This window comes from Williamsia sp. (assembly GCF_036566845.1).
GTDB lineage: Bacteria > Actinomycetota > Actinomycetes > Mycobacteriales > Mycobacteriaceae > Williamsia.
In genome coordinates, this window is sequence record NZ_DATCVM010000152.1 from 1 (window position 1) to 91885 (window position 91885).

79 protein-coding genes, 1 pseudogene and 1 riboswitch are annotated in these 91885 nt (G+C 66.1%); of the genes and pseudogenes, 70 read left to right on the forward strand and 10 right to left on the reverse strand.

The window, feature by feature from the left end:
- The 18 genes and pseudogenes from VIQ49_RS14545 to VIQ49_RS14630 form a co-directional block, all read left to right on the forward strand.
- Positions 1 to 1080 (forward strand): glycosyltransferase family 4 protein (locus VIQ49_RS14545; RefSeq protein WP_331885774.1); only part of this gene is annotated, 1080 nt, incomplete at its 5' end.
- Positions 1077 to 1568 (forward strand): annotated as a pseudogene (locus tag VIQ49_RS14550) (exopolyphosphatase); the annotation flags it as partial. The gene VIQ49_RS14545 and the pseudogene VIQ49_RS14550, both read left to right, overlap by 4 nt.
- A 107-nt stretch (positions 1569 to 1675) precedes the next feature.
- A complete protein-coding gene (gene pdxS / locus VIQ49_RS14555) occupies positions 1676 to 2602 on the forward strand; it encodes a pyridoxal 5'-phosphate synthase lyase subunit PdxS (protein WP_331885776.1) in 927 nt (308 codons plus the stop codon).
- Positions 2603 to 2829: 227 nt separating this feature from the next.
- Positions 2830 to 3642: a PP2C family protein-serine/threonine phosphatase gene (locus tag VIQ49_RS14560; protein ID WP_331885778.1), complete on the forward strand. Its 813-nt coding sequence runs from the start codon at positions 2830 to 2832 to the stop codon at positions 3640 to 3642.
- An 8-nt stretch (positions 3643 to 3650) separates the two neighbouring features.
- The gene (locus tag VIQ49_RS14565; protein ID WP_331885780.1) at positions 3651 to 4379 is read left to right on the forward strand and encodes an FHA domain-containing protein; all 729 of its coding nucleotides are present in this window, start codon (positions 3651 to 3653) and stop codon (positions 4377 to 4379) included.
- Positions 4380 to 4565: 186 nt separating this feature from the next.
- Positions 4566 to 5021, forward strand: a complete 456-nt coding sequence (locus VIQ49_RS14570) for a helix-turn-helix transcriptional regulator (protein ID WP_331885782.1) — start codon at positions 4566 to 4568, stop codon at positions 5019 to 5021.
- 77 nt (positions 5022 to 5098) lie between these two features.
- On the forward strand, positions 5099 to 5950 hold the full coding sequence (locus VIQ49_RS14575) for an acyl-CoA thioesterase II (RefSeq protein ID WP_331885926.1): 852 nt from the start codon (positions 5099 to 5101) through the stop codon (positions 5948 to 5950).
- Positions 5947 to 6555 carry a pyridoxal 5'-phosphate synthase glutaminase subunit PdxT gene (pdxT, locus tag VIQ49_RS14580; RefSeq protein ID WP_331885784.1) on the forward strand — a complete coding sequence of 203 codons (609 nt, stop codon included), beginning with the start codon at positions 5947 to 5949 and terminating at the stop codon, positions 6553 to 6555. The genes VIQ49_RS14575 and pdxT overlap by 4 nt, the downstream gene beginning before the upstream one ends.
- A gap of 69 nt (positions 6556 to 6624) precedes the next feature.
- Positions 6625 to 7383, forward strand: coding sequence for a YebC/PmpR family DNA-binding transcriptional regulator (locus VIQ49_RS14585; protein ID WP_331885786.1), 759 nt, complete (start codon positions 6625 to 6627; stop codon positions 7381 to 7383).
- Between the two features lie 94 nt (positions 7384 to 7477).
- Entirely contained in the window at positions 7478 to 8065 is a 588-nt protein-coding gene (gene ruvC / locus VIQ49_RS14590; RefSeq protein WP_331885788.1) for a crossover junction endodeoxyribonuclease RuvC, read from the forward strand.
- Complete coding sequence (gene ruvA / locus VIQ49_RS14595) at positions 8062 to 8661, forward strand: Holliday junction branch migration protein RuvA (protein ID WP_331885790.1); 600 nt, start codon at positions 8062 to 8064, stop codon at positions 8659 to 8661. Before ruvC ends, ruvA begins: the two co-directional genes overlap by 4 nt.
- Before the next feature lie 13 nt (positions 8662 to 8674).
- Entirely contained in the window at positions 8675 to 9823 is a 1149-nt protein-coding gene (ruvB, locus tag VIQ49_RS14600) for a Holliday junction branch migration DNA helicase RuvB (protein WP_331885792.1), read from the forward strand.
- Positions 9824 to 9935: 112 nt separating this feature from the next.
- Positions 9936 to 10349, forward strand: coding sequence for a preprotein translocase subunit YajC (gene yajC / locus VIQ49_RS14605; protein WP_331885794.1), 414 nt, complete (start codon positions 9936 to 9938; stop codon positions 10347 to 10349).
- Between the two features lie 128 nt (positions 10350 to 10477).
- Entirely contained in the window at positions 10478 to 12043 is a 1566-nt protein-coding gene (secD, locus tag VIQ49_RS14610; protein ID WP_331885796.1) for a protein translocase subunit SecD, read from the forward strand.
- Positions 12036 to 13223 (forward strand): protein translocase subunit SecF, encoded by a 1188-nt coding sequence (gene secF / locus VIQ49_RS14615; protein ID WP_331885798.1) that lies wholly within the window; start codon positions 12036 to 12038, stop codon positions 13221 to 13223. Before secD ends, secF begins: the two co-directional genes overlap by 8 nt.
- A gap of 11 nt (positions 13224 to 13234) precedes the next feature.
- Positions 13235 to 14938, forward strand: coding sequence for an ABC transporter substrate-binding protein (locus tag VIQ49_RS14620; protein ID WP_331885800.1), 1704 nt, complete (start codon positions 13235 to 13237; stop codon positions 14936 to 14938).
- 22 nt (positions 14939 to 14960) lie between these two features.
- Positions 14961 to 15521, forward strand: a complete 561-nt coding sequence (locus tag VIQ49_RS14625) for an adenine phosphoribosyltransferase (RefSeq protein ID WP_331885802.1) — start codon at positions 14961 to 14963, stop codon at positions 15519 to 15521.
- A 33-nt stretch (positions 15522 to 15554) separates the two neighbouring features.
- Positions 15555 to 17897 (forward strand): RelA/SpoT family protein, encoded by a 2343-nt coding sequence (locus VIQ49_RS14630; RefSeq protein WP_331885804.1) that lies wholly within the window; start codon positions 15555 to 15557, stop codon positions 17895 to 17897.
- A gap of 93 nt (positions 17898 to 17990) precedes the next feature.
- Here the strand turns inward: VIQ49_RS14630 and VIQ49_RS14635 are convergent, their stop codons facing one another.
- Complete coding sequence (locus VIQ49_RS14635) at positions 17991 to 18890, reverse strand: peptidylprolyl isomerase (protein ID WP_331885806.1); 900 nt, start codon at positions 18888 to 18890, stop codon at positions 17991 to 17993.
- A gap of 213 nt (positions 18891 to 19103) precedes the next feature.
- On the opposite strand from VIQ49_RS14635, the gene VIQ49_RS14640 reads away from it, so the two are divergent.
- From VIQ49_RS14640 to VIQ49_RS14650, 3 genes are read left to right on the forward strand one after another with little or no spacing between them, the layout of a single operon-like run.
- Positions 19104 to 19820: an MBL fold metallo-hydrolase gene (locus VIQ49_RS14640; RefSeq protein ID WP_331885808.1), complete on the forward strand. Its 717-nt coding sequence runs from the start codon at positions 19104 to 19106 to the stop codon at positions 19818 to 19820.
- Entirely contained in the window at positions 19817 to 21088 is a 1272-nt protein-coding gene (hisS, locus tag VIQ49_RS14645) for a histidine--tRNA ligase (protein WP_331885810.1), read from the forward strand. The genes VIQ49_RS14640 and hisS overlap by 4 nt, the downstream gene beginning before the upstream one ends.
- Positions 21089 to 21093: 5 nt before the next feature.
- Complete coding sequence (locus VIQ49_RS14650) at positions 21094 to 21270, forward strand: hypothetical protein (RefSeq protein ID WP_331885812.1); 177 nt, start codon at positions 21094 to 21096, stop codon at positions 21268 to 21270.
- Between the two features lie 97 nt (positions 21271 to 21367).
- On the opposite strand, the gene VIQ49_RS14655 is transcribed toward VIQ49_RS14650, so the two are convergent.
- Positions 21368 to 22999, reverse strand: coding sequence for a DUF885 domain-containing protein (locus VIQ49_RS14655; protein ID WP_331885814.1), 1632 nt, complete (start codon positions 22997 to 22999; stop codon positions 21368 to 21370).
- A complete protein-coding gene (ypfJ, locus tag VIQ49_RS14660; protein WP_331885816.1) occupies positions 22996 to 23862 on the reverse strand; it encodes a KPN_02809 family neutral zinc metallopeptidase in 867 nt (288 codons plus the stop codon). The genes VIQ49_RS14655 and ypfJ overlap by 4 nt, the downstream gene beginning before the upstream one ends.
- 95 nt (positions 23863 to 23957) lie before the next feature.
- Here ypfJ and aspS point away from each other — a divergent pair, with 95 nt between their 5' ends.
- From aspS to aroB, 14 genes are all read left to right on the forward strand, one after another.
- A complete protein-coding gene (gene aspS / locus VIQ49_RS14665; RefSeq protein ID WP_331885817.1) occupies positions 23958 to 25766 on the forward strand; it encodes an aspartate--tRNA ligase in 1809 nt (602 codons plus the stop codon).
- 173 nt (positions 25767 to 25939) lie between these two features.
- Positions 25940 to 29584 (forward strand): transglutaminase family protein, encoded by a 3645-nt coding sequence (locus tag VIQ49_RS14670; protein ID WP_331885819.1) that lies wholly within the window; start codon positions 25940 to 25942, stop codon positions 29582 to 29584.
- Complete coding sequence (locus VIQ49_RS14675) at positions 29581 to 32289, forward strand: circularly permuted type 2 ATP-grasp protein (RefSeq protein ID WP_331885821.1); 2709 nt, start codon at positions 29581 to 29583, stop codon at positions 32287 to 32289. Before VIQ49_RS14670 ends, VIQ49_RS14675 begins: the two co-directional genes overlap by 4 nt.
- Positions 32286 to 33215, forward strand: coding sequence for a transglutaminase family protein (locus VIQ49_RS14680; RefSeq protein WP_331885823.1), 930 nt, complete (start codon positions 32286 to 32288; stop codon positions 33213 to 33215). The genes VIQ49_RS14675 and VIQ49_RS14680 overlap by 4 nt, the downstream gene beginning before the upstream one ends.
- Positions 33216 to 33270: 55 nt before the next feature.
- On the forward strand, positions 33271 to 34419 hold the full coding sequence (locus tag VIQ49_RS14685; RefSeq protein WP_331885825.1) for a hypothetical protein: 1149 nt from the start codon (positions 33271 to 33273) through the stop codon (positions 34417 to 34419).
- Between the two features lie 12 nt (positions 34420 to 34431).
- A complete protein-coding gene (locus VIQ49_RS14690) occupies positions 34432 to 35811 on the forward strand; it encodes a replication-associated recombination protein A (protein WP_331885827.1) in 1380 nt (459 codons plus the stop codon).
- A gap of 134 nt (positions 35812 to 35945) precedes the next feature.
- Positions 35946 to 38609, forward strand: a complete 2664-nt coding sequence (alaS, locus tag VIQ49_RS14695; RefSeq protein ID WP_331885829.1) for an alanine--tRNA ligase — start codon at positions 35946 to 35948, stop codon at positions 38607 to 38609.
- Positions 38606 to 39058: a Holliday junction resolvase RuvX gene (gene ruvX / locus VIQ49_RS14700; protein ID WP_331885831.1), complete on the forward strand. Its 453-nt coding sequence runs from the start codon at positions 38606 to 38608 to the stop codon at positions 39056 to 39058. The genes alaS and ruvX overlap by 4 nt, the downstream gene beginning before the upstream one ends.
- 470 nt (positions 39059 to 39528) lie before the next feature.
- Complete coding sequence (locus VIQ49_RS14705) at positions 39529 to 40857, forward strand: endolytic transglycosylase MltG (protein ID WP_331885833.1); 1329 nt, start codon at positions 39529 to 39531, stop codon at positions 40855 to 40857.
- A complete protein-coding gene (locus tag VIQ49_RS14710) occupies positions 40857 to 41678 on the forward strand; it encodes a shikimate dehydrogenase (protein ID WP_331885835.1) in 822 nt (273 codons plus the stop codon). The genes VIQ49_RS14705 and VIQ49_RS14710 overlap by 1 nt, the downstream gene beginning before the upstream one ends.
- 97 nt (positions 41679 to 41775) lie before the next feature.
- Complete coding sequence (locus VIQ49_RS14715) at positions 41776 to 42177, forward strand: A24 family peptidase (protein WP_331885837.1); 402 nt, start codon at positions 41776 to 41778, stop codon at positions 42175 to 42177.
- 52 nt (positions 42178 to 42229) lie between these two features.
- Positions 42230 to 43420, forward strand: coding sequence for a chorismate synthase (aroC, locus tag VIQ49_RS14720; RefSeq protein ID WP_331885839.1), 1191 nt, complete (start codon positions 42230 to 42232; stop codon positions 43418 to 43420).
- Complete coding sequence (locus VIQ49_RS14725) at positions 43417 to 43956, forward strand: shikimate kinase (protein ID WP_331885841.1); 540 nt, start codon at positions 43417 to 43419, stop codon at positions 43954 to 43956. Before aroC ends, VIQ49_RS14725 begins: the two co-directional genes overlap by 4 nt.
- Positions 43953 to 45068, forward strand: coding sequence for a 3-dehydroquinate synthase (gene aroB, locus VIQ49_RS14730; protein WP_331885843.1), 1116 nt, complete (start codon positions 43953 to 43955; stop codon positions 45066 to 45068). Before VIQ49_RS14725 ends, aroB begins: the two co-directional genes overlap by 4 nt.
- Before the next feature lie 85 nt (positions 45069 to 45153).
- Here the strand turns inward: aroB and VIQ49_RS14735 are convergent, their stop codons facing one another.
- Positions 45154 to 45621: a B-4DMT family transporter gene (locus VIQ49_RS14735; RefSeq protein WP_331885845.1), complete on the reverse strand. Its 468-nt coding sequence runs from the start codon at positions 45619 to 45621 to the stop codon at positions 45154 to 45156.
- A 116-nt stretch (positions 45622 to 45737) separates the two neighbouring features.
- Here VIQ49_RS14735 and VIQ49_RS14740 point away from each other — a divergent pair, with 116 nt between their 5' ends.
- The 10 genes from VIQ49_RS14740 to pyrF all read left to right on the forward strand — a co-directional run bounded on the left by VIQ49_RS14740 (position 45738) and on the right by pyrF (position 56774).
- On the forward strand, positions 45738 to 46853 hold the full coding sequence (locus tag VIQ49_RS14740) for a Xaa-Pro peptidase family protein (protein ID WP_331885847.1): 1116 nt from the start codon (positions 45738 to 45740) through the stop codon (positions 46851 to 46853).
- A 74-nt stretch (positions 46854 to 46927) separates the two neighbouring features.
- Positions 46928 to 47491 (forward strand): elongation factor P, encoded by a 564-nt coding sequence (gene efp, locus VIQ49_RS14745; RefSeq protein WP_020108873.1) that lies wholly within the window; start codon positions 46928 to 46930, stop codon positions 47489 to 47491.
- Between the two features lie 5 nt (positions 47492 to 47496).
- Positions 47497 to 47967: a transcription antitermination factor NusB gene (gene nusB / locus VIQ49_RS14750; RefSeq protein WP_331885850.1), complete on the forward strand. Its 471-nt coding sequence runs from the start codon at positions 47497 to 47499 to the stop codon at positions 47965 to 47967.
- A gap of 164 nt (positions 47968 to 48131) precedes the next feature.
- Positions 48132 to 48713, forward strand: a complete 582-nt coding sequence (gene pyrR / locus VIQ49_RS14755) for a bifunctional pyr operon transcriptional regulator/uracil phosphoribosyltransferase PyrR (RefSeq protein ID WP_331885852.1) — start codon at positions 48132 to 48134, stop codon at positions 48711 to 48713.
- Positions 48710 to 49654, forward strand: coding sequence for an aspartate carbamoyltransferase catalytic subunit (locus tag VIQ49_RS14760; protein ID WP_331885854.1), 945 nt, complete (start codon positions 48710 to 48712; stop codon positions 49652 to 49654). Before pyrR ends, VIQ49_RS14760 begins: the two co-directional genes overlap by 4 nt.
- Positions 49651 to 50952 (forward strand): dihydroorotase, encoded by a 1302-nt coding sequence (locus tag VIQ49_RS14765; protein WP_331885856.1) that lies wholly within the window; start codon positions 49651 to 49653, stop codon positions 50950 to 50952. The genes VIQ49_RS14760 and VIQ49_RS14765 overlap by 4 nt, the downstream gene beginning before the upstream one ends.
- Entirely contained in the window at positions 50949 to 51449 is a 501-nt protein-coding gene (locus VIQ49_RS14770) for a transporter (protein ID WP_331885858.1), read from the forward strand. Before VIQ49_RS14765 ends, VIQ49_RS14770 begins: the two co-directional genes overlap by 4 nt.
- On the forward strand, positions 51446 to 52615 hold the full coding sequence (carA, locus tag VIQ49_RS14775) for a glutamine-hydrolyzing carbamoyl-phosphate synthase small subunit (protein ID WP_331885860.1): 1170 nt from the start codon (positions 51446 to 51448) through the stop codon (positions 52613 to 52615). The genes VIQ49_RS14770 and carA overlap by 4 nt, the downstream gene beginning before the upstream one ends.
- Positions 52615 to 55956 carry a carbamoyl-phosphate synthase large subunit gene (gene carB / locus VIQ49_RS14780; protein ID WP_331885862.1) on the forward strand — a complete coding sequence of 1114 codons (3342 nt, stop codon included), beginning with the start codon at positions 52615 to 52617 and terminating at the stop codon, positions 55954 to 55956. Before carA ends, carB begins: the two co-directional genes overlap by 1 nt.
- Positions 55953 to 56774: an orotidine-5'-phosphate decarboxylase gene (gene pyrF / locus VIQ49_RS14785; RefSeq protein ID WP_331885864.1), complete on the forward strand. Its 822-nt coding sequence runs from the start codon at positions 55953 to 55955 to the stop codon at positions 56772 to 56774. Before carB ends, pyrF begins: the two co-directional genes overlap by 4 nt.
- On the opposite strand, the gene VIQ49_RS14790 is transcribed toward pyrF, so the two are convergent.
- Complete coding sequence (locus tag VIQ49_RS14790; RefSeq protein WP_331885866.1) at positions 56699 to 57874, reverse strand: alpha/beta hydrolase; 1176 nt, start codon at positions 57872 to 57874, stop codon at positions 56699 to 56701. The two genes, pyrF and VIQ49_RS14790, sit on opposite strands and share 76 nt — an antisense overlap.
- A 413-nt stretch (positions 57875 to 58287) precedes the next feature.
- On the opposite strand from VIQ49_RS14790, the gene mihF reads away from it, so the two are divergent.
- The 23 genes from mihF (at position 58288) to ppc (ending at position 83293) form a co-directional block, all read left to right on the forward strand.
- On the forward strand, positions 58288 to 58605 hold the full coding sequence (gene mihF / locus VIQ49_RS14795) for an integration host factor, actinobacterial type (protein ID WP_023959453.1): 318 nt from the start codon (positions 58288 to 58290) through the stop codon (positions 58603 to 58605).
- Between the two features lie 12 nt (positions 58606 to 58617).
- Positions 58618 to 59208, forward strand: a complete 591-nt coding sequence (gmk, locus tag VIQ49_RS14800) for a guanylate kinase (protein WP_331885872.1) — start codon at positions 58618 to 58620, stop codon at positions 59206 to 59208.
- Positions 59209 to 59215: 7 nt separating this feature from the next.
- Positions 59216 to 59518: a DNA-directed RNA polymerase subunit omega gene (gene rpoZ, locus VIQ49_RS14805; protein WP_020108885.1), complete on the forward strand. Its 303-nt coding sequence runs from the start codon at positions 59216 to 59218 to the stop codon at positions 59516 to 59518.
- Between the two features lie 107 nt (positions 59519 to 59625).
- Positions 59626 to 60939, forward strand: a complete 1314-nt coding sequence (gene coaBC / locus VIQ49_RS14810) for a bifunctional phosphopantothenoylcysteine decarboxylase/phosphopantothenate--cysteine ligase CoaBC (protein WP_331885874.1) — start codon at positions 59626 to 59628, stop codon at positions 60937 to 60939.
- 93 nt (positions 60940 to 61032) lie between these two features.
- Complete coding sequence (gene metK, locus VIQ49_RS14815) at positions 61033 to 62241, forward strand: methionine adenosyltransferase (protein ID WP_331885876.1); 1209 nt, start codon at positions 61033 to 61035, stop codon at positions 62239 to 62241.
- Between the two features lie 66 nt (positions 62242 to 62307).
- Positions 62308 to 64293: a primosomal protein N' gene (locus tag VIQ49_RS14820; protein ID WP_331885928.1), complete on the forward strand. Its 1986-nt coding sequence runs from the start codon at positions 62308 to 62310 to the stop codon at positions 64291 to 64293.
- Positions 64294 to 64414: 121 nt separating this feature from the next.
- Complete coding sequence (fmt, locus tag VIQ49_RS14825) at positions 64415 to 65362, forward strand: methionyl-tRNA formyltransferase (protein WP_331885878.1); 948 nt, start codon at positions 64415 to 64417, stop codon at positions 65360 to 65362.
- Positions 65359 to 66756, forward strand: a complete 1398-nt coding sequence (locus VIQ49_RS14830) for an RsmB/NOP family class I SAM-dependent RNA methyltransferase (protein ID WP_331885880.1) — start codon at positions 65359 to 65361, stop codon at positions 66754 to 66756. Before fmt ends, VIQ49_RS14830 begins: the two co-directional genes overlap by 4 nt.
- 92 nt (positions 66757 to 66848) lie before the next feature.
- A complete protein-coding gene (gene rpe / locus VIQ49_RS14835; RefSeq protein WP_331885882.1) occupies positions 66849 to 67523 on the forward strand; it encodes a ribulose-phosphate 3-epimerase in 675 nt (224 codons plus the stop codon).
- Positions 67520 to 68530, forward strand: a complete 1011-nt coding sequence (gene ribD, locus VIQ49_RS14840; protein ID WP_331885884.1) for a bifunctional diaminohydroxyphosphoribosylaminopyrimidine deaminase/5-amino-6-(5-phosphoribosylamino)uracil reductase RibD — start codon at positions 67520 to 67522, stop codon at positions 68528 to 68530. Before rpe ends, ribD begins: the two co-directional genes overlap by 4 nt.
- 62 nt (positions 68531 to 68592) lie before the next feature.
- Positions 68593 to 68753: riboswitch (FMN riboswitch) on the forward strand.
- A gap of 68 nt (positions 68754 to 68821) precedes the next feature.
- Complete coding sequence (locus tag VIQ49_RS14845) at positions 68822 to 69421, forward strand: riboflavin synthase (protein WP_331885886.1); 600 nt, start codon at positions 68822 to 68824, stop codon at positions 69419 to 69421.
- Positions 69421 to 70749, forward strand: a complete 1329-nt coding sequence (locus tag VIQ49_RS14850; protein WP_331885888.1) for a bifunctional 3,4-dihydroxy-2-butanone-4-phosphate synthase/GTP cyclohydrolase II — start codon at positions 69421 to 69423, stop codon at positions 70747 to 70749. The genes VIQ49_RS14845 and VIQ49_RS14850 overlap by 1 nt, the downstream gene beginning before the upstream one ends.
- Positions 70746 to 71240 carry a 6,7-dimethyl-8-ribityllumazine synthase gene (gene ribH, locus VIQ49_RS14855; protein ID WP_331885890.1) on the forward strand — a complete coding sequence of 165 codons (495 nt, stop codon included), beginning with the start codon at positions 70746 to 70748 and terminating at the stop codon, positions 71238 to 71240. The genes VIQ49_RS14850 and ribH overlap by 4 nt, the downstream gene beginning before the upstream one ends.
- A complete protein-coding gene (locus tag VIQ49_RS14860; protein ID WP_331885892.1) occupies positions 71240 to 71728 on the forward strand; it encodes a PH domain-containing protein in 489 nt (162 codons plus the stop codon). The genes ribH and VIQ49_RS14860 overlap by 1 nt, the downstream gene beginning before the upstream one ends.
- Before the next feature lie 53 nt (positions 71729 to 71781).
- Positions 71782 to 73836, forward strand: coding sequence for an excinuclease ABC subunit UvrC (gene uvrC / locus VIQ49_RS14865; protein WP_331885894.1), 2055 nt, complete (start codon positions 71782 to 71784; stop codon positions 73834 to 73836).
- Complete coding sequence (gene rapZ, locus VIQ49_RS14870; RefSeq protein ID WP_331885896.1) at positions 73833 to 74747, forward strand: RNase adapter RapZ; 915 nt, start codon at positions 73833 to 73835, stop codon at positions 74745 to 74747. Before uvrC ends, rapZ begins: the two co-directional genes overlap by 4 nt.
- Positions 74744 to 75784: a uridine diphosphate-N-acetylglucosamine-binding protein YvcK gene (locus tag VIQ49_RS14875; RefSeq protein WP_331885898.1), complete on the forward strand. Its 1041-nt coding sequence runs from the start codon at positions 74744 to 74746 to the stop codon at positions 75782 to 75784. Before rapZ ends, VIQ49_RS14875 begins: the two co-directional genes overlap by 4 nt.
- The gene (gene whiA / locus VIQ49_RS14880) at positions 75775 to 76758 is read left to right on the forward strand and encodes a DNA-binding protein WhiA (RefSeq protein ID WP_331885900.1); all 984 of its coding nucleotides are present in this window, start codon (positions 75775 to 75777) and stop codon (positions 76756 to 76758) included. Before VIQ49_RS14875 ends, whiA begins: the two co-directional genes overlap by 10 nt.
- 158 nt (positions 76759 to 76916) lie before the next feature.
- Positions 76917 to 77936 carry a type I glyceraldehyde-3-phosphate dehydrogenase gene (gap, locus tag VIQ49_RS14885; protein ID WP_331885902.1) on the forward strand — a complete coding sequence of 340 codons (1020 nt, stop codon included), beginning with the start codon at positions 76917 to 76919 and terminating at the stop codon, positions 77934 to 77936.
- 109 nt (positions 77937 to 78045) lie between these two features.
- Complete coding sequence (locus tag VIQ49_RS14890) at positions 78046 to 79263, forward strand: phosphoglycerate kinase (RefSeq protein ID WP_331885904.1); 1218 nt, start codon at positions 78046 to 78048, stop codon at positions 79261 to 79263.
- A gap of 1 nt (position 79264) precedes the next feature.
- Complete coding sequence (gene tpiA / locus VIQ49_RS14895) at positions 79265 to 80053, forward strand: triose-phosphate isomerase (protein WP_331885906.1); 789 nt, start codon at positions 79265 to 79267, stop codon at positions 80051 to 80053.
- Between the two features lie 138 nt (positions 80054 to 80191).
- Complete coding sequence (secG, locus tag VIQ49_RS14900; protein ID WP_331885908.1) at positions 80192 to 80425, forward strand: preprotein translocase subunit SecG; 234 nt, start codon at positions 80192 to 80194, stop codon at positions 80423 to 80425.
- 63 nt (positions 80426 to 80488) lie between these two features.
- The gene (gene ppc, locus VIQ49_RS14905) at positions 80489 to 83293 is read left to right on the forward strand and encodes a phosphoenolpyruvate carboxylase (protein WP_331885910.1); all 2805 of its coding nucleotides are present in this window, start codon (positions 80489 to 80491) and stop codon (positions 83291 to 83293) included.
- Here the strand turns inward: ppc and VIQ49_RS14910 are convergent.
- Complete coding sequence (locus VIQ49_RS14910; protein WP_331885912.1) at positions 83290 to 83700, reverse strand: DUF7144 family membrane protein; 411 nt, start codon at positions 83698 to 83700, stop codon at positions 83290 to 83292. The genes ppc and VIQ49_RS14910 overlap by 4 nt on opposite strands.
- 284 nt (positions 83701 to 83984) lie before the next feature.
- On the opposite strand from VIQ49_RS14910, the gene VIQ49_RS14915 reads away from it, so the two are divergent.
- Entirely contained in the window at positions 83985 to 86537 is a 2553-nt protein-coding gene (locus tag VIQ49_RS14915) for a LuxR C-terminal-related transcriptional regulator (protein WP_331885914.1), read from the forward strand.
- A 143-nt stretch (positions 86538 to 86680) separates the two neighbouring features.
- Positions 86681 to 87952: an oxygenase MpaB family protein gene (locus VIQ49_RS14920; RefSeq protein WP_331885916.1), complete on the forward strand. Its 1272-nt coding sequence runs from the start codon at positions 86681 to 86683 to the stop codon at positions 87950 to 87952.
- A gap of 16 nt (positions 87953 to 87968) precedes the next feature.
- Here VIQ49_RS14920 and pgl read toward each other — a convergent pair whose 3' ends face one another.
- The 4 genes from pgl to VIQ49_RS14940 form a co-directional block, all read right to left on the reverse strand.
- Positions 87969 to 88715 (reverse strand): 6-phosphogluconolactonase, encoded by a 747-nt coding sequence (gene pgl, locus VIQ49_RS14925; RefSeq protein ID WP_331885918.1) that lies wholly within the window; start codon positions 88713 to 88715, stop codon positions 87969 to 87971.
- 61 nt (positions 88716 to 88776) lie between these two features.
- Positions 88777 to 89700, reverse strand: a complete 924-nt coding sequence (locus tag VIQ49_RS14930; protein ID WP_331885920.1) for a glucose-6-phosphate dehydrogenase assembly protein OpcA — start codon at positions 89698 to 89700, stop codon at positions 88777 to 88779.
- A gap of 28 nt (positions 89701 to 89728) precedes the next feature.
- Positions 89729 to 91270 (reverse strand): glucose-6-phosphate dehydrogenase, encoded by a 1542-nt coding sequence (zwf, locus tag VIQ49_RS14935; RefSeq protein WP_331885922.1) that lies wholly within the window; start codon positions 91268 to 91270, stop codon positions 89729 to 89731.
- Positions 91271 to 91276: 6 nt separating this feature from the next.
- On the reverse strand, positions 91277 to 91885 hold a 609-nt coding region (locus tag VIQ49_RS14940; RefSeq protein ID WP_331885924.1), incomplete at its 5' end, for a transaldolase family protein.

Below are 91885 nucleotides of genomic sequence, written 5' to 3' on the forward strand. Positions count from 1 at the left end.
GGGGTGCAGGCCCACGTGATGGAACTCGCGCAGGTGTTCATCAACCGTGGACACACCGTCAGCGTGCTCGCGCCGGCGGGCAAGGGCACCGAACTGCCCGACTACGTCGTCTCGGTCGGTGAGGCGCTGGCGATCCCGTACAACGGTTCGGTGGCCCGCCTGAACTTCAGCCCCAAGGCCTACGGGCGTCTGCGGAGCTGGCTGCGCGAGGAGGAGTTCGACGTCCTGCATGTACACGAACCGAATTCACCCAGTATCTCGATGCTCTCCCTCATGGTCGCGCAGGGCCCGATCGTCACCACGTTCCACGCCGCGACCACGAAGTCGCTGTGGCTCAGTGTTTTTCAGGGCATCCTTCGGCCATATCACGAACGCATCGCGGGCAAGATCGCGGTCTCCGAACTCGCTCGCCGATGGCAGATGGAATCGCTCGGGTCCGACGCGGTGGAGATCCCGAACGGGGTTCACGTCCGGTCCTTTTCCGACGCCGAACCGTTCGAGGGCTATCCGCGGCGGGGTAAGACGGTTCTGTTCCTCGGCCGTTACGACGAACCCCGAAAAGGGATGGATGTCCTGATCGGTGCGCTACCGGCGGTGGTCGCGCGATACCCGGACGTCCAGGTGCTGGTGGTCGGCGGCGGTCACGAGCGCACCCTGTGCGGCAAAGCCGGCGACATCGCCAAACACCTGGTGTTCCTCGGTCAGGTCGACGACGAGACCAAGGCCCGCGCCCTGCGGTCGGCCGACGTGTACTGCGCACCCAACCTCGGGGGCGAGAGTTTCGGCATCGTGCTGGTCGAGGCGATGGCCGCCGGTGCCGCCGTTGTCGCGAGCAAACTCGACGCGTTCCGCCGGGTCCTCGATGACGGGCGCGCCGGGGTCCTGGTCGAAATAGGCGATCCAGAAGAACTCGCGTTCGGGATCGTCGCGGCGCTCGGCGACGACGCCAGTCGATCCGCCATGGTCGAGCGGGCCGAGCAGCATGCCGCGCGATATGACTGGTCGCAGGTAGCCGATCAGATCCTGCGGGTCTACGACACGGTCACAGTGGCGGCCGGCAAGGTGGTGGTCGAAGAATGACCATTTCAGCGATGACGATCCTGATCCTGGGAATCGTCGCGGTGGTGGTGCTCGCGGCGCTCGGTTGGGCCTACAAGACGGCCAACCGGCTCGATCGACTGCATGTGCGGGTGGATCTCTCCTGGCAGTCGCTCGACGCGGCGCTGGCCCGCCGGGCGGTGGTGGCGCGTTCGATCGGCGCCGGTCTCGGCGGCGACGGCAAGGCCCTGATCGCGGCGGCCGACCGGGCCGAAGGTGCGCCTCCGGCCGAGCGTGAGGATGCCGAGAACGTGGTGTCGGCCGCATTGGCGCAGGTCGACAGCGGGTCGTTGCGCTCCCAACTGGTCACGGAGCTCGCCGACGCCGAGACCCGGGTGATGATCGCTCGTCGATTCCACAACGATGCGGTCCGCGACACCCTCGCGCTGCGCAATCGCCGCCCGGTGCGGTGGCTCCACCTCGGTGGTACCGCCCCGGTCCCGATGTACTTCGAGATCGTCGAGCGCGCAGCGGTCTGATCGACACCGAAAGTCCAGCTGGAGCAGACAAAGCCTAGACTGGAGGCCCAGGATTTTTTGTGACTGTGTAGCTACTAGCAAATGTAGGAGTAATTGACGTGAGCAGTGCCCCAGACCTTGGTTCCTCGGTGAGCCCGGAAGCTTCCGGCACCGGTACCGCGCGGGTGAAGCGCGGAATGGCCGAGATGCTCAAGGGTGGTGTGATCATGGACGTGGTCAACGCCGAGCAGGCCAAGATCGCCGAGGACGCCGGTGCTGTTGCGGTCATGGCACTCGAGCGTGTACCCGCCGACATCCGCGCCCAGGGCGGCGTCTCCCGGATGAGTGACCCGGACATGATCGACGGGATCATCGCAGCCGTGTCCATCCCGGTGATGGCCAAGGCCCGCATCGGGCATTTTGTCGAGGCACAGATCTTGCAGAGCCTCGGTGTCGACTACATCGACGAGTCCGAGGTTCTCACCCCGGCCGATTACAGCAACCACATCGACAAGTGGCGCTTCACCGTCCCGTTCGTCTGTGGCGCGACCAATCTCGGTGAGGCGCTTCGCCGTATCACCGAGGGTGCCGGGATGATCCGGTCCAAGGGCGAGGCCGGTACGGGCGACGTCTCCAACGCCACCACCCACATGCGCAAGATCCGCGATCAGATCCGCTGGCTGACATCCCTGCCCAAGGACGAACTGTTCGTGGCGGCCAAGGAGCTGCAGGCGCCCTACGACCTCGTTGTCGAGATCGCCGAGGCCGGCAAGCTGCCGGTCACTCTGTTCACCGCCGGTGGCATCGCCACCCCGGCCGACGCCGCGATGATGATGCAGCTCGGCGCCGAGGGTGTCTTCGTCGGTTCGGGCATCTTCAAATCCGGCAACCCGGCCCAGCGTGCGGCGGCCATCGTGCAGGCCACCACCTTCTTCGATGACCCGGACGTGCTCGCCAAGGTCTCGCGCGGCCTCGGTGAGGCGATGGTCGGCATCAACGTCGACGACATCCCGCAGCCGCACCGCCTCGCGGACCGCGGCTGGTGATCACCCGCCCCCTGACCGCTCGTAGTCACGAGGTGCCACCGCGTCCGCCATTCGGCGGACCCGGTGGCACCTCGTTTCTTACGACACGCATTCCAATTCACTGCGTGACGCGGACCGATTGTGGATGATCTACAGCGGGCATGTTTGCGCAGGGGCATTCCAGGCCCCGACGTGGCAGATTGACACTTGTTGGTGCACTTGACCAAAAGACCTGAAGGCGGAGCTCGATGAGCATGGAGACAACCGGGGCGGTTCGCAATGAGACCCGCAGCGGTACAGGTGAGTTCGGTCAAGTTGCGATCGCCTGGGCGCTTGTCAGTGATGTCGGCCTGCTCCGGGAGACCAACGAGGATGCGGCGCTGGTCGCGCCCGGGATGATCCTGGTCGCCGATGGCATGGGCGGTCACGACTGCGGTGAACTCGCCAGTGAGGCCGCGCTGATGGCGCTGTCGGGTACCGCGATCAGTGGGATCAACCGCACCCGTGACTCCGTGGTCGAACTACTCAACGAAGCACAGCAGCAGATCGAACGCATCGACACCGAGTCCGCCCGGCACGCGGGCACAACGATCACCGGTGCGCTGTTGGCGGACAACGACGGCGTGCCGCACTGGCTGGTGCTGAACATCGGCGATTCACGCACCTACCGGTTTGCCGCCGGCCGCCTGGAACAGGTCACCGTGGACCATTCTCAGGTGCAGGAACTGGTTGATGCCGGCTACCTGACCGCCGAACAGGCCCGAGTCGACCCGCGGCGCAACGTGATCACGCGGGCGCTGGGGGCGGGCATGGAACAGGAAGCCGACTTCTTCACCTTCCCGGTGGCCATCGGCGACCGGATCCTGGTGTGCTCGGACGGGCTGACCGGCGAACTCGCCGACCTCGTGATCGCCGAGATCCTCGCCGAATGTGCCGATCCGACACAGGCTGCGACGACACTGGTTGCGGCCGCACTTGAATCCGGTGGCCGCGACAACGTGACCGTTGCGATTGCCGACGTCACGGCGGTTCCGGAACTTGTCGAACCCCCCGTTCGGTGAGCGTGCCGATGGCAGCCGCGCAGGGGTCGTTTGTCGACTACTGCGGCGAGCATTACCCGCTCGACACCGACAGGCCGTTTCACATCGGCCGTGATGCCGACCTGGACGTCGACGACAACCCGTATCTGCACCGCAAGTTCCTCATGATCCACTTCGAAAAAGACCTGTGGTGGCTGTCGAATGTGGGATCCCACCTGTCGGCGGGGGTGGTGGCCGGCGAGGCCGGATTCCAGGCGACGCTGGCACCGGGTGCGAGCATTCCGTTGATCTCCGGGGTGACCGCGGTGGTCTTCTCCGCCGGGCCCACCACCTATGAGCTCGACATCCATTCGACTACAACACCTTTGGTCAATCTGGAAACGCCGGGTGAACCGACGGGCAGTGGTGAGGCGACGATCGGTGTGATGTCTCTGACCGAGAGTCAGAAGTTGCTGATCGTGGTGCTGGCCGAAGAGGTGCTGCGCCGCAGCGGTACCGGCGCGAGTTCGATTCCCTCGTCCGCGCAGGCCGCGCGCAGGCTCGGCTGGTCGATCACGAAGTTCAATCGCAAGCTGGACAACGTGTGTGACAAGTTCGATCAGATCGGCGTCTCCGGAATGCGGGGAGGATCAGGCCGCCTCGCCAGCAATCGCCGGGTGAAACTCGTCGAATACGCCGTTGCCTCACGGGTGGTGACCCGCGACGACCTCCCGATGATCGACACCGAAGCTCGTCGCAGCGGTGGTTCGAGCGGCTGACCGGCCCGCAAGTGTGCCCGATGGGGCAGGAAATTCGGGGACTCCCCATGAAAAGCTGATCTCACCTGCGCAGATGAGGTGGGTAGTTCTCCCCATCGACACCGGTTCACAGCGGTTTTAGTGTTGTGACATTCCACAGCACGCCGCAGCGCAGCGAGTTGGCCCAACCTGTAGTAGGAGACCGTGATGACCGTATTGCACAACACCTTTCACGCGCCGACCCGTACCCGCGGTGGCTATCGCCAGGGACCCCCGGCGCGGCTGACCCGTGAAGAGGCGTTGGCCCGGCTGGCGCAGCGCACGATGCCACTGCCCGGACGTCCGGCCGGTGTATGCGCCACGCCCGGCACCCCGACGTCACCGGTACGGCCGTCGGCGCCGGCCCCGGTCGACTCGGTGGTGACCAGGAGCTACCCGAAGCCGAAGTTGTCGCAGCGCGAGGTCGAGGTCCTGCGGGCCTGGCTGAACCTCGATTCGAAATCTGCTGTGGCCGAGTCACTCTTCATCTCGCTGGGCACCGTCAACACGCATCTTGCGCGAATCCGGGTGAAGTACAACGAAGTCGGGCGCGGTGCATCGACCAAGGCGGCGCTGGTTGCGCGCGCCATCCAGGACGGGATCGTCTCGATCGACGACCTGTAGGACATCCCGAGGCGGGTGTTGTGTCAGCCCCTGACGCCACGTGGGCAATAATTGCCGTGGCGAAAGGGGCCAATCTCATGGCGATGATCGAAGAGATCCTCCAACTCGAGCAGATCGAGAAGGACATCTATCGGGGCCGGGTGTACCCGAGCTTTCTCGAACGCACCTTTGGCGGGCAGGTCGCCGGGCAGGCGCTGGTATCGGCCACGCGGAGTGTGGACGACGCTTTCCGCGTCCACTCCCTCCACGGCTACTTCGTGCGGGGTGGCAATCCGACGGAACCCACCGTGTATCTCGTCGATCGGATCCGTGACGGACGGTCGTTCTGTACCCGCCGGGTGACCGCGGTCCAGGACGGGTTGCCGATCTTCACGATGTCGGCGTCCTTCCACGTCGAGGATCAGGGGTACGAGCATCAGGACATGATGCCGAAGGTCAAGCAACCCGAAGAGCTCATCGACCTGTTGACGGAAGAGGACCCCGAACTCAAGGCGCCGTATCGCGAATGGCAGAACTTCGATGTCCGGATCGTTCCGCAGGACGAGATGATCGGCAGCAAGGTCCTCGCCGCCCAGCAACAGGTGTGGTTCAAGTACCGCACCCGATTGCCCGATGACCAGGTGTTCCACGTCTGCACGCTCGCCTACATGAGTGATATGACCCTGCTGGGTTCGGCCAAGGTCCCGCATCCCGACGAGGATGCACAATTCGCATCGCTCGACCACGCGATGTGGTTCCTGCGCCCGTTCCGCGCGGATGAGTGGCTGTTGTACGACCAGACGTCGCCGTCGGCGAGCGGAGGTCGCGCGCTGACCCAGGGGCGTATCTATGACCAGAGCGGTGTGATGGTGGCGGCCGTGACCCAGGAAGGTCTCACGCGCACCGGCCGGCCGGTTCCGTCAGATCAGCACGCGAAGCGGCCGAGTTGAGCAAGCCGCCACGGATCGGCATCCTCGCACTTCAAGGCGATGTTCGCGAGCATCACGATGCGCTCACCAAAGCCGGGGCGGATGTTGTCCTGATCCGACGTCCGAGCGAACTCGACCAGATCGACGGCATCGTCATCCCCGGCGGTGAGTCGACGACGATGAGCAAGCTGCTGGTGATCCTCGATCTGCTCGACCCGCTCCGCAAGGCACTGGCCGCAGGCCTGCCCGCCTACGGGTCCTGCGCCGGGATGATCATGCTGGCCAGTGACATCCTCGATACCCGGCCCGACGCCCAACACCTCGATGCCCTCGATATCACGGTGCGCCGCAACGCATTCGGACGCCAGGTTGCCTCGTTCGAGACCGACCTCGAACTCGAAGGCATCGCCGGCGGCCCAGTACGGGCGGTGTTCATCCGTGCGCCGTGGGTCGAATCGACGGGGGAGGGTGTGCAGGTGCTCGGAACAGTGCCCGACGGCCCGGCAGCCGGCCGGGTGGTGGCGGTGCGGGAGGGCAACGTACTCGCGACCTCCTTCCACCCCGAGGTGACGGGCGATCTACGGGTCCACGAATACTTTGCCGCGATGGTCAGGTCTGCCCGCTGACACTGCGAGTAGGATCGATCCGCACCTTCACGCCAGAGAATCAGAGCAGTACGAAAGGGGCTTGCGCCAATGAGCGGCCACTCCAAATGGGCCACCACCAAGCACAAGAAGGCGGTGGTCGATGCCAAGCGCGGCAAGATGTTTGCCAAGCTCGTCAAGAACATCGAGGTTGCCGCACGCACCGGTGGCGGCGACCCGAGTGGTAACCCCACGTTGTACGACGCCATCCAGAAGGCAAAAAAGTCGTCGGTGCCCAACGACAACATCGAACGCGCCCGGAAACGCGGCGGCGGCGAAGAGGCCGGCGGCGCCGACTGGCAGAACATCACCTACGAGGGCTATGGCCCGGGCGGTGTCGCGATCCTGATCGAATGCCTCACCGACAACCGCAACCGCGCGGCCACCGAGGTGCGCACCGCGATGAGCCGCAACGGCGGCAACATGGCCGATCCGGGCTCGGTGTCGTACCTGTTCCACCGCAAGGGTGTGGTGACACTCGAAAAGGCCGGCCAGACCGAGGACGACATCCTCATGGCAGTCCTCGAGGCCGGCGCCGAAGACGTCACCGACCTGGGTGAGACCTTCGAGATCGTCAGTGAGCCAACGGATCTTGTTGCCGTTCGGACCGCCCTGCAGGATGCCGGCATCGACTACGACTCGGCGGAAGCGAGTTTTCGGGCATCGGTTGAGGTCGCGGTCGACGCAGAGGGTGCCCGCAAGGTGTTCCGGCTGATCGACGCGCTCGAGGATTCCGACGACGTGCAAGACGTCTATTCCAACGTCGACATCAGCGACGACGTGCTCGCGGAACTCGAACAGGACGCCTGACACGCGTGTTGCTGCCTCGGCTCGTTCGGCGCGCCCGCTAGGATATCGAACAGTTGTTCGTTTCCTGGTGGTCGTCCGTCGAAGGTGGAGATGCATGCGCGTGATGGGTGTTGACCCAGGTTTGACCCGGTGCGGGATCGCGCTGGTCGAATCCGGCTCCGGTCGTGCCGTGACCGCGCTCGACGTGGACGTGGTGCGTACCCCGGCGGACATGCCGCTCGAGAAGCGCCTGCTCGCGATCCACACCGCGGCAGAACACTGGCTCGACATCCACGACCCGGATGTGGTGGCCATCGAGCGTGTCTTCGCCCAGCATCAGGTGAGTACCGCCATGGGCACCGCGCAGGCCGGCGGCGTGATCGCCCTGGCCGCGGCCACACGTGGAGTCCCGGTGCGGTTTCATACACCGAGTGAGGTGAAGGCCGCGGTCACCGGCAGCGGCCGCGCCGACAAAGCACAGGTCACAGCCATGGTCACCCGAATCCTCGGCATGCAGCAGGCTCCGAAACCGGCCGACGCGGCCGACGCGCTGGCGCTGGCGATCTGCCATTGCTGGCGCGGGCCGATCGTCGACCGCATGGAAGCGGCGCAGGCGCAGGCAGTGGCGCAACAGAAGGCATATCGCGACCGGGTTGCCCAGGCAAAGAAGGTCGCTGCGGCGAAGAAGGCGGTGACACGATGATCGCATCGGTTCGTGGTCCGGTCGTCGATGTGGCACTCGACCACGTGGTCATCGATTGTGGCGGTGTCGGATACCAGGTCCTGGTGACACCGAGCACTGCCGGATCGGTCCGGCGGGGTGCCGAGGCCACGCTGCTCACCACGATGATCGTCCGCGAGGACTCGATGACGTTGTACGGGTTCACCGAACCCGATGCTCGCTCGCTGTTCACCCTCCTGCAGACGGTCACCGGGGTCGGTCCGCGGCTGGCGATGGCCACGCTGGCGGTCCTCGAACCCGACGCGCTGCGGCAGGCCCTGGCCGGCGGAGACACCAAGGCATTGATCACCGTCCCGGGCATCGGCAAGCGCGTCGCCGAACGTCTGGTGGTCGAACTGCGCGACAAGGTCGATCGTCCGCATACCGACGATTCCGGCGGTGGGCTCGCGATGTCGGGCTTCGCCGTTCGCGATCAGGTCACCGAGGCCCTGGTCGGACTCGGGTTCGCCGGGCCCCAGGCAGAGAAAACGGTTATCGCCGTGCTCTCGGAGGCTCCCGATGCCGATTCGGCAGCCGTGTTGCGGGCGAGTCTGGCCGCTTTGGGCAAAACCAAGTGATGGGTGAGACCAGATGATCGACCCGGAAGACGAGGGCCGCGGGGCCGACGACTTCGGTTCCGGATCCGACGACACCGACGACCGCACCGTGAACGCGGCGCGAATCAACGGCGACGCCGATCTCGACAACAGCCTGCGGCCACGGAGCCTGACCGACTTCATCGGGCAGCCCCGCGTCTGCGAACAGCTCGAACTCGTGCTGCAGGCGGCCCGTGGACGCGGCGGGACACCAGACCACATCCTGCTGTCCGGTCCGCCCGGTCTCGGCAAGACATCACTGGCGATGATCATCGCATCGGAAATGGGTGCCGCACTGCGCATCACGTCGGGTCCGGCACTCGAACGCGCCGGCGATCTGGCCGCCATGCTGTCCAATCTCGTCGAGGGTGACGTCCTGTTCATCGACGAGATCCACCGGATCGCCCGGCCCGCCGAGGAGATGCTCTACCTCGCGATGGAGGACTTCCGGGTCGACGTCGTCGTGGGCAAAGGCCCCGGCGCCACGTCGATCCCGCTCGATGTCGCGCCGTTCACGCTGGTCGGCGCCACCACCCGCTCCGGCGCCCTCACCGGACCACTCCGTGACCGATTCGGCTTCACCGCGCACATGGAGTTCTACGACACGGGCGAACTCGAACGTGTTCTTCACCGTGCGGCACGAATTCTCGGGATCACACTCGATGCCGAGGCCGGCGCGGAGATCGCGTCGCGGTCGCGCGGCACACCCCGTATCGCCAACCGGTTGTTGCGGCGGGTTCGTGACTACGCCGAGGTACGCGCAGACGGCAGGGTCGACCTGGCGGTCGCCCGTTCCGCGCTGACCGTCTACGACGTCGACGAACTGGGCTTCGACCGTCTTGACCGCGCCGTCCTGGCGGCCCTGATCAGGGGTTTCGGCGGTGGACCGGTTGGTGTCTCGACACTTGCGGTGGCCGTGGGCGAGGAGCCGGCGACCGTAGAAGAGGTGTGTGAACCATTCCTCGTGCGCGCCGGGATGGTCGCCCGGACCCCCCGAGGCCGCGTCGCCACGGCCGCGGCGTGGCATCACCTCGGGCTGACACCACCGGCCGGAGCGCTCAACGCGGCGTTCGGGGTGCGCGCGAGGGACGACGGACCCGGCGTGGTTTCACTCTTCGACCCGTCGGACGACAACGACAACTGAGATCTCCTCGTCGATGCCGAATCGGGTCTGGTCGGGCGAGATGGCACACTGGTCAGTGATTGCGAGCACTTCTCGTGACCACGGATTACAAATCAAGGACTGAAGACAACTCATGGAATTGCTATTCCCACTACTGCTGGTCTTTCTGGTCGGCATGATGTTCCTGTCTGTCCGCCGCCAGAAGAAGGCAACGGCAGAAGCCAAGACCATGCAGGAATCCCTGCAGGTCGGCGTCCGTGTCCAGACCACCTCTGGCGTGTACGGAACCGTTGCCGGACTGGCCGAGGGCACCGTTGACCTCGAGATCGCCGACGGCTACGTCTCCCGCTGGAATCGTCTCGCCATCCGCGAGGTCGTCCACGCCGATGACCTCGCCGACAGCTATCCGGGTGTGGGTCTGATCGGCAACGATGCCGAGGTCGAATACAACGGCATCCACGATGACGACGACCTGAGCGGCGGCTCCGACGGAGACGACAACGCCATCAGCCTCGAGAAGCCGCACGAAGACCAAGACAAAGCGTAGGTACGCAGCCCGTCCTGGGGCGCCTTGCCGGAGGTGTCGCGACACAACCGTGGTCGCGGCACGTACCGTGGCAGGCGCCCCTGCGGTCTGCATGGGGTTTGTAGAACAACCGAGGAGACGTAGGCAGCGTGGCATCGTCGTCGAACCGTGAGGCACCACCTCTACGGTCATTGATCGTCTTTTTCTTGTTGATGATCGTGGTGTATGGGCTGGTGTTCTTCACCGGTAACCAGGAACCGACACCAAAACTGGGTATCGACCTGCAGGGTGGTACCCGGGTCACGCTGACCGCTCGGACACCCGACGGCAGTTCGCCGAGCCGGGACCAACTCGACAAGGCCAAGCAGATCATCGAGAACCGTGTCAACGGTCTCGGTGTCTCGGGCTCCGAGGTGGTTGTCACCGGTGACAACCTCGTGATCACCGTGCCCGGTGATGACGGTCAGCAGGCGCGGACCCTCGGACAGACGGCGTTGCTCTATGTCCGCCCGGTCGCCAGTGTCCAGGCCGCCACCCCGCAGCCGAACACCGCGCCGCCACCCGAGAATCAGTCGTCCGAGGACGCGATCGCCGAGGCGAAGAAGTTGCGGCAGGCTCCCGCCGATGCCGACACCGCCGCGTTGGTCGCCTACATGCCGCAGATGAACTGTGACCCGGCGGTCCCGGATCCGTTGCAGGGCAACGACGATCCCGGCCAGTACCTGGTGACCTGTTCCGAGGACGGATCGCAGGTCTACCTGCTCGAGCCGCAGATCCTCAAGGGCAGCGACATCGATTCGGCGGAGGCCGGCACCACGCAGGGCACCGGCGCCTGGATCGTGCGACTGGACTACAAGGGCGGCGCCAGCGAGCGATGGGCCAGCTACACCGCACAGAACATCGGCAAGCAGACGGCCTTCACACTGGACTCCAGAGTGGTCAGCGCCCCTCAGATCAACGGCGCCATCAGCGGCACCACCGAGGTCAGTGGCAACTTCACCCAGAGTGAGGCCAAAGACCTCGCGAACGTGTTGAAGTACGGTTCGCTGCCGCTGTCCTTCGAGGCATCCGACGCCGAAACCGTCTCGGCCACCCTCGGCTGGTCGTCGCTGAAGGCCGGCCTGATCGCCGGGCTCGTCGGTCTGGCACTCGTCTTCGCCTACGCGCTCGTCTACTACCGCATGCTCGGGATCCTGACGATTCTCTCGCTGGTCCTGTCCGGCGTCATGGTCTACGGGATCATGGTGCTGCTCGGCCGGTACATCGGCTTCTCGCTCGACCTCGCCGGTATCGCGGGTCTGATCATCGGTATCGGTATGACCGCCGACTCGTTTGTTGTCTACTTCGAACGAATAAAGGACGAGATGCGCGAGGGCCGGAGTTTCCGGTCCGCGGTGCCTCGGGGCTGGGCACGAGCGAAACGGACCATTTGGTCCGGTAACGCGGTCAGCCTGATCTCGGCGGCGGTGCTGTACTTCCTGGCAGTCGGTGAGGTGCGCGGCTTCGCGTTCACACTCGGACTCACCACCATCCTCGACGTTGCCGTCGTCTTCATGGTGACCTACCCGCTGGTCGTCTACGCCTCACGGTCGAAGTTCCTCTCCAAGCCCAACATCAACGGACTGGGCGCAGTCACCGAAGTGGCGCGCGAGCGCCGTCAGGCTGCCGCCGCGAATCGTCCGACTTCGACCTCAGGAGGTGTGCGGAATGGCTGAGGTCGATCGCCTGGCGCCCACGAGTGACGCGGATTTTGTCTCGGCCACCAACCGTTCGGTGCTCTCGCGCCTCTACACCGGAACCGGTGCCTTCGAGATCGTCGGCAAACGCCGCATGTGGTACATGATCACAGTGGCGATGATCGTGATCTCGCTGGCCAGTATCGGCATCAGAGGTTTCACCCTCGGAATCGATTTCGAGGGCGGCACGCAGATCTCGTTCCCGATGTCTGATGGCGTGAGTGTCTCCGACGTGGAGGATGCCTACTCCGGCGCGATGGGCAGCGACCCGGAATCGGTGCAGACCGCCGGCGCCGGTTCGAGCAAGACGGTGCAGATCCGGACCGAGACCCTCAACGCCCAAGAGGTCGTGAAGGTGAACGCCGCGCTGGCCGAGGCGTTCGGCTTGGCGCCGAACGACGTCAGTTCGTCCGAGGTCAGTTCCACCTGGGGCGGTGAGATCACCGAGAAGGCGATCATCGCTCTCATCGTCTTCCTGGTCATCGTGACCATCTACATCGCGATCCGGTTCGACAAGGAGATGGCCCTCTCGGCGATGGCTGCGCTGATCTTCGACGTCATCACCACGGCCGGTATCTATTCGATGGTGGGCTTCGAGGTCACCCCGGCAACCGTCATCGGTTTCCTCGCGATCCTCGGCTTCTCCCTGTACGACACGGTGGTGGTCTTCGACAAGGTCGAGGAGAACGTGCGGGGGGTCACGCACACAACCAGACGCACGTACGCCGAGCAGGCGAACCTCGCGGTGAATCAGACGCTGATGCGCTCGATCAACACCACCTTGATCTCGGTGCTGCCAGTGCTCGCGCTGATGGTCATCGCGGTCTGGCTGCTGGGTGTCGGGACACTGAAGGACCTCGCTCTGGTCCAGATGGTCGGTGTCATCACCGGAACCTACTCGTCGATCTTCTTCGCCACGCCGCTGCTGGTCACGCTGAAGGAACGTCGGAAAGACATCGGTGCACACACCCGCAAGGTGCTGTCGCGGCGTGCCGAGCGCGAACAGCGTGCGGCCGGCGCTGCCGAGAGCGACGACTCAGGGACCGCGACGACGACGCTCACCAAGAAAGTGGCGACCACCAAACACACGCCACGCCGGTCCGGAACCGCTCCGGAGCCGGGGGCGCGTCCTTCCGGTAAGCGCAGGCGCAAGCACTAACCTCACGGTTCATGAGAACCCGTGGGCTCCTGGCGATGGCAGTCGCTGGGGTGTGCGCTCTGGGGTTGGTGACGGCCTGCTCGGATCCGCCGGTGAAGACCGTCAATTACGTCATCGACGGCGCGGTGACGACGTACAACCCGGGATCGCTGGTCGGGTCCACCGAGGGGGCACTCATGGCGCTGTCGCGGGTACTCCCGGGTTTCAGCTACCTCGGACCGGACGGCAGTGTTCTGGCCGACACCGACGTCGGTACCGCCGTGGTGACCGACAGCGACAACGGACGGCTGGTGGTCCGATATCAGGTCAATCCGCTGGCGGTGTACAGCGACGGCGTGCCCTTGACCTGTGACGCACTGGTGCTGGCGTGGGCCGCGCACAGCGGTGCCGTCGGCGGGTTCGATGTCGCGACCACGGCCGGATACCGCGACATCGAGGACGTCGACTGTCAGCCCGGGGCCAGGGCCGCGACCGTCACGTTCAAACACGGTCGTGCATACCGGGATTGGAAGGCGCTCTTCGGCGCCGGCACCCTGCTGCCACCGCAGGTGATCACCGGGCAGATGGGTCTGTCATCGGTCGTCGACGTCGTCACCGGGACCGACCAGGCGGCCAAGGCCGAACTCGCCCGGGTGTGGAACAGCGCGTGGGACCTCGTGCCCGGGGACGTCGGGCCCGACCGCTATCCGGCGCTGGGACCGCTGCGCGTCGAGGAGTACACCCGTGACGGTGGGCTGGTCCTGACCGCCAACACACGTTGGTGGGGCGAGCCGCCGGCCACCGATCGGATCACCGTGTGGCCGCGGCAGAGCGAGATGACCGAGGAGATCGCCGGCGGAGATGCTGGTGCCGTCGATGTCCTCGACATCGCCACCGGCGCCTACGGTGTCGATCCGGCGCCCCGCAGCCAGGCGAGCGCCGAGTCGGTGCCCCCCGCGTCGCAGGTCCCGATGTCGTCGCTGGGCGTCGAACGTCTGGTCTTCTCGCGCGGCGGGGCGTTTGCCGACGCACGGGTGAGACGGGCGTTTGCCGCCTGCGTCCCACGAGACAGTCTGGCCCGCGAGTTCGGCCGGGGCGCCCAGGTGACCAACCATCACATCCTCAGCCCGGTCGACCTGCTGGCGGAATCGGTGAACGCACAGTTCGGCGGAGAGTTTCTGCAGGCCGACCCCGAACGGACCCGTGGAGAACTGGCGGACGCCCGCGCCGGGAGACCGGAACTGGTGGTGCGCATCGGCTATGTCGGGCCCGACAACCGGCGGGCGCAGATGGTGTCGGCCATCGCCGCGAGCTGTGGTGGGGCGGGCGTGAGGGTGACCGATGCGGCCGGCCCGCAGATCGGTCCGGCCAGTCTCGGGCGCGACGTCGACGTTCTGATCACCGCGTCCGGCAACGGTTTCGCGGCCACCGGTGCCGCCGACCCGACCCGCGACAGTTACGCGTTCGTACGCGGCGAACCGATCAACGTCGGGGGCTACGACAACGAACGGGTGTCGGCACTGATCGAGCAACTCGCCGTCACCGTGCCGTCGGCCGACCGACTCCCGCTGCTGCGCGAGATCGAAACGCTTCTGTGGCGCGACATGCCGGTGTTACCGCTGTTTGTGGAGGCGCGTACCGCTCTGTCGGGGGACAATGTGAACAATGTGGTGGTGGGGATGTCCAGGACGGGCGCAGGCTGGAACATCGACCGCTGGCTGTTGACCGACAGCTGAACGCAGGAATTGAGGACACCAGATGGACAGCCAGACCCCGATCAGCCTCGACGCCCTCACGGCGATCGAACGACTCACCAGAAGAGTGGCCGATTTCCCTTCTCCCGGAATCCAATTCAAGGACCTCTCGCCGGTCCTGGCCGATCCCGAGGGATTGCGCGCAGTGATCACCGGGCTGGCATCCGGTGGCGTCGACGGGGTCGACCTGGTGGCGGGAATCGACGCCCGCGGATTCTTGTTGGGTTCTGGTGTCGCATTGCAACTGGGCACCGGTGTGCTGGCGCTGCGCAAGGCCGGCAAGTTGCCGCCACCGGTCCTGACGGAGTCGTACACCCTCGAATACGGCACTGCGAGCCTGGAGATCCCGGCGGACGGGCTCGATCTGACCGGACGCCGCGTTCTTGTCATCGACGACGTCCTGGCCACCGGCGGAACGGTCATCGCGGCGGTGAAACTGCTGCGGCAGGCCGGTGCGATCCCGGTCTCGATCGCCGTGGTGATGGAACTCGACGGTCTGGGCGGGCGCGAGGCGGTCGGCGCGGCCTGCGGCAACGTCGGGCTCAGCGCATTGGCGCCGGGTTGAGACGACTAGTCTTGGCGACAACGGAGGTGACAGATGGCTGATGAGGCTTCGAAGACTGCATCGGTGACCACCGGTGACAAAGATCCCGAAACGAAGACCGGTGGCGCCGCGGTGTCGACGTCGGCGTCACGGCGTGTGCGTGCCCGCCTCGCCCGTCGCATGACAGCGACCAAGAGCTCCATCAGACCTGTTCTCGAGCCCCTGGTCGCCCTGCATCGCGACCTCTACCCCAAGGCCGACGTCCAAGTGCTGCAGCGGGCATACGACACCGCAGAGTCGCGCCACAGCGGTCAGTTCCGCAAGTCCGGCGACCCGTACATCACCCACCCGCTGGCCGTGGCGACGATTCTCGCCGACCTCGGGATGGACACCACGACCCTCATCGCGGCGTTGCTGCACGACACCGTCGAGGACACCGGCTATTCGCTCGAGCAGCTCTCCGAGGACTTCGGGCAGGAAGTTGCCCATCTCGTCGACGGCGTCACCAAACTCGACAAGGTCACACTGGGCAATGCCGCCGAGGCCGAGACCATCCGCAAGATGATCATCGCGATGGCCCGGGACCCGCGGGTGCTGGTGATCAAGGTGGCCGACCGCCTGCACAACATGCGGACCATGCGCTTCCTCCCGCCCGAGAAGCAGGCCCGCAAAGCGCGGGAGACGCTCGAGGTCATCGCTCCGCTGGCCCACCGCCTCGGTATGGCCACGGTCAAGTGGGAGCTCGAGGACCTGGCTTTCGCGATCCTGCATCCCAAGCGATACGAGGAGATCGTCCGGCTGGTCGCCGACCGGGCACCGTCGCGCGACACCTACCTCGCGCGCGTCCGCGCCGACATCATCAAGTCGCTCGAGGGGTCGCGCATCACCGCAACTGTCGAAGGGCGCCCCAAGCACTATTGGTCCATCTACCAGAAGATGATCGTCAAGGGCCGCGAGTTCGACGACATCCACGACCTGGTCGGCATGCGCATCCTGTGCGACGACCTCCGAGACTGCTATGCCGCTGTGGGCGTGGTGCATTCGCTCTGGCAGCCGATGGCGGGCCGCTTCAAGGACTACATCGCCCAGCCTCGCTTCGGTGTCTATCAGTCGCTGCACACCACGGTGATCGGTCCCGAGGGCAAGCCGCTGGAAGTGCAGATCCGGACCCGGGACATGCATCGCACCGCGGAGTTCGGCATCGCCGCGCACTGGCGGTACAAGGAGACCCGAGGGAAAAACGGCTCCAAGGCGGGATCGGAAGCCTCTGAGATCGACGACATGGCGTGGATGCGCCAGTTGCTCGATTGGCAAAGGGAGGCAGCCGATCCGGGGGAGTTCCTCGAATCGCTGCGGTACGACCTCGCGGTCAAGGAGATCTTTGTCTTCACCCCGAAGGGTGATGTGATCACCCTTCCGATGGGGTCGACGCCGGTCGACTTCGCGTACGCGGTACACACCGAGGTGGGTCACCGGTGCATCGGCGCGCGGGTCAACGGTCGACTCGTGGCGCTGGAGCGCAAGCTCGAAAACGGTGAAGTGGTCGAAGTTTTCACCTCGAAGGCGGTGACGGCGGGTCCGTCCCGGGACTGGCAGAACTTTGTTGTCAGCCCGCGGGCCACGGCCAAGATCCGGCAGTGGTTCGCCAAGGAACGTCGCGAAGAAGCACTCGAGTCCGGCAAGGAAGCGATCATCAAAGAGGTTCGCCGCGGCGGACTTCCGATCCAGCGGCTGCTCAACGGCGACTCGATGAGTGCGATTGCCAGCGAGCTGCGGTACGCCGATGTGTCGGCGTTGTATGCCGCCGTCGGCGAAGGCCATGTGTCGGCGCGGCACGTGGTCAGTCGGCTCGTGGCCCAGCTCGGTGGCCTGGAGGACGCGCAAGAGGAACTCGCCGAACGGTCCACGCCCTCGACGATGCCCTCTCCGGTCCGTCAGACCGGTGATGCCGGTGTGGTGGTACCGGGCGCCGACGGAGTGCTCGCGAAACTGGCCAAGTGCTGTACCCCCGTCCCGGGCGACGAGATCATGGGGTTCGTGACCCGCGGCGGTGGCGTCAGCGTGCACCGCACCGACTGCACCAACGCGGGGTCGCTGCGCGAGCAGTCGGAGCGGATCATCGACGTCAAATGGGCACCGTCACCGTCGTCGGTGTTCCTGGTCGCCATCCAGGTCGAGGCGCTGGACCGTTCGCGTCTCCTGTCGGACGTGACGAGGGTTCTCGCGGACGAGCGGGTCAACATCTTGTCGGCCTCGGTGACCACCAGTCGTGACCGGGTGGCCATCAGCAAGTTCACCTTCGAGATGGGCGACCCCAAGCATCTCGGGCACGTACTGAACGTCGTACGCAACGTCGAAGGTGTCTACGACGTCTACCGGGTGACCTCCGCCGCCTGAGCGGTGGCCGTCCTCCGGCCGGTCGAATCCGACAGACAACAAACTCGGCCGCCCCTGATCGGGGCGGCCGAGTTCGTCGGTCAGAGCGTCAGTTCAGTTGGTGATGGTCGCGGTGGAGATGTCGACCGGCAGAGCAGGCTTGCCATCGGTGGCGGGAGCGCCGTCGGCGCCGGGTGTGACACCGGCTGCGGCGACCTTGTCGAGGACTTCGAGCCCGGCGGGATCAACCGTGCCGATGACCGAGTAGCTCGGTGCCAGTGTGCTGTCCTGGATGACCATGAAGAACTGGCTGGCGCCGGTGTTCGGCTGGCCACTGTTGGCGACGGCGATCGTTCCGCGGGGGTAGACGACGGACTGACCGGTCGTGTCACCCGGTGCCGGCGCCAGGTTTGTCGGCGCCTCGTCGGGGCTCGACCATCCGGGTCCTCCTGCGCCCGTTGCCGTCGGATCGCCACACTGCAGCACCTTGATGCCCTCGGTGGTGAGGCGATGGCAAGAGGTGTTGTTGTAGTAACCGGCCTTGATGAGCGTCTCGAACGCGCCGACGTTGCAGGGTGCACCCTCACGCTCGAGCGTCATCGGCAGATCACCCTGGTTGGTGGCGAACACCGAGTCGAGAGTGCCGCTCTTCAGTTGCTTGTCACCGGGCATCGGGGTGGTGCGTTTGTTGGCCATCCCGGCCGTGAGCTCTTCCTTGTACTTCAGGTACTCGGCTTGTTGCTCGGCGGGGACCTGCTCGATCGGCGGCAACGAGGCCAGCGGATCGGTGTCGTCAGGCGTGTACGCGCAGGCGGTCCAGCGAGCCTTCTCGTTGTCGTCGGACACCTTTTTGACGGCAAAGGCGGTCACGCTCGCGGCAACGATGACAACCACGGCCACCGAACTGCCGATGATGATCAGCTTCCGCTTGCGTGCGGCCTTCTGCTGGTGCTCCAACCGCTTCTCCAGCTTGCGTTTTGCCGCTTGCCGTCGTTGCTCGTTGTTGCTCGACACTGCAGAGAACCTCCGTCAAAGTCTTACGATTGCTCGCGCCCCCGGTGCGGGACACCGATGCGAGTCTGCCAGCACTTGCTGAGAGCACGTTATACGGGCGATGCCAGGGCGCGCCGGACAAGAGTCCGACTCGAATAGATGGCCGTGGCGAGCAGGTTTGTCCGTACTGGGATGATGATGGGAAACAGTCGTACGACCGGAGGAGAACAGACCATGCTGATCACGGGTTTCCCCGCCGGCATGTTCGCCACCAACTGTTATGTGGTGGCGAGCGGACCCGGCACTGATGCGATCATCATCGACCCAGGTCAGGATGCGGCACCGGCGGTTCGAGAGATCCTGTCCGAGCATCAGCTGAACCCGGTGGCGGTCCTGTTGACCCACGGTCACCTCGACCACACCTGGAATGCCGCGGAGCTCTGCGATGAGTTCGCGATCCCGGCCTACATCCATCCCGACGACCGGCCGATGCTGGCCGATCCGGGCCGTGGGATCGGACGGGCGATGTCCTCGATCATCGGTGACACGGTGTTCCGGGAGCCGGAAAAAGTCATCGAACTGACCGACCGCGAAACGGTCGACGTCGCGGGGCTGTCGTTCACGGTGGACCACGCGCCCGGCCACACCCAGGGCTCGGTGCTCTTCGGTATCGGCGTCGACACCCCGGAGGGCACTGTGCCGGTGTGTTTCTCGGGTGACGTACTGTTCGCCGGTTCGATCGGGCGCACCGATCTGCCCGGGGGGAGTCATCAGCAACTCCTCGACTCGATCGCCGACCGACTCCTGTCCCTCGACGACAACACCGTGGTCCTGCCGGGCCACGGCGAGCAGACCAGCATCGGTAGCGAACGCACCGCCAACCCATTTCTCGCGGGCCTGACCAGTTCAGGTGCCGCCGATCAACCCAAGAAGGGACGTCACGGGCTGTGAATGCCGGATTTCAGGCTCCACGAGGTATTCCGGACTATGTGCCACCGCAGTCGGCTCAGTTCGTGGCGGTACGCGACACCCTGACGCGTGCGGCATGGCTGGCGGGGTACTCACACATCGAGCTCCCGATCTTCGAGGACACCGCGTTGTTCGCCCGCGGTGTCGGAGAATCCACCGACGTCGTCTCCAAGGAGATGTACACGTTCGCCGACCGTGGCGACCGCTCGGTGACACTGCGCCCCGAGGGCACCGCCGGTGTCATGCGCGCGGTGATCCAGCACGGTCTCGACCGTGGGCAGTTGCCGGTCAAGTTGTCGTACAACGGGCCTTTCTTCCGGTATGAGAAGCCGCAGACCGGTCGGTACCGGCAGTTGCAGCAAGTCGGTGTCGAGGCGATCGGCATCGACGATCCGGCGCTCGACGCCGAGGTCATCGCCATCGCCGACAAGGGTTTCCGCCGTCTCGGTCTCACCGGTTTCCGTCTCGAGATCACCTCGCTCGGTGACGACACCTGCCGGCCGCAGTACCGGGAGGCATTGCAGCAGTTCCTCTTCGGGCTCGACCTCGACGAGGACACCCGGCGCCGGGCGGAGATCAACCCACTGCGTGTGCTCGACGACAAGCGTCCGCACATTCGTGAGGCAACCGCGTCGGCGCCGCTGATGATCGATTATCTGTCCGACTCCGCACGCGAACACTACGACGCGGTCATCGGGCACCTCGACCGTCTCGGCGTTCCGTACGAGAAGAACCCGCGACTGGTGCGCGGCCTCGACTACTACACCAAGACCACGTTCGAGTTCGTCCACGACGGACTCGGCGCGCAATCGGGTATCGGTGGTGGCGGACGCTACGACGGCCTGATGAAGCAGCTCGGCGGCAAGCAGGAGTTGTCGGGGATCGGGTACGGGCTCGGCGTCGACCGGACCGTGCTCGCGCTGGAGGCCGAAGGCATTGCCGCAGCGAGTGATGCGCGGTGCGAGGTGTTCGGGGTCCCGATGGGTGAGGCCGCAAAAGACGAGCTGGTGGCGATCACCGGCCGGCTCCGCGCCGCCGGCATCCGCGCCGACATCGCGTACGGCGGACGTGGCCTCAAGGGTGCGATGAAGGCTGCCGACCGCTCGGGCGCCCGGTTCGCACTGGTGCTCGGGGAGAACGAACTCGCCGACGGTCAGGTGGAGCTCAAAGACCTGACCAACGGCGAGCAGCAGCGCGTTGCGCTCGATGATGTTGTGGCGCACATCAATTCGGCACTGGCGCAGGGATAGCGGCGATGGGTGCGCGGCGCCGGTGGGTGGCGGTCGTGATGGGTGTCGTCCTGGCGACCGGACTGACCGCCTGCACCTTCACCGTCGACGGTGATCCGGCGCCGGCCCCGCATACGGGCCGGACATGGGGGAGTGAGGCCCACACCCCCGAGTTCCCGACGGCCGAGAACCCACCTGGTTAGTCGCGGGCCCACCACCCTGTAAACGCTCCACTTGTGCGAAGACGCTCCACGTGTACGTGGAGCGTCTTCGCATTTCCGGAGCGTTTGCGGAGGGGGTTCAGGTCAGTTCGGCTCGCAGTACATCGAGACTGACACCGCCGAGGGCAAGCGCCTGGCGGTGGAAGTCCTTGAGGGTACGAGACGGATCGCGGCGCAGGTAGTTGTCGCGGGCCTGCTGCCAGACACGTTGTCCCAGCGCGTACGACGGAGCCTGCCCCGGCCATCCGAGGTAGCGGTTGAGTTCGAAGCGCAGGACGGTCCGGTCCATCGCCACCGCCGCGGTCAGGAACTGCCAGGCCTTGTCGGCATCCCAGGTACCGCCGCCCACCGAGGCCGGTGCCTTCAGCCCGCAGTGGACGCCGATGTCCACCACCACGCGGGCGGCGCGCAGACGCTGTGAGTCGAGCATGCCCATCCGATCGCCCGGATCGTCGAGCCGGCCCAGTTCGCCCATCAGCCGCTCGGCGTACAGGGCCCAGCCCTCGCCGTGACCGGATGTGAACGACGCCAGTTTGCGCCACCGGTTCAGTTCGGGGCTCACCATCGCCGAACCCAGCTGCAGGTGATGGCCGGGTACACCTTCGTGGAAGACCGTTGTGGTCTCCTGCCAGGTGTGGAAGACCTGCTGCTCCGGTGGCACCGACCACCACATCCGGCCCGGACGGCTCAGGTCTTCGCTGGGCATCGTGTAGTAGATGATCCCGGTCGCCGACGGCGCCAGCCGGCATTCCAGCGCGGTCAGTTCGGCGGGAATGTCGAAGTGCAGGCGGCCGACCTCGTCCGTCGCGCGGTCGGACAACTCCTGCATCCACGCGACAAACGCATCGCGGTCGGTCATCTGGTAGCGGGGATCGTTGTTGAGCGCTTCGAGGGCGCCGGCCACGCCGGCACCGGGAGCGATCTGCTGTGCCAACGTCTCCTGTTCGGCCACAATCGATTCGAGTAGGTCGATGCCCCACGCGTATGCATCGTCGACGTCGATGTCGGCGCCCACGAACTCGGCCGAATGGAGTCGGTAGCGGTCGCGGCCCGCCGCATCGGCATCGACGGTGCGGGGCAGCACCTCCTCGCGCAGCACCGCGGCGAGATCGGTCATCGCCGCACCCACCTGCCCGCGCAGGTTGTCGAGCAGATCGGCCTTGTCGGTGCGCTCGATCGCGGCGGCGTTGCTGAAGATCGACCCGGTGGCGGTGTCCGCCTGTGTGGCACACAGATTCACCTGGCGGCTCACCAGCGGGGGACCGGTGTGGACGCGATGGCGAATCCCGGCGATGATCGACCGGGTACAGGACGGGATCTGTGACAGCCGGGCCAGGAACAGGTCCTGCTCCGCGGGTGTGGTGGTCGACATCAGGTCGAAGACATCGCGAACACCCTGCAGCGGGGATTCGATGACGTTGACCTCACCGACCCGGAGACCGGCGTCGTCGACGGCGAGCGCACGACGCAACTGATCGGACATCGTCGCGACCGTCACGCGGTCGACGTCGTCGGTGACCGTCGCCGCCGCGAGAGAGGTCAGTGCCTCACGCCGGGCGGATACCCGATCGGCCTCGCCGTCCGGCGCGAAGTCGGGCAGACGATCGTCGTAACCGGCCACCCCGAGGTGCGTGGCCTCGATCGGGTTGAGTGCACACGACTGCTCGAGATGTTCCTCGGCGATCCGGTCGACGGGGCTGGATCGGGTCATAGGGTCGCGGCCTCGAACGTGTTGCAGGAGTTCTGATCCCCGGAGGTGTAGCCGATGTTGAACCAGCGGACCCGCTGATCGGACGAGCCGTGGGTCCAGCCCTCGGGGTTGGAGGCGTCGCCACCGATGGCGTCGTCCCCGATTGCCTTGGCGGTCTTGATCACATCGTTGATCTGTTGTTGCGTCAGCGGCTCGAGCATCGCGTCGGGGCCCTTGTCCGCGTGGTACGCCCACACTCCGGCCAGGCAATCGGCCTGCAGTTCGATCCGCACCGAACCTGATGTGGGGCCGGCCGCGCCCATGCGCTGTCCTTGCTGCAGTGCGCCGGTGAGGTACTCGATGTGGTGGCCGTATTCGTGCGCGACCACATATTCCTGGGCGAGTGGTCCGTCGCCACCGCCGAGTCGATCGCTCAGGACGTTGAAGAACGACGGATCGAAGTACGCGGTCTGGTCGCCGGGGCAGTAGAACGGGCCCACGTCGGAGGTCGCGGGGCCGCACGCGGTGTTGACACTGCCCTCGAAGATGATCGTCTTGGGTGGTTCATATCCGGGCATGATGTCGGACCACACCGCGTCGAGGCTGTTGGTGGTGGCCACGATCCGGCACACCGTGTCGGTGTTGGCCTTCTCGATGGTGCAGCCGGCGATCTGTTCGTCGATCGCGGATTGCTCCTGCGACGAGGATGTGGAGCCCGTGCCGTCGCTGCCCAGGTCCAAGAGGTTCGGGTCGAACCCGAACAGCGCCGCCACGATGACGATGAGCAGGCCCGCTCCGCCGCCGATGGCGAGCTTGCCGCGACCGCCACCTCCGCCGCCGGAAACGTTGCCGGTAGCCAAGGGCCCGCCGCCTCGAAAAGTCATGCGGTCAGCATCGCATGACCTGTGCCGTTCTTGGCCGAATGCGGCAGCCGTAGGATGTTGCACGATACAAATCGTCGCCCTTCGAGAGGACCATTGTGCTGCGCACCCAATTTGCCGGATCACTGCGAGCCGCGAACGCCGGGCGGACCGTGACGTTGACCGGCTGGGTGGCGCGCCGACGCGACCACGGCGGCGTGATCTTCATCGATCTGCGGGACAGCTCCGGACTTGCTCAAGTCGTTTTCCGGGACGAGGCCGTCGCCACGCCCGCGCACCGCCTGCGTGCAGAGTACTGCGTCCAGGTCACCGGTGTTGTCGAGCAGCGCCCGGCGGGCAGCGAGAACCCCAACCTGGAATCCGGCGAGATCGAGCTCAACGCCACCGAACTGGTTGTCCTCAACGAGTCGGCGCCGCTGCCCTTCCAGTTGGACGAGAACCCGGGTGAGGAAGCCCGGCTGAAGTACCGCTACCTCGACCTTCGTCGCGAAGGTCCCGGCAGCGCCCTGAGGTTACGCTCGAAAGTCAACCAGGCCGCGCGAAATGTGTTGCTGGAGCAGGACTTCGTCGAGATCGAAACCCCGACCCTGACCCGCTCGACACCCGAGGGTGCCCGCGATTTCCTGGTCCCCGCCCGCCTGCAGCCGGGCACGTTCTATGCCCTGCCGCAGAGCCCGCAGCTGTTCAAGCAGCTGCTGATGGTGGCCGGTATGGAGCGCTACTTCCAGATCGCCCGGTGCTACCGCGACGAGGACTTCCGCGCTGACCGGCAGCCCGAGTTCACCCAGCTCGACATCGAGATGAGCTTTGTCGAACAGGACGACATCATCGCCCTCGGCGAAGAGATCCTGGTCGCACTGTGGAAGTTGATCGGCTACGACGTGCAGACGCCGATCCCGCGGATCACGTACGCGGACGCGATGCGTCGTTTCGGTAGCGACAAGCCCGACCTGCGCTTCGACATCGAACTCGTCGAGTGCGCCGAGTACTTCAAGGACACCCCGTTCCGCGTCTTCCAGGCGCCGTACGTGGGTGCTGTCGTCATGCCAGGTGGCGCAAGCCAGCCGCGCCGCCAGCTCGACGCGTGGCAGGAATGGGCCAAGCAGCGTGGCGCCAAGGGTCTTGCCTACGTCTTGGTTCAGGAAGACGGCTCGCTCGGCGGTCCGGTTGCCAAGAACCTGTCCGAGGCCGAACGCGACGGCCTGGTCGCGCACGTCGGCGCCAACCCCGGCGACTGTGTCTTCTTCGCGGCCGGCCCGGCCAAGGCGCAGCGGGCGCTGCTCGGTGCGGCCCGCGGCGAGATCGCGTCGAAGCTCGGCCTGATCAAGGACGGCGACTGGGCGTTCACCTGGGTTGTCGATGCACCACTCTTCGAGCCGGCCGACGATGCGACCGCAAGCGGTGACGTGGCGGTGGGTTCCGGTGCGTGGACGGCGGTGCACCACGCCTTCACCTCACCCAAGCCGGAGTCGGTCGATGTGCTCGAGTCCGATCCGGGTTCGGCATTGGCCTACGCCTACGACATCGTCTGCAACGGCAACGAAATCGGTGGCGGCTCGATCCGTATCCACAAGCGCGACATCCAGGAACTCGTCTTCAAGATCATGGGTATCTCGCACGACGAGGCCCAGGAGAAGTTCGGCTTCCTGCTCGACGCGTTCGCGTACGGGGCTCCGCCGCACGGTGGTATCGCCTTCGGCTGGGACCGCATCACCGCGTTGCTGGCCGGCCAGCCGTCGATCCGCGACGTGATCGCTTTCCCGAAGTCCGGTGGCGGTATCGATCCACTGACCGATGCGCCCGCAGCGATCACCCCGACCCAGCGCAAGGAATCAGGCATCGACGCGAAGCCTGCGGCACCGAAGTCGCAACAGGCACCGGTCGCCACGAAGCCCGCCGACGCCTGACCGCTCCAGCCGGACCCGCTCACAGAATCACCCGTTTCAGTCATACCCACCAGTTGCAGCAGGTGGGTGTGACCGGAACGGGTGGTTTTTTGGTCAGTCTGTGTCCGGCGGTACGGCGCAGAGTGTGGTCAACTTGCTTCCTGACCCTTTGGGACGCACGGAGGTATCGCCAGTTGACCATCAAGGTGGCACTCGAACACCGGACCACGTACAACTTCGACAGGTTGACCAAGGTCTATCCACATGTCCTGCGGCTGCGTCCGGCCCCTCACTCCAGAACGCCGATCGAGGCGTACTCGCTGAAGGTCGAACCCGGCGACCACTTCCTCAACTGGCAGCAGGATGCCTTCAGCAACTACCTGGCGCGCTTGGTGTTTCCGGAACCGACCACGGTTCTGAGCTTCACCGTCGGTCTGGTCGCCGACCTCACCGCGATCAACCCGTTCGACTTCTTCATCGAGGAATGGGCGGAGAACGTCGGCTTCGAGTATCCCGAGGAACTCCGTCGTGACCTCGAGGTCTATCTGCGGCCGGTGGACGTGCCGGGCACCGATCCCTTGGTCACCAAGTGGGTGGCGGATCATCGCGCGTCCGGCAAGATGCGCGTCATCGACTATCTCGTCCAGCTGATCTCGGCGGTCCGTGACGACGTCCGGTACACGGTGCGCCTCGAATCAGGGGTGCAGGCGCCGGAGTTCACCCTCGACAGCGGAGTCGGCTCGTGTCGCGACTCCGCCTGGTTGCTGGTGGCGATCCTGCGGCGCCTGGGCCTGGCGGCCCGCTTCGTCTCGGGGTATCTCGTGCAGCTGACCTCCGACATCAAGTCGATCGATGGCCCGTCCGGACCCGACGCCGACTTCACCGACCTGCACGCCTGGACCGAGGTCTACCTGCCAGGTGCGGGTTGGGTGGGTATGGATCCGACGTCGGGCCTGTTCGCCGGCGAAGGGCACATCCCGCTGGCGGCCACCCCACATCCGGGCGCGGCCGCACCGATCACCGGTGCCACCGGCAAATGCCATGCGGTGATGGACTTCTCGAACGAGGTCTCCCGATTCCACGAGGATCCGCGGGTCACGCTGCCGTATTCCGGCGACCAGTGGAAGCGGATCGTCGACCTCGGAACCAACCTCGATGCCCGGATGCGCGATGGTGATGTGCGGCTCACGATGGGCGGCGAGCCGACGTTCGTCTCGTTGGACAACCAGGTGGACCCGGAGTGGCTCACCGACGCCGACGGGCCCCACAAGCGTTCACTCGCTTCGGATCTGACCGATCGGGTGAAGAAGATCTACGCACCCAAGGGGTTGGTGCAGCGCGGGCAGGGCAAGTGGTATCCCGGTGAACCGTTGCCGCGGTGGCAGATCGATGTGATCTGGCGCGCCGACGGAAAAGCGCTGTGGAACAACCCCGATCTGCTCGATGATCCCTGGCCGACCAAGGACGCGGCGAAGGCCACCATGGAGTGGCAGGCGCCCGGCGGACTCGGGCCCACCGACCCGGCCACCGCCAAGGCGCCGGAAGCCTTCATCTCCGCGCTGGCCGGTCGTCTTCGGCTGCCGGAGTCACAGGTGATGCCGGCGTACGAGGATCCGCTGCTGCGGCTCGCCGAGTTGGTGCGGCTGCCTGTGGGGGCACCGCCGGACCGGGAATCGGAGGCCGCCGAGGCGACCGCCGACGATCTGACGCCCGACAAGGACTCGACAGAGATCCGCAAACGCCTTCTGGCCGAGCTCGATTCGTCGGTGTCGAGCCCCACCGCGTATGTGATGCCGATCAACCGTGCCCCCGACGGTGTCGGCTGGCAGAGCGCGTTGTGGAAGACCCGGCGCGGCCGGTTGGTCCTGAGCCCCGGCAATTCTCCGGCGGGCCTGCGACTGCCGCTCGATGCTCTCTTCTGGGAGCCGAACATGCAGTTCTTCCTGACCGACCCGACGGCGTTCGACATCGAACCGCTCGACGACCTCACCTCGGCTGAAGAACTTCCGTTGCCGCCTTCGGTGTCGGAAGCACCTGCCGCGTCCGCGCCCGTCATGCCGCGGACCGGGATGGCCGGAGAATCGCTGCCCGGTGCCCGCCCCGGTACGTCGTCCGGGGAGACCGGTGTGCCCGGTGACGGTGAACCACTGTGGATCACCCCGGAGGTGCAGAAGGCGCGGGCCGCCGCAGAAGCAAAGGCGGCAGCAGAGAAGGATGTCCCCGACACCGACACCGACACCGACACCGGCACCGACCTCGTCGAGCCGTCGGGCCGGTCGGTCACCGCACTGGTCGCGGAGGAGCGCAACGGTGTCCTCTACGTCTTCCTGCCACCCACCGAGACCGGCGACGATTTCGCGGAACTGATCAACATGGTCGAGCGCAGTGCCGCCGAGGTGGGCAAGCCGGTGGTCATCGAGGGCTATGGCCCACCGTCGGATCCGCGGCTGACGTCGATGACGATCACACCCGACCCCGGTGTCATCGAGGTCAACATCCAGCCGACGTCGTCCTTCGTCGAACAGTCTGAACTCCTCGAGACCCTCTACGACCAGGCTCGCCGGGTGCGGCTCGGCACCGAGTCGTTCGACCTCGACGGTAGCCACGGTGGTACCGGCGGCGGCAACCACATCACGCTCGGCGGCATCCGCCCGGCCGATTCGCCGATGCTGCGCCGCCCGGATCTGCTGGTCTCGATGCTGACCTACTGGCAGCTGCACCCGTCGCTGTCCTACCTGTTCTCGGGCCGGTTCATCGGCACCACCTCGCAGGCACCCCGCGTCGATGAGGGACGGGAGAGTTCGCTCTACGAACTCGAGGTCGCCTTCGCCGAGATCGATCGCATCAGCCAGGAGACGGCTGCCGGCAACACCGGTCATCATCTGCCGTGGGTGACCGACCGGGCGCTGCGGCACCTGCTGACCGACATCACCGGCAACACCCACCGTGCGGAATTCTGCATCGACAAGATGTACAGCCCTGACTCGACGCGGGGCCGGCTCGGTCTGCTGGAACTGCGTGGTTTCGAGATGCCGCCACATCACCAGATGGCGATGGTGCAGTCGTTGCTCGTGCGCAGCCTGGTCTCCTGGTTCTGGGACAAGCCCTACCGGGCGCGGCTGCAACGCCACGGCGCCGACCTCCACGGCCGGCACCTGTTGCCGCACTACGTGATCGACGACATCGCGAACGTCGCCGAAGATCTCCGTGATGCCGGATACGACTTCGACACCGCCTGGCTGGCCCCGTTCACAGAGTTCCGCTTCCCGCGCCTGGGCACGGTGCACATCCGTGACGTCGAGATCGAGTTGCGTGGCGCGATCGAGCCGTGGAACGTCCTCGGCGAGGAATCCGCATTCGGCGGCACCGCCCGCTACGTCGATTCGTCGATCGAACGGGTGCAGGTCCGCATGCTCGGCGGCGACACGAACCGATTCATACTGACCTGCAACGGCGTACCGGTCCCACTGGCCTCGACGGGCCGGGCGGGGGAGTCCGTCTCCGGTATCCGGTTCCGGGCCTGGCAGCCGCCGAGTGCGCTGCATCCGACGATCACCATCGACAGCCCGCTGGTGTTCGATCTCGTCGACACCCATAACGGGCGTTCGGTGGGCGGCGCGACCTACCACGTCATCCATCCCGGTGGCCTGGCGTACGAACGTCCGCCGGTGAATGCGGTGGAGGCCGAATCCCGCCGAAACGGACGCTTCGAGGCATCCGGACATCAGGTCGGCACGGTCGACACGGCCAAGCTCCGCGAGTATCAGGCGCGGCTCGCGACCGATTCCGGTGTGCCGATGATTTTGGATATGCGGCGAGCACGTACAGTCCTGCGGTGACATTGCCAAGGATCGAGCCCACTGGGATTTTGGACCGATACCGGTCTGACCGGTACGGATTGTTCGATCTCCCGGCAACGCCGGGATCGCAGTCGGGACCCTTCGACGAGCTGTTCGACAGCACCGGCGCGATCCGCGGCCAGTGGGCCGGTCTCGTCGACGGACTCGAGCGGTTGGCCGATGCCGGACTCCGGCAGGCCGATCAGCGGGTGCGGACCCTGGTCGACGACGACGGCATCACCTACAACTCACCGATCGGGACCTCGACGCAGCAACGGCGCTGGGAACTCGACTCCGTGCCACTGCTGTTCGACGGATCGCAGTGGCAGCTTCTCGAGAAGGGCATCGAACAACGGGCTCGGGTCCTCGATGCGCTGCTGTCGGACATCTACGCCGACCAGACGGTGATCACGTCGGGGTTGGTGCCACCGGAGATGATCTACGGTCACCCCGGGTACGTCCGGAAGGCCTCCCGTTTCCCACAGGTCCGGTCCCACATGCTGTTCATGCACGCGGCCCTCATCGGCCGGGTCCCGAGCGGTGAGCACCAGGTCTACTCAGATCGCGCTCAGGCGCCGTCGGGGATCGGCTACGCGCTGGCCGACCGGCAGCTGATGTCGCGGGCGTTCCCGCGCCTGCTGCAACGTTGTGTCCCGCGGCCGATGTCGGCGTTCGCGGCCACATTCCGGCTGGCGACCTTCGAGTACGCACCTCAGGGCATCGAGGAGCCGACAGTCGCGGTGCTGACCCCGGGTTCGTTGTCGGAGACCGCGTTCGATCAGGCCTACCTGGCGTCGATCCTCGGCTTTCCGCTGGTGGAGGCGGCCGACCTCGTGGTCCGGGACGGCACGGTCTACATGCGGTCGCTGGGCACCTTCAAGCGGCTCGACGTGATCCTCCGGCGGGTCGACTCCGACTACTCTGATCCGCTCGACCTGCGCGCCGATTCCCGGCTGGGTGTCACCGGTCTGGTGGAAGCCGTCTCGCGCGGGACGGTCACCGTGCTGAACACGCTCGGTAGCGGGGTGCTCGAGAACCCGGCGCTGCACACGGTCCTGCCCGCGGTCAGCAAACACCTCCTCGGCGAGGAGCTGTCGCTGAACTCGGTGCAAACATATTGGGCCGGAAACGATCTCGAACGAACGAAGTTGCTGGCGGATCTCCCGCTCCTGGCCGTGACGAACTTCCGTACCGGTGAGGAGTTCTCCGGACCGCTGCTCAGCGCCGGTGGGATCGACACACTACGCACCCGCATCGCCACGGAGCCGTGGCAGTGGGTCGGCCGTGCGCTGGAACGGTTTTCGGTGGCACCGTCCTCGACGCCGAGCCCGACCGGGTCACGCACGTCCGGTTCACCGCTGCGCGCCGCCCCGGTCGGCATCCGTTCGTTCTGTGTCGCCCAGGGATCGGGGTACGCGGTCCTGCCCGGCGGCCTCGGCCAGGTGCTCGCCGACGGCGCTGCCGGATCGGCCATGACTTCCGTTGCCGGAAAAGATGTCTGGGTGACCACCGTGGAACCGGCCGCAGGCCAGGTCCGGGTAGAGGAGTCCGGGGACCGGAGTGTCCCGATCATCGTCGCCGGTGGTGGTTCGATCCAGGTCCGGCCCAGCTCGGACCCGGTGGTCAGCTCACCGCGGGTGTTGTCCGACCTGTTCTGGTTCGGGCGTTACGGGGAGCGGGCCGAGCTGACCACCAGAATGGTCAAGGTCGCCCGCGAGCGCTACGAGGCCTACCGGTACCGGCCCTGGATGACCGGCACTGCGTCGATCCCGTTGTTCCTGAGCGCAATCGCGGCCGCGTCGGGCAACTCCGAGGTGCTCAAGGACATCAGCGGCCTGCGCGATTTCGACAGCAGCAAGGCCCCGGAGCCCGATGAGGTCATCGCGGCGACCGCGCGGTTGCACATGATGACCGGCACCCGCCGGACACCCGGTTCGGTCGCTTTCGCCGTCAGCCGCCTGCAGCAATTGGCCCGGGCCATCCGGGACCAGCTGTCGACGAGCACGTGGATGGTGCTCAGCTCGATCGACCGGGCCCTGAACGAACTGGGTGCCGCACCGGCCGCGGGCGGTGGAGACGACACCGAGCGGGACGGCTCCGAACTCGGCCGCGCACACGACGACATCCTGCACGGACTCCTTGCCCTGGCCGGACTGCAGTCCGAATCGATGGTGCACGACGCGGGCTGGCTGTTCATGGACATCGGGCGACGGATCGAGCGCGCGCAGATGCTGGCCGGCCTCACCTCGGCGATCCTGGTTCCGCAACACGACGCGGACACCGAACAGGGTCTGCTGGAGGCGTACCTGTCGGCCAGCGAGTCGATCATCACCTATCGCCGCCGAAACAGGGGCATCGTCAGGATGGCTTCGGTGGCCGCCCTGATGCTGTTCGACGAGGGCAACCCGCGGGCGATGATCTATCAGCTGCAGACGTTGCGTGATGACCTGACCGCACTGCCGACCGAGATCCGGTCTGCGGCCGCGGAGCGGATCGTCGAGGATTTGGCGTCAGAACTGCGCCGCGTCGACCCGGCGGACCTGGCCGCGTTCGGAGCCGGCGGTCAGCGTGTGGAACTGGCCGAATTGATGCGTACCCTCGATTCCGGGCTCCGCGAGATCTCGGATGTGCTCGGGCGCACCAGACTTGCCCAGCCGGTGGACATGCAGCCGCTGTGGGGTGCCGGATCAGAGGGGGCGTTGTGAACACGGCCGACGAGCAATTGCGGCCCTCCGCAGATTTCGCCGAGGGCGTCACCCGCCGCTACCGGATCACGCATCGGACGCGCTACGACTACGACGACGTGGTCAGCAGCAGCTACGGCCGCTGCCATCTGCAACCACGTGACCTGCCCGGTCAGCGGGTGATCGACAGCGCGATCACCATCGATCCCGAACCCTCGGACCGCTCGACGGGCGTCGACATCTACGGCAACCACGACAGCTACTTCCACGTCGTCACCCCGCACCGTCGTCTGGAGGTGACCGGTGTGTCGACGGTCGACGTGGACCCCATCGATCAGGGGTTGCTGAACTCGGAGGCGGCGCGGGCGCGGTGGGAGTCGGCGCGCCCGACCGGTGCGGCAGGCGCTCGGGCGGTGGAGTTCCGCCTCGATCTCTACCCGCCGGAGATCGGACCCGCGGTCGCCAGGTACGCGTCGGAGATCTTCACACCCGGTGCGCCCCTGCTCGACGTGGTGCGCGAACTCACCAGCCGCATCTTCCGTGATTTCACGTACCGGTCGGGGTCCACGGCGATCAGCACCAAGGTCGACACGGTCATGGAGCGTCGGGAGGGTGTCTGTCAGGACTTCGCCCGGGTGGCGATCGCATGTCTGCGGTCCCAGGGGCTCGCGGCGCGGTACGTCTCGGGGTACCTGGCCACCGACCCGCCGCCGGGGCGCGAGCGGATCTTCGGTGCCGACGCGTCACATGCGTGGGCTGCGGTGTGGCTTCCGGGTGATCGCTGGATCGCGTTCGACCCCACCAACGACAAACTCGTCGACGAACGTCACGTCACGGTGGCGTGGGGCCGCGATTACGACGATGTACCACCGTTAAGAGGCGTTATCTATACCGAATCTCGGAAGAGTAAAATCGATGTCTCCGTGGATGTCTCACCAGAAAATTGATGCCATTTCCTATGGATGTAATTCTGGCCGGTGTTTCTTGGGTAGGTTGTAAGGGATGACTGTTCTAGCCGATAGCCAGAAAACCGGCGCGGTGCAGGCAGCTGAGCGGCTTCTGGCCGCTCGCGCCGGCTCCCCGGTGTCCTTAGCCGAACCCTCTGACCTCGGTGGCAGCGGTCGAACCCAAGTCCTGCGGGTTCGAGTCGCGAAGAATCCTTTCTCTGGCGATCGCACGTTGGTGATCAAGGTCCTCGGTGACGGCGACACCGGGTCGGGTGCGTCTTTCTACCGCGAGGTCGCCTCGTACAAATACGCCAACGCACTGCCGACCGAGTCACGACCGGGCCCGGCGCTGATCGCCTTCGATCTCGCGTCGCGGGTTCTGGTCCTCAGCGACCTCGGCGACGGCCGTTCGATGACAGAACTCCTGCGCACCAAAGACACCGCTGCGGTCGGCAACTCCGTCAGCGCCTGGGGCCAGGCGCTGGGACGGATGCACTCGGCCACGGTCGGCGGCGAGAACGACTTCGCGGCACTGCTGCGGCAGGGCGCCGACGGTATCGCCGTCGACGCATTGAGGAGCCAGTTCGAGGCCGCGGTCGACTCGGCGCCGAAGGTGGTGACCGAGATGCTGGGACTGACACTCGACCCGAGTGTCCGGGAGGCGCTCGCAGCCGCGCGTGACCTGTTCGGTGAAGGTGACCACCGGGCCTTCAGCCCGTCGGATGTGGGCCCCGAGAACATCCTGATCAACGACGACGGCGTGCGATTCCTCGACTACGAGTGGGGCGGTTTCCGCGACGCCACCCTCGACATCGCCTACGCACTGGTGACCTTTGCGCCGTGGCTGTCGCCGAGTTCGGCGGCCGCACGGGTGGATCTCGAGACCCTGATGCTCGACGCCTGGCGCTCGGAGGTGCAGGCCATCTGGCCGAGCCTGGGATCGGACCGTGAGCTGGCGCGCAAGGCGGTACTGGCGCGCCTGGCGTGGGTGTGGCTCTCGACGATGTGGATGTTGCCGATCGACGACACCGATGTCGGCCGGGCCGACGAAGCCCATGGTCTGGCCCTGAGCACCTCCGATCCGCGGGTGATCGTCGACCGGTGGTCCGCGCTGGCCGACGCCGCCCGGCGCGCCGATGAACCCGCGCTCGCCGGGTTCTCCGATTCGGTCGGTCAGGCGCTGGATTCATCCTGGCTTCACTGATGTGCCACACCGATGACCACTGATCAGAGCGGCCTTTTCGACGCCCCCGTCGCACCGCCTGATCCGATCACCGGTGGTCTGGCCCGTCCGGCCGCGGGTGCACCGCTCGCCGTTCGTATGCGGCCGCAGACGCTCGAAGAGATTGTCGGACAAGAACATCTACTCGAAGCCGGTTCTCCGCTGCGTCGGCTGATCGACGGTTCCGGCGCCGCCTCGGTTCTGTTGTTCGGCCCGCCGGGCACCGGGAAGACGACGATGGCTTCGCTGATCTCGACCGCAGCGGGTGGTCGGTTCGAGGCTCTCTCGGCGCTGTCGTCGGGTGTGAAGGAAGTCCGTGCGGTGATCGATGCCGCGCGTCGACGGCTGATCGCCGGCACCCAGACCGTGCTGTTCATCGACGAGGTCCACCGATTCTCCAAAACCCAGCAGGATGCGCTGCTCGACGCGGTCGAGAACCGGATCGTGCTGCTTGTCGCCGCGACCACCGAGAATCCGTCGTTCTCGGTGGTGGCCCCGCTGCTGTCCCGGTCGCTGGTGCTGCAGTTGCGGTCCCTCGGCAGCGCCGACATCCGAAAGCTGCTGGTGCGGGCCGCAGCTGATCAGCGTGGCCTCGGCGGCGCGGTCACCATCGACGACGATGCGCTCGACCATCTGGAGAAGATCTCGGGTGGAGACGCACGGCGCGGCCTGACCGCGCTCGAGGCGGCCGCGGATGCGGTGCTCTCCGATACCGGCTCCGATGCCGATGCGCCGGCAGTCGTCACGCTCAGCTATGTCGAGTCCGCCGTCGATCGGGCCGCCGTCCGTTACGACCGTGGTGGTGATCAGCACTACGACGTGATCAGCGCGTTCATCAAGTCGATCCGCGGTTCCGACGTGGACGCGGCCTTGCACTATCTGGCCCGGATGATCAGTGCGGGGGAGGACGCGCGGTTCATTGCCCGCCGCCTGGTCGTCCATGCCAGCGAAGACATCGGCATGGCCGATCCGACCGCATTGCAGACGGCCACCGCCGCCGCACAGGCCGTGCAGCTGATCGGCATGCCCGAGGCTCGGCTTGCCTTGGCGCAGGCCACTATTCACCTGGCGACGGCACCGAAGTCGGCGGCGGTGATCAGCGCCATCGGGGCCGCGATCGCCGATGTCGAAGGCGGCAAGGCGGGCGCCGTCCCACCGCATCTACGCGACGGTCATTACGCGGGTGCGGCAAAACTCGGCAGTGCTGTCGGCTATCGCTACCCGCACGACGCGCCGGACGGTGTGCTCGCACAGCAGTACCCGCCCGACGAACTGGTCGGCGTCGACTACTACGAGCCCACCGACCGCGGGCGTGAACGTGACATCGGTCCGCGTCTGGGGCGCCTGCGCAACATCATCCGCGGGCGACGTTGACGGCGAAGCCGGGTTTGTCTGTCTCGCGGTGCGACCCGGAGATGGCCTTGCCAGTAGTGTGGGTTGGTCACGTTGTTTGCGATGGACGCAGTCGGGCCTGGAAACCAGGTGGAGTCAAAGAGTGAGGACAGTCAGTGCAGACGCATGAGATCAGGAAGCGGTTCCTGGATCACTTCATCAAGGCCGGACACGTCGAGGTGCCGAGCGCGTCGCTGATCCTCGACGATCCGAATCTGCTGTTCGTCAACGCCGGCATGGTGCCGTTCAAGCCGTACTTCCTCGGCGAACAGACCCCACAGTCCCCGCGGGCCACCAGCATCCAGAAGTGTGTCCGCACCCTCGACATCGAGGAAGTGGGCATCACCACACGGCACAACACCTTCTTCCAGATGGCCGGCAACTTCTCGTTCGGCGACTACTTCAAGCGCGAAGCGATCGGATTCGCCTGGACGCTGCTGACCAATTCCGTCGACGACGGTGGTTTCGGCATCGACCCCCTGCGCCTGTGGCCGACGGTCTACCTCGATGACGACGAGGCCTTCGGGATCTGGCGCGACGAGATCGGTGTGCCCGCCGAACGGATCCAGCGCCGCGGCATGAAAGACAACTACTGGTCGATGGGTGTCCCCGGTCCCTGTGGCCCGTGCTCGGAGGTCTTCTACGACCGCGGTGCCGAGTACGGCATCGAGGGCGGCCCCGAGGCCGACGAGGACCGCTACATCGAGATCTGGAACCTCGTCTTCATGCAGAACGAGCGGGGTCCCGGTGGAGGCAAGGACGGCTACGAGATCCTCGGGCCGCTGCCGAAGCAGAACATCGACACCGGCATGGGCATCGAGCGCGTCGCCTGCATCCTGCAGGGTGTCGACAACGTCTACGAGACCGACCTGCTGGCGCCGGTCATCGGTGTCGCCGAGCGGCTGACCGGCCGCACCTATGGAGCCGACCCGGCCGATTCGGTACGGTTCCGTGTCATCGCCGATCATGCCCGCACCGCGGTGATGCTGATCGCCGACGGCATCACACCCGGCAACGACGGACGCGGCTACGTGCTTCGCCGTCTGTTGCGTCGCATCGTGCGTTCCGCCCGGTTGCTCGGCGCCACCAGCGTCACGATGCGGGAATTCGTCGAGGCCGTCATCGACACGATGACCGCGTCGTACCCCGAACTCGCCGATCAGCGGATCCGGATCGTCAGCATCTCGGTCGGTGAGGAAGACGCCTTCCTCAAGACCTTGACCGCCGGATCCCGACTGTTCGACGACGCCGCCGCGACCACCAAGGCCTCCGGCGCCACCCGCATCAGCGGCAAAGACGCTTTCGCCCTGCATGACACCTACGGGTTCCCGATCGACCTCACCCTGGAGATGGCCGCCGAGGCGGGCCTGTCGGTGGACGAGGCCGGATTCTCCGAGCTGATGACCGAGCAGCGTCAGCGCGCGAAAGCCGATGCGACCGCCCGCAAGTCGGGTCACGCAGACCTCAGTGTCTACCGCGAGTTCCTCGATCGCGGACCGACCGTGTTCACCGGATTCGACGAACTCAATTCGGAATCAGAGGTTCTGGGTCTGGTCGCCGACGGGCAACGCGTGCGCAGTGCGGTCGCCGGCCAGGAGGTCGAGGTGATCCTCGACCGCAGCCCGCTCTACGCCGAGTCCGGTGGCCAGATCGCCGACATCGGCGCCATCACCACCTCGTCGGGGCTGCGGCTGTCCGTCAAAGATGTTCAGAAGGTCGGCAAGTCGGTCTGGCTGCACCGGGCCGTCATCGACGAGGGTGAGATCGCCGAGGGCGACGTGGTCCTGACCCAGGTCGACGCCGCCTGGCGCCACGGCGCCACCCAGGGCCATTCCGGAACCCACCTCGTGGGAGCCGCGCTCCGGCAGGTGCTCGGACCCACTGCGACGCAGGCGGGTTCACTCAATCGGCCCGGCTACCTGCGGTTCGACTTCGCGTCGCAGGGTGCGCTCTCCGAGGCGCAGCGCAACGAGATCGAAGAGATCACCAACTCCGCGGTCGAGGCCAACTATCCGGTGAACACCTTCGAGACCGGCATCGACGACGCCAGGGCGATGGGTGCGCTGGCGCTCTTCGGCGAGAACTACGGTGATGTCGTGCGAGTTGTCGAGATGGGCGGACCGTTCTCGATGGAGCTGTGTGGTGGCACCCACGTCGGGTCGTCGGCACAGGTCGGACCGGTCACCTTGCTCGGTGAGTCGTCCGTCGGATCCGGTGTGCGTCGCGTCGAGGCGTATGTCGGCCTCGACTCGTACCGCTACCTGGCCAAGGAACGCGCCCTGATGGCCGGGCTCGCCACATCGCTGAAGGTGCCGAGCGACCAGGTGCCCGGACGGGTCGAGTCTCTGGTGACCAAGCTCAAAGAAGCCGAGAAGCAGATCGAGAAGATGCGGGCGGACGTGGCGAAGGCCTCGGTCGGATCGCTGATCGACACCGCGACCCGCGTGGGCGACGTGCTGGTGGTGGCCGGGAAGCTCGACGGTATGGACGCCGGCGACCTACGGACCCTGGCCGCCGACCTGCGCGGACGGGTCGGGTCGGACAACGCCGTGGTGGTGTTGTTCTCGGCATCCGGTGAGAAGGTGCCGTTTGCCGTGGCGACCACCGCCACCGCCCGCGACGCGGGGATCAAGGCCGGAGATCTGGTTCGAGAACTCGCACCGCTGGTTTCGGGTCGCGGAGGTGGAAAGCCCGATCTGGCACAGGGTTCCGGCAGCGACGCAGCGGGCATCGATTCGGCTCTGGTTCGGCTGCGTGAACTGGTCGGCTCGGCTCGATGACGTTGACGCCGCGAGGGCGCCGCTTGGCCATCGATGTCGGCAGCGTCCGCATCGGCGTGGCCTCCTGTGATCCCGACGGGATCCTGGCAACTCCGGTCGAGACCGTCGCCCGCACACCGAAAGGTGACACCGACCTGCGGCGGATCGCCGCGATCGTGGCGGAATACGAGGCCGTGGGCGTCATCGTCGGACTGCCGAAGACGTTGCGCGACGAGCACGGACACGCAGCCGTGCTCGCCACCGATTTCGGTTCTGCACTGGCGAAACGCATCTCACCGGTGCCGGTGATCTACTCCGACGAACGTTTGACCACGGTGACGGCACAACAGGCGCTGCGATCGTCCGGTGTCCGGGCGAAATCCCAGAAATCTGTAATCGACCAGGCTGCGGCCACGGCGATCCTGCAGAATTGGCTGGATCTGCAGGCGAGTCAGGAAGGCCACGGGTGAGTGACGACAGATCCGACCACAGTCGGTCAGACGCAGCACCCGGACGCCGTCGTCGGCGCAGCGACAGTCCCTACGACCCCGACCGCCTGAGGTACTTCACTCAGGGAGACGGAAGCGCGCCGAGTCGCCGTCGCGGACCCGAGGTGATCCCGCCGCGCGACCCCGGTGGCGCCCACCGGAATCCGCCGCCACCACCACCGCCGCCATCTCGGTCGCCGGAGCCGGTGTGGGAGCCAGAGCCCGTCGAACGGGTCTGGGAGCCGCAGCCCCAGGAGCGGGCGTGGGAACAGCAACCACAGGAACCGGCTTGGGAGCCACAGTCCCCGGAACCGGTCTGGGAGCCACACCCCCCCACGTCGCAATCGGTGATGCCGCCGGCCCCGTCCGCACCTGCACCGTCCCCACCGGAGACAACGCCCCGGCACCCGGCACCGACACCGTCTGTCCCGATCCAAGCGGAACCGACGTACGTGGCACCGCCTGCCCAGCCGGCGTTACCCGAACATCCCCGGGCCTACGACCCGGACCCCAGGCATGACGCGCGGGCACCCTATGTCGATCCCGGTCGTGCCGAATACACCCGCCGCCAGGCGGCCGAAGGTCGCCGTGCCGGTGATCGTTCACCCAAACGCACGGCCGCCGCGGCAGCGCGCCGCAAGAAACGCAAGCTGATCGTGGTCTCGGCCGCGGTCGTCTTCATGATCGCCCTCGTCGGCGGCATCGGTTATGCCGGACTGCGAGTTGTCGGGCTCTTCGGGAGCGACGACGCCGACTACAGTAACGTCGCCGGCACCTCGGACGTCCTGGTGTCGATTCCACAGGACGCGACACTCACCACATTCGGGCAGATCCTCGAGGAAAACGACGTGGTCGCCAGTGTCAACGCATTCACGACCGCCGCCGACAATCAGCCCATCTCGGCGGGCTTCTACAAACTCCGGACACAGATCCCGGCCGATACGGCGGTGTCGATGCTGACCGACATGGCGAATCGGGTCGGCCGTGTGGTCATCCCGGAGGGACTTCAGCTCGACAGCAAGGATGGCATCGACGGCAAGACCACCACCGGCATCTTCGCCCGGGTGGCCGGGGCCACCACCGTCGACCTCAACGGTGTGACGGAGGGCTCCACGGGTGAGGACCTGGCGCGGGCGGCCGCGACCGCGACACCAGAGGAACTCGGTGTTCCTCCGTGGGCAGTGGACGCAGTGACGGCGCTCACGGGGGATCATCGGCGGATCGAGGGTCTGATCGCGCCGACGTCGTGGGAGATGATCGATCCCGGCCTCACCCCGGTGCAGACGCTGAACTATCTGATCTCGCGCAGCGCAACCCTGTTCGCGCAGTGGGGCCTGCCGGAGTCGGGCACCTCGTCCACGGGTTTGACCCCGTACCAGACGCTGGTGTCGGCCTCGATCGTCGAACGTGAGGTAAACACCGCCGACGACTACCCGAAGGTGGCCCGGGTCATCGTGAACCGGCTCGGCGACGACCAGGCCCTTCAGATGGACTCGACGGTCAACTACACCGCAGCGCTTCAGAACTACGACGTGGCCGGTGAGGATTTCCTTGCTCCCACCAAGTGGAACACCTACCAGCAGAAGGGGTTACCAGTCACCCCGATCGGGGCGGTCGGCCAGCCTGCGCTCGAGGCCGCCATCGACCCGCCGGTCGGCAACTGGCTGTACTTCGTCACCGTCGACCAGGAGGGGACCACGCTGTTCACCGAGGACTACGAACAGCACATGCGCAACCGGCAGCAGGCCTGCGACAACTCGATCCTCCAGACGAACTGCTGATGGCCGGACCGGGCCGGGCCGCGGCGATCCTCGGATCCCCGGTGGCACACTCGAAATCGCCTGCGCTGCATCTGGCCGCGTATCGCGCTCTGGGGCTCACCGACTGGACCTACGAGCGCATCGAGTGCACGGCGGAACAGTTGCCGAACCTGGTGTCCGGGATGGACGAGAAGTACATCGGGTTCTCGGTGACGATGCCCGGCAAACGCGCTGCACTCGAGTTCGCCGATCACTGTACCGACCGCGCGGTCGCCGTGGGGTCGGCCAACACCCTGGTGCGGGTGCCCGGCGGTTGGCGGGCCGACTGCACCGACATCGATGGCGCCGCCGCTGCCCTCGCGGAATTGGGGATCGCCGAGGCGGCGTCGACACACGCAGTTGTCGTCGGGGCGGGCGGGACCGCCGCACCCGTGCTGGCCGCCCTGGCCGGGGCCGGGATCGGAGACGTGAGCATCGTCGCGCGCAGCCGGGCCCGCGCCGCGGAAGTCCTCGCTGTAGCCGACGCGCTGGGTCTGTCCACCGATGTCCTGGCCTTCGACCCGACATCCGGACTCGCCGATCGGGCCGCCACCGCCGCGGTGGTGGTGAACACCGTGCCCGCGGCAGCCGCCGAACCCCTTTCCGCGGCGCTGGCTCGGGCACCGCGCCTGTTCGACGTCATCTACAGCCCATGGCCGACGCCGCTCGCCGCGGCCGTGTCCGGCGCCGGCGGCATTGTTGTCGGAGGTCTCGTGATGCTCCTCAATCAGGCACTCGGACAGGTGGAACAGTTCACCGGCATGACCGCGCCGCTGTCGGCGATGGCTGCCGCCCTCGACTGACCGGCCCCCGGGGGCTGTTCTCCACAGAACCCGGCTTGATCCACATTCGGCCCATTGACACCGCCGGGATGCAGGTCGTCTGCGCGAGGCTCGGTGGATGCAGCTGGTGGTCGGGCTCCTCGGATGGTGGTTCGTCGCACTCGCCGGTGCCGACGTGCGGACGCGACGACTGCCGAACAACGTCGTCCTGCCCGGTGTCGCCGGCGCCGCGGTCGGGGTGACGATCGCACCGGACGCCGTCGGCGGGCTGCTCGTTGCTGGTGGGATCTACCTCGTCGCGTTCTGGTTCGGGGGCTGCGGCGGTGGAGATGTGAAGTTGGCGGTTGTTGTCGGAGCGCTGGCCGGATCGATGGGCGCGGCGGTGGTGCTGGTGCTGCTGGCGCAGGTGCTGACGTTCGGGCAGATCCTGTTCTGCCTCGGTGGCGGTGGCCGATCACGCCACCATGCGCACGGACCGGCGCTGTGCGCGTCCACGGCGGTGTGTTGTGGCATCTGGTGACAAGCCGGGATCTGATGGCAGGTCAGGTTGATGGGCGTGGAACAATCGACCTGTGTTGCGCTGGAGTACTGCCGGAGAATCCCATGGTCCCGCACTGGTCGCCGTCCTGGAAGGGATGGTCGCCGGTGTCGAGGTGACCTCGTCACAGGTTGCCGAACAACTGGCCCGCCGCCGCCTCGGTTACGGACGCGGTGCGCGGATGAAGTTCGAGGCCGACCAGGTCACTCTCGTCGGCGGCGTCCGCCACGGACTGACGATGGGCGGACCGGTCGCCATCGAGGTCGGGAACACCGAATGGCCCAAGTGGGAGACCGTGATGTCTGCCGACCCGGTCCCCGCCGAAGAGCTCGAAGGCGTCGCCCGGAATGCTCCGCTGACCCGGCCCCGGCCCGGTCACGCCGACTACTCGGGCATGCTGAAGTACGGCTTCGACGATGCACGTCCGGTCCTGGAGCGGGCCAGCGCCCGGGAGACCGCAGCGCGGGTGGCGATCGGCACGGTTGCCCGCAACTTTCTTCGGCAGGTCCTCGGCATCGAGGTGCTGTCCCACGTGATCTCGATCGGAGCCTCCGATCCCTACGTCGGTGTCGCGCCGGTGTATGCCGACCTCGAACAGATCGACGCCAGTCCGGTCCGGGCCTACTCGACCGACGCCGAGGCGTCGATGATCGCCGAGATCGAAGCCGCAAAACGTGATGGTGACACCCTCGGTGGTGTCGTCGAGGTTGTCGTGACCGGAGTTCCCATCGGACTGGGCTCGCACGTGAGCGGTGATCGCCGCCTCGATTCGCGGCTCGCCGGGGCGCTCATGGGCATCCAGGCCATCAAGGGCGTCGAGGTCGGCGACGGCTTCGAGACCGCCCGTCGTCGCGGCAGCGCTGCCCACGACGAAATGGTCCCCGGCCCCGGTGGCGCTGTGCGTTCGACGAACCGCGCAGGTGGGCTCGAAGGCGGCATGACCAACGGTGAGTTCATCCGGGTCCGTGCCGCGATGAAACCCATTTCCACTGTGCCGAAGGCGCTTTCGACGATGGACATGACCACCGGTGAACAGGCCACGGCCATCCACCAGCGTTCCGACGTGTGTGCGGTCCCGGCAGCCGGAGTGGTCGCCGAGTCGATGGTCGCCCTGGTACTGGCCCAGGCCGCGCTGGAGAAGTTCGGCGGCGATTCGGCCGTCGAAACCGGGGACAACCTCGCCGGTTACCTCAAGCGTGTGGCCGCACACCTGCCTTCGTCGTGACGGATTCGGGTCTGACCGATGTGCGCGGCCCCCGGGTGGTCCTGATCGGATTCATGGGCTCGGGCAAGAGCACGGTCGGCCAGCAGCTCGCCCGCGTCCTCGGATGCGAGTGGAAAGACAGCGACATCGAGATCGAGCGACGCAGCGGCCGCACGATCCCGGAGATCTTCGCCGACGGTGAAGAAGTGTTCCGGGAGTACGAACGCCGCGTGGTGGCCGATCTGCTGAGCACCCACACCGGTGTGCTGTCGCTGGGCGGGGGTGCCGTCCTGACACCATCCACCCGCGACCTCCTCGCCGGACATCCGGTTGTGTATCTCGAAGTCGCTGCGGATCAAGGATTTTCGCGGGTGGCGAATTCCAGTCGACCGCTGTTGAAGGCCGACGACCCCAAGCAGGTCTATCGAGATCTGCTGGCGAAACGCGATCCGATCTATCGCGACGCCGCCACCTTCGTTGTGGATGCGCACCCACATCAGCGTGTGGTCGCCGACAAGATCATCACCCAACTGACCGAGCAGGAGGCCACACAGTGACCGAACAAGCCGCACCGATCCGCGTACCGGTGAACAGCGAGAGCCCCTACGAGGTCATCATCGGCCGAGGACTGCTGGCCGAGCTGGCGGAGGCGGTCGCCGGCGCCGACTCGGTGGCGATCCTGTACCAGCCAACCCTCGCCGAGACCGCCGAGGTCATCCGGAAGACGTTGGACGAGAACAACTTCAACGCCCACCGCATCGAGATCCCCGACGCGGAAGCCGGCAAAGAGCTGTCCGTGGCCTCGTTCTGCTGGGAGGTCTTCGGGCGGATCGGCATGAAACGCAACGATGTGGTCGTGTCGCTGGGTGGGGGCGCGGCGACCGACCTCTCCGGTTTCGTCGCCGCCACCTGGATGCGCGGGATCCCGGTGGTCCATGTGCCGACCACCTTGCTGGCGATGGTCGACGCCGCCGTCGGCGGCAAGACCGGCATCAACACCGAGGCCGGCAAGAACCTCGTCGGATCGTTCCATGAGCCGCGCGCCGTGCTCATCGACACCGCCACCCTGGAAACCGTGCCGCGCAACGAGATCATCGCCGGTATGGCGGAGGTCATCAAGACCGGTTTCATCGCCGATCCGGTGATCCTCGACCTCATCGAGGCCGATCCCGCCGCAGCCCTCGACCCGACCGGCACGGTCCTTCCCGAACTGATCGAACGGTCCGTCCGGGTCAAGGCCGAGGTGGTCGCGGCCGATCTGCGCGAGTCATCGTTGCGGGAGATCCTCAACTACGGGCACACCCTCGGCCACGCCATCGAGCGCCGCGAGAAGTACCGCTGGCGTCACGGCGCCGCGGTGTCGGTGGGGCTGGTCTACGCCGCCGAACTCGGCCGCCTGGCAGGCCGCCTCGACGACGCCACCGCCGACCGGCACCGAAGCGTGCTCGAAGCGGTGGGATTGCCGGTCGGATACGACTCCGACGCGCTGCCCGACCTGCTCAAGGGCATGGCGGGGGACAAGAAGAACCGCTCAGGAATGCTGCGGTTCGTGGTCCTCGACGGTCTGGCGAAGCCGGGACGACTGGAGGCACCGGACCCGTCGCTCCTGGCGGCGGCGTACTCCACCGTCGCCAAGGACGAACCCACCAACGGCAGCGTCCTGCTCTAGCTCTGTCGATCCCCAAACGCTCCGGATATACGAAGACGCTCCACAAATATGTGGAGCGTCTTCGTATATCCGGAGCGTTTGGGGCTTAGGCGTACGCGTTCTGGTCGTGCTCCTGCACCTCGTTCTTACGATGCTGGCGGCGGGTCAGGAACCGGCCGACCGCCGCACCGATCAGTGCGGAGACAAAGACCAGCAGCGTCGTGAACGAACCACCGGCAAAGATCTCGATGGCCAGTGTGTTCTCACCGATGCCGGACATCACCCAGTTGCCGAGCACCCAGCACACCACCGCGCTGATCAGGCCGGTGAGCAAGCCGGCCTTGAGCCAGCGCATGGTGAGATCTTCGTAGTCGTCGGGATCGGGATGTGCGCGGCCGTCGAGCAGTCCGTCGATTCCACCCCAGATCAGCGCCACCAGAACGACGCCGGCAATGGCGATCGTCTTCCAGTAGTTGGACTCCAGAGGCCAGGCCACGATGGCCAAACCCAACAGGACCCGGGCACCGATGTGCACCACCGACATCACCAATCCACGAAACAACCACGCAACCATGTGAGCAGAGTACCGATGTGGAACGTGTTCATGTGTCAGTGCCCACAAAACGAACACGGTGTCCGAAATGTTCGCGGGACCGCGCCCGGTCCGGCGACTCCACTAGCCTGGAATTCATGACTGTCGAACGAGTGGTCACCGACCTCGGCCCAACTGCTGGATCAGCACGTCGCGACCGGTTGCGCGCGATGCTCGACGACGCCCGCGTCGACGCCGTACTGATCACCGATCTGATCAATGTGCGCTATCTCACCGGGTTCACCGGTTCGAACGGCGCGGTGGTGATCACCGCGTCCGGAGAAGACCGGATCGCCACCGATGGTCGCTACATCACCCAGGTCGCCGAACAGGCCCCGGACCTGACCGCGATCATCAACCGGGACTGCCCGCGGGCGCTCGTCGAACACCTGGCCGGGTCGGGCGCCCGGATCGGATTCGAGCAACACGTGGTGACGGTGGCGACCCATCAACGCCTGCTACCGCTGCTCACCGGCTCACAGACCCTTGTCCCGGTGGCACCGCTGGTCGAAGATCTGCGCATCGTCAAAGACGAGTTCGAGGTCGAGCAAATCCGCACGGCCTGCCAGGCGGCCGACCTGGCGCTCGCCGACATCATCGCCGCCGGCGTCCTGGTCCCGGGCAACACCGAACGCAAGGTGGCGCGTGCGCTGGAGTGGGCGATGTTCGAGCGGGGTGCCGAGGCGGTGTCCTTCGAGACGATCGTGGCCACCGGTGCGAACTCCGCGGTACCCCACCACCGGCCGACGGATGCCGAACTGGGCTCCGGCGACCTGCTGAAGATCGACTTCGGTGCGGTGATCGGCGGCTACCACTCCGATATGACGCGCACATATGTGCTCGAATCGGTCGAGCCCTGGCAGCGTGACATCTACGACATCGTCGCGCTGGCACAGCAGGCCGGACGCGACGCTCTCGAACCCGGTGTCGAGGCCGTGGGCGTCGACGCCGCGGCACGATCGATCATCGACGAGGCGGGCTTCGGCGACTATTACGTCCACGGCCTCGGGCACGGCGTCGGACTGCAGATACATGAAGCGCCGTCCATCGGTGCGCTGAGCACGGGTACACTGCCATGCGGTGCAGCGGTGACCGTGGAGCCCGGGATCTACCTGCCGGGCCGAGGTGGCGTCAGGATCGAAGACACACTCGTGGTCCGCGACGGCGATCCCGAGCTGCTCACCACCAGCGACAAGACATTCACCGTCATCTGACCGCGCTCCGGCGCACAGCACATCAGCTGCGAGCGGGAACACCCCGCCCTCGGCTCGAGAGGAAGAACAAGAACGTGGCAAACACCTCGGATTTCAAAAACGGCCTCGTGCTGAACATGGAGGGTCAGCTCTGGCAGATCCTCGAGTTCCAGCACGTCAAGCCCGGCAAGGGTCCGGCGTTTGTCCGCACCAAGATCAAGAACGTGCTGTCGGGCAAGACCGTCGACAAGACCTTCAATGCCGGGGTCAAGGTCGAGACCGCAACGGTCGACCGCCGCGACATGACGTACCTCTACAACGACGGCCAGGACTTCGTCTTCATGGACGGCGAGAACTTCGAGCAGCTCAACGTCAGCCCGGAGACCGTGGGTGACGGCGCCAAGTTCATGCTGGAGAACATGAAGGTGCAGGTCGCCACCCACGAGGGTGTGCCGCTCTACGTCGAGCTCCCGGTCACGGTCGAGCTCCTCGTCGCGCAGACCGACCCCGGTGTCCAGGGCGACCGCAGCACCGGTGGCACCAAGCCCGCCACACTCGAGACCGGCGCCGAGATCGCGGTTCCGCTGTTCATCAACACCGGGGACAAGCTGAAGGTCGACTCGCGCGACGGCAGCTACCTCGGCCGCGTCAACGCCTGACGCTGGTGAAAAAGCCCGGTACCCGACACAAGGCACGCAAACGTGCCGTCGATCTGCTGTTCGAGGCAGAGGTCAAGAACTGCTCGCCCGTCGATCTGATCACGCAGCGTCGAGAGCTGGCGATCACCGATGACAGCGTAGGCAAGATCAACGACTACACCGCCCAGATCATCGAGGGCATCGCCGGTGACACCGCACAGATCGACGCGGTGATCTCGTCACACCTGAACGAGTGGACCCTCCCGCGACTGCCCGCAGTCGATCGCGCCATCCTGCGGCTGGCCACCTGGGAGCTGTTCAACACCACCGATGTCCCGACGATGGTGGTGGTCGACGAGGCCGTGGAACTGGCCAAGGAATTGTCCACGGACGATTCGCCGGCGTTTGTGAACGGGGTGCTGGGCCGGGTTGTACTGCTGGCACCTCAGGTGCGTGCGTCACTCGAGTCCCAGCAGTCCCAGACGCCAGAAGCGTGAATCAATTCCTGGTGATTCACCGCAGCCGTCGGGCGTCCGAGCCGGCCTGATATTGTTTGCGGTGAAATTGCGATGGTGGGCGGCAGTGATGTCGACCGCCATCGCAGTGGCCGACATCCTTTAACGATCCGTCCGGAGAGGCGGAGAAGGAGGTCCCGACAACCGTGCCAGCTTCACAGAGCGACGGTACCGACGCGGGTCGCGAGTTACTCGACGATGCCGATGTGGGTAGGACCATTGCGCGGATAGCGCATCAGATCATCGAAAAGACAGCTCTCGACGACCCCGACACACCGAGGGTTGTCATCATCGGAATCCCCACTCGGGGCATCTTTCTCGCGCGGCGCCTGGCGGCGAACATCGCCGAGTTCGCCGGTGTCCAGGTTCCCGTCGGTTACCTCGACATCACCCTGTACCGCGACGACCTGCGTGCCAAGCCGCACCGTGCGCTCGAACCCACCGCGGTTCCGGCGGGCGGCGTCGACGGCGCACTCGTGGTGCTCGTCGACGACGTGCTGTATTCGGGAAGGACCGTCCGGGCCGCACTCGACGCACTCCGCGACCTCGGTCGCCCCGCGGCCGTGCAGCTCGCGGTGCTGGTGGACCGCGGACACCGCGAACTGCCACTGCGCGCCGATTATGTCGGCAAGAACATCCCCACCTCGCGAAGCGAAGACGTCCAGGTGCACCTGCGTGAACACGACGGTGTGGACCGGGTTGTCCTGCGGGCGGGGGAGGGCGCATGAAACACCTGCTCTCCGTCGGTGATCTGAACCTCGACACCGCCACGGCGCTGCTCGACGAAGCCGAGCGCTTCGAAGAGGCTCTGGTGGGTCGCGAGATCCGCAAGTTGCCCACGCTGCGTGGGCGCACGATCATGACCGTGTTCTACGAGAACTCCACGCGCACAAGGGTTTCCTTCGAGGTTGCCGGTAAGTGGATGAGTGCTGACGTGATCAACGTCAGTGCCTCGAGTTCGTCGGTGAACAAGGGCGAATCGTTGCGGGACACCGCAAAGACGTTGCGCGCCGCCGGTGCCGATGCCCTCATCGTCCGTCATCCGGCCTCGGGCGCGGCGCATCAGATCGCACAGTGGACGGCCGAGGACGGCCCCGGCCCCTCGGTGATCAACGCTGGTGACGGTACTCACGAACACCCGACACAGGCGCTGCTCGACGCACTGACCCTGCGGCAGCGGCTCGGTTCGCTCAAAGGCCGGCGGATAGCGATCGTCGGCGACATATTGCACTCCCGGGTTGCCCGATCCAACGCGCATCTGTTGGCCACCCTCGGTGCGCAGGTTGTACTGGTGGCGCCGCCGACCCTGCTGCCGGTGGGTGTCGAAACCTGGCCGGTGGAGATCTCGCACAGCCTCGACGCCGAACTCGCCGCGGTGGATGCGGTGATGCTGCTGCGTGTCCAGGCCGAACGGATGAACGGCGGATTCTTCCCGTCGTCTCGCGAGTACTCGATCCGGTACGGGTTGTCCGACCGGCGGGCAGCCCTGCTGGCCGATCACGCCGTGGTTTTGCATCCCGGGCCGATGCTGCGCGGCATGGAGATCGGATTCTCTGTTGCGGACTCATCGAAGTCGACTGTGCTGCAACAGGTTTCCAATGGAGTTCACATGCGTATGGCAGTGCTTTTCACACTGCTGGTCGGTACCGAGAGTGAGGGTGTGGCGTGAGCGGCGATCTGCTGATCCGTGGCGTACGACCGTACGGGGGTGACGCCGTGGACATTCTCGTTCGCGACGGCGACATCGCCGAGATCGGAGCCGATCTGAGCGCCGGTGCCGACGTCGACGTGCTCGACGGTGCCGGAGCGATCGTGCTGCCCGGGTTCGTCGACATGCACACGCATCTGCGTGAACCCGGCCGCGAAGACACCGAGACCATCGAAAGCGGTTCGGCGGCTGCCGCTCTCGGCGGGTACACCGCCGTGTTCGCGATGGCCAACACCGATCCGGTTGCCGACAGCCCGGTCATCACCGACTACGTCTGGCGGCGCGGCCAGGAGGTGGGGCTCGTCGATGTCCACCCGGTGGGTGCGATCACCGTCGGACTCGAAGGCAAGCAGCTTGCCGAGATGGGCGCGATGGCCGCCGGTGCGGGCCGGGTGCGGATGTTCAGCGACGACGGCAAATGCGTCGACGATCCGTTGCTGATGCGCCGGGCCCTCGAATACGCAAAGGGCCTCGACGTCCTGATCGCCCAGCACGCCGAAGAGCCCCGACTCACCAAGGGCGCCATCGCCCACGAGGGTGCCACCGCGGCGCGCCTCGGGTTGAGCGGTTGGCCACGTGCCGCCGAAGAGTCGATCGTCGCCCGCGACGCGCTGCTGGCCCGCGATGCCGGAACCCGCGTACACATCTGCCACGCCTCCACCGAGGGCACCGTCAAATTGCTGAAATGGGCTCGCGGACAGGGTATTTCGATCACCGCCGAGGTCACGCCGCATCACCTGCTGCTCGACGACAGTCGTCTGGAGACCTACGACGCCGTCAACAAGGTCAACCCGCCGCTGCGGGAAGGACGCGACAAGGTTGCTCTTCGTCAGGCGCTGGCCGACGGCATCATCGACTGCGTGGCCACCGACCACGCACCCCACGCCGCGCAGGAGAAGTGCTGCGAGTTCGCAGGCGCCCGCCCCGGCATGCTCGGTCTGCAGACCGCGCTCTCGATCGTGATCGAGACGATGGTCAAGCCCGGACTGCTGGGCTGGCGGGGTGTGGCCGCGGTGATGAGCGAGCGGCCGGCAGAGATCACCGGACTGTCCGATCAGGGCCGACCGATCACCGTCGGCGAACCCGCCAACCTGGCACTGGTCGACCCGGACACCGAGTGGACCGTGCGGTCGGACGCCCTGGCCAGCCTCTCGGCCAACTCGCCCTTCGACGGACTGACCCTGCCCGGGACCGTGATCGCCACGGTTCTGCGGGGCGAGATCACCAACAACGGCGGCAAGGTCCGGTCGGCGCGATGACCGGAGTTGTGGTTGTCCTGATCGTCATCGCGGCCTGGTGCGGGATCGTCGGCCTGATGCTGCTGGGCTGGCGTGGTCGTGGCCGCCGTCAGGAACAGATACTCGGCGCGTTCCCGGAGGTCCCGTCGGACCTGGGGCCGAGCCGGATCGGACCGCACACCGGCCTGTACGTCGGTTCGACCATCGCACCGAGTTGGCAGGACCGCGTCGCAGTGGGCGACTACGGCGACCGGGCCACCGCAGAGATCAGCCGATATGCCACCGGGATCCTGATCGAGCGCCACGGCGCCAACCCCATCTGGATCCCCGAGGACCAGATCACGGCGATCCGTACCGAACGCGGGCTGGCCGGAAAAGTCATGACCGCGGACGGCGTGCTGGTGATCCGATGGCTGCTGCCGTCGGGAACCGAGATCGACTCCGGCATCCGCGCCGACGACAAGACCATCTACCCGCAGTGGGTCAAACCTTTCGAGCAGGACGGAAAAAAGCAGTGACACAGCCAAACCGGGCAACGCCAGCGGTGCTGGTTCTGGAGAACGGCGAGCGTTACACCGGGACCGGATACGGCGCACTGGGCCAGACCCTGGGTGAAGCGGTCTTCTGTACCGCGATGACCGGATATCAGGAGACCCTCACCGATCCCAGCTACCACCGGCAGATCGTCGTGGCGACCGCGCCGCAGATCGGCAACACCGGCTGGAACAAGGAAGACGGCGAAAGCCGCACCGGCAGGACCGGTGAAGCCGGCGACGATTCCGGGAAGATCTGGGTCAAGGGCTACGCGGTCCGCAATCCCACCCGCCGCGTGTCGAGCTGGCGGGCCACCTCCACACTCGAAGACGAACTGGTCGAGCAGGGGATCGTCGGCATCGCCGGCATCGACACCCGAACCGTCGTCCGGACCCTGCGCGACCACGGTTCGATGCGCGCCGGGATCTTCTCCGGAGACGCCCTCGCCGACGCCGACGAGCTGCTGCAGCGGGTTGTCGAGGCCCCACAGATGAAGGGCGCCAACCTGGCCGGTGAGGTCACGACCACTGACGGGTACGTCATCGAACCCGAGGGCGAGGCGCGCTTCACGATCGCCGCGATCGACCTCGGGATCAAGACCAACACCCCGCGGATGTTCGCCCAGCGCGGCATCCGGGTCCATGTGCTGCCGGCCGGTTCGAGCCCCGATGCCATCGCCGCGATCAAGCCCGACGGTGTGTTCCTGTCGAACGGCCCGGGCGACCCGGCCACCGCGGATCCGATCGTCGACCTGACCCGCCACATCCTCGGCGAAGGGATCCCGTTGTTCGGGATCTGCTTCGGCAACCAGATCCTCGGCCGGGCCCTGGGCCGCGGCACGTACAAGATGAAGTTCGGGCACCGCGGCATCAACATCCCGGTGATCGACCACGCCACCGGAGCGGTGTCCATCACCGCCCAGAACCACGGATTCGCGCTCGAGGGTGAGGCCGGCGAGGAGTTCGACACCGACTTCGGCCGGGCCCGGATCAGCCACACGTGCGCCAACGACGGCACCGTTGAAGGCGTCGAGCTGATCAGCGGCAACGCGTTCGCGGTTCAGTACCACCCCGAAGCAGCGGCCGGCCCTCACGACGCGGCGTACCTCTTCGACAAGTTCGTTTCCCAGCTACAAGGAGCCAGTGCCTGATGCCCCGCCGTCCCGACCTGTCGCATGTCCTGGTCATCGGTTCCGGGCCGATCGTCATCGGCCAGGCCTGTGAGTTCGACTATTCCGGTACCCAGGCGTGTCGGGTGCTGCGTGCCGAGGGCCTGCGCGTGAGCCTGGTCAACTCGAACCCGGCCACGATCATGACCGACCCCGAGTTCGCAGACGCGACCTACATCGAGCCGATCACCGCCGAGTACGTCGAGAAGGTGATCGTGGCCGAGCGCGACGCCGGACATCCCATCGACGCCGTCCTGGCGACGCTCGGTGGCCAGACCGCACTCAACGCCGCGGTCGCACTGCACGAGCAGGGCATCCTCGAGAAGTACGACATCGAGCTGATCGGTGCCGACTTCGACGCGATCCAGCGCGGTGAAGATCGCCAGAAGTTCAAGGACATCGTCGCCAAAGTCGGTGGTGAGAGCGCCCGTTCGGCGGTGTGTTACACCATGGCACAGGTCCACGAGACCGTCGCCGAACTCGGCTATCCGGTGGTCGTCCGGCCGTCGTTCACCATGGGCGGCCTCGGTTCGGGCATGGCCTACAACGAGGACGACCTCAACCGCATCGCCGGTGGGGGACTGTCGGCATCGCCGACGGCCAACGTCCTCATCGAGGAATCGATCCTCGGCTGGAAAGAGTACGAACTCGAATTGATGCGCGACGGCGCCGACAACGTCGTCGTCGTCTGCTCGATCGAGAACGTCGACCCGGTCGGTGTGCACACCGGCGACTCGGTGACCGTCGCACCCGCGATGACCCTGACCGACCGCGAGTACCAGGACATGCGCGACCTCTCCATCGCCATCATCCGCGAGGTCGGCGTCGACACCGGCGGGTGCAACATCCAGTTCGCGATGGACCCGGCGGACGGTCGCCTGGTTGTCATCGAGATGAACCCGCGCGTCTCGCGGTCATCGGCGCTGGCGTCGAAGGCCACGGGCTTCCCGATCGCGAAGATCGCGGCGAAACTGGCCGTCGGGTACCGACTCGACGAGATCGTCAACGACATCACCAAGAAGACCCCGGCGTGCTTCGAGCCGACGCTCGACTATGTCGTGGTCAAGGCGCCGCGGTTCGCATTCGAGAAGTTCCCCGGCGCCGACGACACCCTGACCACCACCATGAAGTCGGTGGGTGAGGCGATGTCGCTGGGGCGCTCGTTCGCCGAGGCGCTCGGCAAGGTCATGCGCTCACTGGAGACCAAGGCCGCCGGCTTCTGGACCGAACCGGTGGTCGAGGGTGCGGTTGCCGAGACCCTGCCGGAGCTGCTGGAGCGACTGAGCGTGCCCAAGGACGGCCGCCTGTACGGGATCATGCAGGCGTTCATGCTCGGAGCCACCGTCGAGCAGCTCTTCGACTCGACCAAGATCGACCCCTGGTTCCTGGCCGAGATCGAGGGCATTCATCAACTGGGACAAGATATCCGGACGGCGGAGGTTCTCGACGAGCCGTTGCTGCGCCTGGCGAAGAGCACCGGTCTGTCGGACCGCCAGCTCGCCGCGTTGCGCGATGACCTCGCCGACGAGGCCGCGGTCCGCGACCTGCGGCACAGCCTGGGGGTGCGTCCGGTCTACAAGACCGTCGACACCTGCGCCGCCGAGTTCGAGGCCGCGACGCCGTACCACTACTCGACGTACGAACTCGACCCCGCCGCGAAGACCGAGGTCGCACCGCAGACCGAGCGGCCCAAGGTCCTGATCCTCGGATCGGGCCCCAACCGCATCGGACAGGGCATCGAGTTCGACTACTCGTGTGTCCACGCCGCGCTGACACTGACCGAGGTCGGCTACGAGACCGTGATGGTCAACTGCAACCCGGAGACCGTGTCGACCGACTACGACACCGCCGACCGGCTGTACTTCGAACCCCTCACCTTCGAGGACGTGCTGGAGGTCTTCCACGCGGAGTCGGAGTCGGGGACCGTCGCCGGCGTCATCGTGCAGCTCGGCGGACAGACACCGCTCGGGCTGGCGCACCGTCTCCAGGCGGCGGGCGTGCCGATCGTCGGCACCAGTCCCGAGGCCATCGACCTCGCCGAGGACCGCGGCGAGTTCGGCAAGGTGCTCGCCGAAGCCGGCCTCCCGGCCGCGAAGTATGGCATGGCCACCACGTTCGACCAGGCCAAGGAGATCGCGAGCGGCATCGGCTACCCGGTGCTCGTGCGTCCCTCGTACGTTCTCGGCGGCCGCGGCATGGAGATCGTCTATGACGAGGAGTCCCTCGACGGCTACATCTCCCGGGCCACCGACATCAATCCGGAGCACCCGGTCCTCGTCGACCGATTCCTCGAAGACGCCATCGAGATCGATGTCGATGCCCTGTACGACGGCACCGACTGCTACATCGGCGGTGTCATGGAACACATCGAGGAGGCCGGCATCCACTCCGGTGACTCGGCGTGTGCCCTGCCCCCGATCACACTGGGGCGCTCCGATCTCGATGCCGTCCGCCGCTCCACCGAAGCGCTGGCCAAGGGCATCGGCGTGCGTGGATTGCTCAACGTCCAGTACGCACTGAAGGACGACATCCTGTACGTCCTCGAGGCCAACCCCCGGGCGAGCCGCACCGTGCCGTTTGTCTCCAAGGCCACCGCGGTGCCGCTGGCAAAGGCGTGTGCCCGGCTGATGCTCGGTGCGACGATCGCCGAGATGCGCGCCGACGGACTGCTTCCCGCCGAAGGCGACGGATCGCTGCTGCCGACCACCTCGCCGATCGCGGTGAAGGAAGCGGTGCTGCCGTTCAACCGGTTCCGCCGCGCCGACGGCACCGGTGTGGACTCGCTGCTCAGTCCCGAGATGAAGTCGACCGGCGAGGTCATGGGCATCGACGCCGACTTCGGCCGGGCGTTTGCCAAGTCGCAGACCGCGGCCTACGGCTCGCTGCCCACCAGCGGCAAGATCTTCGTCTCGGTCGCGAACAAGGACAAGCGGGCGCTGCTGTTCCCGGTCAAGCGCCTCGCCGACCTCGGGTTCGAGATCCTGGCCACCGAGGGCACCGCGGATGTGCTGCGCCGCAACGGGATTGCCTGCACCCTGGTGTACAAGCATTCCGATACGCACCTACCCGACGGGGAGGTGTCGGTGGTCGAACACATCCGCTCGAGTGAGATCGGCATGGTCATCAACACCCCGTACGGCAACTCCGGGCCGCGCGTCGACGGCTACGAGATCCGCAGTGCCGCCGTGTCGGTGAACATCCCCTGCATCACCACCGTTCAGGGCGCCAGCGCCGCGATCCAGGGCATCGAGGCCGCACTCGGCGGCGCGATGGGTGTGCTCTCGCTGCAGTCGCGGCACCGCTCGATGCTGGGTGGCTGGTGAGCACATTCGCGGAGCGTTATCGGGCGGTGGTCGCCGAGCGTGGCCGCCTGTGTGCGGGCATCGACCCGCATCCCGAACTCCTCGAGCAATGGGGGCTGCCGGTCAGTGGCGCCGGGGTCAGGGCGTTCGGTGACATCTGCGTCGACGCCCTGTCCGGCACGGTGGCCGTGATCAAACCGCAGGTCGCGTTCTTCGAGGCCTTCGGTTCCGAGGGATTTGCCGCCCTCGAGACAGTGATCGCCGGCTGCCGGGCCGGGGGAGCACTGGTGATCGCCGACGCCAAACGCGGCGACATCGGATCGACGATGGCCGCTTATGCCCGGGCCTGGCTCGATCCGGCGTCTCCGCTGTGCGCCGACGCGGTGACCGTGTCGCCATACCTCGGTTTCGGATCGCTGTCGCCGGCGATCGACCTCGCGCGTGCGGGCGGGCGCGGTGTGTTCGTCCTCGCCCGGACCTCGAATCCGGAGGGTGCTGCGCTGCAGCTCGCCCGCGGTGAGGGTGTCACGGTGGCCCAGCGGATCGTCGACGCGGCCGCATCGGCCAACGCCGACGGTTCGGGAACCGTCGGTGTTGTCGTCGGCGCCACCCGTGAACACGGTCTCGACCTCGGCGAACTCGGTGCGCCGGTGCTGGCCCCCGGGCTCGGTGCCCAGGGCGCCACCGCCGACGATCTGCGCGGCGTCTTCGCCGGCGCCGACCTCGGCTGGTTGCTGCCCTCGAGTTCTCGTGCGGTCTTGCGCTACGGACCGGATGTGCCCGCGCTGCGTGATGCGGCGCTGGAAGTGGCGGCGGAGATCGAGTCCGTGCTGTCCTGATCGCCCGGACCGCTCACGAGCGGGGGATAGTCCAGCGCGGCGTGGAACGCATCGATCCGCGGCCACGTCTGCGACTCGGCGTCCGGGCCCGCGATGAGTCCCAGGTGGCTCGTCTCGACCGTGGTGAAGTGCACCTGCGGTGATTGGGCCAGCAGTTCGACGCCGTGACGTGCTGCGGCCCACGGGACGATGACATCCCGGTGGCTGCCGAACAGCTGCACCGGTACCGCGATGGTGGTCAGGTCGATGCGGCGATCGCCGAAGTTCACCACGCCACCTGCCAGTTCGTCGTGGTAAATGAACTGTTCCCACATCTGTTCCGACAACCGGCCCGGGTAGCCAGGGAACCGGCGCTGGAATCGGTTGACGACCTCCATCCGGGCCAGGGTCTCGGTGTTGCCGAGGTTGTTCATGATGAACCAGGGCTTCTTGAGCTCACGTTGCCATGCGGTGCCGCGGTAGGCGATCTGCACCAGAGGTGCAGGAATGCCGCGCAAGGCGCTCAGCGTCGCCGTGACGGGCCGCGGACCGGTCTTGCCTGCCAGTTGCCGGACCAGCGGATACGGAGGTACCAGGCCGTAGTTCAGTGGTGTGCCGATGGCGGTGATCGATCGGACCGGCAGGCCGGGGTCGGCTGCCAGCGTGAGCAGTGCGACGGTGCCGCCCAGACTCCAGGCGACGAGGTCGACCGCTGCGGCGGATCCGTCGAAATCCGCGAGCACCCGGGTGATGGCCTGCGGGATGATGTCGTCGATGAATCCCTCGAAGCCCAGGGCCCGGTCGGATCGGTCCATCTCGCCGTAGTCGATGACATACGGGATACGGTCCTGTTCCAGAAGGTGCCCGACGTAGGAGTGATCGGGTTCGAGGTCGTAACAGGCCGCGGGTGCCGCGAGCGGCGGCAGCAACAGAACCGGGATTCCGCCCTGTTCGCGGGCCCGGGCGAGTTGGTCGAGGTCGCCGTAGCGGCGCAGGACACGGTGTCTTTCGGAATGCAGGGTCGTGTGTGGGGTGTGCACCTCGTCGCGGATGCCACCGCCGACTGTCAACCGCATGAGATTGCGCACCGGAGTCGGTAGTCGATCGATCACGAAGGTCATCTAACACCAGCACCGCGAGGTGGTACTCATCGCAGGTCAAACCCATCTCCGACACGCGCAAGGCGCAGAAATCTCAGAAATATTCCGGCGAGAAACTCCTGTCACAGGCGTACCTCGAGTGTGATGTATGTCATGTTGGCGAAAAGTCGGCAAGCGACGAATGGAATGAGTTGTGGCACAACCGATTTCCTTGGTTCGAAGAATCCGAACCAGGAGCTTGGCGATCTGATGCCACTTCACCCGCCGGTGTGGTTCGACAGGCTTATAACACCGGTTTTCGTGGGGGAATGCAGGGGGCGGGGTCGCAAATCGCAGCTCACGTGGGTACGGTCGCTTTCGCTGCCCTCACAAGGTGGCCGCCCCGACATCACCGGTGCCGGGGCAGAGAACACACAGACGAAATCGGAGGAACCGTGGCCCTTCCCCAGTTGACAGATGAGCAGCGCGCCGCTGCCTTGGAGAAGGCAGCTGCCGCTCGCCGGGCCCGGGCAGAGCTGAAGGAGCGCCTCAAGCGTGGCGGCACCGATTTGCAGCAGGTACTCAAGGACGCCGAGAATGACGAGATCCTCGGCAAGATGAAGGTGTCGGCGCTCCTCGAGGCTCTGCCGAAGGTTGGCAAGGTCAAGGCCCAGGAGATCATGACCGAGCTCGAAATCGCCCCCACCCGCCGCCTGCGCGGCCTGGGCGATCGGCAGAAGAAGGCTCTGCTCGCCAAGTTCGACTTTGCCTGATCGTTTTTGCGCGTGAGTCAAGATCTACAACAGAGGGGCCGGCTGCTGGTTTTGGCCGGTCCCTCTGCTGTCGGCAAGTCGAGCGTTGTCCGTCGGCTCCGGGAATTGCTCCCCGAGCTGATGTTCAGCGTGTCGGCCACCACCCGCGATCCGCGGGCCGGTGAAGTGGACGGTCGCGACTATCACTTCGTCAGTCGCGACGAGTTCGATCGGCTCATCGAGGAGAACCAACTCCTCGAATGGGCTGAGATCCATGGCGGGCTGCAACGCTCGGGAACACCCGCCAAACCCGTGTACGAGGCCATGGAGCAGGGGAGACCCACTCTGGTGGAGGTCGATCTGGCCGGGGCGCGGAACATTCGCGACACGGTTCCGGAGGCCGTCACCGTCTTTCTGGCCCCTCCCAGCTGGGACGTTCTGGTCGCGCGATTGCGTGGCCGGGGCACCGAATCCGACGAGGTGATGGAGCGCCGACTGCAGACGGCGCGGGCCGAATTGGACAGCGCCGACGAGTTCGATCACGTCATCGTGAACGACGAAGTCGACTCAGTGGCCCAACAGTTGCTATCCTTGCTGGTTGAATCCCATTTGAATAATTCGTAGGAGAACTGTGAGCAGCTTGACCACCCAGGACGAGTTCATCGGCGAGGTCGACGCGACGGCGTACGACACCCCGCTTGGTATCACGAACCCGCCGATCGATGAGCTGCTCGAACGGGCTTCTTCGAAGTACGCACTGGTGATCTACGCGGCCAAGCGCGCGCGTCAGATCAACGATTACTACAACCAGCTCGGCGACGGGATCCTCGAGTACGTCGGCCCTCTCGTCGAGCCGGGCCTCCAGGAGAAGCCGCTCTCGATCGCGATGCGCGAAATCCACGCCGACCTGCTCGAGCACACCGAAGGCGAGTGACACCGACTCCCACGATTCCGGGTTTCCGGAATCGTGGGACAAGTGTTTGTCGGGGGGATCTGGTGACGGCGATCAAGTCGCGGCACCACGAGCGAGGATGAGGTTTCGTGGCCGAAGCGGTTAGTGGGCGCAAGAACATCGTTGTCGGCGTCGGTGGTGGAATCGCCGCGTACAAGGTCGGTTCCGTCATCCGCCATTTCACCGAGGCCGGTCACGGTGTGCGGGTCATCCCCACCGAATCGGCACTCAAATTCGTCGGCGCCGCCACCTTCGAGGCACTGAGCGGAAATCCGGTGAGCACCGAGGTGTTCGATGACGTTCCCCAGGTCGCACACGTGCGCCTCGGGCAGGAAGCCGACCTCGTCATCATCGCCCCCGCCACTGCCGATCTGATGGCACGGGCCGCGTCGGGCCGTGCCGACGACCTCCTGACCTCAACACTGCTCACCGCGCGATGTCCGGTGATGTTCGTGCCGGCGATGCATACAGAGATGTGGGAGCACCCAGCCACCCAGACCAACGTCCGCACCCTGCGTGAGCAGGGCGCCACGGTCATCACCCCCGCGTCCGGGCGCCTCACCGGTGTCGACTCCGGCGCCGGGCGTCTGCCCGACCCGCAGGAGATCGCCCTGCTCGGCGAACTCCTCCTCGAACGTTCCGACGCCCTGCCGTACGACCTGCGCGGCGTCAAGTTCCTGATCAGCGCCGGGGGTACCCGCGAACCCCTCGATCCGGTCCGCTACCTGGGCAACCGCAGTTCGGGTAAGCAGGGGTACGCCCTGGCCAGGGCCGCCGCACAGCGCGGCGCGCAGGTGACCCTGGTCGCCGGTGCCACCGCCGATCTCGCGACTCCGGCCGGAGTCGAACTCGTCCGCATCAAGTCCGCCCAGGAGTTGTCCGAAGAGATGGCCAAACGGGCGCCGGAGATCGATGTGGTGATCATGGCTGCCGCCGTTGCCGACTTCAGGCCGGTGTCCGTGGCCGAATCCAAGATCAAGAAGACCGGCGACGGTCCCGCACCGATCGAGTTGACGACCAACCCCGACATCCTGGCCGGTCTGGTGCGGGCCAGGCGCTCCGGAGAGATCCCCGGGGAGGTCTCGATCGTCGGCTTTGCCGCCGAGACGGGAGACGAGCATCATGGAGTCCTGGACCACGGACGCGCCAAGCTGGCCCGCAAGGGTTGCGATCTGCTCGTCGTGAACGCGGTCGGTGACGGTAAGGCGTTCGGCATGGATCACAACACCGGTTGGGTTCTCGCTGCCGACGGCCACGAGACCGCACTGCCCTTGGGAACCAAGACACTCATGGCGAGCCGAATACTTGACGCGGTGGTGGCCATGCGCCCTGATGAAGGGGCCACGCGCCCTGGTGGTGGAGCACCGATGGTCGATCTAACCCACAACACGAAGCCTGTGTAATTTGACAACACCAAGACTGTGTAATTTGAGGTCTGCGGGTCTTGACGCACCCACGCCCTGTCCGTTGAGGACTACCGTTCCGAGAGGAAATTCATGACCGATTCCCGTTTGTTCACAAGCGAGTCCGTCACCGAAGGTCATCCCGACAAGATCTGTGACGCGATCAGCGACTCGATCCTGGATGCTCTTCTCACCGAGGATCCACGTGCCCGGGTTGCGGTGGAGACGCTGGTGACCACCGGACAGGTCCATGTCGCCGGTGAGGTCAACACCACCGCGTACGCAGACATCCCCAAGATCGTCCGCGAGAAGGTCCTGGAGATCGGCTACGACTCGTCGGCCAAGGGCTTCGACGGCAACTCCTGCGGCGTCAACGTCGCGATCGGCGCGCAGTCACCCGAGATCGCGCAGGGCGTCGACAACGCTTACGAGTCCCGGGTCGAGGGCATCACCGAAGACGAGATCGCCCGTCAGGGCGCCGGCGACCAGGGCCTGATGTTCGGGTACGCCACCAACGAGACCCCCGAGTTCATGCCGGTGCCGATCGCGCTGGCGCACCGCCTCGCCCGTCGGCTGACCGAGGTCCGCAAGAGCGGCGTCCTGCCGTACCTGCGTCCCGACGGCAAGACCCAGGTGACCATCGAATACAACGGTGACAAGCCGGTTCGCCTCGACACCGTGGTCGTCTCCACCCAGCACGCCGCGGACATCGACCTCGAGAACCTGCTGACCCCCGACATCCGCAACCAGGTCCTCGGATCGGTCTTCGAAGAGCTCAACCTCCCGTTCCTCGACACCAGCGATGTACGCCTTCTGGTCAACCCGACCGGCAAGTTCGTCCTCGGCGGCCCGATGGGCGACGCCGGTCTGACCGGCCGCAAGATCATCGTCGACACCTACGGCGGCATGGCCCGTCACGGCGGCGGTGCCTTCTCGGGCAAGGATCCGTCGAAGGTCGACCGCAGCGCCGCGTACGCGATGCGCTGGGTGGCCAAGAACGCGATCGCAGCCGGACTGGCCGGACGCATCGAGGTCCAGGTCGCCTACGCCATCGGCAAGGCCGCCCCGGTGGGTCTGTTCGTCGAGACCTTCGGCACCGAGAACGTCGATCCCGCCAAGATCCAGTCGGCGATCACCGAGGTGTTCGACCTCCGTCCCGGTGCGATCATCCGCGACCTCGACCTGCTGCGGCCGATCTACGCACCGACCGCCGCCTACGGTCACTTCGGCCGTACCGACATCGACCTGCCGTGGGAGAGCACCGACCGCGCGGAGAAGCTTCGCGCGGCGGCGGGTATCTGACCGTAGTCCGTCCGAGCCAGGCCCATCGCCCCCAAGAACGATCGTGAGCCCGCCCCGCAGCTCCCGATCGCGCGTGTTCTGCCGTTGCTGGGTCTGGCACATCTGGATCGGCCGTTCGACTACAAGGTGACGGCCGCCCAGCATGAGGAAGCCAGGCCCGGTGTCCGGGTGCGGGTCCGCTTTTCCGGACGCCTGGTCGACGGCTATCTGCTCGAACGCATCGAGGCGAGTGACCATCCGGGCCGGCTCGGTTGGCTCGAACGGGTGGTGTCGCCGGAGCAGGTCCTGACTCCGGAACTGGCTGTTCTGGCCCGGGCGGTCGCCGATCGGTACGCGGGGACCATGACCGATGTCCTGCGGCTCGCGATACCGCCGCGCCATGCCCGGACCGAACAGGCCACACCGGTGCCACCCGGCACGCCGGTCCCGCCGACGGTGGATCTCGCGGGTTGGGAGCCCTACCGGCATTCCGACTCGTTCCTCGGTGCGGTCGCCGACGGCAAGGCCGCGCGAGCAGCCTGGCAGGCGCTGCCCGGTGAGGACTGGCCGGCCCGGCTCGCCGAGGTCGCCTGCCACGCCATGATCAGCGGCCGCAGCACGATCATCGTGGTGCCCGATCAGCGTGACCTGAACCGGCTCGAAGCCGCCTGCGCCGCTCTGATCGGTGATCGGGTCGTCTCCCTGTCGGCAGGGCTGGGTCCGTCGGCCCGGTACCGCCGCTGGCTGCGCGCGCTGCGTGGACAGGCGGCCGTGGTCATCGGAACCCGCAGTGCGGCCTTCGCGCCGATCCCGAACCTGGGTCTGATGGTGGTCTGGGACGACGGCGATGACAGCTTGTGTGAACCGCGTGCGCCCTATCCGCACACCCGGGAGGTCGCGGTCCTGCGGTCGCATTCCGAAACCTGTGCGCTGATCCTCGCGGGTGCAGGACGCACGACCGAGACCCAGGCGCTGGTGGCGGCCGGATGGGCCCACGACCTCACCGCGCCCCGGGCCGTCGTACGCGAACGGACTCCCCGGATCAGGGCGCTGTCCGACGAGGACAACCAGGTCGCCCGGGACCCTCTGGCCCGCTCGGCACGGATCCCGGCGGTGGCCTTCGACGCCGCCCGCGCCGCCGTCGCGGCCGACGCCCCGGTCCTGTTCAGCGTGCCCCGGCGCGGTTATCTGCCGTCGCTGGCCTGTGAACGGTGCCGGTCACACGTCCGGTGCCGCCGTTGCCACGGACCGATGCAGGCCGACGGGCCCGTCAGGGCGGACAGCTCCGGACCCGGGATGCTCAGTTGTCGCTGGTGCGGCCATCCCGAAGCCGACTTCCGGTGTGCCGAATGTGGTTACACCAAGGTCCGGGCGCTGACGACCGGGGCCAGTCGCACGGCCGAAGAGCTGGGGCGGGCATTTCCCGGTGTCCCGGTTCTGACGTCCGGTGGCGACAAACTCGTCGAAAGCGTCGACCCCGGTGCCCGTGTGGTGGTGTCGACTCCCGGCGCCGAACCGGTCGCGGCCGGTGGTTACGGCGCGGTCATCCTCCTGGACACCTGGGCACAACTCGATCGCACCGAACTGCGGGCCGGTGAAGAAGCGGTCCGGCGGTGGCTGTCGGCCGGAATGCTCGTGCGTCCGCATGGTCAGGGCGGGACGATGGTGGTGGTCGCCGATGCCGGACTGGCGCCGGTGCAGGCGGTGATCCGCTGGGACCCGGTCGGCTACGCGCAAACCGAACTCGACCAACGCACCGAACTCGCCTTTCCACCTGCGGTGACGATGGCGTCGATCGACGGAGCCGGTCCGGCAGTGCTCGCCTTTGCCGAAACAGTGACCCTGCCCGAGGGCGGGGAAGTGCTCGGACCCGTCGAACTGCCGGCCGGGGTCCGCCTGCCGTCCGGTCTGGATCGGGCCGAGGTGCCCGATCCGCAGCGAATACTGTTGCGCTGCAAACGTTCGGACGGCCGTGTTCTCGCCGCGGCACTGCGAGTGGCCCAGATCGGCCGGAACACCCACCACGAGACATCTCCGATCCGCGTGCAGATGGATCCACCGACCATCGGCTGACAACGCCCGCCCCACTAAGCTGTCCGGAGGCCGTCAGGAACTTCAGGCGGCCTCCCGGCCGTGAACTGCGGGCGGTCGCCGACGCGGACGCGGGCGGTTTTCTCGACCATGGAGGTAGTACATGCGGGTGGTGTTCGCGGGCACACCTGAGCCCGCCGTCGGATCGTTGCAGGCGTTGATCGACTCCGACCGCCATGAGGTCGTCGGTGTGATCAGTCGTCCCGATGCCGCGGCCGGTCGTGGCCGCAAGGTGTCGCGCTCGCCGGTCGCGCAACTCGCCGACGAGAACGGCATCCCGGTCATCACACCTCGTCGTCTCGGGGATCCCGAAGCGGTCGACCAACTCGAGCAGTGGGCGCCCGAGTGCGCCCCGGTGGTCGCATACGGCGGTCTGGTTCCGGCATCGTTGCTCGACCTGCCGACCCATGGCTGGGTGAACCTGCATTTCTCGCTGCTGCCCGCATGGCGCGGTGCCGCACCCGTCCAGGCGGCGATCGCGGCCGGGGACGAGATGACCGGTGCCACCACCTTCCGGATCGAGGCCGGTCTCGACACCGGTCCGGTGTTCGGTGTGGTCACCGAACGGATCCGGCCCACCGACACTGCGGGCGACCTCCTCGAACGATTGGCGGAGACCGGTGCCGGTCTGTTGGTGTCGACCATCGACGGACTCGAGGACGGTGCACTGATCGCGGTGCCGCAGCCGACCGACGGGATCAGCACGGCGCCGAAGATCACCATCGACGACGCCCGCATCCGCTGGGACCTGCCGGCACATCTCGTCGATCGCCACATCCGGGCGATGACACCGGCACCGGGTCCGTGGACCACTCTGGGTGACCTGCGGGTCAAGGTCGCGCAGTGCTCGATCGTGAAGGATTCGGTTGTGAGTGATTCCGAGGAACGGCCGGCGGCCGGCGAACTCCTCGTCACCAAGAGAGCACTCATGGTCGGAACCCAGACCGATCCCATCCGCCTCGATGTGGTGCAACCGCAGGGCAAGAAGGCCATGGCCGGTGCTGACTGGGCACGCGGAGCCAGACTCACCAACGGACAGGCACTGTCATGAACCAGCCCCTCACAAACCGATCTGGCGGAAACCCCTCTGGCGAGCCGCGCGAATCCACCCCGATCGACCCGGCGCGCATCGCGGCCGCCGATGTGTTGGCCGCCGTCCGTGAACGTGACGCCTACGCCAACCTGATCCTGCCGAAGATGTTGCGGGACAGAAAGATCAGTGGACGCGATGCCGCGCTGGCGACCGAGCTGACCTACGGCACGAGCCGGGCGGCGGGCACGTTGGACCAGATCATCGCTCACGTCGCCAAGCGCCCCGTCGCTGACATCGACGGTCCGGTACTCGACGTACTGCGCCTGGGCACCTACCAGCTGTTGCGGACGCGGATCGGTGCTCACGCAGCGGTGTCGACGTCGGTGGACCTGGTGCGTTCCCGGGTCGGGCACGGCCCGGTCGGCTTCGTCAACGCGATCCTGCGCAAGATCTCCCAGCGCGACGAAGAGCTGTGGGTGCAGGAGTTGGCCCCGCCGATCACCGAAGACCTGATCGGTCACCTGGCGTTCCAGTACGCGCATCCGAAGTGGATCGCGGAGGTGTTCAACGAGGCCCTCGGAGGTTCGGCCGGTGCGCTGCAGGCGGCGCTCGCCGCGGACGACGAGCGGCCCCTCACGCATCTGGTGGCCCGCCCGGGTCTGCTGACAGCGGAAGAACTCGCGCTGATCACCGGCGGCGAGGTCGGGCTCTACTCGCCGTATTGCGTGTACCTCGACGGTGGTGATCCCGGTGACCTCGACCCGATCCGCGAAGGGATCGCAGGTGTTCAGGACGAAGGCAGTCAGCTGGTTGCCCGGGCACTGGAACAGGCGCCACTGATCGGCGACGACAACGGCCGCTGGCTCGACCTCTGCGCCGGCCCGGGAGGCAAGGCGGCGCTGCTCGGTGCGCTCGCCGAGATCGACGGAGCCCGCGTCGACGCCATCGAGAAGGCGCCCCACAGAGCGGAATTGATCCGTAAGGCGACCCGCGACCTGCCCGTCGACGTCCAGGTCGCGGACGGCCGTGATCCGGGCCTGGAGCCCGGCTACGACCGGATCCTCGTCGACGCACCCTGCTCCGGTCTCGGTGCGCTGCGCCGCCGTCCAGAGGCCCGCTGGCGCCGCAGCCCCGGCGATGTCACCGAACTCGTTGTGCTGCAACAACAATTGCTGGAATCCGCGGTCAATCTCCTGCGTCCGGGCGGTGTGGTGGTCTACGCGACGTGTTCGCCGCATCCCGCCGAGACGTCGCAGGTTGTCGACCGGGCGGTCGACGAACTGCCCGTCACCGCCATCGACACCCGGGAACTGGTCCCGATCGACGGCCTGGGACCCGGTCCCTACGTGCAGTTGTGGCCACATCTCTACGGCACCGATGCGATGTTCTTCGCCGCACTCCGCAAGGACTGACCCAAACGCTCCAGTTCTACGAGGACGCTCCGGGTGCAACCGGAGCGTCCTCGTAGAACAGGAGCGTCTGCGGGGCACATAGGATTGCGGTCATGCAGACTCCACCGATGATCGCGCCGTCCATCCTGTCCGCCGATTTCGCAAAGCTCGGTTCTGAGGCCGACGCGGTGAAAGGTGCCGACTGGCTGCACGTCGACGTGATGGACGGACATTTTGTACCCAACCTCACCCTGGGACTGCCGGTGGTGCAGAGCCTGCTGAAGGCCACCGACATCCCGATCGACTGCCACCTGATGATCGAGGATCCGGCGCGCTGGGCTCCGGGCTACGCCGAGGCCGGTGCGTACAACGTCACGTTCCATGCCGAGGCCACCGATGATCCGATCGCGGTCGCCAAGGACATTCGCGCGGCGGGCGCCAAGGCGGGCCTGAGCATCAAACCCGGCACCGACCTCGACCCCTACCTCGAGATCCTCAAGAGCTTCGACACCCTGCTGGTGATGAGCGTCGAGCCGGGGTTCGGCGGGCAGTCGTTCATCGCCGGCGTACTCGACAAGGTGCGCCGCGTGCGCTCGCTGGTCGATGCCGGCGAACTGCGCATCCTGGTGGAGATCGACGGCGGGATCAACGCCGACACCATCGAACAGGCCGCCGAGGCCGGCGTCGACTGCTTTGTCGCCGGCTCCGCGGTATACGGCGCAGCCGATCCCGCAGAAGCCGTCGAATCGCTCCGCGCCCAAGCACTTTCGGGGCGAGCGCTGGCATGACCGGGCTGATCGGCGACGCGATGCGCCGGGCGATCACGGAATCGTACGGCGGGCGTGGTCCGAGCACCCCCAATCCACCGGTGGGCGCGGTGATCCTCGACACCGAAGGGGCCGTCGTCGGCGTCGGACACACCGAGCCGCCGGGCGGCGCTCATGCCGAGGTGGTTGCACTCGGACAAGCGGGTTTGCGTGCCGCGGGTGGGACCGCAGTGGTCACCCTCGAACCCTGCAACCACACCGGGCGCACCGGTCCGTGTACCGAGGCCTTGATCGCGGCGGGTGTCCGCGCGGTGGTCTACGCGGTGGCGGATCCGAACCCGTTGGCCGGCGGGGGTCACGCCCGGCTCGAGGAAGCCGGAATCGCGGTCCAGGCCGGTGTCGGTGTCGACGAGGTGCGGGAAGGGCCGTTGCGGGAGTGGCTGTTCCGGCAGGACCGCGGCCGCCCGATGGTGACCGCGAAGTTCGCGGCATCGATCGACGGCCGGATCGCCGCACCCGACGGGACCAGTCAGTGGATCACAGGAAGCGCGGCGCGCGAGCGGGTGCACGACGAGCGGGCGCAGATCGACGCCATCGTCGTCGGCACCGGAACCGTTCTCGCCGACAACCCGTCGCTGACGGCCCGGTACCCCGACGGCTCGTTGCGCGAACATCAGCCGCTGCGGGTGATCGTCGGACGGCGGGAGATCCCGGCGGACGCCAAGATCTTCGACTCGAGTGCGCGTACCGAGCAGATCACCGAGCACGATCCCGCCCGGGTGATCGAGCAACTCGGCGGACTGACCAACGTTCAGGTCGAAGGTGGCGCGACGCTGCTGGGGGCGTTCTTCGCCGCCGGACTCGTCGATCGCGTCCAGGCGTATCTGGCGCCGCTGGTGATCGGCGGGGGAGCGTCCGCGGTGGTCGACCCCTCGGTCCTGACCCTGGCCGCGGCCCGGCGGTTCACCACGGACGGTGTCGAAACACTCGGCGACGACGTTCTGCTCACCTTGACCACAACCCTCTGACCGGCAGTTTCCCGATGTCCGCCCAGATCAGGGCATATACCGGGTGTGATAGTTTCTATGTTGGAAGTTCTCGGGGCGGGGCGTAATTCCCCACCGGCGGTAATGGTGAATCGACGTCAGTTCGGACACCGAGCCCGCGAGCGCCCTCACCCGGTGAGGGGTCGAGCAGATTCCGGTGAGATCCCGGAGCCGACGGTCATAGTCCGGAGGTGAGAGAACTCCACCTGGTGGGTCCACGCGACCCGCCATGTGCCGCCCTGAGATCGCACACGCGATTTGAAGGAGTAGGCGATGTTCACGGGAATCGTCGAGGAACGCGGCAGCATTGTGGCGCGTGAAGACTTGACCGACGCGGCGCGGTTCACTGTTCGGGGCCCGCTGGTCACCAGCGATGCCGGCCACGGAGACTCGATTGCGGTCAACGGGGTGTGTCTGACCGTCGTCGACCTCTCCGGCGACGGCGCCTTCACCGTGGACGTGATGGGTGAAACCCTCCGGCGCAGTTCACTGGCCGACCTCGGCCCCGGCAGTCCGGTCAATCTGGAGCGCGCGATGCCCGCCAGTGGGCGATTCGGCGGCCACATCGTCCAGGGCCACGTCGACGGCATCGGAACCGTGCAATCGGTCACACCCGGTGAGAACTGGACCGTCGTGCGTATCGGGACCGCCGGCTCCATAGCGCGCTACATCGTAGAGAAGGGATCGATCACGGTCGACGGTGTTTCCCTCACCGTTTCGACCATCGGCCCGGACTGGTTCGAGATCTCACTCATCCCAACCACTCTCGCGTTGACGACCTTGGGCGATGCGGTCGCCGGGGTGGTCGTTAACCTGGAGGTCGACGTGATAGCCAAATACGTCGAACGGCTATCTGCGATCGGAGTGGAGTGATGAGCAACCAGGTGGGCGCCGGTTCCGGGCTGCAACAGGGCACGAAGTTCGACACGATCGAACGTGCGATCTCCGACATCGCCGCGGGCAAGGCCGTGGTGGTCGTCGACGACGAGGACCGCGAGAACGAGGGCGACCTGATCTTCGCCGCGGAAATGGCCACACCGGAACTGGTGGCGTTCATGGTCCGGTACACCTCGGGGTACCTGTGCGTCCCGCTCGATGGCGACGACTGCGACCGGCTCGGACTGCCGCCGATGTACTCGGTGAACCAGGACAAGCACGGCACCGCGTACACCGTCACCGTCGATGCCCGCGAGGGGATCGGCACCGGTATCAGTGCCTCCGACCGGGCGGCGACCATGCGGTTGCTCGCGGATCGAACCACTTCCGCCAACGACTTCACCCGCCCCGGTCACGTGGTGCCGCTGCGCGCCAAAGAGGGCGGTGTACTGCGCCGCCCCGGTCACACCGAGGCAGCCGTGGATCTGGCCCGGATGGCCGATCTCGCTCCGGCCGGCGTGATCTGCGAGATCGTCAGCCAGAAGGACGAGGGTGCGATGGCGCAGACCCCCGAACTCCGGGTCTTCGCCGACGAGCACGACCTGGCGCTGATCTCGATCGCCGATCTGATCGCCTGGCGTCGTCGCCACGAGAAGCATGTCGTCCGGGTCGCCGATGCGCGGATTCCCACGCGACACGGTGCCTTCCGCGCTGTCGGTTACACCAGCATCTACGACGAGGTCGAGCACGTGGCCCTGGTCCTGGGTGACGTGGCCGGAACCGATGGCGAAGGCAACGACGTGCTGGTCCGTGTGCACTCGGAATGCCTGACCGGTGACGTCTTCGGGTCGCTGCGCTGCGATTGCGGCCCACAGCTCGACGCCGCCATGGAAATGGTGGCGGCCGAAGGACGCGGGATCGTTCTCTACATGCGCGGACACGAAGGCCGGGGCATCGGGCTGCTCCACAAGTTGCAGGCGTACCAGCTGCAGGACGCCGGATCCGACACCGTCGACGCAAATCTGGAGCTGGGCCTTCCCGCCGACTCCCGCGACTACGGCCTCGGCGCCCAGATTCTCGTCGATCTCGGCGTCTCGTCGATGCGGCTGCTGACCAACAACCCGGCCAAGCGGGTGGGTCTGGACGGCTACGGCCTGCACATCACCGAGCGGGTGGCGATGCCGGTCCGGCCCAATGCGGAGAATCTGCGGTACCTGCGCACCAAGCGTGACCGGATGGGACACGACCTCGTCGGACTCGACGACCTCCATCACGGCGATGATCTGAACCACGACACCGAACTGAGCGGAGGCAACCCAGCATGAGCGGTGCCGGAGAACCAACCCTGAATCTCGGCGATGCCAGCGCTCTGCAGCTGGCCATCGTTGCCTCGCAATGGCATACGACGATCTGCGAATCGTTGCTCAACGGCGCCACCAAGGCGGCTGCCGAGGTCGGGATCACCGATCCGACGATCGTGCGGGTGGCCGGTGCCATCGAACTGCCCGTGATCGTGCAGGCATTGGCCCGCAATCACGATGCCGTGGTTGCGCTCGGAGTTGTCGTCCGCGGCGACACACCGCACTTCGAGTACGTCTGTGATGCGGTCACCAGCGGTCTGACCCGGGTGTCGCTCGACGAGTCGACCCCGGTCGGCAACGGCGTGCTCACCACCAACAACGAGCAGCAGGCCCTCGACCGCGCGGGTCTGCCGGACTCGAAGGAAGACAAGGGTGCTCAGGCCGCCACCGCGGCGATCGCGTCGGCACTGACACTGCGCGCCCTGTCGCGCGGTGAGCACCACGCCGGGATCTGATGAGTTCGCGAGAGAGATCGAATGCCAGGGCTGCGGTGACCGACGAGCCCCGCTGGCTGATGAACTATCGACCCCGTAAGTCGCCGCGCTATGCGATGGTCGCCGCCGCGGTGGTCATTCTCGCGCACCTGATCATCGCGCTGCTGCTCCACGTCGGCGACACCGGTGTCGATTTCAAGATCGCCGACCAGATAGCGATGGTCGGCCTCGGAGTGATCATCGGTGGATCGTTCATGCTGATCGCGCGGGCCCGGATCCGGATCGGGGCCGAAGGTGTCGCGGTGCGGAATCTGTTCAACGAACGGGTTTTTGACTGGTCCGTCATCGAGGGCATCCGGTATCCGCGCAGCGGTAGCTGGGCCCGACTGGAACTGCCCGAGGACGAGCACGTGCCGATCCTGGCCATCCAGGCGAACGACGGCGAACGTGCGGTCGCGGCCATGGCCGAGGTTCGGATTCTTCACGACCGGTTCGGCGCGCAGGACTGAGCGCCCGGCCAGTAGATTTACCGACTGTCGGGCTCGGGTACTAGCCTGGATTCGTGGCTGACCCGACGACGTACCGCCCGGCTCCGGGGAGCATCCCCACCGCCCCCGGCGTCTACAAGTTCCGGGACGCGCATCAGCGAGTGATCTACGTGGGCAAGGCAAAGAGCCTGCGCTCGCGTCTCACGTCGTACTTCGCCGACCTGACGTCGCTCCACCCGCGGACTCGCCAGATGGTGACCACCGCGGCCTCGGTCGAGTGGACCGTGGTCGCGACGGAGGTCGAGGCGCTCCAGCTCGAATACAACTGGATCAAAGAGTTTGATCCGCGCTTCAACGTCCGTTACCGCGACGACAAGAGCTATCCGATGCTGGCCGTCACGATGGCCGAGGAGTATCCGCGGCTGTTCGTCTATCGCGGACCCCGGCGAAAGGGCGTTCGTTACTTCGGACCGTATTCACATGCCTGGGCGATCCGGGAGACCCTCGATCTGCTGACCAGGGTGTTCCCGGCCCGCACCTGCTCTTCGGGTGTGTTCAAACGTCATCGCCAGATCGACCGGCCCTGCCTGCTCGGCTACATCGACAAGTGCGCGGCACCGTGCATCAATCGGGTCAGCGCCGCCGAACACCGCGTCATCGTGCAGGACTTCTGCGACTTTCTGGCCGGCCGCACCGATCGGATGATCAACACGCTGCAGGGCCAGATGGAACGTGCGTCGGCCGATCTCGATTTCGAGCGGGCCGCCCGCCTGCGTGACGACGTCGCCGCCCTGCGCCGGGCACTGGAACGCCAGTCGGTGGTTCTGGGAGACGGCACGGACGCCGACCTTGTTGCGATCGAGGGGGATCAGCTCGAGGTCTCCGTCCAGGTGTTCCACGTCCGGGGCGGCCGGGTTCGCGGGCAGCGCGGCTGGATCGTCGAGAAGTCGGGCGACGACGACCTCGCCGACCAGGTCGGGCAATTCCTCACCCAGTTCTACGGCGAGCAGGTCGATCAGGCCGAGTCGGTGTCGGTCGACGAGGGACACGCCAGCGCCGATCCCGTGCCCAGGGAGGTTCTCGTCCCGGCACTTCCGCCCGATGCGGATGAGGTCCGCGTCTGGTTGTCCGGGCTGCGCGGCAGCAACGTCGACCTCCGGATCCCACAGCGCGGTGACAAGAAGGCACTGATGGAAACCGTGCACCGCAATGCCGCCGACGCGTTGGCCCAGCACAAACTCAAGCGAGCCGGCGACCTGACCACCCGCTCTGCGGCGCTGACGGAGATCCAGGACACCCTCGGTCTCGACGCCGCGCCGCTGCGCATCGAGTGCATCGACATCTCGCATGTGCAGGGCACCGATGTGGTGGCCTCGCTCGTGGTGTTCGAGGACGGCTTGCCACGCAAGTCCGACTATCGTCACTATTCGATCAAAGAGGCCGCCGGAGAAGGGCATTCCGACGACGTGGCATCCATTGCGGAGGTCACCCGGCGCCGGTTCCTGCGCCATCGGATCGATGTCGCCGACGGACAGCCGAGTGCCGTCGGTGGGGGAGAAGGTGCCGGCGCAGAAGGTGCTGCGGTTGAGGGAGGAGACGGGGGCGACGTCGCTCCCGAAGCCGCGATCGATCCGAAAACCGGACGGCCGCGCCGATTCGCGTATCCGCCCAACCTGTTCGTGGTCGACGGTGGTGCGCCGCAGGTCCACGCAGCCGCAGCCGTGCTCGACGAACTGAACATCAGCGATGTGGCCGTGGTGGGTCTGGCCAAACGCCTCGAGGAGGTGTGGGTGCCCGGCGATGATGATCCGGTGATCTTCCCCCGCACGAGCGAGGCCCTCTTCCTGCTGCAGCGGGTCCGGGACGAGGCCCACCGCTTTGCGATCTCCTTCCACCGGAGCAAGCGCAGCAAGCGGATGACGGCCTCGGCGCTTGACGGCGTGCCCGGGCTGGGCAGTGCGCGGCGCACGGCGCTCGTCTCCCATTTCGGATCGGTGGCCAATCTGCGCAAGGCCACCGTCGAGCAGATCGCAGAGGTTCCGGGGATCGGCCAGATGACCGCACGGGCAGTGCAAGCGGCGCTTGTCGAACATAATCAGACCAGCGAACAGACAGGACCCACACCGTGAGTGAAGTCGAAAGCGCGGTCACGCCGCCGCCCGCACAGGCCCCCGACGTATTGCTGGTCACCGGTTTGTCCGGCGCCGGCAGCAGCACCGTGGCCAACCTCCTCGAGGATGCCGGCTGGTACGTCGCGGACAACGTGCCGCACACGTTGATCGGTTCGATGGTGGAACTGGCCAGCGGCGCCGATTCGGCGATCTCCCGGCTGGCCATCGTGATGCGTATCCAGGACAACTCCTACGCGTCGGTGCTGGAGACCCTGCGCGCCGATCTCGACCGGGTCGGCATCGAACCCCGGGTGGTGTTCATCGAGGCCTCCGATCAGGTACTGGTCCAGCGCTTCGAGCAGGTTCGCAGGCGGCATCCCTTGCAGGGCACGGGCACTCTGATCTCCGCGATCGTGACCGAGCGCGCGATGCTGGCCGCGGTCAAGGAGCGGGCCGATCTGGTCATCGACACCTCCGGACTGTCCGTGCAGCGACTCCGGGTGATCATCGAGGGCGCCTACGCCGAGGCCTCCGTCGCCGACGTGAGCGTGGTGGTCGAATCGTTCGGATTCAAATACGGCCTGCCGATCGATGCCGACATGGTCGCCGATGTCCGCTTCCTGCCCAACCCGTACTGGGTTCCGGAACTCAAGGACCACAGCGGCCTGGAGCAACCGGTCCGCGATTACGTCCTGGGACAGGAGGGGGCACCGGAGTTCCTCGAGAAGTACGAACAGATCCTCAGGTTGGTCGGTGCCGGATATCGGCGGGAGGGCAAGCGTTACATGACCGTTGCCATCGGGTGCACCGGCGGCAAACACCGCAGCGTCGCGATCACCGAAGCCCTCGCGGCGTCATTGTCGAAGGCGACCGACGCCGAGGGTGCGTTCTCGGTGCGGGTGGCCCACCGCGACCTGGGACGCGAATGAAGATCGTGGCTCTCGGGGGAGGGCACGGCCTGTACGCAACACTGACCGCGATGCGCCTGTTGAGCGACGACGTGACCGCGGTCGTCACGGTCGCCGACGATGGCGGTTCCTCGGGCCGGCTGCGATCCGAACTCGGGATACTGCCGCCCGGAGATCTCCGGATGGCGATTGCGGCCCTGCTTTCGGCCACCGAACCGCCGACCGATGTCGCCGAGACCGGACCGGGTGTGCGCGGACCCCAGGAGTGGGCGTCGTTGCTGCAGCACCGTTTCGGTGGACGCGGTGCGCTGGCCGGGCATCCGGTCGGGAATCTGCTGCTGGCCGGGCTCACCGAGGCGACCGGTGACGCGGTGGCGGCGCTGGAGATGATGACCACGCTGTTCGGCGTCCGCGGCCGGGTTCTGCCGATGGCGACCACTGCGCTCGAGATCGAGGCGGACGTCTCCGGGCTCGAGGAAGACCCGCGTATAAGCCGGCCGATCCGGGGGCAGGTGGCGGTGGCCACGACCCCGGGCAAGGTGCGCCGTGTTCGTCTGTCCCCGAACCCGCCGCCGGCCTGCCCGGAAGCGATCGAAGCGATCGAGACCGCCGATCTGGTTGTCCTCGGGCCGGGTTCCTGGTTTTCCAGCGTCATCCCGCACGTCCTCGTCCCCGATCAGCTCGCCGCCCTCAAGCGGACGTCGGCGACGAAGATGCTGATCGTCAATCTGGCGCCGGAGCCCGGTGAGACAACGGGATTCTCGGTGGAACGGCACCTGCACGTCCTGCTCGCCCACGCCGACGATTTCCGGGTCGATCACGTGATCGTCGATTCCGGTTCCGTGCCCGTCGGATCGGAGCGCGAACACGTTGAACGTGCGGCCGCAAAGTTCGGCGCTACGCTTCACGATGGCGAACTCGCGGTAGCCGGAACCCATACCCACGACCCGGGGAGGGTTGCGGCTCTCGTAGTCGCTCTGTGCGATAGTGAATCGGCAGGCTACCGATCGAAAGTTGAAACGACATCCAAAGAGGGAGAACGCGTCCGGTGGCGATGACATCCGCGGTCAAAGACGAACTGAGTCGGCTGGCGGTGACGCAGGTGAGTTCCCGAAAGGCAGAGGTTTCGGCGCTGCTGCGATTCGCGGGCGGGCTGCACATAGTGGCCGGCCGGGTGGTTGTGGAGGCCGAGGTCGACCTGGGTAACGTCGCGCGCCGATTGCGGCGCGAGATCTTCGACCTCTACGGATACAACTCCGAGGTTCACGTCCTCAGCGCCGGCGGCATCCGCAAGAGCGCTCGCTACATCGTGCGGGTCACCAAGGACGGCGAGGCACTGGCTCGTCAGACCGGTCTGCTCGACATGCGCGGCCGGCCGGTACGTGGACTGCCGGCACAGGTGGTCGGCGGTAGCGTCGGAGACGCCGAAGCGGCCTGGCGGGGTGCATTCCTGGCCCACGGTTCACTGACCGAACCCGGCCGTTCGTCGGCCCTCGAGGTCAGCTGCCCCGGTCCGGAAGCCGCGTTGGCGCTGGTGGGCGCCGCCCGCCGACTCGGAGTGACCGCGAAGGCCCGAGAGGTCCGCGGTGCCGACCGGGTTGTGATCCGGGACGGCGAAGCCATCGGTGCGCTGCTGACGCGGATGGGTGCGCAGGACACCCGGTTGACCTGGGAAGAGCGCCGGATGCGGCGTGAGGTCCGGGCGACGGCCAACCGCCTGGCGAACTTCGACGACGCCAATCTGCGCCGGTCCGCCCGCGCCGCGGTGGCCGCGGCCGCCAGGGTCGAGCGGGCGCTGGAGATCCTCGGCGATCAGGTTCCCGACCACCTCATCTCCGCCGGTCAGCTGCGCATCACGCACCGGCAGGCCTCACTCGAGGAACTCGGTCAGCTGGCTGATCCGCCGATGACCAAAGACGCTGTGGCAGGACGCATTCGACGGCTGCTGTCGATGGCGGACAAGAAGGCCCGGGTCGAAGGCATCCCGGACACCGAGTCGGCGGTCACCGCCGACCTCCTCGACGACGAATAGACAGTCATCAGGGTTTGCCCGGCCCGCCCGATTCGGGGCCTGCTGCCGCAGGTCCGGACCGGACGTGCCAGGTGGTCGGTCGCCGACTAGGCTGATCACTGCCGCAGAGGCCGGGGCCGCAGGATGGCCCAGCACAACGCAAAGCTAAGGAGCTCATAGTGACCGTTCGGGTAGGCGTCAACGGATTCGGCCGGATCGGCCGTAACTTCTTCCGCGCAATCGAGGCACAGAAGGCGCTGGGCACCACCGACGTCGAGATCGTCGCAGTCAACGACCTCACGGACAACGCGAGCCTGGCACACCTGCTCAAGTACGACTCGATCCTCGGCCGCCTGCCGCAGGATGTCACGCTCGAAGGCGACGACACCATCGTCGTCGGTGACAAGAAGATCAAGGCGCTCGCGCACCGCGGACCGCTCAATGAACTGCCGTGGGGCGACCTCGGTGTCGACGTCGTCGTCGAATCGACCGGCATCTTCACCGACGCCGCAAAGGCGAAGGGCCACCTCGAGGCAGGTGCCAAGAAGGTCATCATCTCCGCACCCGCCAAGGGCGAAGACATCACGATCGTGATGGGCGTCAACGACGACAAGTACGACGGCAGCCAGAACATCATCTCGAACGCCTCGTGCACCACCAACTGCCTGGGCCCCATCGCCAAGGTTCTCGATGACGAGTTCGGCATCGTCAAGGGCCTGATGACCACGATCCACGCGTACACCCAGGATCAGAACCTCCAGGACGGCCCGCACAGCGACCTGCGTCGCGCCCGCGCCGCCGCCCTCAACGTCGTCCCCACCGGCACCGGTGCCGCCAAGGCGATCGGGCTGGTCCTCCCGCAACTGCTGGGCAAGCTGGACGGCTACGCACTGCGCGTGCCGATTCCGACGGGCTCGGTCACCGACCTCACCGCGAACCTGCGCAAGTCGGCGTCGGTCGAAGAGATCAATGCCGCGATGAAGGCTGCTGCCGAGGGACCGCTCAAGGGCATCCTGAAGTACACCGAGGCACCGATCGTGTCCTCCGACATCGTCACCGATCCGCACTCGTCGATCTTCGACGCCGGACTCACCAAGGTGATCGACGACCAGGTCAAGATCGTGTCCTGGTACGACAACGAGTGGGGCTACTCGAACCGCCTCGTCGATCTCATCGGCCTGGTTTCCAAGTCGCTCTAAAGGGTTAGCGCCCTTTGGATTTCGGCCATTTCTGCTGTACCCCGTATCCCGCCTGTACCCGCATCCTGCCTGTACTCGTCACACTGAGCGCCCGGAGACAACGCATCTGATGACCACCTCGGTACCCACCCTCGCCGACCTGCTCGAGACCGGAGTGGAAGGCCGGACCGTCTTGGTCCGTTCCGACCTCAACGTTCCGCTCGACAATGGCAAAATCACTGATCCAGGTCGCATCCTGGCATCGGTGCCCACCATCAAGTCCCTGTCCGATGCGGGTGCGAAGGTCATCGTGACCGCGCATCTCGGTCGACCGAAAGGTGCACCGGATCCGGCGTTTTCGCTGGCCCCGGTCGCCGAGCGGCTCGGCGCCGAGCTCGGACGCAACGTCCAGCTCGCCACCGACGTCGTCGGTGGTGACGCCCTCGCCCGGTCGGAAGGGCTGACCGACGGGGACGTGCTGTTGGTGGAAAACGTGCGGTTCGATCCGCGCGAGACCTCCAAGGATGCCGCCGAGCGCGAGAAGCTCGCCAAGGCGCTGGTGGATTTGACCGGCGATGAGGGTGCGTTCGTCTCAGACGGGTTCGGCGTGGTCCATCGTGAGCAGGCATCGGTGTACGACGTGGCAAAGCTGTTGCCGCACTACGCCGGTGGCCTGGTCGCGGCCGAGGTCGAGGTGCTGGCCAAGCTGACCACCGACACCGCCCGCCCGTACGCGGTTGTGCTCGGTGGATCTAAGGTCTCCGACAAACTCGGTGTCATCGAGGCTCTGGCCCCCAAGGTCGACACCCTGGTGATCGGCGGCGGTATGGCGTTCACGTTCCTGGCGGCCCGCGGATTGCCGGTCGGTGGATCGCTGCTGCAAGAAGATCAGATCGGCGTCTGCAAATCTCTTCTCGAACGTTTCGGCGATGTCATCCACCTGCCGGTGGATGTTGTCGTCGCAGACAAGTTCGCAGCCGATGCCGAGTCGAAAGTCGTGTCGGCAGAAGAGATCCCGGACGGCTGGATGGGTCTGGACATCGGTCCCGAATCGGTCAAGCGGTTCGCCGCGGTACTGGGCGAGGCCAAGACCGTATTCTGGAACGGGCCTGCGGGTGTGTTCGAGTTCGAGAAGTTCGCGTCCGGCACCAAGGGGCTCGCCGAGGCCATCATCGGTGCCACCGCAGGCGGGGCGTTCTCCGTCGTCGGAGGCGGCGACAGCGCTGCCGCGGTTCGGCTGCTCGGCCTTCCCGAAGACGGCTTCTCCCACATCTCCACCGGTGGCGGGGCTTCGCTGGAGTACCTCGAGGGCAAAGAACTGCCCGGCCTGACCGTATTGGAGAGCTGAGATGGCATCGCGTAAACCGCTGATCGCGGGCAACTGGAAGATGAATCTGAACCATCTCGAGGCCATCGCCCTGGTTCAGAAGATCGCCTTCGCCCTGCCGTCGAAGTACTTCGACAAGGTCGACGTGACGGTGATCCCGCCGTTCACCGACATCCGTAGCGTGCAGACCGTGGTGGACGGCGACAAACTGCTGCTCACTTACGGTGCGCAGGATCTGTCTGCGCACGATTCGGGCGCCTACACCGGTGAGATCAGCGGCTCGTTCCTGGCCAAACTCGGTTGCACCTTCGTGGTGGTCGGACACTCGGAGCGTCGCACCCTGCACGGTGAGACCGACTCGGTGGTGCTGGCGAAGACCAAGGCGGCTCTCAAGCACAAGCTGACCCCGATCGTGTGCTTGGGCGAGGGCTTGGAGATCCGGGAGGCCGGCGACCACGTCGACTACAACATCGAGCAGCTCAAGGGCTCCCTCGCGGGTCTGAGCTCCGCGGAGATCTCGAAGGTCGTCATCGCCTACGAACCGGTCTGGGCCATCGGCACCGGACGGGTCGCCAGCGCCGGCGACGCCCAGGAGGTGTGTGCGGCGCTGCGTGCGACGCTGGCGGAACTGGCCGACGCGAAGGTCGCAGACTCCGTCCGCATCCTGTACGGCGGATCGGTGAACGCCAAGAACGTGGGGGAGATCGTCGGGCAGACCGACGTCGACGGCGCCCTGGTCGGCGGAGCATCGCTCAAGTCCGACGAGTTCGCCACCCTGTCGGCCATCGCCGCCGGTGGTCCGTTGCCTTGACCTTCCGATTCTGGTGGCTTTTGGCGAGCAAAACTGCAGGTCACGCTCGCCAAAAGCCACCATTTCGGGGTTTTGCGGTATGGCCGGGTACAGTCGTAGATCGGCCGCTCGAACTTCAGATCTGATGGGAATCAACACGTGAAGCTTGCCCTGGACATTGGACTCGTGATCACCAGCGTTTTGCTGATCGCTCTGGTCTTGCTCCACCGCGGTAAAGGTGGCGGCTTGTCGTCCCTGTTCGGTGGCGGCGTTCAGTCGAGCCTGTCGGGTTCGTCCGTCGTAGAGCGCAACCTCGACCGGTTGACCGTGTTTGTCGGGCTCATCTGGACGATTTTCATCCTCGGTATCGGTCTCGATATCAAACTCTCGTAAATCCTCCGCGTCGTACGGGTCGTTGGCGTGCACAACCCGTCGCGATCCGGAGATACTGGACCGGTGACTGAAAAGCGCCCTGCTGTGCCCCGTCCGGAACCAGGTAGTACCGATCGAGAACTGACCGAGCCGTTACGTGAGGACATCCGCCTTCTCGGCGGAATTCTCGGCCAGATCGTGCGCAAGCACGCCGGCGAAGCGACTTTCGACCTCGTCGAGAAGGCTCGGGTCGAGTCTTTCCGGGTCCGACGTTCGGAGATCGATCGCGCGGAGCTGGAAGAGTTGTTCCGCGACATCGATGTCGCCGACGCCATCTCGGTCATCCGCGCATTCAGCCACTTCGCGCTGCTGGCCAACCTCGCCGAGGACATCCATCGCGAGCGTCGGCGGGCGATCCACGTCCGGGCCGGTGATCCGCCGCAGGATTCGTCCCTGGCCGCGACCTACCGCAAGCTCGATTCCGCCGGCCTGGCCGACGAGCAGGTCGGCAAGGCCCTCGCAGATGCCACCGTGGTCCCGGTCATCACCGCGCATCCCACCGAGACCCGTCGCCGAACCGTCTTCGAGGTACAGCACCGGATCACCGAGCTGATGCGCTTTGCCGGGCGAACAGAGTTGACACCCGACGAACGCAACGACGTGAATGTCGCGCTGAACCGGCAGATCCTGACACTGTGGGAAACCGCGCTGATCCGGTTGGAGCGCCTGCAGATCCAGGACGAGATCGAAGTGGGACTGCGCTACTACGATGCGGGTTTCTTCGAGGTCATCCCGCGTATCAATGCCGAACTGCGCGCCTGGTTGCAGCAGCATTATCCGGCCGCCGGGATTGCCGACGATCCGATGTTGCGGATGGGTTCGTGGATCGGCGGTGACCGTGACGGCAATCCGTTTGTCACCGGTGAGATCGTCGGAATGGCCACCCGTCGTGCAGCAGAAACCGCTGTGTCCCATCATCTTTCAGAACTGACGTTGCTCGCCCAGGAGCTCAGCCTGTCGTCGAGACTCACCGCGGTCAGCGACGCGGTACTCGCGCTCGGGGGCGTGGAGCGGGGGACCACCGACGCAGATGAGCCGTATCGCAAGGCTTTACGCGCCATTCGGGCCAGGCTATCGGCGACCGCGGCCCGGCTGTTCGACGACCGCTTTGTCGCCGTCAACGACGGCGGTTTCCCGCCCGACGGCGCCGACAGTTATGCCGACGCCGCCCAGTTGCTCGCCGATCTCGACCTGATCGATGTGTCGCTACGCGCGAACAGTGACGACGAACTCGCCGACGACCGCTTGCTCACACTCCGTGAATCGGTGCGGGCCTTCGGCTTTCATCTCTCCGGCCTCGACATGCGGCAGAACTCCGACACCCACGAGGAAGTGGTTGCCGAGCTGCTGGCCTGGGCCGGTGTGCACCCCGACTATCTGTCCCTCGACGAGCCGCAGCGGGTGGAGATCCTCACCGCGGAGCTGAGTAACCGAAGGCCGCTGACCGGACCGGCCGCCGAGCTGTCGGAACTGGCGAACAAAGAACTCGACATCGTCCGGGCCGCGGCCGCCGCCGTCTCTGCGTATGGGCCCGAAGCGGTCCCGAATTACATCATCAGCATGTGCACCTCGGTGAGCGATCTGTTCGAGGCGCTGGTGCTACTGAAGGAGTCCGGGCTGTTCGATCCGGGCTCACCGGACACCCCGCCGAGCTCATCGGTCCGGGTGGTACCGCTCTTCGAGACCATCGAAGATCTGCAGCAGGGGGCGCAGACAATTCTTGCCGCCCTTCAGATCCCGCTGTTCCGGGCGCTGGTCGACCAGCAGGGCAGCATGCAGGAGATCATGCTGGGCTACTCGGATTCCAACAAGGACGGTGGCTATCTCGCCGCCAACTGGGCGCTCTACCGGGCCGAACTCGACCTCGTCGAAGCTGCCGAGAAGGCCGGGATCAGGCTTCGGCTCTTTCACGGCCGGGGCGGCACCGTCGGCCGTGGCGGTGGCCCGAGCTATGACGCCATCCTGGCGCAGCCACCGGGTGCGGTTCAGGGATCGCTGCGGATCACCGAGCAGGGTGAGGTGATCGCGGCCAAGTACGCCGAACCGGTGATCGCACGCCGCAATCTGGAGACCCTGTTGTCCGCGACCATCGAGTCGTCGTTGCTCGACACCGAAGGTCTGGGCGCCGAAGCGGAATCGGCATACGCGGTTCTCGACGAACTCGCCGCGCTCGCCCGAAAGTCTTATAGCGAACTGGTCCACGAAACGCCTGGGTTTGTCGAATACTTCGTGAATTCGACTCCGCTGTCAGAGATCGGTTCGCTGAACATCGGAAGCCGTCCGGCATCTCGAAAGCAAACCGAGAAGATCTCCGACCTGCGTGCAATTCCGTGGGTTTTGTCGTGGTCGCAGTCGCGGGTGATGTTGCCCGGTTGGTATGGGACCGGAGCGGCTTTCGAACAATGGATCGGCGACGACGAGCACCGCCTGGAAACCCTGACCCACTATTACGAACAGTGGCCGTTCTTCCGGACCGTGATGTCGAACATGGCCCAGGTCATGGCGAAATCGGATATGGGTCTGGCAGAACACTATTCACGTTTGGTGCCCGACGAGGCGTTGCGCGAGAAGGTGTTCGGGATGATCACAGCCGAACACGAGCGGACCACCGCGATGTATTTCAAGATCACGAAGACGGACGATCTGCTGGCCGACAACCCCGCCCTCAAGCGGTCGGTTTTCAACAGGTTCCCGTACCTCGAGCCGCTGAATCATCTGCAGGTCGAGCTGTTGCGCCGCTACCGCGGTGGCGATGATTCCGATCTGGTTCGCAGAGGTATTCAGCTCACCATGAACGGACTCGCCACCGCGTTGCGGAACAGCGGTTAGAAGGTTTCGTCGCTCTTCCAGGTGGTGACGGCCCAGATCACGACGAGATCGATGGCGATGACCAGGATCGCCCAGAGCGGGTAGTACGGCAGCCACAGGAAGTTCGCGATGATCGACAGAGCCGCGATGATGATCGCGCCGATGCGGGCCCATGACGCTCCGGTGAACATGCCGATCGAGATGGCGACGCCGACGATACCGAGGATCAGATGGATCCATCCCCAGGTTGTCAGATCGAATTTCCATGTGTATTCCACACCGACCACGAAGACTTCATCTTCGACGATGGCGGAGATACCCTGGAAAATGCCGAGGACGGCAACAACAAAGAGGAGTATTGCGGCGGCAAACACAGTTCCACCGGCCAAGCCCTGCTTGACGGGGTGGCGTTCGGACGGGCTGGTCATGTGATTCTCCTAGGCTCGGATGATCAAAACCCTGGGCCGAGTATCGGATCAGGCAGCACGTATTGCCAACGTGGTCTTGTCATGATCGATGCGTCCCGATCGCCGGACATCACCTGTTTAGGGTGATGTCTGAAGGCGGTCTGCCGACGGAATCGTCCGTTTCGAGCAATCGGTATAAAACCCACGCTGATCGCCAATGCCGCGCTATTGCGGGCTGCGTGGCCTGTTCATTGTTAATCTCGCAATACCAGTGGCGAGCAGAGCCCAGTGGGAAGAGAGTGGACATGTCGGAAGCTCTAACAGACTCGAGCGCCGTTTCGCGCGGGAATCTCGATTCGGTCCGCGCAATCGCGCGGATAGGTCCCGAGCGCACCCTTGATGAATTGTTCGATGATCAACCCGGTGTGCTCGTGCTCCTCAGCGCACCTGGTGGGTACGGCAAGACAACCTTTCTCGAGCAATGGCTGAGTCGACGCGCACCGTCTGAACCGGTCGGTCAGGTGATGTGGGTGGGGGTCGACGCGTTCACCTTCGACAGCAACATCCTCGAGGCGACCGCGGGTCCGCAGCTGCCCGAGGCCACGGGCGCCGGCGGTCCGGTCACGGTAGTGGTCGATGACGCCCACACCGTGACGGACCCCCTTGCGCTCGACGCCTTCCATCGCTTCTTGCGCCATCGTCCTCCGAACGTGAACGTGGTGGTCGCCGCACAATATGATCCACCACTGATCTGGCAGTACCTGATCGGCGACGGGGTCGGCGCCCGGATCGGGCGCGAGGATCTGGTGCTGACCACAGCAGAGGTCGATCGGATACTGCGGCAGCACGGCCTCAGACCGACCACCGATCAGGTCGCGCGGGTCCGGCAGCTGACCGGTGGGTGGGCGATCCTCGTCCGGATGGCGGCGGTGTTCTTGGCGCCCCGAACCGATGTCGAACTGGGATTGCTGGAGCTCGCGGGGTGCCCGAAACTCATATCCGACTTCTTACGGCGTGAATTCGTGGAGGTGATGACGCCCCGCGTGCGTCGTCTCGTGACGCGGCTGTCGAGTGTGCCGGTTTTTGACGCCGACCTGGCCAGGGCCATCGACGGCGCGGATGCTGATGCGTACATCCCCGAGATCGTCGGACTGGGCGTCGTGGTGGCGGTTCCGTCGGACAGTCACGATGCGATCCGGTACCGATTCGTGCCTCTGATCGCGACGTACCTGCGCGGCGAATTGCAGCGCACCGATCCCGAACTCGGGCGCACCTTGCAGGTGAGGGCGGTGCGCTGGGCCTCGGCGCACCGGCGTCCGGCGGAAGCGATTGATTACGCGGCCCACCTCGGTGACGCGGAGCTGTTGAGACAGACGATCTTTCACAGCGGGGTCGAATTGATCCTGCAGGGGCGGCGCGATCAGGTGCTGGCAGTGCTCGACGGTTGCGGCATCGCACTCGGCGAGGATCCGATCGCGGTGGTGCTTCGGGCGCTGGCCGCCATGGAGCACGGCGACCATCGCTACGCCGCGTCGTACCTCGACTGTGTGGTCCTCGCAGACGTCGACCTCCCGTTCGACGGCGGGAGTCTGCTATACCGGACCTTGCTGCTGGATGTGGCGCTGGAGCGCGGTGAACCAGATCTCATCGACCTGGCCGAGGATGTCGCATTGTCCGTCGGCGACCGGGGGTGGGCGGTACATGCGTACGCCCATACGGTCCTCGGGGCGGTCTACACCCGGGTGGGCCGATCCGCCGACGGTGAGTTGTCGTCGATCCGCGCCATCGCCCTGGCCAAATCGGCCGGACTGAATCGTTTGGTTGTGCGCGCCATGTCCAATCGGGCATCGGTGGCGGGCGGGCGGGGGCTGCCGGCGCTGATGGAGGATCGTGCCCGGTATGCGCTGTCCTCTGTCCGTGAAGCCTCCCTGGCCGATCCGTTGGTTGCCGCGTCGCCCTACGTGCCGCGTCTGCATGTCGCGGAAGCATACGGCCGTTTCATGCAGGGCAAGCCACTCGACGTCCTCGGCGCCGAACAGGCCGGGGACGTCACCGAAGGGGGAGAGGTGTTCAGCGTGCTGGGTCACCACGTACCGATCGCCCTGAACATCCTGAAGTTCGACGGTTCGACGAATCGGCTCGTCCTGACAGCAGCGGCCTACAGTGGTGCGTCGGCGTCACTGGTGTCGACTCCCACTGCGTTCCCGATACTTTTCCTGCTTCCGCGGGTTACCTATATGTGTATGTCGGTGAAGCGGTTCGACTGGGCGCGTGACCTGGCCCGAAAAGCCGAGCGCGTATTCGGCTGCTCGGACGAGGTCAGACTCATCGATGCGGCCATCGAGGTCGAAGAGGCCCACCCACAGGTGGCGCGAAAGCTGTTGAGTCCCTTGCTCGAGAGTGTCGAGGCACAACCTCAGACGGAGGCTGCGGCCTGGGCGCTCGAGGCACACGCGTGTGAGTTGGCCGGTATGACGAGCCAGTCGTATGCGGCGATCACCCGCGCGCTCGAGACGGCCGCCGAGCACGGGGTGATGCGTCCACTCGTCGAGGGTGGGGCAGGGGTCGCGAAGATCATCACGACATACCGTGGCAGTTTCGGCTCGGTCAACGCGTACGCCGATGCGGTTCTGGCGGTCATGTCCCGTGGCACGACGCGCGACTATCCGCCTCTGACCCGGGCAGAGACCCACGTCCTTCGCTTCCTGGCGACCGATCGGACCACCGAGGAGATCGCCGGCCTGATGCACTTGTCGGTGAACACCGTCAAGACGCACCTGCGGGGCATCTACCGGAAGTTCGACGTCCGCCATCGGCGTGACGCGGTGTCCGTCGGGCAGAGGCTCGGCCTGCTCTGACCTGGAGGTGCCAGTTCTTCCACCTGACAGGGTATGGTCGTCGGTGAACACTGAGACGGATGCTCAAATTCGTCTCACCCTGTTGCTTCCGAGGCAGGGTCGCCTGTTCAACGACACCTTGAGACCCTGAGCAGGAGGAGCGCGTGGCCACCACCTTGCCCCGTCAAGACACGACCGACCCGGGATTCCCCTCGGCCTTCCGTTATCCGGACGCATTACAGAATCGCCGCCTCGCGGCCGCGCGCCGGCTGGCCGTCAAGGTCACCGGCAAGGACCTCTTTCCGCCGGAGGAACATATCCGGACCTTCGCCGAAGACATGTTCCGCAGCGATCCGGTGGCGGAACGATTTGTCGACGAGGTGTACGGCGAGCTCGGGCCGCAGGCCGCGCGGGCGATCCTCGACAAGGCGCTGACGGAAGGTCTTGACGCAATCGAGAACCCACCCCCGGCGATGGTGGCGCTGTTCGAGGAGTTCGAAACCGTTCCGGAGTGGGTTGATCCCGAACTCATCGCCGAAGGTGAGGCCATCTGGCGTCGCTGGGGCACGTCGCTGTTCAGTGTGGCCGGCGGCATCACCCTGGAGATGTACACCGAGGCGGCCGTGGCCACACCGTTGTCCCTGGCCGGGGGATACGCCGGCGACAACGCCTTGCGCCGGTTCCTCGAGACCGCCAGATTCTGGATCGACGTCTCCGAACCCGAGGCGTTGCTCACGCCTGGCTCCCCCGGCCGTGCCACCGCGATGCGAGTGCGCGTGATGCACGTGTGGGTCCGGCGGACCGTGGCCGACCATCCGGAATGGGACACCGAACGTTGGGGCATCCCGATCAGCCAGTCGTACCAGCTGCTGACCTTGCTGGGCGGCAGCGTCGTGCCGGCATCGGCGTTGTGGCTGGTGGGTGTGCAGACCACCCCGCGTGAGATCCGCGTGCTGTTGCACTACCAGCGCTACCTCGGACACCTGCTCGGTGTGCGTACGCAGTGGTATCCCGAGACCATCGCGGATTCGTTCCGGCTCCTGGCGATGGTCGGCGCCACCCGAAGCCATGACGCCGGCGACCACGGTGCCGAGTTGATCGAATCGTTCCCCGCCGCGTTTGCTCCCCGCGACGGGCACACCGGTGTGCGTCGACTTCGTGAAAAGTACAACGCCGGAATCTATTCCGCGTACTCGGCGATCTACATGATGCCGTTCACGCGGCGTCGCTACCGCATGCCGAGCGCGTTCCCGTGGATCCTCTGGCTGATCGCCCGCTATCCGTTGGTGGCCGTGGTCGAGACCGCTCGCCGCGTATTCCCTCCGGTGTCGCGGATACACGAACGAATCATGCGCCGTCATCGGGAGAACTGGCATTCCGCACAGATGGAAGGCCGGGAAGCCGCATTCGAGGCCGGCAGCGCGCTGCGCCGCTGACCGTCGAAGCGGAGCGTCAGGGAAGGTTGCCGGCGGCGAACCGGTCGACGAACCAGACCGTTTCCTCGGTGCCGTGGGCACCCGCGCAGGGCCAGTCCATCGGGTCCGCGCCGCCGACACCGGCCGCCACCGCCTCGGCCTTCTCTGCGCCAGAGACGAGGAACCAGACTTCGCGTGACCGCGCGATCGCGGGCAGCGTCAACGTGATCCGGCCCGGAGGGGGCTTGGGTGAGTTCCGCACCGCGACCACTGCGGCCTGGCTCTCGCTGGTGGCGTCGGAGTGGGGGAACAGCGAATTGATGTGCCCCTCGCCGCCCATCCCGAGCAGATGCAGATCGAACTGCGGAACGCTTTCGCCGTCACCGGCACGATCTGCCAAACGCCGCGCGTAGTCGGCCGCGGCCGCGTCGATGTCGTCACCGAACTCACCGTCGGACGGGGCCATCTCGAAGACCCGGCCCGGACTGACCGCAACATGCTCCAGGAGTGCGGTGTACGCCTGTCCGGCGTTGCGGTCGGGATGATCGGCGGGCACGAAGCGGTCGTCACCGAAGTAGATGTCCACCGACGCCCAGTCGATGTCGCCGGAATCCTTCGCCAGCGCCTCGAGCAGGGCGACACCGTTGCTTCCACCGGTCAGCACCACCGAGGCGAAACCGCGGGCGGCCTGTGCCGCCGTCACGGTCGCGATGAATCGCTCGGCGACCGCGGCGACAAGGGCGTCCTTGTCGCCGAGGCGGACCACGTCTGGATGGATACTCATCGTTGAGCTATACCTCCTGATTTACGCACACACGAATACGAATACGAATACGAATACGTTGTCATGCGTGAATTTTGTCCTCGGCGCGGGTCAGGCCTGAAATGCCTTGCAGCGCCAAGTGATATGTCTCATCGGGATCGAGGCGGCGGAGCTCTTCTGCCAGGCAGCTGCGCAGTTCTCGGTCGGGGAGTGCCACCTTGCCATCCGGTTTGCCGGGAATGGAGATGATCGCCTGATTGCCCATACCGACACAGAGAACCAGCGGTCCGGACTCCCGGTTCACCGTCACCTGGAAACTGCCGACCGACCGTGTCACCGGAACACCGAGTGCCGAATGTAACCAGCCCGCAAGAAGTTCGACGGCGGCCAGATCGGCGGGACCACTGACCTCCACGTCGGTGATCGGGCTGTGCGGCGGCTGATCGAGGGCCGATGTGAGCAGTGCCCGCCACACGGTGATCCGCGACCAAGCGATGTCGGAATCGCCGGGGGAGTACGTGGCCAGGCGCTGAGCCAGCGTCGCCGCGACGTCGGTCGCCTTGGTGGAGTCGGTGATCCGGCGTTTACCGAGCTGACCGATCGGATCGGCGGCCGGGTTCACCGGACCGTGTCCGGGCCACCAGGTCACCACCGGGGTGTCGGGCAGCATGAACGGGATCACGACACTCTTGCCATGGTCGACCAGATCGCCGAACAGATGCAGGACAACCACTTCGGACGCGCCGGCATCGCCACCGACCCGGATCTGGGCATCAAGCCGCGACGGCCCGTTGCGGTCTGCTCGCGAGACCACGATGACACGACAGGGGTGTTCCCGACTGGCCTCGTTCGCGGCCTCGATGGCAGCTTCTGCCGGCTCACCCTCGTAGGTGCTGACCAGCAGCGTCAGGACGCGACCCGAGGTGAAGGCACCACCCGAGTCGCGGACCTTGATGAGTTCCTTGCTGATTGCGGTGGTGTTGGTGTCTGGCAATTCGACGATCATGTGGTGCGCTCCTTCGATGCGAGAGCGGTCAAGGACGACGCCATGCCCTGCCGTGCCGCGCCATCATGTCTTCTGCGGATTGCGGGCCCCAGGTTCCCGCCTCGTAGCCATCTGGTTTGCCGGACGCTGCCCAGTGTTCGAGCACCGGATCGAGGATCTGCCAGGACAATTCGACCTCGGCGTTCACCGGGAACAGTGACGGCACGCCGAGCAGGACGTCCAGGATCAGACGCTCGTAGGCCTCGGGCGAGGACTCGGTGAATGCCTGACCATAGGAGAAGTCCATGTTGACGTCCCGGACCTCCATCGACGACCCCGGGACCTTGGAACCGAACCGGAGTGTGATGCCCTCATCGGGCTGCACCCGGATCACCAGCGCGTTCTGGCTCAGCTCTTCGGTCATCGTCTGGTCGAACGGAAGATGGGGAGCCCGCTTGAACACGAGTGCGATCTCGGTGACCCGGCGACCCAGCCGCTTTCCGGTGCGCAGGTAGAACGGCACACCGGCCCACCGTCGACTGTCGACCTCGAGTGCGAGTGCGGCAAATGTCTCGGTGGTCGAGTCGTGCGCGAAGCCGGTCTCGTCCAGCAGTCCGGGAACCTTCTCGCTGCCCTGCCAACCGGCCTCGTACTGTCCGCGTGCGGTGTTCTCGTCGAGCGGCAGGATATTCCGGGTGGCCGAGAGGACCTTGATCTTCTCGGTCTGGAGTTCGTGCGGCTCGAAGGAGATGGGCTCCTCCATCGCCACCAGCGCCATCAACTGGATCAGATGATTCTGGATGACGTCTCGCGCCGCACCGATGCCGTCGTAATACCCGGCCCGGCCGCCGAGCCCGATGTCCTCGGCCATGGTGATCTGGACATGGTCGACGTAGTGCGAACTCCACACCGGGTCGAACAGCTGGTTGGCGAACCGCAGCGCCAGGATGTTCTGGACGGTCTCCTTGCCGAGGTAGTGGTCGATCCGGAACACCGACTTCTCCGGAAAGACCTTGTTGACCACGGCATTGAGCTCTTTGGCGCTCTCGAGATCGTGACCGAACGGCTTCTCGATGACCACCCGTCGCCAGGTGTCCTCCGTCTGGTCCGCCAGCCCCGAGCGCGAAAGTTGTTCACACACCACGGGGAAGGCGGCCGGCGGGATCGAGAAATAGAACGCGTGGTTGCCACCGGTACCGCGCTCGGTGTCGAGCTCCTTCAGCGTGTCACTCAACCTGTCGAAGGCGGCGCTGTCGTCGAAGGTTCCCTGGACGAACCGGAAACCCTCGCTCAACCGCTCCCACACGTCTTCCCGGAACGGTGTCCGGGCATGTTCGCGGACCGCGTCATGCACGACTCGCCCGAAATCCTCATGGTCCCAATCCCGGCGGGCGAAACCGACCAGGGCAAAACCGGGCGGTAACAGCCCCCGGTTCGCCAGGTCATACACCGCAGGCATCAGCTTGCGGCGGGCGAGGTCACCGGTCACACCGAAGATGACCAGGCTGCACGGACCTGCGATCCGTGGCAGCCGCTTGTCGCGTTCATCGCGCAGTGGGTTGACCCACTGGCCCGCGGGAGGGTTGGGCAAGGCCGATCAGCCCTTCGAACCCGCGGCCAGCTGCTCGGCGGTGGCGTCGAGCAGTTCCTTCCACGAGGCCTCGAACTTCTCCACACCCTCGGACTCGAGGACTGTGAACACGTCGGCCAGGTCGACCCCGGCGGCGGCAACCGCGTCGAAGACCTGCTGCGATGCCGGGCCCTGTCCGATGATCGATTCGGTGTTCACGACGCCGTGGTCGGCGAAGGCATCCATCGTCTTCTCGGGCATGGTGTTGACGGTGTTCGGTGCCACCAGCTCGCCGACGTAGAGCGTGTCGGGGTAGGCGGGGTCCTTGACACCGGTGGAGGCCCACAGCGGGCGCTGCGCGTTGGCGCCGGCCGCGGCCAGTGCGGTGAATCCGTCACCGCCGAAAACGGTTTCGTAGGCGGCGTAGGCGAGCCGGGCGTTGGCCAGTGCGGCCTTGCCCTTGAGTGCCTTGGCTTCGTCGGTACCGATCTTGTCGAGACGCTGGTCGATCTCGGTGTCCACCCGGGACACGAAAAACGATGCGACCGAATGGATCTTCGACAGATCGTGGCCTGCGGTCGTGGCCTGCTGCAGGCCCTCGATGTAGGCGGCCATGACTCCTTCGTAACGCTCGAC

What these genes read in the sequence shown, in the direction of transcription:
- carB (WP_331885862.1), top strand. Translation starts at nt 52,615, where the DNA reads ATGCCCCGCCGTCCCGACCTGTCGCATGTCCTGGTCATCGGTTCCGGG.
- yajC (WP_331885794.1), top strand. Translation starts at nt 9,936, where the DNA reads ATGGAATTGCTATTCCCACTACTGCTGGTCTTTCTGGTCGGCATGATG.
- ruvC (WP_331885788.1), top strand. Translation starts at nt 7,478, where the DNA reads ATGCGCGTGATGGGTGTTGACCCAGGTTTGACCCGGTGCGGGATCGCG.
- tpiA (WP_331885906.1), top strand. Translation starts at nt 79,265, where the DNA reads ATGGCATCGCGTAAACCGCTGATCGCGGGCAACTGGAAGATGAATCTG.
- VIQ49_RS14715 (WP_331885837.1), top strand. Translation starts at nt 41,776, where the DNA reads ATGCAGCTGGTGGTCGGGCTCCTCGGATGGTGGTTCGTCGCACTCGCC.
- metK (WP_331885876.1), top strand. Translation starts at nt 61,033, where the DNA reads ATGACCGATTCCCGTTTGTTCACAAGCGAGTCCGTCACCGAAGGTCAT.
- rpe (WP_331885882.1), top strand. Translation starts at nt 66,849, where the DNA reads ATGCAGACTCCACCGATGATCGCGCCGTCCATCCTGTCCGCCGATTTC.
- VIQ49_RS14710 (WP_331885835.1), top strand. Translation starts at nt 40,857, where the DNA reads ATGGCCGGACCGGGCCGGGCCGCGGCGATCCTCGGATCCCCGGTGGCA.
- ruvX (WP_331885831.1), top strand. Translation starts at nt 38,606, where the DNA reads ATGACGTTGACGCCGCGAGGGCGCCGCTTGGCCATCGATGTCGGCAGC.
- VIQ49_RS14915 (WP_331885914.1), top strand. Translation starts at nt 83,985, where the DNA reads ATGTCGGAAGCTCTAACAGACTCGAGCGCCGTTTCGCGCGGGAATCTC.
- VIQ49_RS14910 (WP_331885912.1), bottom strand. Translation starts at nt 83,700, where the DNA reads ATGACCAGCCCGTCCGAACGCCACCCCGTCAAGCAGGGCTTGGCCGGT.
- VIQ49_RS14930 (WP_331885920.1), bottom strand. Translation starts at nt 89,700, where the DNA reads ATGATCGTCGAATTGCCAGACACCAACACCACCGCAATCAGCAAGGAA.
- ribH (WP_331885890.1), top strand. Translation starts at nt 70,746, where the DNA reads ATGAGCGGTGCCGGAGAACCAACCCTGAATCTCGGCGATGCCAGCGCT.
- VIQ49_RS14585 (WP_331885786.1), top strand. Translation starts at nt 6,625, where the DNA reads ATGAGCGGCCACTCCAAATGGGCCACCACCAAGCACAAGAAGGCGGTG.
- fmt (WP_331885878.1), top strand. Translation starts at nt 64,415, where the DNA reads ATGCGGGTGGTGTTCGCGGGCACACCTGAGCCCGCCGTCGGATCGTTG.
- VIQ49_RS14630 (WP_331885804.1), top strand. Translation starts at nt 15,555, where the DNA reads ATGGCTGATGAGGCTTCGAAGACTGCATCGGTGACCACCGGTGACAAA.
- VIQ49_RS14735 (WP_331885845.1), bottom strand. Translation starts at nt 45,621, where the DNA reads ATGGTTGCGTGGTTGTTTCGTGGATTGGTGATGTCGGTGGTGCACATC.
- VIQ49_RS14565 (WP_331885780.1), top strand. Translation starts at nt 3,651, where the DNA reads ATGGCAGCCGCGCAGGGGTCGTTTGTCGACTACTGCGGCGAGCATTAC.
- VIQ49_RS14830 (WP_331885880.1), top strand. Translation starts at nt 65,359, where the DNA reads ATGAACCAGCCCCTCACAAACCGATCTGGCGGAAACCCCTCTGGCGAG.
- VIQ49_RS14655 (WP_331885814.1), bottom strand. Translation starts at nt 22,999, where the DNA reads ATGACCCGATCCAGCCCCGTCGACCGGATCGCCGAGGAACATCTCGAG.
- VIQ49_RS14625 (WP_331885802.1), top strand. Translation starts at nt 14,961, where the DNA reads ATGGACAGCCAGACCCCGATCAGCCTCGACGCCCTCACGGCGATCGAA.
- VIQ49_RS14860 (WP_331885892.1), top strand. Translation starts at nt 71,240, where the DNA reads ATGAGTTCGCGAGAGAGATCGAATGCCAGGGCTGCGGTGACCGACGAG.
- ribD (WP_331885884.1), top strand. Translation starts at nt 67,520, where the DNA reads ATGACCGGGCTGATCGGCGACGCGATGCGCCGGGCGATCACGGAATCG.
- VIQ49_RS14570 (WP_331885782.1), top strand. Translation starts at nt 4,566, where the DNA reads ATGACCGTATTGCACAACACCTTTCACGCGCCGACCCGTACCCGCGGT.
- VIQ49_RS14740 (WP_331885847.1), top strand. Translation starts at nt 45,738, where the DNA reads ATGACTGTCGAACGAGTGGTCACCGACCTCGGCCCAACTGCTGGATCA.
- secF (WP_331885798.1), top strand. Translation starts at nt 12,036, where the DNA reads ATGGCTGAGGTCGATCGCCTGGCGCCCACGAGTGACGCGGATTTTGTC.
- VIQ49_RS14850 (WP_331885888.1), top strand. Translation starts at nt 69,421, where the DNA reads ATGAGCAACCAGGTGGGCGCCGGTTCCGGGCTGCAACAGGGCACGAAG.
- pgl (WP_331885918.1), bottom strand. Translation starts at nt 88,715, where the DNA reads ATGAGTATCCATCCAGACGTGGTCCGCCTCGGCGACAAGGACGCCCTT.
- VIQ49_RS14560 (WP_331885778.1), top strand. Translation starts at nt 2,830, where the DNA reads ATGAGCATGGAGACAACCGGGGCGGTTCGCAATGAGACCCGCAGCGGT.
- ruvA (WP_331885790.1), top strand. Translation starts at nt 8,062, where the DNA reads ATGATCGCATCGGTTCGTGGTCCGGTCGTCGATGTGGCACTCGACCAC.
- VIQ49_RS14575 (WP_331885926.1), top strand. Translation starts at nt 5,099, where the DNA reads ATGGCGATGATCGAAGAGATCCTCCAACTCGAGCAGATCGAGAAGGAC.
- VIQ49_RS14845 (WP_331885886.1), top strand. Translation starts at nt 68,822, where the DNA reads ATGTTCACGGGAATCGTCGAGGAACGCGGCAGCATTGTGGCGCGTGAA.
- VIQ49_RS14890 (WP_331885904.1), top strand. Translation starts at nt 78,046, where the DNA reads ATGACCACCTCGGTACCCACCCTCGCCGACCTGCTCGAGACCGGAGTG.
- VIQ49_RS14770 (WP_331885858.1), top strand. Translation starts at nt 50,949, where the DNA reads ATGACCGGAGTTGTGGTTGTCCTGATCGTCATCGCGGCCTGGTGCGGG.
- VIQ49_RS14875 (WP_331885898.1), top strand. Translation starts at nt 74,744, where the DNA reads ATGAAGATCGTGGCTCTCGGGGGAGGGCACGGCCTGTACGCAACACTG.
- ruvB (WP_331885792.1), top strand. Translation starts at nt 8,675, where the DNA reads ATGATCGACCCGGAAGACGAGGGCCGCGGGGCCGACGACTTCGGTTCC.
- VIQ49_RS14640 (WP_331885808.1), top strand. Translation starts at nt 19,104, where the DNA reads ATGCTGATCACGGGTTTCCCCGCCGGCATGTTCGCCACCAACTGTTAT.
- VIQ49_RS14690 (WP_331885827.1), top strand. Translation starts at nt 34,432, where the DNA reads ATGACCACTGATCAGAGCGGCCTTTTCGACGCCCCCGTCGCACCGCCT.
- VIQ49_RS14760 (WP_331885854.1), top strand. Translation starts at nt 48,710, where the DNA reads ATGAAACACCTGCTCTCCGTCGGTGATCTGAACCTCGACACCGCCACG.
- VIQ49_RS14685 (WP_331885825.1), top strand. Translation starts at nt 33,271, where the DNA reads ATGACTGTTCTAGCCGATAGCCAGAAAACCGGCGCGGTGCAGGCAGCT.
- VIQ49_RS14650 (WP_331885812.1), top strand. Translation starts at nt 21,094, where the DNA reads ATGGGTGCGCGGCGCCGGTGGGTGGCGGTCGTGATGGGTGTCGTCCTG.
- VIQ49_RS14790 (WP_331885866.1), bottom strand. Translation starts at nt 57,874, where the DNA reads ATGACCTTCGTGATCGATCGACTACCGACTCCGGTGCGCAATCTCATG.
- VIQ49_RS14620 (WP_331885800.1), top strand. Translation starts at nt 13,235, where the DNA reads ATGAGAACCCGTGGGCTCCTGGCGATGGCAGTCGCTGGGGTGTGCGCT.
- ypfJ (WP_331885816.1), bottom strand. Translation starts at nt 23,862, where the DNA reads ATGACTTTTCGAGGCGGCGGGCCCTTGGCTACCGGCAACGTTTCCGGC.